We start from the raw sequence: 107,547 nt of genomic DNA on the forward strand, positions 1-107,547 counted from the left end.
ATACCCGCCCTGTCAAGGAGACTTATCAACCTCAAATGACGTGTTTTACTTTTACGGTATAACAGGATTAAGAAGTCCATTCACCTTTACGAAAGATAGGAACTCTTACACCATCCTGCGTAAGACCATCTATATCAATTTCACCAGAGCCAATCATCCAATCAATATGAATAACACTTTTATTACCACCACGTGCCGCAATCTCTTCTGATGTCAATGATGCCCCACCTAAAAAGCATTTGGAATAACACTGCCCTAAAGCAATATGACAGGCTGCATTTTCATCAAATAAAGTATTATAAAAAAGAAGGTCACTCTTAGAAATTGGTGAAGAATGAGGCACAAGGGCAACTTCACCCAATCGGCTTGCACCCTCATCACTTTGTAAAACCTGCTGTAGAACTTCCTGACCTGTTGATGCTCTGGCCTCAACAATGCGCCCCGCTTCAAAACGTACTTCAATATTATCAATCAGTGTTCCTTGATAAGAAAGAGGCTTTGTTGAGCGAACAAAACCTTCAACCCTATGAGCATGAGGAGTCGTAAAAACTTCTTCTGTCGGAATATTGGGATTGCAAACAACACCATTTTTCGCAACGGATGCCCCCCCATGCCATTCATGATCATCTGCCAAACCAACTGTTAAATCAGTCCCTGGTCCTATGAAGTGCAAGGCAGAAAAACGCTGCTCATTAAGCCAAGATGACCGTTTCTTCAAATTTTCATTATGGACAACCCACGCATGTACCGGATCTTCTCCTGTAATACGTGAAGCAGAAAAAATTGCATCAGCTAATTTCTTAATCGCCTCATTAAGTGGCAAAGAAGGAAACATCGCTTCAGCCCATCCTGCTGTTGGATAAGCAACAATCGACCAATTCATAGCAAAATTCGATATTTGCTTGAGTGCCGGCTGATAAGCCATTGAAGTGGCTTTATTTAATCGCGCAATCTTATCAAAATCTTGATTGGAAAGGAGTAAAGGATTATCACCAACAATCGCTAAACGTGCGGCACCATTTTCAAAAGCTTTCGCCATTCCCTCATAGAGCCAAGAAGGAGCACAATCAAAACTAGCTGTATGAGCATTTTCAAAACGCGTAAGCGATAACATATCATCACTAAAAATTGGTGTAATGACACCAGCTCCAACCTTATAAGCATGATATGCAATACGCCGAACAAAAGGTAATGCTGAAACTGGAGCAGTCAAAACAAGATCTTGACCCTCTTGTAAATTTAACCCCACTTTTACCGTAACTTCTGCAAGACGATTAAGCATTTCAGGCGAAATTGTCTCATGAATATCAAAATACATTACCTATACCCTTCTTTAAGTAAAATGCGTCTCTTAACGCCACCATATTCTAAATTGCTTTTCCAGATCCTTTCAATTTACTTTCTCTACATCCATTTATACGTAGCACATTACTAAAGAGTTCACTGAATTCATAAACCGCAATGGGGTGTAAAACTCTTCTTCGGTCGCACAAAAACTTACCAGTTTCTGTGTCGTTTTTCTAATATTGCAACAATTGCATTTAACTGATCTGATGAAGGCAACGCCATAATTGTTTTATTTTCCTCTTTCCTCGCTAGATGTTTAGGCGCATAGGTTGGAATGGGAACTTTATCAAGCTGTGCCATAGCAAAAGATGTAGGTTGTACTGTCTTGGACTGTGCTACTTCTGTTGAAGAAGATGCACTTTTCTCTGCTTTGACTCTCTTACTTTCTAAACCTTCATCGATAAAGCTTGGTGCATGACCAGAGCGCTCCTGAGCAAAGGCATAAGCAACATCATAAGGGCGATTATCCGTAGGAATTTGAAGTGATCCATCACGGGATCGCTTTTCATAAAAAGCATTCCCCCCTGCAACATGAACATAGTGCATGTTTTTATAAGGAAAAGACAAACCAGCGGTATGAAAAAACTTAGCATGTTTAACCTTCTTATCTCGTTCACCCCGTAAAACTGCATCAGCAGCTTCTCTTACACGAGCAACAGATGCTTCTTCCGTCATAGGACGCGTTAAAACACCAGGCGCAAATTGCTTATATTGACCAACAACACCACAAATCGTCTCAGGATAAGCGCTTGAATTAACACGATTCATAACAACCGTCCCAACGGCAATCATCCCTTCACGGCTTGTGCGATTTGATTCAAAATACATCGCACGCATAAGGCATTGGCGCTCTGTCAATGGATACGTAACTGTTTTTGTTTTCTTATTATTTAGTTTTTCAGCATCTAAATGACTTGTAGCACACCCCACAACAACAAACGGCGCTACGCAACAGGTAACAAAAACATTCCAACGATTTTTTTTCATCTTAGGCAACACATTCCTATAATCTTTGAGCTATTCAAATTTTGAAATGAGCTTTAAAGGTATCTCTCAGTAAAGTATACAGCTAATTGTTACCACTCCGTAAAATTTTAATACAAATGGTAATCAAAAACTATCTATGCGAAATAAAAAATAAAATACTCTTAATTTATAGATCAATATTGTCGTTCCTCATGGAACAATATAAACCTCTAACAACCCACACATTTCAATCGCAATAAAATAATATGATTACTCATTCTACATACGAAAAAAGACTGGGATATTAAAACTCTTTGCATCAATATTGAAAAAATAATACAGATACCCCCTTATAATATAGATCTTAACAAAATGATCAGAAAGAAAATCCCCCTCCAGCCATAATCCAAATAATGGTATCATCCAATGTATAAAAATGTCAAATTAAGAATTAACAATCTGCCATGTTAGCCTAAAAAAACTCTTTGGGGCTGCTGTATGTTTTTTCATCATATGGTTACTATATCCTTTTTATGTTCTTTCTAAAACTTCTGTATTGTAAGAAAATATTCAATCTATTTTTTCTCACCTACGCCAACTTTATACGTAAGGTCATCGCGAGGGCGATCAGAAGACATATGATAACCCGTTATAATATAATGCAACATTTCAGCAATATTGGTAACATGATCACCAATTCGTTCAATATTTTTTAAACAAAACAGCAAGTGCGTACAAACCGTAATATTGCGCATATCTTCCATCATATATGTCAAAAGTTCACGAAAAAGAGAAGTATACAAAGCATCAATCTTCTCATCACGCTCACGCACAGCGTCAATACGCTCTAATTGGCGACTCGTATAAGCATCTAAGACTTCTTTTAATTGATTGAGCGCTAAGGCTGTAATTGTTTCAAGCCCATGATAAAAAGACGCAGATTGACGTATTTCTGAAAGGGCAACTGTCCTCTTAGCAATGTTTTTGGCCATATCCCCAATCCGCTCAAGATCAGAAGAGATACGAATAGCTCCAATAATTTCACGCAAGTCTACAGCCATTGGTTGACGCTTGCAAATAATAGCAACCGCTTTTTCATCAATATCACGTTCTGCTTCATCTAAAAACACATCATCAGCAATCACTGCCGTTGCAAGTTGAAGATCACTGCAGACAACCGATGAAACAGATCGTTCAATCATTCTTTCCGCATGGCGCCCCATTTCTGTAATCCTTGCTTTTAGATATTTTAGTTCTGCATCATAAGAACGAACAGTATGGTTCATAGACATATCTTATACTCCTCAATTCACCTATCCAAAACGCCCCGTAATATAATCTTGTGTCCGTTGTTCTTTTGGTGAAGTAAAGATCATTTCAGTTGCACCAACTTCGACCAAATGCCCTAAATGAAACATGGCCGTATATTGAGAAACACGTGCAGCCTGTTGCATGGAATGTGTTACAATAACAATTGTATAATTTTTCCGTAACGCATCGATAAGTTCTTCAATCCGAGCCGTCGCAATGGGATCAAGAGCTGAGCAAGGCTCATCCATCAAAATAACTTCAGGACTAACTGCAATGGCGCGCGCAATACACAAACGCTGTTGTTGTCCTCCCGATAAACTTGTTCCAAGATCATGAAGACGATCTTTTACTTCATCAAACAAACCAGCCTGTCTTAAACTCTTTTCAACCACATCATGCAATTCAGAACGCGTTTTCACTAAACCATGAATACGCGGACCATAGGCAACATTTTCAAATATAGATTTTGGAAAAGGACTAGGTTTTTGAAAAACCATTCCAACCCGCGCCCGTAATTCTACAACATCAATTCTCTGGTCATAAATATTCTCCCCATCTAAAGTAATAAGACCCGTTATTTTAGCCCCTTCAATCGTATCATTCATACGGTTAAAACAACGCAAAAAAGTCGACTTTCCGCATCCTGATGGACCAATCAAAGCAGTGACTTGATGTTCAGGAATATCAAGGGTAATACCATGAAGTGCTTCTTTGTCTCCGTAAGAAACCTTCACATCCTGACCACGCATTTTAATCTTCATAACAAAAACTCACCTTACAAAAACCTTATCGAAGTTGTTATTTTATTTAAATTACTGGCGGCGTTCAAATCGTCGACGTAAAAAAACCGCAGAAATATTCATGATCGCAAGAAAAATCATTAAGACAATAATAGCTCCTGATGTCTTTTCAACAAAAGCGCGCTCTGCTTCACCCGACCACATAAAAATTTGAACAGGCAAAGCTGTTGCCGGATCCATGGGAGTCATAGGAATATTAACAACAAAAGCAACCATTCCAATCAAAAGCAAAGGTGCTGTTTCTCCCAAAGCCTGAGCGACTCCAATAATCGTACCAGTCAAAATACCAGGCGCTGCTAAAGGCACAACATGATGAAAAATCATTTGTGTTTTTGATGCCCCCAACCCTAAAGCTGCCGCACGAATAGAAAGAGGAACAGCACGCAAAGCAGAACGTGTTGCAATAATGATCGTGGGAAGAGTCATGAGCGCTAAAACCAGACCACCAACAAAAGAGGCTGAACGTGGTAATCCTAAAAAATTAACAAAAACTGCGAGTCCTAAAAGACCAAACACAATCGAAGGAACAGCGGCAAGGTTATTGATATTTACTTCAATAAAATCTGTAAATTTATTTTTGCGTGCATATTCTTCTAAATAAAGAGCCGTTGCTATGCCTATCGGGAGTGAAACCAATAAAACGATGCCTATCATATAAAGAGATCCAATGATCGCAACACCTAATCCTGCAGTCTCAGGACGACTTGAAGCGCCAAATGTAAAAAAACCAATATTAAATGTTTTATAAAGCGTACCATCATGCGCTAAACGCTTTATCCATTCTACTTGTCGATTAGAAACTTTGCGGTTTTTTTCTGCTACATGCAGATCAATCTGTCCTTTATAAGCAGAATCAATATCCGCAGCTGCCAAAACTTTGATTTTTTGCATTGTGCCAATCAGTTTTGGATTTTTTGTCACCATCTCACGCAGTTGAACACGCACACTATTGGAAAACATACGGTTAATATCCTGCAAAGAGACGCGATCATTTTGATTGACACCGAGCTTTTTTGCTAAAGCATTGCGTACAAGAAGCGGGTAATTCGCTGTTATGAGGACTTGTGGTTTTGTTTGACGTTGACCACTTGGATCAATGATCTTTTCATCCAAATAAATCGATAATGCCATTTCACTTTGAAAAAAAGCTGTATAACCTTGGCTCATGATCGACCATAAAAGTGCAAATAAAAAAAATAAACCAATAAAAATGGCAATCAAACCGTAGGCACGAAAACGACGCTCAGCCCAATACCGACGCTTGAGGCTAATATTGCGACGAGGGAAAATTTTTTTATTCATTCATATTGTTCCCGATATCTACGCACAATATAAAGAGCTAGAATATTCATCAAGAGTGTCATCACAAAGAGCGTCATCCCTAAAGCAAAAGCCACCAGAGTTTGTGGAGAGTTAAACTCAAAATCACCGGTCAATTGGTTAACAATCTTAACCGTCATGGTGGTCATTGATTCGAAAGGATTGAGTGTTAAGTTTGCTGCAACACCTGCCGCTAAAACCACAATCATTGTTTCCCCAATTGCACGCGATGCCGTCAATAAAATAGCTCCCATAATCCCTGGAAGTGCTGCGGGTATAACGACTTTTTTAATCGTTTCAGATTGCGTTGCACCTAAACCATAAGAACCTTCACGTAAAATGCGTGGAACAGCCGTAATAACATCATCCGACAAAGAAGAAACAAAAGGAATCAACATAATTCCCATCACAACTCCAGCAGTCAAAACACTTTGTGCCATAATAAAACCACCCCCATCTGAGAGAGAAATAGACAGATCACGTAAAAATGGTCCGACAACTTTCAAAGCAAAAAAACCATAAACAATGGTTGGGATGCCAGCCAGAACTTCTAATAATGGTTTTACAATTGCTCGCAATCGCGCAGAAGCATACTCGGCCATATAAAGAGCTGAAAATAGACCTATAGGGACTGCAAAAAGCATGGCAACAAATGCAATATAAAGTGTACCAGCAAGGAGCGGTATTAAACCAAATTGTCCAGCTTCATTACTTGAACCGCTCGCGGAAAAACGCGGATCCCAAACTGTTCCTAAAAAGAAATTTGAAAAGGATACAGATTGAAAAAAGCTTATCGTCTGAAAGAATAGAGAAAGTGCAATGGCTATTGTCGTCAAGACCGCAATGATAGAAGCACAAGATAATCCAATAATAATTAAAGATTCAACCTTATTGCGCGCACGTTGATGAGGCGCAATTTGTATTATTCCACTGATAAATCCAAAAGAGGCAATAGCAAAAAGAAAACCATGACCAATAAATTGAAGCTTTTTAGAAGAAAATATCCATGACTGCGCTATTTTGAACACATCATCGGATGCTTCATGTGGCAACATCAACCCTTTCGCAAGTAATTGTGCCTGCACGTCCTTATAGGAAGCAATGGACAGATCCCCTTTAAAGTAATGAATCATTTTGACAACACTTTGAAGCGTCTCCCAAAGTAGATCATGATTTACAGATTCTGCTATATGTGCACTATACGCCCAAAGCTCTCGAGAAGCATTATATTCTAAATAAATTGTACTCCCAACATCCCATAAAATTAAAAAAATAAAAGCCGGAATAACAGTAATCAAAAATGTCCACCAGCCATAATAATACGCACGAGAATGCATTTTATGTTGTCTGTATTCAAGAGCACGTGCTCGCATATAAGAAATACAAAAGCCACAAAATCCAAAAAGAAATAACAAAAAAACAATAAAAGAAATGCGCATTTTATCTTTCAGTTTTTATAAAAAAATAGCACCGAAAACTCTTACTCTGGAACGACAATAAATTATTTCAACATCATGACGCGACCAGCAGAAAAATCAGAACGCTGTGCTTGGCGTTCCTTTTCAGGAGCAACAATCAAACCATATTCAGCCAAAGGGCTATCTGGACCAATCATTTGATCAGAAAGAAAAAAGTCAACATACTCTCGCAAACCTGGAACAATATCTAAATGTGCTTTCTTAATATAGAAAAAAAGCGGACGAGAAACTGGATATTGTCCACTAGAAATTGTCTCAACTGTTGGCGCAAAACCATTAATATCAGCAACCTTTAACCTATCAGCATTATTTTGATAAAAAGACAAACCAAAAATACCAACCCCTGTTTTATTCGAAGTCAGACGCGCAAATGTTTCAGAATAATCACCATCAATATCAACCGCTTTTCCATCCTTACGGACCGCAATACAAGCAGCGTGTATCTCCTTATCATCCATCCCTAAAGACTTCATCACCTCAACTGCCCCACTCTCTTTACAGCCAACAGCAAGTAACTTTTCCTCAAAAACTTCACGTGTTCCATGCTTCTCTCCAGGAATATAGGCTGCTATCGTCCAATCAGGAAGAGCACTATTGATGGTACTCCATTTCAAAACATGATTGGGTTGCAACTTCCCATCTATAATAACGCGAGCTGCAAGAGCTTTATAAACATCTATCGGCTGTAATTTCCAATCAGGACCTTTAATATCTGTTGCAAAAACAATGCCATCATACCCAATGCGTATTTCCTCAATATCTTTCACACCAGCCTCAAAACAAGACTGCAATTCACTCGATTTCATTGCCCGCGAAGCATTCACAATATCAACGGTGTTCTCCCCAATACCACGACAAAATTCCTTAATTCCCGCTCCTGTTCCACCCGATTCGATAACAGGAACCTTAAAATGGGGATAAATTTCTCCAAAGGTCTCAGCAACAATCTTTTGATAAGGTAAAACAGTAGATGAACCAGTAACCTGTATTTGATCACGCGCATTGCCTACATTTGCTGACAGCAGTAACGCAAAAACCAATCCCACTCCAATTGATAAGACTCTGCTCATCTATAAACTCCCTAAAAATCGAGGATAAAGCCTCTTAATTTATATCATACGGTCATTCTAGTTCACATTTGCAACATAACAAAATAAAAAACAACATGGATCATTTTTTTAACAAAACCATGATTGAATCCTGTATAAATTAATGTGAACGTTTGGACTCAACAACATCCCAAAACAGATGTGCAATATCTGTACCGCAGAAGCGTTTAATTTCACGAATTCCCGTAGGAGATGTTACATTGATTTCTGTTATATAATCTCCAATCACATCAATCCCCACAAACAGAAGACCACGTTCCTTTAAGGCTGGACCAATGCGTTCACAAATTTCATAATCACGTTTTGTTAACGCAATATTTTCCGCACGACCTCCAACATGCATGTTAGAACGTACATCTGTTTTTGTCGGAATTCGATTAATGGCTCCAACAGGCGTACCATCAAGCAAAATAATCCGTTTATCCCCTTTTCGTACTGCCTCTAAATAACGCTGAACAATAAAAGGTTCGCGATAAATGTCCGAAAACATTTCCAACAACGATGCTAAATTACGATCATCTTGTTTTAAATAAAAAACACCAGCGCCCCCATTCCCATAAAGTGGTTTCACAATAATATCGCCAAATGTCTCTCTAAAAGCAGTTATCTCTTCAATATTTTTGGTAATTAACGTTTCAGGCATCAAATCAGAAAACTCTGTCACAAAAATTTTTTCTGGACTGTTGCGGACCCATGCAGGATCATTCACAACAAGTGTTTTAGGATGAATACGTTCTAATAAATGTGTCGTGGTGATATAATTGAGATCAAAAGGCGGATCTTGGCGCAAAAGAACTACATCCATATCTCTTAATTCTGTACGAACCGGCTTTCCTAATTGATAGTGCTTTCCCTCTTCATCATAGACACTCAATGACTCTAAGCGCGCAATCACACAACCATCGTACAGAGATAAACGATCTGGAGTATAATGGAAGAGAGTGTGCCCACGTTCTTGCGCTGCTAAAGCGAGAGCAAATGTTGTATCTCCTTGAATCCGAACGGTTGAAATATGATCCATCTGAATAGCAATTTTCATAAATAAATCCTCCCTATCCTAAAAGCAGACTGGTCTATGCACCATAAACTTAGTAAACAATAAAATAACGATGACAAGAGAAAATTCATGACACAAGAAACAGATACAAAATTCAATAACGAAGAAATCGAACGCTATGCACGTCACATCATTTTGCCTGAGATTGGTGGTGCGGGACAACAAAAGCTCAAACAAGCGCGTGTTCTTGTTGTGGGTGCTGGTGGTCTTGGAGCACCTGTCTTAACTTATTTGGCTGCCGCAGGCGTTGGGACCCTTGGAATTGTCGATAATGACACTGTTTCACTTTCCAATTTACAACGCCAAGTTATTCATAACACAAATGCAATCAACCAAAGCAAAACAGACAGTGCTGAAACCACTATAAAAGCAATAAATCCCCATGTTATAGCTGAAAAACACACCCTACGCTTAGATAAAAGGAATGTGGATAAACTGCTCAATGCCTACCATATCATTGTTGATGGAAGTGATAATTTTACCACACGCTATCTTCTTGCTGATCACGCTGCCCAATGCAAAAAGCCTTTAATAAGTGGTGCTGTAGAACGTTTTAATGGCTCATTAACCGTCCTTATGCCGTATAAAGACAATAATCCTCACTATCGCGATTTATTCCCCATCCCTCCTGCTCCCGATACAATCCCAACATGTGCTGAAGCTGGAATCATCGGTGTTTTACCTGGCGTTATTGGAACCCTACAAGCCATGGAAGCCATTAAAATAATCACAAACATCGGAGACCCACTCGTAGGAAAAATTCTTCTCTATAATGGCTTATTAGCGCAGTTTCATGTTATTACCTATAAACGATCAAATTCCAGAGAAAATACCATTGCTCTTAAAAAGCCCAGAAAAACACATGGGGATTGATGTCTATAGGAGAATTGAGTTAAACTTCATGGAGAAGCTTTAACCACACAATGATTACATTTAAAAGCAGAAAACTGGTACTCATGAATGGATAATCCTTCGGTAATAATTTCACAGACAAGTATATGTGGAAAAAGTGAAGCAAACGGATCTTGAAAACCAATCTGCTGATGACAACGTAAAGAATGTATTTTCTTAAAAGATCTCTTTAAAACAAGTGGGGAAATATGTAACGTTAACTGTCTTCTGTTTTATGTGAGAGACATTTTCCCTATTAAAACATCAATAAGAGCTCTTGTAATAAAACCTTGAAACTAAAATCATAAACAAAAAAACTAATCATCCTTCTTTCTAAAATGAGCCGCTATAATATAAGTTAATTTGGCTCATTTGCTTTATCATTATCCATTGGTAAAGGAACTGGATGATCGGATAAACTACGTAAATAAAGCAAAAGATCAGCACGATCTTGGTCATTTTTAATTCCACGGAAAGACATAGTCGTCCCAGGGAATGCTTTACGTGGAGAATGCAGATAACGATCTAACGTTACGAAATCCCATTTTTGATCAGAATTTGCGCGCAATGCCCGTGAATAGGCAAAACCTGCTGCTGACGCCAAAGGACGATTAACAATCTCCCAAAGAACCGGACCAACACGCCCCGCTTGATTGCGCCCAGAAGTATGGCATATAGCACATTGACGAAAAATTTTACGCCCATTTTCAAAATTGCCTTGTTGAAGGCGACTATTGAGTGATATGGTGATGTGAGATTCTTTTTGTTTTTCTTTAAATGTATCATTCTTAGTAACTGTGTGGTGATATTGGGCTGATGGAGAATGATCATAAACGATATCGCTGAGTGTGGAAATTCCCACAACAATAACCAGCACACATAAACACGCACAAATAAAATAGATAACTTTCGAGCGATTCATAAAAACTCAAATGTTCACGGTTTCATTACCATTTTTAGTATAAGCTTTTTCTTTGTAACACACAACATCGTAAATGCAGCACAGACGACATTTGGAATCTTGCAATGGCTCTTGAACCGATTATTCTTATTCCTGCCCGTATAGGCTCAACCCGCCTTCCCCAAAAAGCTCTCGCTGAAATCGGTGGAAAGCCGATGATTGTTCATGTCGCAGAACAAGCCAAAAAAGCAGCAATAGGGCGTACGATCATTGCAACAGATCACAACGATATTGCCAAAGTTGTTGCAGAGTATGGGCATGAATATCTCATAACACGCAGTGACCATAAGTCTGGATCTGATCGTATTTATGAAGCTTTGGTACATATTGATCCTGAACAACGCTACAATGCTATTTTAAATATACAAGGGGACCTCCCAACGATCATGCCCCATGAAATCATCAGTGCACTACACCCTTTGGAAAATAGCTTTACTGATATCGCAACCTTGGGGGCTCAAATCACTGAGGAAGATGAAAAAAGAGATCCCAATGTTGTCAAAATCATTGGAACACCGCTTTCTCAAAATCGCCTTCGTGCTCTTTATTTCACTCGTACTACAGCTCCTTATGGAGAGGGTCCTCTTTATCATCATATTGGGATATACGCTTATCGGCGCGAAGCACTTGAAAAATTTGTATCATTCACCCCCTCTACACTTGAGATGCGTGAAAAACTTGAACAATTACGAGCATTAGAGCATAATATGCGTATCGATGTGGAAATAGTTGATACGATTCCTTTAAGTGTAGACACACAACGTGATCTCGATAGAGTACGCAAGATTTTAGCATGAAAACACTCAAAAAAACCAATAAAATTTCTTTCCAAGGAGAATACGGCGCTAATTCCCATATTGCTTGCTCTAATATGTTCCCCAATATGGATGCTGTGCCCTCTGCTACTTTTGAAGACGCGCTTAATTTGGTAGAAAATGGGAAAGCTGATCTTGCTATGATTCCTATTGAAAATACTCTTGCTGGACGGGTTGCGGACATTCACCATCTTTTACCCCAATCATCACTTTATATCATTGATGAATATTTTTTGCCTATCCATTTTCAACTCATGGTTTTGCCCGGCGTTGCCCATGACGAAATTAAAACCGTCCACAGTCATACACATGCCCTTGCACAATGTCGAAAAATCATACGAAACAACGGTTGGAAACCTGTTGTTTCTGCTGACACCGCTGGAGCTGCGAAATTTATTAAAAAAAGTGCTCAACGTTCACAAGCAGCCTTAGCCCCTCTGATCGCAGCAGAACTCTACGGGCTTGATATCCTTGAAAGAGATGTCGAAGATAATCCTCATAATATTACGCGTTTTGTTATCCTTTCACGATCCAAACGACATGTGCCCAAACCTACAAATGGCGAAAAAATCATCACCAGTCTTCTTTTTCGAGTGCGCAATGTTCCCGCTGCTCTCTATAAGGCTATGGGAGGATTTGCAACCAATGGTATTAATATGACAAAATTAGAAAGCTATCAAATTGGTGGAAATTTCAATGCAACACAATTCTTTGTTGATATTGAAGGACATCCTGAAGATCCCATGATGAAACTTGCCTTAGAAGAATTATCTTTCTTTTCTGCCGAATTGCGTATTATTGGTACTTATCCAGCACAAAACGATCGAACATCGCATATATAAAAGCATATATAAAAGCAACGAAACCACCGTCATTTTTCACTGATACCGAAGGACATCCTAAAAATCCTATAATGCAATGTGTTGTGGAAAAAACTCGTCCTTTTATGCTAAACGCGCTTCATTATAACGCTAAAATAGAAAAATAGAGTAATAACATCCGATAACGGAATATATAAACTGCTTTGATAATGGTTTTTGATAAATTACATTATAATAAACAGCAGTTCAACGCGTACCAAAGACCTCTGTGAAGAAAAACAATTTAACTTATCATTAGAGTATATTAAGATAACAGGTCTTTAAATCTCTTGAATTTAGATAATTTTTAACATGCTTTTTATAAAGCTAGGAAATGTTGTTTAACTCTGTTTTTTTGAATTACGTTTGAATTTTCCCACTTATAAAAATTGATTTATGATTCATTTTGTTAAAAAAGGAGAAGATAATGCAAAAAATCTTTATGCAAGGATTATTAACTGCAAATATTCTCGTCTCCTCTAGTGTTGCGTTTGCTGGATTTGGCGAAAGAGAATGGAATTTTGAGCCCAATGAAGCTGTTACAATTGGTATACACAATGAAATACAGCAAGGTGCTGAATATGGGTGCGAAGCATTTAAACCCGAAAAAGTATCCTTTACTTTATCATACTCATCTCCTTCTGACGTCAACAACCTACACATTGCTGCAGATGATGAAAAGAAAATAACACATGACAAAGAACATAAGAGCTTTACGCTCAAAGATGTAAAATCTCTCGATATAGGTTTCCCTAGATCAGGATATTATACTTTTAAAAATATTACTAAGGAAAGAGTTATTGGTCTAGATTGTGAAGCAGGGGATTTTTAATAATATTTTCAACAATATCTTAGCGTTGCGTAGATGTATAAAAAGACTTAAAGTAAGCTTTTTTCGAAATTGGGCAGTATACATCATTAACGCTCGGTTTTTGAAAAATTCAACTTTGTGCTTATGGAATAAAAACTGTGTCATAAAGTTAAACCGTTAAGAAAAACAAATTTCAAAAAGACTGAATATTGAACAACTTTTGTAAATTGTGAAATTGTTTATTATATTTTCATTATCAGAATAACTTGTTTGTATGAGACTATCGTATCTGCCTGCACCATTGAAGACTCTCAAAATTGCTACATGCTATATCGTATATAAACAGAAAAATAAAAAAGCTTTGTTCATAGCAAATCAATGGAGGAGTTATTTCTGAAAATTTAAATCTCCATTACTTTCTGTTATCTATAATACAAGAATGAAGCTCAAAGGAAAAATTCTCGGATTTGTGTTATATTTTTTATTTCTGAGCTTGATTTTTCATTCCAAATCGACAATATGGACTTGGGAGGTTGGTGGTGGACGAACTACTCGCCAACTGGGTCAGGTCTGGAAAGAAGCAGCCCTAACGAGTTCTGGTACGGGTCATCGTGCCGGCCTCCTATTTTGATGAAGAGATTATTTTTTTCTACGTTTTAGCAAGGTATGTAATCTTTAGAGCATCATTTGTATGCAGCATGTAAAGGGATTTGGTTGTTTTTAAACAAATATCCCATAAGAAATACATTGATTGAGAAAAAATCCTTTTATATGAGAGTGCAGTATTGACCTATGCCTTGTGTATGATCAAAATGTACGCATAAAGAACTTCAAAGTTGGAAACATTCATGGAAAATGTACCGGCAGAAACAGCCTATCGTGTTCTTGCTCGTAAATATCGACCTCAAAACTTTTCTGACCTCATTGGTCAGGAAGCTATGGTGCGTACTCTCACCAATGCCTTTGAAAAAGGTCGTATTGCGCAAGCGTGGGTGTTAACAGGGATTCGTGGTGTAGGTAAGACCACAACAGCACGTATTTTGGCACGTGCGCTCAATTATAAAACAAAAGATATTGACCAACCAACAACCATCTTGGACTCTCTTGGTGAACACTGCACACAAATTATCGAAGGGCGTCATATTGATGTTATAGAAATGGATGCTGCTTCTCATACGGGCATTGACGATATTCGTGAAATTATTGAACAAATACGCTATCGTCCTGTTTCTGCGCGCTATAAGGTTTATATTATCGATGAAGTCCATATGCTCTCAACGCAAGCCTTTAATGGTTTGTTGAAAACGCTTGAAGAACCACCATCCCATGTGAAATTTATTTTTGCCACAACAGAAATTCGAAAAGTTCCCATTACAATTCTTTCGCGTTGCCAACGTTTTGATTTGCGACGAATTGAATCAAAGGCTTTGAGTGCACATTTGCGCAAAATTGCGAAATATGAAAAGGTCGAAGTAGAAGATCAAGCACTCTCTATGATTGTTCGTGCTGCAGAAGGCTCTGCACGTGATGCATTATCTATTTTTGATCAAGCAATTGCCCATAGCAATGGCGATGTTAATGCCGCTGCCGTGCGTACAATGCTAGGATTAGCGGATCAAGCACGTATTATTGATCTCTTTGAATTTATCATGAAGGGCAATGTGGTCAATGCATTACATGAATTACGCAGTCAATATGATGCAGGTGCTGATCCTCTTACAATATTAACAGAATTAGCCGATTTTAATCATCTGGTCACACGTTTACGTTTCACACCAGAAATAGTGGAAGATTTCTCACTAACTGAAGAACAACGTTTAAGAAGTTTAGACTTTTCAAAAAGACTTTCCGTTCCTGTTTTATCTCGAAACTGGCAAATGTTACTTAAAGGCTTACAAGAAGTTAACCAAACTGCACGTCCACTGCAAGCAACAGAAATGCTTTTAATTCGTCTTGCACATACAGCTGATCTCCCCACTCTTGATGAAGCTTTAAAAAAACTTACGCAAGAAAAAACACCTCTCACGCTCATTGCAAACTCTTCTCATAAAGAATCGATAAATGTAGATAATATAACAAAAGAAACAACAATGGATAGCCATGCTTCCTCGAGCGCTTCAAATACATTACCAAATCAATCCGATTTAAAAACATCCTTGCAAGACGCCCCATTAGACCACTCCTTAAAACCAGAAAATTTTGTTAAAAGTCAAACACCTGATAAAACCAACGCCCAAGAAGTAACAGAAACTCTAGAAAATTCTCAATCGACTAAACTTTCTGAAAAGAGTGCAAATGTATCGCAGTCTGTCACCCAAACAACAGGAGAGATTACTGAACCTAAAACTCTCGTGATTAATTCTTTACACGATATTGTTAAATTAGCCGAACAGCATAATGATGTACCTTTCAAACTCCTTATTAAAGAATTTGTTCATCCTGTTTCTTTTAAAACTGGGCATATTACTTTAAGACTTTCTGAAAATACCCCACAGTTTCTTGCTCATGATATCGAAAAAAAAATCTCTCAATGGGCTGAAAAACGCTATGTGATAACTTTTGTTAATGAAGGCGGCGGTCCAACCTTACAGGAAGAAAGTGTAGCGATTCAAAAGGCTCTTTTTTCCAATGCAGAGACAGATCCGGATATCGCAAAAATCCTCAACCATTTTCCAGAAGCAAAAATTGTCGATATTCGACTTAATCGAGAAGAAAATGATCTTGATTTACCCCTCGATACCTTTAAAAATACTGATCTCTTTGAAAATGAAAACGATAGCAATGATGAATAAGGATACCTATTCCTATGCGTGAAATGATGAGCATGATGAAAAAAGCCAAAGAAATGCAAGAAAAAATGCAGAAAATTCAGGAGGAAATGGCTAACCTGCAAGCTACCGGCACTGCAGGGGGCGACCTCGTCAGTATCACTTTAAATGGCAAAAATATTATAACAGCAATTCAAATTGACCCTTCATTACTCAAACCTGAGGAAGCTGAAATTCTTGAAGATCTCATTATGGCGGCTTATAATGAAGCAAGGACAAAAATTGATAATGCACTAGAAGAAAAAACCAAAAGTATGACGGCAGGGCTACCGCTCCCGTCAGGCTTCAAGCTTCCATTTTAATGAAACATTTTTCCCCACGGGACAAAATATATGTCTAAATACATTGCAGGACCTGAGATTGAGCGTCTCATTCAGCTTTTAGCACGGTTGCCAGGTCTTGGACCACGTTCAGCGCGTCGTGCTGCGCTTCATCTTATTAAAAAAAAGGAAACTTTGCTGGAGCCTTTAGGAGCAGCAATGCAAACAGCGATAGAAAAAGTCGGCATTTGTTCTGTTTGTGGCAATGTCGATACCATTGATCCTTGTTCAATTTGTACCGATCCGCGACGTGATGATACAACGATCATTGTTGTTGAGGATATTGCTGATCTGTGGGCTCTTGAACGCGCAAAAACTCTCGCCGCACGTTATCATGTATTGGGTGGACGACTCTCACCCTTAGATGGAATAGGTCCGGACGAACTCAACATTGCCACCTTAATACAACGTGTTGTAGAAAACCCAATTATGGAGATTATTCTTGCTGTCAATGCAACTGTCGAAGGACAAACAACCGCTCATTACATCACCGATCAGCTTTCTAATTTTTCAGTAAAAATTACACGACTTGCTCATGGTGTTCCTGTAGGAGGTGAGCTTGATTATCTTGATGATGGAACTTTAGCAGCAGCTGTACAAGCAAGAACAAATCTTTAAAATTTTTCATCTTAGCCTTTAGCTCTTTAATGATAGGGGAATATCCAAATGCTAAAGAAAAACCTCTCACTTTTAAACAATTTTGGTCCTGGTATTTTAGTATGTTTACTCATATCAGCTTTAGCGTATGGTTTAGAAGTTCTAGAAAAACAGCTTTTTGGGCAAGCATGGCTTGAAAGTCTTGTTTTAGCAATTCTCTTAGGATCTGTTACTCGTAGTTGTTTTACGATGCCAACCTATTTTCAAAAAGGTATCAATTTTTGTGCCAAAACACTTCTTGAAGTTTCTATTGTCCTTCTAGGTGCAAGCATTCGTATTCATGCCGTTCTTTCCACCGGTTGGAATTTACTTGCAAGCATTGTATTCGTTATATTTGTAACCATTCTTCTCAGCTTTATCATCGGGCGCATTTTCGGACTTTCTAAACATTTGGCAATGCTCGTTGCGTGCGGAAATGCTATCTGTGGAAACTCAGCCATTGTTGCCGTTGCCCCCGTCATTAAAGCAAAACACGAAGAGATTGCTGCATCAATTGCTTTTACAGCTCTTTTGGGGATCCTTATTATTTTATGTCTCCCTTTTGCACATCCACTTCTAAATTTATCCTTTAACCAATACGGTGTGCTTGCTGGGATGGTTGTTTATGCTGTACCACAAGTTTTAGCAGCTACCGCATCTGTCTCTTTTGCGAGTGTTCAAATTGCAACCGTTGTTAAATTGGTACGCGTTCTCATGTTAGGCCCTCTTATTTTTGCCCTGTCACTCATCTATCGTCGATCAGAACAAATACACTTTCGTTGGCATACTCTCATTCCATGGTTTATTATTGGTTTTATGATGATGATGTTGGTCCGCTCGAGCAATCTTATCCCCGAAACAGCTCTCAATCCGATCAAATTTATTACTCAATTGTTCACAGTCATTTCAATGGCTGCATTAGGACTAGGTGTTGATATTCGTTCATTAAAAAAAGCAGGATGGCGCGTGATTTTAGCTTCAACTTGCTCTATAATTATTCTCGGTATTTGTAGCCTTATCATGATACAATTGAATGATTTAAATCATATAACATTTTGAAATATTCTTGTTTCTTTTTTCAACGGAACATGCGATAAACTCAGACAATTGCCAATATTATTAAAACAGCTCTTTCATTTAAATAATCCTTTCTTAAATGACTTTATCTATAAGCTAACTCTGCTTATGATATGTAAGAAAATGATTTTGATTTATGGGTTTAAATTGAACATAGAAAAAATAAATTATCATTATAAATTAATTTATTGATAACTAAAACAAATAAGGATCAAATCAACATTTCGTCTTATTCCATAAAAAGATATTGTTGCTTATTGGTACTAGCAACTTTCATACAAATGGACTATACAACAATAAGAAAGATTAAAAATACTGTAGATTTTTTGTCTATCGTTTTATTCAATTAAAATATTTTTATGCTTATTCTTGCTATCGATACTGCTTCAATTTATTGTGCTGTTGCGCTCATTCATCATAAGTCTGTTATTGCGCGTATCGATGAGCGCATGAATAAAGGACATGCTGAAAGACTTATCGGGCAGATTACACAAATAATGACACAAGCCAATATAACGCTTGATCAAGTTGAGCGTATTGCTGTCAGCATTGGACCTGGATCATTTACTGGTGTGCGTGTCGGTGTTGCCACGGCACGCGCTTTGGCATTAGCACTTGAGATACCAGCTGTTGGAGTGAGTGCACTTGAAGCGTTAGCAGCACAAGTCACACCCCGTAAAAATACTACATCAGCAATTACTGTTGTCATTGAAGCAGGGAGAGAGATGTTCTACCATCAAGATTTCCATAATGATCTCACTCCTTTGGGAGCACCAAACTTAAAAACAATTGAAAATATCCTCGATGATTTGCCCCAAAAAACCCGCCTGACTGGCCCAGCAGCTGATATCGTTATGCAGCATATTAAAAACCATAAAATAAATGAAAAAATTGTCTTGGAAAAAATCCCTTGCGAAGCAGCGGATATTGTAAACTATGCTTATCTTGCTGCAAACAAACAACCACAAAATTCACCTCGCCCCCTCTATCTACGCAGCGCTGACGCAAAACAACAAACCAATTTTGCTTTACCACGAAAAAATAATGTTTAAATTTTCATTGACAAAAAAGCATTTTGGAATTGCTCCACTACACGTTAAGGACAGTACTGCTCTTCACCAAATTCATCAACATTGTTTTACCCCTGCTTGGGGAAAAACAACTTTTGATACCTTTTTAACAGATCACTCTATCTTCGGATACAAAGTCTTTCTTATTAATCAATCTGATCAAATTTTAGGCTTTTGCTTATGCCGTCTCATTCTTGATGAAGCAGAAATCATCACAATTGCTGTCCATCCTCATTATCGTCAACAAGGAATTGCTACCCTACTTATTGATCATACAATTCGCTATCTTCACGATAAGCGCGTTATAAAATTATTTTTGGAAGTAGAATCTACAAACCTTTCTGCTTTAACCCTTTATCAACGCTTTGAATTTCAAAAAATTTCTGAACGTCTGGCCTACTACCCGTCAAAAAATGGTCGCGGTGATGCAATTATCATGCAAAAAACTTTTAAGCAAAGAGATTGAGATTTATGTAAAAAACATTTAAACAGGCACTATGAATAAAGTAAATCCTGAAAATACATCTCCTGCTGCTCCTAAAAAGGTTTTTATCAAAACCTATGGGTGTCAAATGAATGTTTATGATAGCCAGCGGATGACTGATAGTCTCAGTACGCAAGGCTATGTGACAACACAAACACCTGATGATGCCGATCTTATTCTTGTTAATACCTGTCATATTCGTGAAAAAGCAGCAGAAAAACTCTATTCTGATCTTGGTCGTTTGCGCGTTATGCGTCAAGAACGAACACCTGATAAACCCTTGACAGTTGGTGTAACAGGTTGTGTTGCACAAGCTGAGGGAAGTGAAATCTTGCGTCGCGCTCCAACAGTGGATCTCGTTATTGGTCCGCAAATGTATCATCGCTTGCCAGAATTGTTAGAAAAAGCCAAACAAGGTAAAAAAATTATTGAAACAGATTATGCTGTTGAAGATAAATTTGCTCATTTGCCACCTCATAATAAACGTGCAGTAAGAAAACGCGGTGTTAGCGCATTTTTAACAGTACAAGAAGGATGCGATAAATTTTGCACTTTTTGTGTTGTTCCTTACACACGCGGTGCTGAAATATCGCGCTCTGTTGAGCAAATTACTGAAGAAGCGCGTCAACTCATTGAAGCGGGTGTTAAAGAAATTACGCTGCTTGGACAAAATGTTAATGGTTGGCATGGACAAAGTGCAGATGGCAAAACCTGGCGTCTTGGTGATCTTCTTTATCATCTTGCAAAACTGGATGGTTTAAAGCGTTTGCGTTACACAACCAGCCACCCACGTGATATGGATGATAGCCTTATTGCCGCGCATCGAGATCTTGATATGTTAATGCCTTACCTGCATCTTCCTGTTCAATCAGGCTCAGATCGCATCTTAAAAGCGATGAACCGGCAACATAAAAGCTCTTATTATCTTCATATTATCGAAAAAATTCGGGCTGCACGGCCAGATATTGCCTTTTCAGGTGATTTTATTGTAGGGTTTCCAGGGGAAACAGATGAAGACTTTGAAGAAACCATTAAGCTCATTCAACAAGTACAATACAGTTCAGCTTATTCTTTTAAATATTCCCCCCGTCCTGGAACAGTAGGAGCCACAATGAAAAATCATGTTGATGAAGCTGTCAAAGATGCCCGACTTCAATATTTACAAGTTCTCCTCCTTGAACAGCAAAATACTTTTTTGCGTTCTAAAATTGGTCAAAAGACGGATGTTCTTATCGAAAAACCTGGACGTCACTCAGGACAAATGGTGGGACGTTCCCCTTGGCTTTTACCTGTTGTTGTGGATACAGATGCTTCTACAGGCTGTGTGGTAACAACGCATATTAAAAATGTAAGCTCAAATAGTTTTGTCGGTGAAGTGACAAATAGATAAATAGGCCTCTAACACCTTGTTCACAATAAATATTTTGAAAAACTCTTTTATTTTCAAAGAAAATGATTACATCTAAAGCATGAATTTTTATGAAAGAGAATTTGTCTTTTATAGAGTTTACTCAAAAAAATGTTTAATATTTATGTCGATATGGAGAATAGGCTGAAAGCTTCAACTGAAAAAATAAATGCTGACATTGAAAAAATTGATCCCTTGGAACGAGAAAGCGCTTCAGATACGAGTCAAGTTGTTTTGATTTTCGAAAATAATCAATACGCAAAAGTGGTTTTTGGTAAATTTGACGAAAATCTTGCTTATATCGAAAAAAAACTCAAACTTAGTATTCATCCACGTGGTAATGAAATCTTAATCCATGGAAATGTTTCTGTTATAAGGCGTGCGCAATATGTATTGCAGCAGCTTTATGAACGTGCCAAAACAGATCGAGAGCTCACTTTATCAGATATAAAAGGAGTGATTGCTATGGCGAATATCCCACAGAAGCAGAAAGAAGACACAATAACACATAAATCTGCAACGAAACGTATACCAGCACGGTTGAGTACCCATAAAAAAATAATTCATGCAAGGACCCCAACACAAGATGCTTACATACGCGCTATGGAGCATACTGAACTTGTGTTTGGTATAGGACCAGCAGGAACAGGAAAAACGTATCTTGCTGTTGCTCATGCTGCAATGCTTCTAGAACGTGGTATCATTGAGCGAATTATTCTCTCACGTCCTGCTGTTGAAGCTGGAGAACATCTGGGATTTCTTCCCGGTGATCTTAAAGAAAAAGTCGACCCCTATTTACGACCACTTTATGATGCTCTTTATGATATGATGCCCGCTGAAAAAATAGAACGCATTTTAGCTTCTGGTGTCATAGAAATTGCTCCTCTTGCTTTTATGCGCGGACGAACGCTTGCTCATGCTGCTGTTATTCTCGATGAGGCACAAAATACTACGCTCATGCAAATGAAAATGTTCCTCACACGTCTTGGAGAAGGAACACGTATGATTGTTACCGGTGATGTAAGCCAAATTGATTTGCCTATAGGGCAAAAATCAGGTCTCATTGAAGCAATCCGCATTCTTTCAAATGTAGAAAATATTGCCATTGTGCGCTTTGATGAAAAAGATGTTGTACGCCACCCGCTTGTTGCTGCTATCGTTCATGCCTATGATCGTGATTCTGAAATACAAAATAAAAAAAAATCACGCGCATGCGATACATTAAAAAATGAATTTGATTCATCATGATTATTATTGATATAATGGTTAAAAGTGCAGGGTGGAATGATGAGGAAATGCTTTATAATATCACCGAAAAAGCATTAACGGTAACGATGCATCATGTTTCGTTGGAAAATGTTGTAAGCGAGATTAGTCTGCTTTTTACGGATGATGAACATATGGCACAAATCAATGCACAATGGCGGGGTAAAAATAAATCCACCAATGTATTATCTTTTCCAGCGTTCCCAATTAAAGCTGGAAACCCTCCTGGTCCCATGCTGGGTGATATTATTATTGCGCGAGAAACTGTTGTGCTCGAAGCAGAAAAACAAGGAAAAACATTTCAAGACCATTTAGCGCATATGATTGTTCATGGTATCTTGCATCTGCTTGGCTATGACCATGAAACTGATGATGAAGCATATCAAATGGAAAAGCTCGAAAGAGAAATTCTTCAAAAGCTTTCCATAAAAGATCCTTATGCTGAATTGTCTATAAATGGATAGAATTTAACTTTTAACATCAATATGACGAGCATACCAATTAAAGCATCTCATTCACCTATCATAAAAAGAAAGTTTAGAAGATTTTAAAACCATGACCAACAAAATAAATGAACAAAATAATAGTCAAACATCTTCTAATAATGAAAAAGATCCCTCTCAACAGACGAATCATACAGAAAAATATTCCCTGATGAATCATTTGTTTTCATTCTTACGGGGCCGTAATTGTGCGCCTACGTCACTGCGCGATGATCTTACCGTTGCACTTGCAACTAACAATGAAAAAGATACCGCCCTCTTCTCACCTGAAGAACGTACTATGCTGCATAATATTTTACGCTTACGTGAAGCACGCGTGGATGATGTTATGATACCGCGTTCTGAAATTGAAGCATTGGAAATAAACACTTCACTTGGAGAAACCCTTAAATGTTTCGCAAAAATTGGTCATTCTCGCATCCCTGTTTATGCTGAAACTTTAGATGATCCACGCGGCATGATCCATATCCGCGATATTCTTAACTATATGACTCGCTTTATTATCAACCCTACAAAACACGAACAAAAATCCGATTTGCTTCCATTAAACCATACAGATTTACATACCCCAATCGGTGAATTAGATTTGATCCGAACCGTTCTCTTTGTTCCAAGTTCTATGCTTGCAAGCAAATTATTAACACGGATGCAAACCACACGAACACAAATGGCTCTAGTTATTGATGAACATGGGGGAACAGATGGTCTCGTTTCAATGGAGGATATTGTTGAATTGGTCGTTGGTGATATCGAAGATGAACATGATCATGTCGACAATGCGATCGTACGCGAACACAACAATAAGTGGCTTGTTGATGCAAGAACCGAACTAGAAGATGTGGAAAAAGCTCTTGGACCTGATTTTATCGTAGGGGAATATGGTGATGAGGTTGATACTATTGGTGGTTTAATAGTTTCCATTCTTGATCGTATTCCTGAAAAAGGTGAAGTTGTCGAAGCTGTTCCTGGCTATAAATTCCGTATTTTAGAAGCTGATAAACGCCGAATTAAGCGATTGCACATTTTTCGCATTCCAGAAAATGAAAATTTTGAAAACAATGCCATCTCTAAAGAATAGTCGAGCGTTTTTAAATAATTTTATCGTTTTTTTGTTCTCTATTACCGGCTGGAAGCGACAAGCATGGATATTTCTATGTGGTGCTCTTACTTCCCTTGCACTGCCACCCTTTTATTTAACACCTCTTTGCTTTCTAACTTTTCCCATTTTTATCGTTTTACTTGACTCAATACAATCCTCTCCAAACAATAAAAAACATTTTTTTACCTACGCTTTAAGCTGTGGAACTTTTGGTTTTAGTTATTTTATTTGCGGACTTTGGTGGCTCTGTAACGCTTTATTGACAGATCCAGCTTCTTTTGGTTGGGCAGTCCCACTAGCCATTTTATTTCCTCCTCTCTACCTTTCTCTGTATTGGTTTTTTTCTGGTTTTATTATCGGTTTATTATGGACAAAAGGAATAGCACGCTTTTTTGTTTTAGCCTTTGCCTTAGGATGGGCCGAGTGGTTGCGTGCGTTCTTATTCACAGGATTTCCATGGAATGCTCTTGGCTATACAGCCATGCCAACCCCAATTTTCATGCAATCTGATGCAATCGTGGGACTTTACGGAATGAATATTCTTGCTGTCTTAACCTACAGTTTGCCAACAGTTTTACTCACGGATGAAAAAAAGAAAGCAGCACTTTCCCTTTGCTTAGCACTTATATTCATTCACAGTGGTTTTGGATTTTATCGTCTCCATAAAATAGAGAATACAGCTGAAGATCAAAAGAGAAATTATTGGGTGCGCATTATTCAACCTTCTATCCAACAAAATATAAAATTGCGCGATAATACACGAGAAGCTATATTGGAAGCGCATATGCATCTGAGCGCAACACCAATAACTGGTAAAAATCCAGAACCCGATTTTATCGTATGGCCCGAAGCATCCGTTCCTTACCTTCTCTATGATAACTCATCTATCACAATGCACATTGCCTCTCTTTTAAAACCTAAACAATGGGCTATTATCGGTGCGATACGCGCCAGTGATGATCTCCCTCATTCCCAAACACAATATTTTAATACAATTGCAGTCATTAACGCTCAAGGAAATATTTTACACACTTCCGATAAACTTCATTTGGTTCCTTTTGGTGAATATCTTCCCTATCAGAATTTATTGAAAAAAATTGGATTGCGTATTCTCGCTGATAATATTGGTGGATATAGTGCTGCACATGTGCGCAAAACTGTCACAATGCCAAACGGATTTTCTTATCTACCGTTGATTTGTTATGAAGCAATATTTCCCCATGAAATGACTTTTAAAGGTTCCCCGCCTCAAGCAATCATTAATATTACAAATGATGCATGGTTTGGTGTAACACCAGGCCCCTATCAACATCTTCAACAAGCACAGCTTCGTGCCATCGAACTGGGAATCCCCCTCATACGAGCAGCCAATAATGGAGTATCAGCTGTTATTGATTCTTATGGACGAATCGTTGTAGCTCTTCAACAAAATGCTGTGGGCATTATTGATTCAAAAATTCCATCATCTATTACCCCTATAGGAAGCAATGAATACAGAACTTTCGCTACTTTTATCTTATTCATCCTTATGCTATTGTGTCGTATTGGTTTTGGTTTTACAAAACAGCCTAAATGATTCAAGTGCTCATTGTACGGTATTATGTTGCGTTTACCAGTAATATTGGGAAAAAATATTACATATTATTTTAATTGTATGATAAACCAGCTTCGCATAAATCTGATGTTGGTTTAAAAGAAAAGTGCTGGAAATTAAAGAGTTACATTATGACCGAAACTAGAAAAAAACCTGACCCTATAGATATCTATGTTGGAACTCGTATCCGTTTACGTCGTAATATTTTAGGACTTACTCAAGAAAAGCTAGGTGAAAAATTAGGAATTACTTTTCAGCAGATCCAAAAATATGAAAAAGGAACAAACCGTATTGGGGCCAGTCGCCTTCAAGCGATAGCAGAAATTATGGATGTTCCTGTTTCTTACTTTTTTGATAAAGGTCTTACCTCTCAACAAGTAGAAGGTTTTGCTGAAAGTGATCACAATTTTATGGATTTTTGTTCTAGCAGCGAAGGTATCCAGCTCATGCGGGCTTTTACGAATATATCTGATGCTAAAGTGCGTCGAAAAATCATTGACCTGGCAAAAGCACTGTCTGAGGAAGATTTGACAGATAAGCTATAAAATTAAACTTACATTTTTTCTCTCTTGTTTATATCAATTTGCATTGACGATTTGCTATGATATTCGCAAATCGTAGAAGCTTTAGTAGGCAATTAATTGAATTATTGGTTTTCTTTTTTGAAGGAGTTCCTATGCCGCATCAAGATTATCTTTTTACGAGCGAATCGGTATCGGAAGGGCATCCTGATAAAATTTGTGATCGTATTTCCGATGAAATCGTTGATATGATCTATAAAGAAGCACAAAAAACTGGTACTGATCCCTGGTTAATCCGTGTTGCTTGTGAAACTCTCGTCAGTGTCAACCGTGTTGTTATCGCTGGTGAAGTTCGTGTTCCCGATACGCTCTTAAAAAAAAATAAAAATAAAGAATTTATCTACGATGAAACTGGCTTTCCACTCATTAACCCTACACGTTTTCGTACAGCAGCGCGCCATGCTATTCGTGCCATTGGCTATGAACAAGCAGGTTTCCATTGGAAAACTGTTAAAATTGATGTTCTTTTGCGCCCCCAATCCGCTGACATTGCAAGAGGCGTTGATAATGCAACGGATCGGCATGGTGAAGAAGGAGCAGGTGATCAAGGTATCATGTTTGGATATGCTTGTCGTGAAACACCTGACCTTATGCCTGCACCAATTTATTATGCGCATAAAATTCTTAAACTTCTTGCTGCAGCCCGTCATAAAGGAGAGGGAGAAACTGGAAAATTAGGACCAGATGCCAAAAGCCAAATAACGATACGGTATAAAAATGGAAAGCCGGTAGAGGTCACATCCATCGTTCTTTCAACGCAGCATCTTGACGAGAGCTGGGATTCCAACAAAGTACGTACAGTTGTTGAGCCTTATATTCGTCAAGCTTTACATGATATTCCCATTGCAGCTCAGTGTCGTTGGTATATTAACCCAACAGGAAAATTTGTCATTGGCGGTCCTCAAAGCGATGCTGGTCTGACGGGGCGCAAAATTATTGTTGATACTTATGGAGGTGCAGCCCCCCATGGAGGCGGAGCCTTTTCGGGAAAAGATACAACAAAAGTTGATCGTTCTGCAGCCTATGCAGCACGCTATCTGGCAAAGAATATTGTTGCTGCTCATTTAGCAGAGCGGTGCACCATTCAGCTCTCCTATGCAATTGGTATCGCACAACCTTTATCGATTTATCTTAATCTTCATGGAACAGGAAAAGTCGATGAAAAGGTTATTGAAGCAGCCATTCGCAAAATAATGGACCTTTCCCCTACTGGAATTCGCAAACATCTTGACCTTAATAAACCGATCTACACAAAAACAGCGGCTTACGGTCATTTTGGGAGAAAACCAAAGCATGATGGTTCGTTTTCATGGGAAAAAACGGATCTCGTGAAAACACTTCAAACAATGATCAAAATCCCATGATTAAACATAATATACGCAAGAGTGAAGCCTTTTTTGGACGACGACAAGGAAAGCAGCTGCGAAACAATCAGCTTGCGCGTATAAAAATGCTTCTCCCTCATTTTAATATTGATTTGAATGTCTCTCCTCCCTCAAATCTTACATCCTTATTTTCAAACAAAGTAAAAGAAATTCGACTTGAAATCGGCTTTGGTAGCGGTGAACATTTACTCCATGAAATGGAACATTTTCCGCAAACTGGTTTTATCGGCATCGAGCCTTTTATCAATGGCATGGCAAAAATATTGTTTTCCCTTGAACAGCAGACACACTATCAAAATCATCTTCGCCTCTATAATGATGATGCTACACGCCTGCTTGATTGGCTCCCTGGTAACTCACTTGATGGAATAGATCTTTTCTATCCTGATCCTTGGCCTAAAAAGAAACACTGGAAACGACGTTTCATCAACGTCAAAAATCTTAACCGTTTTGCTCGCGTTCTTAAAACGGGGAAATTTTTTCGCTTTGCTAGCGATATAGACAGTTATGTAAACTGGACCCTCTATCATTGTGCACACCATGATCACTTTGAGTGGCAAGCAGAAAGCCCCAAAGATTGGAAGACCCCTTATCCACTATGGAGAGGAACCCGCTATGAAGCAAAAGCTTTACGCGAAGGACGAACGCCTACCTATCTTACCTTTATCAAGAAATAAATGACCAAGTGCTTTTCTCATAAACATCTTGAAAAATTTTGAATTTAAGAGTATCAATAGCTCAATTCTTGGTCTTATGATGAAGAGTGGGTCGTGGGACCTGCTCTTTTTTAATATCGTAAGACTGGTGAAAATAACTTGGATAAAATGTATGAACGAAGCTGAAAAAATAAGCAATCTTGACGAACCACGTCTGTTTGAAGAAGATGGTATCGAGGCGCGAGTTGCTGCTCTTGTCATACCACTGCTTAAGCCTTTAGGTTTCCGTTTGGTTCGTGTAAAGCTTCTTGGACAAAATGGTCTAACACTTCAAATTATGGTTGAACGAGCCGATGGTTCTCTAACCGTGGAAGATTGTGAAACTGTTAGTCGGACTGTTTCCCCTCTCCTTGATGTGGAAAATGTTATCGAACGCAAATATCATTTAGAAATCTCATCGCCTGGAATTGACCGTCCATTGGTCAGAAAATCTGATTTTTTTCATTGGCAAGGGCATCTTGCAAAAATTGAAACCAAAATAACCATTGATGGGCGCCAAAAATTTCGTGGCATACTTACCAATATCACGCAAGATGGATTTATTTTAAACACGGATAAAGCTGCTTACGGAGAAGCTATGTATACCTCTATTTCTTTTTGTGATATCACAAGCGCGCATTTAGTGCTTACTGATGAGCTTATTCGCGATGCGTTGAAAAAGAATAAAAATTTAAGTCAACAATTCATTCCTGAAGATAATCCTACCAACTCAACACAGACGCTCAATTTCAAGAAATAATATCACTGGGAAATACCCATCGTGTGGCACAAAGAAGGAGAAAATTGATGGCTACAAGCGCTAACAGGCTTGAAATTCTGCAAATTGCAGATGCTGTTGCACGTGAAAAGTCAATCGATCGTGAAATTGTTATTTCTGCGATGGCTGACGCTATTCAGAAAGCAGCACGTTCTCGTTATGGTCAAGAAACCAATATTCGTGCTGAAATCAATTCCAAAACAGGTGAAATTAAATTACAACGCCTGCTTAAAATTGTTGATGTTGTTGAAGACTATACAACGGAAATTACTTTGTCCGATGCACTCAAACGCCAAGCAGATGCAAAAATTGGTGATTTTTTTGCTGATCTTTTACCTCCTATGGATTTCGGACGCATCGCAGCACAATCTGCTAAACAGGTGATTGTACAAAAAGTACGCGATGCAGAACGTGATCAGCAATATGAAGAATTCAAAAACAAAGTTGGTGAAATTATTTCTGGTACAGTCAAGCGTGTGGAATATGGCAACGTTATCGTTGATTTAGGACGCGGTGAAGCTATTGTGCGTCGTGATGAATTAATTCCTCGTGAATCCTTCCGCTATGGGGACCGTATTCGTGCTTTTGTCAATGATGTACACCGTGAAACACGCGGACCTCAAATTTTCCTTTCACGCACACATCCTCAATTTATGGTAAAACTGTTTACTATGGAGGTTCCAGAAATTTATGATGGTATTATAGAAATCAAATCAGTTGCCCGTGATCCAGGTTCACGAGCCAAAATCGCCGTTGTTTCACGTGATGGTTCTATTGACCCTGTTGGAGCCTGTGTGGGAATGCGAGGAAGCCGTGTACAAGCTGTTGTTGCAGAGTTACAAGGTGAAAAAATTGATATTATTCCTTGGTCGCCTGATGCTGCAACATTTGTCGTTAATGCACTGCAACCTGCTGAAGTTTCTAAAATTATCCTTGATGAAGATGCTGAACGCATTGAAGTCATTGTGCCAGATGACCAACTCAGCCTTGCTATTGGACGACGTGGACAAAATGTTCGCTTAGCTTCACAGCTAACAGGATGGAACATTGATATTTTAACGGAAAAGGAAGAATCTGAAAATCGTCAAAAAGAATTTACTGAACGCAGTAAATTGTTTATGGAAGCCTTAGAGGTTGACGAAATGATCGGACAGGTTATGGCATCAGAGGGTTTTTCTTCTATTGAAGAAATTGCCTATATTGATCTTGAGGAAATTGCTTCTATTGATGGTTTTGACCATGATACCGCTGCAGAAATCCAAAGTCGGGCCCGCGAATATCTCGAACATCAGGAAAAAGAACTTGATGAAAAACGCAAAAAACTTGGGGTTTCTGACGAATTGAGAACACTTCCTGGAATGACAAGTGCTATGCTGGTTGCTGTGGGTGAGGATGGTGTAAAAACAATAGAAGATTTTGCTGGCTATGCCGTTGATGATTTAGCTGGTTGGAGAGAACGCAAAGAAGGTCAAACAAAGAATTTTTCTGGTATTTTAACCCCTTTTGACATTACACGCGCGGATGCAGAAGCTATGGTTTTAGCCGCACGTGTACAAGCAGGCTGGATAGACCAAGCTGATCTTATTACAGAAAATCCTGTAGAAGATGAAAATTCTGCAGAAAATAAAAAAACAGATGATTTGGATGTGGATACACTTTAAATGAATGAACGGACTTGCATTGTGACCCGACAAAATGCTTCAGCACAAACGCTGATCCGCTTTGTTATGGGTCCCAATAACCAAATTGTTCCTGATCTTAAAGCAAATTTACCAGGGCGTGGCGTTTGGATTTCTGCCCATCACACTGTTATTGATAAAGCAATCAAACAGAAAGCTTTTCATAAAAATTTTAAAACAGATGTTGAGGTTGCACCAAATCTTGTGCATATTGTTGATACGCTTTTACTCAAAGCTGCTCTGTCAAGCCTTTCCATGGCAAGAAAAGCGGGCGCTGTTGTCATGGGAGCAACCAAGGTTGGCGCTGCTATCCGTGCTGGTCAAGTTATTCTCGTACTTCATGCTAAAGAATCAACAGAAGATGGAAAACGAAAAATTGCACAGGCCATCCATACAATACAACAACAAACAAATCGGACGATAAAAACCATATCTTTATTTACAAGTGATGAAATGCGTGTGGCTTTTGGCTCTAATCCTGTCATGCACGCAGCCTTATTGGACACAAAAGCTGCTGAAGGATTTCTTAAAACAACATATAAATTGATCAGCTATCGTGATGACAAGCATAATAAGCACGGTGAGATGACGGCACAAGCCGTGAAGGAAGTACAATGAGTGAAAATAACAACGACAAAACAACAGGCAAGAAGACACTAACTCTCAAGCGGTCTGTCTTGGAAACGAGTACGGTCAAACAAAATTTTAGCCATGGTCGCACAAAAGCTGTCGTTGTCGAAACCAAACGACGTAAAATTACGCGACCTGATGAAAAAGCTGAGACCTTGCAGCCTATTACAAAACCGCATGTTGCACCCCAGCGCTCTAAACCGCGTTTTGAGGGAAAAAAACCTCAGGAATCTGTGTCCAAAAGCAATCTTTCATCGACTGAAATGGAAGCAAGACTTCGCGCATTAGAAGAAGCACATATCCAAGAAAGAATAACGAGAGAACAAGCTGAAAAAGAAGCAAGGCGTGCTAAAGAGCGTGAAGAAATTTTAAAACAAGAAATCAAAGAAAAAGAAATACTTCAAAAACAAGAAGAAGAATCGTCGTCGGTACAGATTCCACCTGTTTTTTCTGAACCTCCCCTTATCGAAAAGACAGATATTCCTCTTACGCCTAAAAACACAACTTTGATTGAAAAACGCAAAATAGATGAAAATAAAGAGGAAGAACGGCATAGCCGACGTGCTAATCCTGCTAAATCAGAAATACGTGCACCAAAAATTGTCAAAGGAGCTGATGAACGGCGCCGTGGAAAACTGACTCTTAATAGCGCATTGGACGAAGAAGGGAGTGCACGGGGGCGATCAATGGCTGCAATGCGACGCAGACAGGAAAAGTTTAAGCGTGCACAAAACCAAGAACCAAGAGAAAAAATTTCTCGCGAAGTGGTTCTTCCTGAAACGATTACCATTCAAGAGCTCGCACAACGTATGACTGAGCGTTCTGTTGATGTCATTAAATTTTTAATGAAACAAGGACAAATGATGAAACCTGGCGATGTTATTGATGCAGATGTTGCTGAACTCATCGCTGTTGAATTTGGTCATACTGTTAAACGTGTTTTAGAATCTGACGTAGAGGAAGGTATCTTTAATATAACGGATAATCCTCAAAATATGCAGCCGCGTCCCCCTGTTGTAACCATTATGGGCCATGTTGACCACGGAAAAACTTCCCTTCTGGATGCAATTCGCAAAGCCAATGTTGTTTCTGGTGAAGCAGGTGGCATTACGCAACATATTGGGGCCTATCAAGTAGAACAAAACGGTCAAAAAATTACCTTTATTGATACACCAGGGCATGCTGCATTTACTGCTATGCGTGCCCGTGGAGCTCGTGTTACCGATATTGCCGTTCTTGTTGTCGCCGCTGATGATAGTGTCATGCCGCAGACGATTGAATCAATTAATCATGCTAAAGCTGCTGGTGTCCCTATTATTGTTGCTATCAACAAAATTGATAAACCAGCTGCAAATGCACAAAAAGTGCGTACAGAACTTTTACAACATGAAGTGTTTGTTGAAACGATGGGCGGTGAAACTTTGGACGTTGAAGTTTCCGCTAAAACTGGTCAAAATCTTGATAAACTTCTCGAAGCCATCCTCCTTCAGGCTGAAATGCTTGATCTAAAAGCAGATCCTCAACGAACTGCAGAGGGCGTTGTTATTGAAGCTAAACTCGATCGTGGACGCGGATCTGTTGCAACCGTTCTTGTTCAAAAAGGGACATTACATCCTTCTGATATTATTGTTGCCGGAAATGAATGGGGGCGGGTGCGTGCTTTGATTGACGACCATGGTCGCCATGTTAAAGAAGCCGTTCCCTCCACACCAATTGAAATTTTAGGCATGCAAGGAACACCACAAGCCGGAGACCGTTTTGCTGTTGTCACGCATGAAGCAAAAGCACGGGAAATTTCTGAATATCGTCAACGACTAGCACGTGACAAAGCTGTTGCTCGACAAACTGGTTCACGTGGTTCTCTTGAACAGATGATGACGAAATTGCAAACGGCTGGTGTTAAGGAGTTTTCCCTTATTATTAAAGGAGATGTGCAAGGATCCATTGAAGCAATCGCTTCAGCATTGGAAAAACTAGGAAATGATGAGGTTCGTGCGCGTGTTGTACATTCTGGTGCTGGAGGAATTACCGAAAGTGATATTTCTCTTGCGGAAGCTTCTAACTCAGCTGTGATTGGTTTTAATGTTCGAGCCAATAAACAGGCGCGTGATTTTGCTAAAACACAAGGGATTGAAATTCGTTATTATAACATCATTTATGATCTTGTTGATGATATCAAAGCGGCCATGTCTGGTCTCCTCTCACCAGAACAGCGTGAAACATTCCTTGGTAATGCTGAAATTTTAGAAGTCTTTAACATTACAAAAATCGGAAAAGTCGCTGGATGTCGTGTTACAGAAGGTAAAATAGAACGAGGAGCCGGTGTTCGCCTTATCCGCGATAATATCGTTATTCACGAAGGAAAACTGAAAACACTCAAACGCTTTAAGGATGAAGTCAATGAAGTGCAAAGTGGTCAAGAATGTGGAATAGCCTTTGAAAATTATGAAGATATGCGCGCAGGAGACATCATTGAGACCTTCCGTATCGAACATATTAATCGCACATTATAAAATGATCCAATAACTTTACTCTGTTTTAAAATGAGAAAAGTTATTGGAATTCTATACACAATGTCTCTTTTTTCCTTATCTGGATGGTCAAAAAAAGAGGTCTTGGAGCAAGGATAAAACTTTGATGAAAAATGCAGGGCCATCACAACGGCAACTTAGAGTAGCAGAGCAAGTCCGTCATGCGGTAGCGCATATACTACAACGTGATATTTTGCTTGATGATGTTTTGAAGGGTGTTGTTATTTCTATCTCTGAAGTGCGTATGTCTCCAGATTTAAAAATTGCTACTTGCTTTGTATCACCTCTCAGTAAGCTTAAAAATGCTTCCCATACAGATGTCGTTGATACCCTCAATAAACATAGCCGTTTTCTCCGTAGAGAAATCAGTCATGCATTGAGACAAATGAAATATATGCCAGAACTGCGTTTCCGACTTGATAATAGTTTTGATAATTTTTCAAAAATTGATGCTCTCCTTCGCTCGCCTGAGGTTGCGCGCGATCTTCATCGTGATAAAGATGAGGATTAAAGAGATGACACGGCAACGCAAAAAAAAAGGGCGTCCTGTTTCTGGCTGGGTTATACTTGATAAACCAAAAGGAATGAAATCAACAGAAGCTGTCTCACAAATCAAATGGCTCTTTCATGCGCAAAAAGCAGGACATGCGGGTACACTTGATCCTCTTGCTTCTGGTCTTCTCCCCATTGCCTTGGGCGAAGCAACCAAAACTGTTCCTTACGTGATGCAAGGCAAAAAAACTTACCGTTTTCATATTGCTTGGGGGCAAGAGCGATCAACAGATGATCTAGAGGGAAAAATAACAAAAACATCTCTCAAACGTCCAACACAAGAAGAAATACTTGCTCTTCTTCCTCAATATACAGGTGTTATTTTGCAAATACCTCCACAATTTTCAGCAATCAAAATTGCTGGGAATCGCGCCTATGACCTAGCGCGAGAAGGAGAAGTCGTTGAAATTGCGCCCCGTGAAGTGGAAATAGAAACTTTCGAGTTCATAGAAATGCCGTCAAAAGAGTCCTCTGTCTTTGAAATAACCTGCGGAAAAGGAACTTATGTGCGCTCACTAGCACGCGATATGGGACGTGATCTGGGTTGCTATGGGCATATCGCTGATTTAAGGCGTATTGCCGTCGCACCTTTTGATGAAGAAGATCTCATTACATGGGATGAACTAAAAGCAGCAATATCGCTCAATAAAAACACCACAGATGTAAATGAGAGTTCTTTTGAAAAAGGCTTCTCTGCACTCGATGAGCTGTTAATTGAAACGGGAGCTGCATTAGATTGTCTCCCTCATTATTCGCTTACGGAAACCCAAGCGCAGAGAGTTATGAGGGGGCATTCTATTTCTTTATGTGCTGATAAAACACTTCTTGATGAAGAGGAGGTTTGTCTCCTCTATAGGAAACAACTTCTTGCTATTGGTATTCTCGGAAAAGGTCTATTTAAACCAAAGCGGATTTTCACAATTTAAGTGTTTCTTTCTTATAACCGTCTCTTGTTGAAAGATATTATTCCCTATAAGATTAAGAAAAATATGTTGCTTTTCATTTCTCTACACTCACCTCATTCATATCAAAATGTAAAGATAGTTCTACAAGCCAACACCATCATACACTCTGCCATCCCCTAATTTTAAAACCCTCATATTATAGAAACTTCTAAGAGGCTTTTTATTCCTTTTCAATCGTTTTTACCCACACATTAGCCACCGTTTGTACATACAAGAAAATGATTTTATTGATTCAATATACATAAGATCAATAGATTTAAAATGAGAGAAGTTTAAAGATTTTTGGAACCATCACTAAAAAAATGATAAAATACCATTATAAATAAATACACCAATCATTAAAATACTCATTTTTTGTGCTTATGCTAACCAATTGATCTAAAGAATATAACAACCATATTAAAAAACTGTTCTAATCTTAAGGAAGATGATCAGAAGGAACTTTTAAAAGCATCTCATTGACTTGGGGTATTGTCTGTCGTTCAATCATGCGGTGCACTCTTATACCGTTAGGAGCGCAATTTAAATGACGCAAAAGCTTATTAACTTCAGCATCCGCTTTTGTACGACGATGATTATGGCGTAAATAATCTACCCATGTTGGCATATGATAAGCCTCTGTCCAATATTCAGGTCTTTCAAGATCTCGTAAAAGAACCCATTGGCGCGCACCATCACGTAAACGAATATGGCGTCGACGCGTCATCACTTTGAGAAACTCTTCCAGATCATTTTCATGAATTTGATAATCGATCATTATCATGATCGGACCACTTCTTGCTTTTAGGTCGAGTAAGAGTTCTGGCTCTCTAAAATGATCAAGAGGATTCAAATCTATTTGAGGAATTTCTTGAATTCTAAATTTCACCCCCGCAAGAGCTCCAACAATCAAGAATAGAGAACAAATACTCAAAGCAATTGTTGGAGAATAACCATCAGCTAAAATTCCCCAGATTGCACTACCAATAGCCATCCCCCCATAAGATGCGGTTTGATAAAGTGCTAAAGAACGTGCAACAACCCAGCGTGGTGTAGAGAGTTGTACAGATGTATTAAACAATGATAATGCCAAAACCCAACTTAGTCCTGCAGGAAATAAAGCAATATGGCTTATAATCATTGAACGGCTTATTCCCAATAAAAAGCAAGAAAAAGCAAAACCAATAAATGCACTTGCAATAATTGTTTCTGAACGAAAATGATGCCGTACAAATGCATTAATAATCCCTGCTGTCATGGCCCCTAATCCAAAACAACCAAGCAATGTCCCATAAAGAAGGGCACTTCCTCCAAGAACTTTATGCGCAACAATTGGCAAAAGAGCTAAAATTGAAATCGCCCCTATACCAAAAAGGAACGCTCGGACCATAATACTCAGGAGATTAGGCGACATCGCAACGTAACGCAAACCATCTGAAACAGCCCCTAACAGTCTTTCTCTTGGCAATGGGTTGTTTTCATCATTCGACTTCCAGAAAAATAATGCACCAATAAGAGGGATATAGCTTATAGCATTAAACAAAAAAGCAGCAGCAGCCCCCAAAGTTGCAATGATGGCTCCTCCAATAGCAGGACCAACACTCCGCATCAAATTAAAACCGACACTATTCAAACTAACAGCAGCAGGAATATTTTCCCTGCTCACAATATCTCCTATCGTTGCTTGCCAAGAAGGATTATAAAAGGCTGTGCCACATCCAATCAAAAACGTGAAACATAATAAAAGCCAAGGTGTTAAAAATCCCATATAGGCTAAAATAGATAAACTCATGGATATAACCATCATCATAATCTGTGCGCACAGCATAATTTGACGCCGATTAAAATTGTCCGCTAACGCCCCTGCCATCAAAGAAAACATAACAAGTGGTAATGTTGTCGCACTCTGAACCAACCCAACCATGGAATGCGAAGAACTAATTAACGCCATTAACCACCCTGCTCCAACAGCCTGTATCAGCCCCCCTAAATTAGAAATAAGCGTAGATGACCATAAATTTCGAAATACCGAATTACGAAAAAGTTTTAATGTTGAAATGCTCTGCATCTTTTCCCTCCAAATCGGTATTTATCACTTTTGTTACCACACACACGCTCATAATCTTTGTATCAAAAGGATGCATAAATCTTTAAAAAACTTCTCATAAAACCCTATTTAAATCAATATTTCAAAACAAAAGCCTTTATTTAAAGAAAGACTTCAAAATGCTGTAAAGGACTAGTATTTTAACCTTCTTTCCTATATAAGAGCGAGAATAGGTGAGAGTCTTTGACTCTTCTTATTTCCTCGCAGACCCTGGCTGAACGACATCTCGGCTATGGGTGACTTTATGTTTCTTCGTTTTTTGAAAGGATGATACGATGTCGATTACAGCTGAACGTAAACAAGCTCTTGTTGCAGAATACGCAAATAAAGTTGGTGATACAGGATCACCAGAAGTACAGATTGCTGTACTTTCTGAACGTATTTCTAATTTAACAAACCACTTTAAATCTCACAAAAAAGATAACCATTCTCGTCGTGGTCTCTTAAAGATGGTGTCTCAACGCCGGCGCCTTCTTGATTATCTTAAAGGAGTTGACCAAAATCGTTATCAGACACTTATCAAGAAGTTAGGTTTGCGTCGCTAAAAGAAAAGTGGGGTGGTGTAAAAAGCCACCCATTTTTTCAACATGTTGCTTTTCGTTAAAAATTTAAAAACTGACAAGTTATTATGGGATAGCACTGCTTATCATTTCGCATTTAAGGCGATTTATCTCTCTCTTCTCGCAACAAAGATGGAAGTAGCTTGTTGGTCTACCCCAGAGCTTAAAAATATGCTACGCAAAACCAGAATGTGAGCAATCAAAGATTTAAACACTGGTCATTAAGGATAAAAAATGTTCAAAACGCACAAGATAGAAATTGAATGGGCCGGGCGTCCGCTCACCCTTGAAACAGGGAAAATAGCACGTCAAGCTGATGGTGCCGTGATTGCTACCTATGGTGAAACGATTGTCTTAGCAACCGTTGTATCGGCAAAAAGCCCAAAACCAGACCAGGACTTTTTTCCACTCACCGTTAATTATCAAGAAAAATCCTATGCTGTTGGTCGAATACCTGGGGGCTATTTAAAACGTGAAAATCGGCCAAGTGAAAATGAAACTTTGGTTTCACGCTTAATTGATCGTCCAATTCGTCCTCTCTTCGTTGAGGGTTATAAAAATGATACACAAGTCATTGTTTCCGTTATACAGCATGATCTTGAAAATAATCCCGATATTCTTGCGATGATTGCCTCCTCTGCCGCTTTGACCCTGTCAGGGGTTCCTTTCATGGGACCTATAGCAGGTGCCCGCGTTGGCTATTGTAATGGACAATATGTTCTCAATCCTCATATTGATGAAATGCCTGAATCAAAACTTGATCTTGTGGTTGCTGGAACAGAAAGTGCTGTCTTGATGGTCGAATCAGAAGCACAAGAATTACCAGAAGATATTATGTTAGGTGCTGTGATGTTCGGTCACAAAGGCCTTCAACCTGTCATTGATGCCATTATCAAGCTTGCTGAAGTTGCTGCAAAAGATCCTCGTGATTTTGTTCCTGAAGATCTTTCTGACCTTGAAAAAGCAATGCAAGAAATGGCCGAACAGGGTATACGAAAGGCCTACACAATTACTGACAAGCAAGAACGTTATGCCGCAATTGATGCCCTAAAAACAGAAATCATCCATAAATTTATGCCAGAAACAGAAGATGACTGTCAATTTAGTACAGATCAAATTGCAACCGTCTTTAAACAGTTGCAAGCAAAAATTGTTCGCGGAAACATTCTTGATACAGAAAGGCGTATTGATGGACGCAATCTTTCTACTGTGCGCCCTATCCAATCAGAAGTGAGTATTTTGCCCCGCACACATGGATCAGCACTCTTTACCCGTGGAGAAACACAAGCGATTGTCGTTGCAACATTGGGGACTGGTGAAGATGAACAATATGTTGATGCCTTAACGGGGATGTACAAGGAAACGTTCCTTCTTCATTACAATTTTCCACCATTTTCAGTAGGAGAAACAGGACGCCTTGGTTCTCCTGGTCGTCGTGAAATTGGACATGGAAAATTAGCATGGCGAGCAATTCACCCCATGTTGCCAACGAAAGAATCTTTTCCTTATACCATTCGTGCTGTCTCAGAAATTACTGAATCTAACGGTTCTTCTTCTATGGCAACGGTTTGTGGAACATCGCTTGCTCTTATGGATGCTGGTGTTCCGCTCGCGCGCCCCGTTGCAGGTATTGCTATGGGATTGATTAAAGAAGGAGAACGCTTTGCTGTTCTGTCTGATATCTTAGGGGATGAAGATCATCTTGGAGATATGGATTTTAAAGTTGCAGGAACAGAAAATGGTATTACTGCTTTGCAAATGGATATCAAAATTGACGGTATTACCGAAGAGATTATGAAAATCGCACTTGAACAAGCTAAAGATGGCCGAATCCATATCCTTCATGAAATGAGCAAAGCTTTAACCAGTGCACGCGCTGAACTCAGCGAATTTTCGCCACGTATTGAAGTTATGAATATTGCTGTTGATAAAATTCGCGATGTGATCGGCTCTGGTGGTAAAGTTATTCGAGAAATTGTGGAACAAACTGGAGCAAAAATTAATATTGAAGATGATGGTACCATTAAAATTGCTTCTGCTGATGCTAAAACCATTGAAGCAGCAAAACGCTGGATCCATTCTATTGTCGATGAGCCTGAAGTTGGTGCTATCTACCAGGGAACAGTTGTAAAAACTGCAGACTTTGGTGCGTTTATAAACTTCTTTGGTTCTCGTGATGGACTTGTTCATATCTCTCAACTTGCATCAGAACGCGTCACCAAAACAACGGATATTGTTAAGGAAGGTGATAAAGTTTGGGTTAAACTCATGGGCTTTGATGAGCGTGGAAAAGTTCGGTTATCCATGAAGGTCGTTGATCAAGAAACCGGAAAGGAAATTACCGATGATCAATCGGTGAAAGAAGAAAAACAACCTGAAAATAAACGCCGCCGGAAGAAAAAAGAAGAGTAATCTTTTCTTCTTATCGTAATCATGAAATGCCATCCCAACATTGGAGTGGCATTTTTCTTTGAAAGAACCACATGTGTTATCATTTTTACCTTTTGAAAATCATGCAATCCCTTATCCAAATCCAAACCAATGCTGGCTAAGTTTCGGTTTAACCGGAACCCCCTCTGCAGAATGGGTACAAAATTTAAAAGTTATCACGCCTTGGCGACCAGATTTTTTAAAATTTGTCGATGCTCAATTTCACTGCTCTCCTCAAATAGACAAAACTCTCATCTATGATGGTGCACTTTTGCACCTGAGCAAATATCGTGGTTTTAACCAAAATTATTTTCTTGATTTATTAGAATGCGTTAAACCCAGTGGATGGATTGTAATCAGTGGGAATAAAACGGCTGGTGCTGCTTCAATGATGAAATGGGTCAAAAAAATTGTTCCTATCACCAATAAACTATCTAAAAATCATGGTCTTGTATTTTGGCTTCAAGTTCCTCAACAAATAGAGAGACAAAATATTGCACAATTGCGCTCACCACCGCTTTTTTTTGATAAATTTCAAACCACCTCTGGTATGTTCTCACATGGTCGTATTGATCTAGGATCTGCTGCCCTTGCTTCTTATCTGCCCAAAGTTATTTCTGGAAAAACGGCTGATTTTGGAGCTGGCTGGGGCTATCTTTCTCACGTTGCACTTGAAAGCAATGTAAAACTTACAACTCTTGATCTTTATGAAGCAGACTACAACGCTTTGAAAGCAGCACAACAACACCTTAACCTCACAACAGCCCCTTTTCCAATTCATTTTTATTGGCACGACCTTGTGCATGAGCCTGTCACAAATCTGTATGACACAATCATTTCAAATCCACCGTTTCACACACAACAAACGACAGATGTCTCCTTAGGAAAACATTTTATTATAAATGCTGCAAAATGCCTAAGGCCAAGTGGCAGTCTGCTTCTTGTTGCAAACCGCCACCTTCCTTATGAAACATTGTTAAAAGATATTTTCCGCACAGTGTTGATCCATGAACAAGCTCATGGTTTCAAAATTATCGAAGCACGAAAATAAACAAAACAAGCAATACCTCTAAAGAATAAAACGGGAAAGATCGATATCAGCAGCAAGCTCGCCAATAGATTGTCTCACATAAGCAGCATCAATTTTAAACGATGTTCCAGCTTTATCCGGCGCTGTAAAAGAAATCTCATCCAAAACGCGCTCCATAACGGTTTGCAAACGACGTGCCCCTATATTTTCAATCCTTGCATTTAAATCTACAGCAATATCAGCTAAAGCATCAATCGCGTCATCGGTTATTTCCAAATGAACCTCTTCCGTTGCCATAAGAGCAATATATTGTTTAATCAAACTCGCTTCTGGTTCTGTTAGAATACGTCGTAAATCTTCCCTTGTTAAAGGGTTAAGCTCCACACGGATAGGCAAACGCCCTTGAAGTTCCGGTAATAAATCAGATGGCTTGGAAACATGAAATGCACCAGAGGCAATAAAGAGAATATGATCTGTCTTGATTTGCCCATATTTTGTAGCAATTGTTGTTCCTTCCACCAAAGGCAAAAGATCACGTTGGACACCCTCACGCGAAACCGCAGCACTGGCTCCGCCATCCCTCGTCGCGATTTTATCAATCTCGTCGATAAAAACAATACCGTCATTTTCAGCAACACGAAGTGCTTCTTGAATAATTTGTTCCTGATCAAGGAGTTTTTCAGATTCATCATCAATGAGTGGTTTAAAAGCATCCCTTACTGTCGTTTTACGGACTTTTGTACGACTGCCCATTTTGCCCAAAATATCGGATAAATTCATAATCCCCATTTGCGCCCCAGGCATACCAGGAATATCAAAGGTTGAAGCACTATTGCTATTATTATCAGCGACTTCAATTTCAATCTCTTTCTCATCTAATTCACCTTCACGCAATTTTTTGCGAAAACTATCACGGGTAGCCGGACTTGCTGTTTTACCAACAAGGGCATCTAAAACGCGCTCTTCAGCATTCACGTGAGCCTTTTCTTTTATTTCATCGCGTTTCTTTTCACGCACAAGAGAAATGGCAATCTCAACAAGGTCTCGAATAATTTGCTCAACATCACGACCCACATAACCAACTTCAGTAAATTTAGTCGCTTCTACTTTCACGAAGGGCGCTCCAGAAAGTTTTGCTAATCGACGTGCGATCCCTGTCTTACCAACACCTGTTGGTCCTATCATTAAAATATTTTTTGGCATCACTTCTTCACGCATCGGCTCATCAAGCTGTTGTCTACGCCACCGATTACGCAGTGCAATAGCTACAGAACGTTTGGCATCATTTTGGCCAATAATAAAACGATCAAGTTCAGAAACAGTCTCACGAGGGGAAAATACAACACACATTTAAATAGCTTTCTCTAAAGAAGATAATTCTGCATCCAATGTTTCAATCGTAAAATGATCATTGGTGTAAACACAAATTTTAGCGGCAATAGCCATAGCTTTACGAGCAATCGTTTCGGCATCCAAATCCAAGTCCATCAGTGCCTGCGCTGCTGAAAGAGCAAAATTTCCTCCAGAACCAATGGCCATAACCCCATCTTCTGGTTCTAAGACATCACCAAGCCCTGTTAGAGCTAAAGTTACTTTCTTATCAGCCACGAGCATCATTGCTTCTAGACGACGCAAATAGCGATCTGTTCGCCAATCCTTTGCAAGTTCTACACATGCGCGCATAAGTTGATCAGGATATTGCTCAAGCTTTGTTTCTAATCTTTCCAGTAATGTGAACGCATCTGCCGTAGCACCTGCAAAACCAGCAATAACCACTCCGCTCTTCCCAAGACGACGAACTTTACGTGCATTGCCTTTCATAATCGTCTGTCCAAGAGATACCTGACCGTCGCCAGCCATCACGACTTTGCCACCTTTTCGTACTGTAATAATCGTTGTACCATACATTATGTCTGGCTTATGTTCTGTCATAAGGAGACTCCTATATTACTTTCCTTTTAATATTATCTTTTCATACAATGTAAAACTCAATTACTATTGTCCTATTTAAGAACATATATAGCAAAACACAATGATTCAGCATCATTCAATTTGTTGAAATTGAAAAAATGATATTATTGTTGTCAATGTAAATTACTGCTAAATAGCTTTATGTAAACAGTTTGTGCCTTTATAGAGGAAAATTATGAAAAAAATAGCTATAGGAACCTTAGGTGGAACAATTGCAATGACTGCTGATCGTTTTGGCCACATGCAACCGACTTTAACCTCAGATAACCTCATAAAAAGTGTTCCTGATTTAAATAAGGTGGCTGATATTCACGCACAAACATTAATGCAAATACCAAGTGGATCTTTATCTTTTAAAATTCTTTTTGAAATACTCGAGTGGGCAAAACAACAAATACACGCTGGCGCAGAAGGGATTGTTTTAACGCAAGGGACTGATACTCTAGAAGAAACAGCTTTTTTTCTTTCTCTTTATTGGAAGGAAGCTGAACCACTCATCATAACCGGTGCTATGCGTACTCCTTATGAAGCAGGCGCTGATGGACCCGCTAATATTTTAGCAGCAACCCGTGTCGCGACGTCCCCACAAAGTCGCAACAGAGGCGTTCTCGTTGTCATTAACGATACGATTCATTCACCTTATTGGCTCTATAAAAGTCATACCGTCAAAGTTGAAACATTTCAATCAGGACTCGTAGGTATTTTAGGAACTATTTTAGAAGGAAAACTCATTTATTTCAATGATAGAAAATTTTCCTCGACAACGTTTGATCTTCCTCAAAACCACGATCATCAAATTGCACTCCTCTATTCCTCTCTATCGTCTGATGCGCAATTAATGAAACTCTGCCTTGAAAGTGGATATTATGCCGGGCTTGTTATCGCTGGTTTTGGTGCAGGACACTGTAGTTTTCAAGAAGCAGACCTTGTACAACAATATGCACAAAAAATACCCATTATTATTGCTAGTCGTTGTTGTAATGGCTCAACAACTCGTATAACTTATGGCTATAAAGGCTCAGAAATCGATATGATTGCTTCGGGTGTTCTCATGTCCGGTTATTTATCAGCCGTAAAAGCGCGTTTGCTTTTATGGGCTTTTTTGGCACAAGGACACTCATTGGCACAGATCCGTGCTCATTGGAATGATTGGACGATAAGTTAATAAAAATGATCTATTATCTTAAGGAAGAGAGCATGCAAAACAAAATTTATTTGAATATAAAGCAGCTCATCTGTCCGCTCTTAATCGATTACTGTGGCAAAAAAAATCTCGACAAATACAAATGATTGATACAACTGTACAAAAAATTAATCAGAAAGATAATTTGGTCAAATCCATTTCTGACCGATATTCACCCTATCGCGTCTTTACGGCACAAGAATGGTCAGAGTTTCGTGCGGACACACCTCTCACTTTGACTTTTGATGAAATTAAACGTTTACGCTCTATTGATGATCCTATCGATCTTGAAGAAGTCCAACGCATTTATCTTTCTTTATCGCGTCTGCTCTCATGCCATGTTGAAGCAGTGCAGGAACTTTTTCACAAACGTCAGCAGTTTCTCCATCAAGAAGAGAGTCAAAAAACGCCCTTTATTATTGGGATTGCTGGTTCTGTAGCCGTAGGAAAATCAACCACCGCTCGTATCCTTCAAGAACTGTTGAAACGTTGGACATCTAGCCTTAAAGTTGATCTGATCACAACAGATGGTTTTCTCTATCCTAATGCGATCTTAGAGCAAAAAAATCGTATGAATCGTAAAGGATTTCCTGATTCCTACGACATTAAAAAATTGCTGTGCTTTCTCTCAGCTATAAAAGCAGGTATCGGAAATGTCTCTGCTCCTCTTTATTCTCATATGACTTATGATGTTCTAGAAAATCAGACAATTACCATTGACCGTCCTGATATTTTAATTGTTGAAGGGATTAATGTATTACAGGTTAGTGATCTTCCTAAAGATGGGAAAGCAATTCCTTTCGTGTCGGACTTTTTTGATTTTTCAATCTATGTCGATGCCGAAACAGAAGTCATTCGTCACTGGTATTTAGAGCGTTTTAAACGTTTACGTAAAACAGCTTTTCAAAATCCTGAATCCTATTTTCATCGTTATGCCCTACTTAATGAAAAAGAAGCCTCAAAAATCGCTGAGGATCTTTGGCAAACGATTAATTTAAAAAATTTACAGGAAAACATATTGCCAACACGACCACGGTCCAATCTCATTCTGCGAAAGGGAAAAAATCATTTGGTCGAGTATGTCGCACTCAGACGACTATAAGGATCTCATAAACTATGCACCAGCACTCCATTCATTTTACCTCAACACGTATTGATACTAGTTGCCCTATCATCTTGGTAAATCAAAGAAATCTTGCCAACTTATCACTTGAGGCCTCAACAAAAGCATGGATAAAAGTTAATGATTTTACTGGCAAAGCAGGACAAATACTCTTTGTTCCTCACGAAACGGGACATTTAAAAAAAGTTTTATTTGGAATTGGCGATGGGGGAGATCCCTTTATCACAGGACTGCTTGCTCAAAAACTTCCTGCTGGTCACTGGCATTTAGAAGGTGAAACCTCTGATGAAATAAATGCCTATCTTGGATTGGCGCTGGGAAGCTATCAATTTAAGCGTTATCGCCAAAACTTTTCCTCTAAAACATCGTCGGTCTATGTCAATGAGGCCGTTGATTTTGATGAGCTCCAACGTATTTATGAAGCTGTCTTCTTCGTCCGTGATCTCATCAATCTTCCAGCTAATGATATGACTCCAGATACTCTTGAAGAAGAAGCACGACAACTAGGAAAAATTTATGGTGCTCATGTCCAAAGTATTTGTGGAAATGATCTCTTAACCCATAACTTTCCGATGATCCACGCTGTAGGACGAGCAGGTAGCACTGCACCACGACTGATCGAGTTACACTGGGGGCAAGAACATCATCCTAAAATAACGTTGGTAGGCAAAGGCGTAACTTTTGATACGGGGGGACTGGATATTAAATCAGCCAATAACATGTTGCTTATGAAAAAAGACATGGGGGGTGGAGCACATGTTTTGGGATTAGCTAAACTTATCATGGATGCAAAATTGCCTTTCCGTCTACGTGTTTTGATTCCAGCTGTAGAAAATGCCATTTCTGCCAATGCTTACCGACCAGGTGATATTCTCAAAAGTCGTAAAGGTTTAAGTGTTGAAGTGGGCAATACAGACGCTGAAGGACGACTTGTCCTTGCTGATGCACTCGCCTATGCTGATGAAGAAAGTCCAAAATTCATGCTTTGCATGGCTACTTTAACGGGAGCAGCACGTATCGCATTAGGACCAGATCTTCCTGCATTTTATTGTAATGATTCAATATGGGCACAAAAAATTTCTGAATCTGCTCACGCTGTTTTTGATCCCCTTTGGCCAATGCCTCTTTGGAAACCTTACCAAGAGATGCTATCATCTCCCATTGCTGACCTTAACAATGTCACTGGAAATAGCTTTGCTGGCTCTATAACGGCTGCTTTATTTCTTAATTCTTTTGTTGAAAAAGCTGAACATTTTGCACATTTCGATCTTTATGGATGGGTTCCAAAAGAAAAACCAGGATACCCCGTGGGGGGATCAGCACAAACGATTCGTGCCCTTTATAATATTTTAAAAAAATGACGTTTGACACAAAATATCCATAAAGATGGATAATTTTGCTACTTCAAAAGAATTCTCTTATCGTCTTAAAGTATGCTCTGGGATTTATTTAAAGATGAGGTGTTCTGCTTGTGTCGTTGTCATGAATCTATTTAAAATAAAATGAAAGGGAAACAAATGATCTCTAAAGATCCAAGATTACATGCATTCAGAGAAGATCTAGCAGATAAACGTCTTGAAACAGAAATTACAGCGCAGCGCTTTGTGCAAGGTGAAAAAAGACGTGTTAATGTCCCTGTTGCTGGACTGTTTAAAGAAAACAATAAAAAAAGTGAAATGCAGACAGAGTGCTTATTCGGGGAAGAACTTCTTATCTTTGAACATGGAGAAACAATGTCGTGGGGACAATCCCTCAAAGATAATTATGTTGGCTATATTGATACAAAAACGCTTTGTACATCAACCGTAAAGCAAACGCATATCGTTTCAGTTCCACGTACTTTTCAATATTTCCAAGCTGATTTGTGTGGACCAATGGAGTATCCTTTATCCATGGGAAGTAAGGTCAGTGTTGTTGATGAAGTTGAAGTCCGTGCAACCATGTATTCTGTACTTGAAAATGGGAAAGCAATCATTAGTAATCATCTTAATCCCATTGATCACATGTATAAAGATTATGTTACCGTTGCTGAAATGTTTATCCGCACGCCTTACCTTTGGGGTGGAACCAGTGGTTTTGGACTTGATTGCTCAGGAATCATCCAACTTTCTATGATAATGACCGGTCAGATGGTTTTACGCGATACTGACATGCAACAGAAAACTATAGGCAATTCACTCTCAGACGGTGATAAACTTCAACGAGGTGATTTAATTTTTTGGCAAGGTCATGCTGCCATTATGGTTGATCATGAAAATATCATTCATGCGAATGGTTTCTCTATGGATGTTATGATCGAACCTCTAGAGGAAGTCATTACACGTATTGCTCAAACATATCAACGATATCCCATCGCAAAACGTCGCCCAATTCAAGAAACTTAATCCCCCTCCTATAAAAAACAAATCATTGAATGTTTTTATATTTAATCATTCATTAATCGCGTGTTTTATGTGTTTTAGATTGTTTTTCTTACACACCGCTTTTTGTACGTTATCGAAATTTTTTGAATGAAAAATCGTAAAATATCAACAGAAAAAGGATAGTTTATGATTATAAAACACTAGGTTATTATATTAAATGTATTACGATACTGCTTAAAGTATTGAACATGTAAAATGATTTTCATAACAAGCTCAAAGCATTCTCTTCTAAAAAGTCTTTTGAATTTTTCCTATTATCGATATCTTATGAAATAAATGCCCCTGATATCTCTTAGCACTCCCAAGCTCAACTCACAACAATACGCATAAACAGTATAAATCCATTATCTAGCACCATTTTATGCTTCTGAATCATGCAAAGCTCCCATTATAAATTTTTCCAATTCTCAATGTCGCGATAATCTCTTAGCTATTGGTGAGTGTTCTTTCAGCACAAATTTCATGTCTTTTTTAATTGTTTTATCCCCGTGAGGCTCTCCGCTTGGAGCGTGCAAGAATGGTTTTGATTGACCGAGCATCCACAGATTTTAAATGTGAAGATTTTACAGGATTGAGCTTTTCCAGCTAATATAAAAAATTATAAATAAATCCTTATATTCAAACAATATTTTCTTCTTATACACATTAAAGAAGATGATTTTTTAATACCTGTACCAATGGTTTATCAGCATCAGGCATAGGATATCTCTCAAGATCACCAATAAAAACCCATTTTAAATTTTGCCCTTCTCGTCCTTGAGCAACACCTTCATAATGGCGACAAAGATATAAGGGCATTAGGAGATGAAATGTTTCGTAGCTATGGCTTGCAAATGTTAAGGGCTGTAAATTATCCACCTGAACATGAATACCCAGCTCCTCTTCTAATTCACGAATTAATGATGTTTCTGGAATTTCGCCTTGTTCAATCTTTCCACCAGGAAACTCCCATAAACCAGCTAGTGATTTTCCTTGAGGACGCTTGGTAAGCAGAACACGATTATCTTGATCTAACAATGCACACGCAACAACAAGAAGAAGTAAACTTTTTGTCCCCATACCACTCTCCAAACAGGATAAAGATAACCACTTTTTTCCTATCACCCTCTACTTCAAAATGAAAGTGCTAAAATACTCCCTATTCTCCCCCAAATATACAGATATCTACTGTCAAATTTATGATGTATCCGTTAACTTCTGTAATCGCCATTGATCATAACGTATTCCTTCGTCAAATCGCAAGACCAAACTATCGCCTTACCAGCGCCCAAACCAATATCAACACGAATTGTGATGTGTTTACCTCGCATATAAGCAGCTATTGTTTCTTCGCAATATTCAGGGTCTCGTTCACCATTGACAGCTAAACGATATTCCCCAAACCAAATCGTCAACAGATCACGATCCACTTCAACACCGGCCTTTCCAACTGCCATCACGACTCGCCCCCAGTTGGCATCTTCACCGGCAATAGCCGTTTTTACAAGCGGTGAATTTGCAATGGATAAAGCAATCGTTTTCGCTGCATTGTTTGTTGTAGCACCACTCACATTCACTTCAATTAAATGACGCGCACCTTCTCCGTCACACACAACTTGGAGTGCAAGTTCATGCAGAAGTTCACTCAATTGTTTCACAAAAACGCCATAACGTGGATCAGATTGACTTGTAAGACATGGAAAATGTTCTTTTCCTGTCGCAAATATCATGAGTGTGTCTGATGTCGAAGTATCACTATCGACAGTAATCGAATTGAAAGAACCCTCAACGGCCTCTGATAACATGGATTGAAGCATATCCGAAGAAATAGTTGCATCACTGACCACAAACGAGAGCATTGTCGCCATATCGGGTGCAATCATCCCAGCACCTTTTGCAATTCCATGAATGGTAACATTAGCCCCCCCACAATCAAAGATACGCGTCGCAAGTTTTGGAAATGTATCGGTTGTCATGATGGCTTTTGCAGCTTCCAACCAATTTCCCTCTTCTGCTGTCTCTGCCATACTTGGTAAAAGATTTACAATACCTGAAGCATCCATTGGCTCACCAATAACACCCGTAGAAGCTATAAAAATTTCATTTTCTCTCACCTTTAAAGTGTCCGCTGCTGCACAGATGATTTCATTGGTTGTGTTCTTTCCTTTACTTCCCGTAAAAGCATTTGCATTTCCGGAATTCACAACAACACCCCTAGCAACCCCATGGGGAAGCGATGCACGACAATGCTCTACAGGAGCAGATGGGCATTTTGAACGTGTGAAAACACCTGCCACACTCACTGGTTTATCGAATACTATAAAAAGGAGATCTGTACGATCTTTATATTTAATCCCAGCTTTAGCTGTTGCTATCCGTACACCAGATAATGGGGAAAGCTCTTGGATATTTTGGGGTTTCAAAGGAGATATTTTAAAAACCACACTTATGCTTTCTATAAAAACAAATAAAACGATCGCAGCTTAATAACCTCTTAATAGAAAACTGCTCGTTTTTTTTTGAAAAAACAAACCTAGCAAACTATCTATTAAAGAGGCTATCTACTTATTTTTTTCTCGTTATTCCGTATCTTCTTCGTCGGATGTCTCATCAGGAAGCAATGTTCCATTTTGATTAAGCGATTCCATGATTTTTGTAACATTAGGATCAGGATATTTCACATCCACCTTGCTACGCAAATCAACAATGAGTTCTTGATAGCGCTTTTTTATCAACTGTGTACGCAACATCTCTTTAACATCATCAAATGCTGGAGGTTGTTTTACACGACGATCTTCTAATTTAATAATATGCCAACCAAAAGGACTTTCAACGGGTTGTTTCGTATATTCGCCAACCTTCAAACCAAATGCTGCATCTTCAAAAGGCTTAACCATTTGACCATGGCTAAAATAACCAAGATCACCCCCAACAGCAGCGGAACCATCTGTTGAACTTTTCTTTGCAATCTCTTCAAAATTTTCGCCTTTATCTAAATGCTTAATGATAGCTTCTGCTTCTTTTCTGGTTTTGACCAAAATATGACGCGCTTTAACTTCATCCTCTTTAGGTAAAGCAGCAATTTCTTGCTTATAAAGAGCTTCCAAATCGGTCTCCGATATTTTGTCAACAATCGCCTGTTTAAAATAAAGCTGTTGAAGCACATTGTCACGCATAACTGCCATACGTTTATCGTAAGCTTCTGTCTTATCAAGACCTTTGCTTTTGGCTGCTTTTGCAAGTGCCTGCATATCCAAATAAGCTTTTAAGACCATAACACGGCGTTGTTCATCAGGAAAACGGGCTAAATTAGGATTTATTTCAAGTGCTAACTCATCCAATTGTCCTGCTGTAATATTCTTTCCATCAATAACAGCCATAACATGAGAAGGAGAAACGGCTTTTTCAGAAGCTTTCTCCAAAGCCTTTAAATCATTTGACGATGAATTCGCACCTTCTTGGGCCCTCACCCCTAAACTTGTACTTGCCAATAAAGTTGATGCTAAAAACAGCGTGATAAAGTTAAATTTCATAAATATACTCCTTAAAAATGCACGGCAGGTTCAAGATTCCAATTTTCTTTACCATAACACTTTAACCTTTAAACAGAGAGAAATAAATGAGCAATTTATTTTAAAAAGTATAAAATTGCCCTTTTATCTCAGTTTCTTCAACCCTATCTAACGTAAATGAAAAACATGATAATAGAAAAAATGGCATATTGTATCTTAAATTACTTTGTATTGTATCCGTTAAATAACATACCTAAAGTTGACATAGCGCCCTTAGCCTCTTATCTCTACTCTACAATTAAAGTGAAAAATTGCACACCGGCAAGTATAATGGTACCATCTGCATTTCATGATATCAGAAAACTTAAAGAAAATGTGGAACATGGGGAGATCATATGAATTTCCCAATAAGAGTGACAACAATTAAAAGAAAGGGCCAGAGATGGTCAGTTTAGGTGTTTTTGCACGTAAATTTTTTGGTTCAGCTCATGAGAAACGTCTCAAAGCACTCCGCCAAAAAGTTGCACAAATTAATGCTTTGGAAGAACAATTTGTAAAATTAAGCGATGAGCAGCTTTGTCAAAAGACAGAAGTCTTTCGTAAACGTCTTAGTGAAGGTGAAAGTGTTGATTTACTCTTACCAGAAGCGTTTGCAACGGTTCGTGAAGCCGCAAAACGTGTTTATGATATGCGTCCTTTTGACGTACAACTTATTGGTGGAATGGTCCTTCACAATTGTGGCATAGCTGAAATGCGTACCGGTGAAGGTAAAACATTAATGGCTACTCTACCAATTTATCTCAATGCATTGGAAGGTAAAGGCGTTCATGTTGTGACGGTAAACGATTATCTCGCCAGTCGTGATGCTGAAACAATGGGAAAAATTTTTAGTTTTCTAGGGCTTACAACGGGTGTGATTCTTCATGATCTTGATAGCGATGCTCGTAGAGCAGCCTATGCATGTGACATCACCTATGCGACAAATAATGAACTAGGCTTTGATTATTTGCGTGATAATATGGCTTTTGATCATAGTCAAATGGTTCAACGTGGGCATCACTATGCAATTGTTGATGAAGTGGATTCTATCCTTATTGATGAAGCGCGTACACCCCTTATTATTTCTGGTCCTCTAGAAGATCGTACGGACTTTTATAACCTTATTGATACATTTATTCCTGCCTTAACGCCGGAAGACTATGAAATAGACGAAAAACAAAAAACAACGACCTTTACCGAAGTTGGTACTGAAAAAATTGAAAAAATGCTCGAACAAGCTGGGTATCTTAAGGGTGAAGGTCTTTATGACATAGAAAATGTCGCTATCGTTCATCATGTTAATAATGCTCTAAAAGCCCATAAACTCTTTGTTCGCGATAAAGATTACATTGTTCGCAATGATGAAATTGTGATCATTGATGAATTTACAGGCAGAATGATGCCTGGACGACGTTATTCTGAGGGGCTTCATCAAGCGTTGGAAGCTAAAGAGCATGTTGCTATTCAACCAGAAAATCAGACACTTGCTTCCATCACTTTCCAAAATTATTTCCGCATGTATAGAAAATTATCTGGAATGACTGGAACTGCAACAACAGAAGCCGAAGAGTTCAGAAATATTTATGGTCTTGACGTTGTCGAAGTCCCGACCAATTTACCGGTACAACGTCTTGACGAAGATGATGAAATTTATCGAACAGCAGAAGAAAAATATCGGGCGATTGTGCATAATATTCGTCAAGCGCACGAAAAAAAACAACCTATTCTTGTTGGAACAACTTCTATTGAAAAGTCAGAACAATTGGCAGAACGTTTGCGAAAAGAGGGTATTACCGATTTTAGAGTCTTAAATGCTCGCTATCACGAGCAAGAAGCATACATCATTGCGCAAGCAGGCGTTCCTGGCGCTCTTACCATCGCAACCAACATGGCAGGACGTGGTACGGATATACAGCTTGGTGGGAATGTTGAAATGCGCATCCGACAAGAATTACAGGATACCCCCGAAGGACCAGAGCGGACAGCTAAAATTGAAGAAATCAAAAAAGATGTCAAACAACTTAAAGAAGAAGCTTTAGCCGCTGGGGGACTTTACGTTATTGCAACTGAACGCCATGAAAGCCGTCGTATTGATAATCAGCTTCGTGGGCGTTCTGGTCGTCAAGGTGATCCTGGTCGCTCAAAATTCTTTCTTTCTCTTCAAGATGATCTTATGCGTATCTTCGGCTCCGACCGTATGGATAGCATGCTGCAAAAACTTGGATTGAAAGAAAATGAAGCTATTATCCATCCGTGGATTAATAAAGCCCTTGAAAAAGCACAAAAAAAGGTCGAAGCACGGAACTTTGAAATTCGTAAAAATCTGTTAAAATATGATGATGTTATGAATGATCAACGCAAGGTTATTTTTGAACAGCGTATGGAGGTCATGAACGCAGATGATTTATCAGAAATGATTCATGAAATGCGCAATGAAGTCGTGGAAGATCTTGTAGAGACTTATATTCCTTCTGGGACATATTCTGAAAAATGGGATGTAAAAGCTCTCGAAGAAGAGCTTCAACAACTCTTTAATCTTGAGCTGCCTGTGGAAGAATGGGCAAAAGAAGATGGAATTGCCGAAGAACAAATTTTAGAGCGTATCTTGGATGCTGTTACAAAACTTGAAAATGAGCGCACTGAACGCTACTCTCCAGAGGTTATGGCTTATTTTCACAAAGCAGTGTTGCTCGAAACTATTGACACGTTATGGCGTGAACATCTTGTGAGTTTAGACCATTTGCGTTCTGTTGTTGGTTTTCGTGGTTATGCGCAGCGAGATCCACTCAATGAGTATAAAACAGAATCTTTTGAACTCTTTCAAAGTATGTTGAAAAATTTGCGCCGAATTGTCACTTCTAAACTTATGCGCTTTGAAATTATTCAACAACCTACCGAACCGACTATGCCTGAGCAAACTAGTTCTGATTCTTCTGTCTTTAATGATCAGAACCAAGAAAATGGTCCCACCTTATGGGCACGATCACAAGAAAATAGGTTTGTTAATCCACAAGACCGTGACCCCAACGATGTAACCACATGGGGGAAAGTTGGACGCAATGAACGCTGTCCTTGCGGTTCAGAGAAAAAATACAAACATTGTCATGGATCCTTTGTTTGAAAAGCAAACAATGAAAATGAATAAAAAGCGAAACTATGAGCAAGAATTGCGCGCAGCTGGTTTAAGAGTAACGCGCCAACGGCGTGTTATTCTTGATATTTTAGCTGATACAAATGATCATCCCAATGCATTTGAAATTTTTCAACGTGCAAACAAAATAGATTCGAGTATTTCGCTCTCAACGGTTTATCGAACCATGAAAACATTAGAAGGAAATGGAACAATTCACCGTCATACCTTTAGTGGTGGTCCATCTCGTTTTGAGCAAGCCGATGGCCAACATCATGATCATCTCATTGATATAGAAACAGGACAAGTTATTGAATTTCATTCTGATATTATTGAAAAATTGCAAGAGGAAATTGCAAAATCCCTTGGCTATGATATTATTCATCATCGTCTTGAACTTTACGGAAAAAAACTCTTAAAGAAATGATGCTATATCATGAGATGAAGATATCTCAGATAAATCGGGTTTTATAAAAATTTGCCTTGAAAATAGAATAGTTTTCATTGGCAAAAAAGTTTTTCTACTTTATTACCCCTTTTTGTATGATGCTATATTACGGTAAGTCGTTGCCAGTGTTCTAACAAAAAAAGCATTGCAATAAAATATTATAAAAAATTGTATTATGAAAAATTAGGCCAATATTATCATGGTTTCTTTGCCACAAGATCGCATAAAACAACTTGAAAAGCGCTTTGAAATAATTGAAAGCCAAATGACAACCAATCCAAATGCTGAGACATACGTCAAATTAGCTTCTGAATATGCAGAACTACAACCCGTTATTGCCTCTATACGCGCATTAAATGCTCTTTCTGGGGAGATTACAGAATTAGAAACGATTATCAACGATAAACAAACAGATATAGAAATGCGTCATCTTGCCCAAGAAGAACTCCCATTATTATCTCAGAAAATGCAACAACTTGAGCAAGAACTCCAGATTCTGCTTTTACCTAAAGATGTTGCTGATGAAAAAAGCGCTATTATTGAAATTCGAGCAGGAACAGGTGGATCAGAGGCAGCACTTTTTTCCGGTGATCTTTTCCGTATGTATGAACGTTATGCTCATGCTCACCATTGGAAAGTAGAGGTTATTTCACTCAGTGAGGGGGAAGTTGGTGGATATAAAGAGATTATTGCGAGCATTTCAGGGAAAGGTGTCTTTTCTAAATTGAAATATGAATCAGGTGTCCATCGTGTGCAACGCATCCCTGAAACAGAGACCGGAGGACGTATCCATACCTCTGCTGCTACTGTTGCAGTGCTTCCAGAAGCTGAAGAAATTGATATTAATATTCGTCCTGAAGATATTCGTATTGATACCATGCGAGCCTCTGGTGCAGGAGGACAGCATGTCAATACAACGGATTCAGCTGTTCGTATCACGCATATTCCAACAGGAATTATGGTCGTACAAGCAGAAAAATCACAACATCAAAACCGAGCAAGAGCCCTTCAAATTTTACGGGCACGTTTGTTCGATATCGAACGACAAAAAGTGGAAAATGAACGTTCAGCTTCTCGTAAAAACCAAGTTGGTTCCGGTGATCGCTCTGAGCGTATTCGTACCTATAATTTTCCACAAGGACGCGTCACGGATCACCGTATTAATCTAACCCTTTATAAACTTGATCGAATTTTGGAAGGAGATCTTGATGAGCTTGTTCATGCAATCATTTCAGATCATCAAACAACACTCCTGATGGAAATGGATAATAATTGAGCAAATATTCTTTCAAGAATGTCATCCAACAAACGCAAGAAAGATTGCGCACAAAAGGAATTTTGGAAGCCGATCTCGATGCGAAAATACTCGTCGAATGGATAACAGGAATAAATGCTGCGACAAGAATTTCTAAACCAGATATACAACTGTCTTCTGAGCACATTATACAAATAGAACAAGCTGTAAAACGCCGTATTGCGGGAGAACCTGTCTATCGTATTATAGGGATGAGAGAATTTTATGGTATATCTTTCGCGTTGTCTCAAGAGACGTTAGAGCCTCGTCCGGATACAGAAACGCTCATCGATCTTGTTCTCCCTTTCCTCAAAAAACAGGTCGAAAATTCGAGAAAAATAACATTCCTGGATATGGGAACAGGAAGTGGTGCTATTGCCATTGCTATTCTTAAACAAATTCCCCAAGCCTATACAGTAGCCGTCGATATTTCTGAAGATGCCCTTAAAACGGCTACAAAAAATGCAAAAAATGCTGACGTCATACATCGCTTCACACCTCTTCTTAGCGATTGGTTTGATTCTGTCACAGATCGCTTTGATTTCATTGTTTCCAATCCACCCTATATTCCCGCAAAAGATATCAAAACACTTGCAAAAGAAGTGCGCTTATATGATCCATTGCGTGCTCTTATTGGTGGAAAAGATGGGCTTGATTTTTATCGAAAGCTTGCCCATGAATCAACCAACTACTTAAAAGAAAACGGCACTATTGCTGTTGAAATTGGTTATTCTCAAGAAAAAGACGTCTGCGATTTATTTAAAAAAAATGGTTTTCAATGTTTAGAAATGCGCAAAGACCTCAGTGGGATACCCCGCGCACTTCTATTTGCGTGCAAGCCTTAGAATTCCCAATCATCATCCGTGGTCGCAACCGCCTTGCCAATGACATAGGAGGAACCAGCCCCTGAAAAAAAGTCATGATTCTCATCAGAGTTTGGTGATAAAGCCGCTAAAATAGCAGGATTAACACGACAAACCTCAGGAGGGAAAAGAGCTTCAAAACCTAAATTCATTAAAGCCTTGTTGGCATTATAATGGAGAAAAATTTTTACATCTTCCGTCAATCCAAGGGTATCATAAAGATCTTCAGTATATTTGCACTCAATGTTATAAAGATCAAAGAGCAAGTTAAAAGCAAAATCTTTAATTTCTTGTCTTTTAGCTTCATCAAGCTTTGCATAGCCCAATTGGAATTTATAGCCTATATAATAACCATGGACCGCTTCATCACGAATGATCAGCCGAATGAGATCTGCTGTATTGGTCAATTTAGCACGACTAGCCCAATACATGGGCAAATAAAAACCAGAATAAAATAAAAAGCTTTCCAGCAAAGTCGAAGCAATTTTTTTCTTGAGTGGATCATTTGCTTCATAACGCTCAAGAACTAACCTAGCCTTTTTCTGCAAATGACTATTTTCTTCTGACCATCTAAATGCATCATCAACTTCTACCGTCGAACAAAGGGTTGAAAAAATAGAGGAATAAGAACGTGCATGAACGGCTTCCATGAACGCAATATTCGTCAAAACCGCCTCTTCATGCTCTGTTATCGCATCAGCAAGCAATGAAATAGCCCCTACCGTATTTTGAATGGTATCTAGAAGTGTTAATCCTGTAAAAACACGAATCGTCAATTGACGTTCTTCATCCGTTAAGCTTGACCATGAGGGAATATCATTGGAAAGTGGAACCTTCTCAGGCAACCAAAAATTTCCAGTTAAGCGGTTCCATACTTCAAGATCTTTCTCATCGTGTAATCTGTTCCAATTAACAGCAGACACAATAGGATTTTTGGTTGTAATCTTTGTCATATGATGACCTCCTATAAGCTGCACGAAACACAACCATCAACTTCTGTTCCACTCAATGCGACTTGTCGCAGCCGCACGTAGTAAATACTCTTTATACCCTTTTTCCAGGCATAAATTTGTGCGCGGTTAATATCACGTGTGGTAGCGGTATCCGGAAAAAATAGTGTTAATGAAAGACCTTGATCAACATGCTGTGTCGCAGCAGCATAGGTATCTATAATTTTTTCAGGACCAATCTCATAAGCATCTTGGTAAAAATCCAAATTTGTATTATCCATATAAGGAGCGGGATAATAAACGCGCCCAATTTTTCCCTCTTTGCGAATTTCAATTTTTGAAGCAATTGGATGAATAGAAGAAGTGGCATGATTAATGTAGGAAATAGATCCCGTAGGGGGAACTGCCTGCAAATTGCGGTTATAAAGCCCATACTCAATAACGCGTTTCTTGAGTTCCTGCCAATCCTTGTGATCTGGGATGGCAATATTATTCCGTGCAAAAAGCTCTTGTACAAGCGCAAATTGCGGTTTCCATTCTTTTTCAATATATTTTTCGAAAAAACGTCCATCAGCATAAGCTGATTTTTCAAACCCTGCAAACATTTCTTGACGTTCGCGGGCAATTAAATTGGAAACCCGTATGGCATGATATGTCACAATATAAAAATAGATATTGGTAAAATCAATCGCTTCTGGAGACCCATAATAGATCTGCTCACGCGCTAGAAACCCATGCAAATTCATCTGTCCCAAACCAATCGCATGACTTTCAGCATTGCCTTTCGCAATGGAAGGCACGCAAGCAATATTACTCATATCCGAAACCGCAGTAAGAGCGCGGACAGCAGATTCCACCGTCTGTCCGAAATCAGGACTTTCCATGGCTTTAGCAATATTCATTGACCCAAGATTACAAGATATATCACTTCCAATCGTGCGATAGGTTAAATCTGTCTCCAGTTCACTTGCCTCACTCACCTGCAAAATTTCTGAACATAAATTGCTCATACTTATGCGTCCAGAAATCGGATTGGATCGATTAGCAGTGTCCTCAAATAAAATATAAGGATAACCAGATTCAAATTGAATTTCCGCTAATGTCTGAAAAAAAACGCGTGCACTTATTTTCTTCTTCCGAATCTTTGCATTATCAACAAAAGAGCGATAATGCTCCGTTAAAGAAATATCGCTAAAGGGTTTACCTGTCACACGCTCAATATCATAAGATGAGAAGAGATACATATCCTCATTATTCCGAGCAAGCTCAAAAGTAATATCAGGAATAACTACACCAAGAGAAAGCGTTTTGATTCTAACTTTTTCATCGGCATTTTCACGCTTTGTATCCAAAAATTTCATAATATCTAAATGATGTGCATGCAAATAAACAGCTCCAGCTCCCTGCCGGGCCCCAAGCTGATTGGCATAAGAAAAAGAATCTTCCAAAAGTTTCATCACTGGTAAAACACCGGACGATTGATTTTCTATTTGCTTAATTGGCGCTCCAGCTTCCCGCAAATTTGTTAAACAAAGTGCCACACCTCCACCGCGTTTTGAAAGCTGTAAAGCAGAATTAACCGCACGGCCTATCGATTCCATATTATCTTCAACACGGAGCAAAAAACACGAAACCAATTCACCTCGTTGTTTTTTTCCAGCATTTAAAAATGTTGGCGTTGCTGGTTGAAAACGCCCTGTAATAATCTCATCCACAAAACTTTCAGCAAGAGCTTTATTCCCTTGTGCCAAATATAAAGCCACAAGACAGATGCGGTCTTCATACCGTTCAAGATAACGCTTCCCATCAAAAGTCTTTAGCGTATAACTGGTATAGTACTTAAATGCACCTAGAAAGGTAGGAAAACGAAATTTAAATGCATAAGCGCGTTTAAAAAGCTTTTTAATAAAAGAGAAATCATAAAGCTCAAATAAGGCTTTTTCATAATAACCTTCCTCTATTAAGTAATCTATTTTTTCCTTCAGGTTATGAAAAAAAACTGTATTTTGATTAACATGCTGAAGAAAATATTGCCGTGCTGCAAGCCGATCCATATCAAATTGGATATGGCCATTTTCATCATAAAGATTAAGCATTGCATTCAGCGCATGATAATCCGTAATCTGATCGGATTTCTGCGACTGTTCTATCCCAATTGTTTCCAAAATCTTTCCAATCCCTTTTTTACACAAATAACGTCTTCATCAGTTCCACGCAGCTCAAAACGATAAAGGCAAGGTACACAACATTTTTCAGCTATGATCTTACTGGCTAAATTATAATAGCGACCAAAATTACGATTCCCACCGCCAATGACACCACGAATTAACTTGCGGTTCTCAGCTTCATTAAGAAAACGAATAACGGCTTTCGGCACCGCCCCTCTTCCTTCTCCATCTGCATACGTAGGGACAACCAGTACATAAGGTTCACCAACGAATGCAGAGGGCTTTCTTTTATCAATTTTGAAGAGTCGTTGACCAAGTTGCGAGACAAAATGTTCTGTATTACCCGTTGCACTCGAATAATAAACAATAAGCCCCATTAAGCACAAAGACCACTAATCATATCTGGTCTAAAACCAGACCAATGATTCTCACCACAAACAACGACAGGAACCTGACGATACCCCAGAGATTGAACAAAACTGTATGCTTGTTCATCAGAGGAAATATCAACAACACGATAATGAATGCCTTTTGCATCAAAAGCGCGGCGTGTAGCATCACATTGAACACAAGATGGTTTGCTATAAATAGTGATCGACATTTTCTTCAACTTTCACAATTCAAAACAATCAACCCTAAAAGAGTCAATCTAATAATTTTATAGGTACTCAAGAATAACAAACAACAGAAATTGTATGCAAAACGTGTGATTATTTTCAAAGAGCACACAGCTTTCTGAACATAACAGAACCTCTCATCAAATGACTTCAAAGACTATGATGAGAATAAGCGATTATTCTACAACTTAAATGGGGTCCCCCAGTTGTAAAACAATCTTTTGCTTGGCAAACAATTCCCTCCTGCTGTCTAAAAAACTAACGTTCTAAACCACCGTTTTCAAGAGTTCTGTTTTTACTCTTTCACGGCAAAAATCAATTACAAAAACGAAAGGAAATCCTTCCAAAAAAGACACTTCAGCAAGAATATCGCTATACCCTTGCTCAACAAACTTTATACGATAACATTGGAAATAACTTAGATACCAAACGAAACACACTAACACCCTCTCTTGTGCCTATTTAGAATCACCAATCATTTTGATACTATATATAGTATATACTCTCTCTCTTTCGTCAAGGAGAATTCAACCATTATTTTGAATTGTCCACGATCTTCCCACTAAAATATTCAACACTCAAAATTATGTAATAATATAACATTTTATTGACAAACGTTATATTATTACATAGTTTCCAAAATAATAAGCAAAGATGGTATAAGTTATGGATCTGAACTTTAAAAAGACAACATTAGGCTATGGGAATAGAATAGCGATCAAGGGTTTTTCAGCAAAGTTAAAAGCGGGTTCCTTGGTCGCAATAACAGGTGATAACGGTGCTGGAAAATCAACATTGCTCAAAGCCATTGCCGGATTGATTAAACCTCTTAAAGGAAAAATTATAAAACCCAAAAAAAGCCGCATTGCTTATCTTGCTCAGCAATGTGATATAGACCAAACATTTCCAATTGATGTGAAAACACTTGTAAAAACAGGACTATGGTCTTTTTGTGGATTATGGAAAAACCAGCGCCCTTATGATTCTAAGATTCAGAATGCGCTTGAAATGGTTGGGCTCACAGAACTTGCCACCCGTTCGCTTGAAACATTATCAGGTGGGCAATTACAACGCGCCCTTTTTGCACGTATCATTGTACAAGATGCCGATATTATCTTGCTTGACGAACCTTTCAATGGTATCGATCGCAATACCCAAAAAGACCTTCTTGCACTGATCACGTACTGGAAACAGCAAGGGCGCACAGTTCTCACAGCACTCCATGACCCTCTCGTCGTGCAAGAATTTTTTCCTCAAATGATTCAAATTAATCAACAAAACGCCTTTTATGGAGAAACAACACAGTTTCTCGACAACACCATTCATCACATTATGCCCCCTCTCACCGCTAACCCTTTGTGTATTAGTGCACGAAAGCTCCTCCTTCCTATTAATGATTCTCTCTTTCTTAGGTTATAAGACGTGTATGCATTTTTCCTTGCCCCCTTTGTTGATTTCCACTTTATGCAAAATGCCCTTATTGGCTCTATTCTTCTCTCTATGAGCGCTTGTCCTGTTGGTGTCTTTTTGATGCTCCGTGGAATGAGTTTGACAGGAGATGCTATCTCTCATGCCATTCTTCCCGGTGTTGCAACTGCTTTTCTTATTTGCGGCTTTTCCCTCATATCTATGACACTTGGTGGTATTTTCGCTGGCATTATCGTTGCTTTAGCAACCGTTTTAATTTCACGAAATAGCTTTCAGAAAGAAGATGCATCTATGACCGTCTTTTATCTTATTGCACTCGCAGCAGGTGTCATTATTATCTCACTGAAAGATTCAACTATTGAACTGCTTCATCTCTTATTCGGATCGGTTCTTGCAATTGACACACAAGCTCTTTGGTTGATCACCATCATAATGCTGATCACACTCTGCAGCCTTTTTATTTTCTGGCGTGCGCTCGTCTTAGAAAGCTTTGACCCCCTCTTTTTTAAATCACTCTCTCCATTGAGTAAATATATCCATATTTCATTGCTAGGACTTGTGGTGTTGAATCTGGTTGGGGGCTTTCAATCACTAGGAACATTACTTTCCGTTGGCATTATGATGATTCCAGCGATTACAGCCCGTTTTTGGTTTTCACGCTTAGGCCCTATTTGCGTGCTTTCCACTCTTTTTGGAATCATTTCTAGCGTATGTGGTCTTCTACTTTCTTTTCATCTCTCACTTCCCTCTGGCCCTGCTATCATCATTGCCGCAGGATTTATTTACCTTATTTCCTGCCTCATAAGTCCACGAGGTTTTATTGTAACATGGTTTCCCCACCTCTTTTATACTTCCTCACTTTAAGGAAAAACTATGCCTAAGTTTACTCAAAAATTTGTTCTGCTTGGTGTTTTATTGTTTGCCCTTTCTCCCTTTTCTGCTTCTGCACACAATAAAATAAAAGTTGTTGCAAGCTTTTCTATTCTTGCAGATCTCGTAAAAAATGTAGGAGGCGACAATATCTCTATGACCACTTTTGTAGGACCCAATGCAAATACCCACACTTATGAACCTACTCCTCATGATGCTCAAGCTCTTAGAAACGCTCAGATTATTTTTATCAATGGACTTCATTTAGAGGGGTTCATTGACCGCCTCATTACAGCAAGCGGTACAAAAGCACTTCTTGTCGAGGTTAGCGCTAACATTCCCCCCCTCAAAATGAAAAATCAAGAACATGGTGCCCATCACCACCATCACAGCATTATTGATCCACACGCTTGGCAAACAATTCCCAATGTCGAAATCTATGTGAATAATATCGCTGCTGCTTTTTGTAAAATTGATCCACAATCTTGTACGCGCTACAATAAAAATGCCGAAATCTACATCAAAAAGCTTAAAATGGCACAAGATACCCTAAAAACAAAAATTGCTACCATCCCTAAAGATAAACGTATCATTATCACATCTCATGATGCTTTTGGCTATTTTGCCAAAGAATATGGTTTCACTATCCTTGCACCCCAAAGCGCTTCAACAGAAGCTGAAGCAACCGCAGCTGATGTTGCTGAACTTATCAAACAAATTAAAGCGAATAAGGCCGCAGCATTATTCGTTGAAAATATCTCTAATCCCCGTCTCATAAAACAAATTTCAAAAGAAACAGGTTTAAAAATTGGTGGAACCCTTTATTCTGATGCGTTGTCAAACGAAAATGGCCCTGCCGCAACTTATCTCGATATGATGGAGCATAATGTGAATACCATCATTGATGCCATCACAAAACAGTAAATTATCATTATAAATCAATCTATTGCTGTTAAGTAGAACGTAGCTATTTTTGTACAAAATACTCAGAATACCGTCCTGTTTTTATAGATAAAATGGACTTTTTATATCAGCGATCAAAGCTAAGATATGGGGACTTAATGCCAACATTTGAGAATAATTTTCTCTCTTTATTTTTCTTATTTATCCTTTATAAAACGTATCAATTATCTCATCAGAAAAGATGATGATAAGACACTGTTTTTTATGAACAAAACACTTTTCTAAATCAGCAAAAATACGGTTCATAAATTGTTATGGCTATTCATTTCAATGAAAAGAACTTTATTATGTTTACAATAATGTTCTTCTTATAGAGCCTAAAAAGATAAAAATTTATTCATATGAGTGTTTCGACATTCTCGGTATCATGTGACAGTGGGTCATTATAAAACTTTTAATTTTTTTAATTTCAACGGTTACATTCTGATTTTGTGAATATAATCGAGAAAGCCAAAACACAACATTATCATGACGCCGTATGAAAGAAAGTCCTATCACATCAATTAATGTTTACTTATTCCTTGTGCGCTTTCCAGTATTTTTGTTAAAGGTATGAAAATCTTGGTGAGTGACAGTAAAACTTAGTTTTTGACCATAGTCGTGCGTCAAGCGTTCTTTTATTTCAATCGTAAAAATGATATCATTCCAACGTGTTAAAACATGGCAACCTGTTCCGATCGGCTTGATAAGCTCAATTTTTGTGTGAAAGACAGGTCCTTTATCGGGGTGCTCGCCTAATAAGATTACTTCAGGTCTAAAAGCTAAAAGATTCGTTTCTTCGCTGTAAGAAAATGAATGCCCTAAATGTTGTTCTAGGACATGACGATCAAGAAAATTCATAGGAGGAGAACCAATAAAATCAGCAACAAATGTGGTTGCTGGAGTGTCATAAATTTCCATTGGTGTTCCAATTTGTTCGATAGCTCCTTTATTTAAAACGACTATTCTATCAGCTAATGTCATGGCTTCTAGTTGATCATGGGTAACATAGAGGCTGGTTGTTCCTAATGAACGCTGTAGCGTTTTTATCTCAATACACATTTGTGCCCGTAATTTTGCATCTAGGTTTGAAAGAGGTTCATCAAAGAGAAAAACACGGGGTTGACGTACAATCACACGCCCCATTGCAACACGCTGACGTTGTCCCCCTGATAATTGTCGTGGTTTACGATCAAGAAATTGTTCTATCTCCAAAAGCTTTGCAGCATGTGCAATGCGTTTTTTTATTTCTTCTTTCGGAGTTTTACGATTTTTAAGACCATATTCTAGGTTTCCGCGAACTGTCATATGAGGATAAAGAGCATAATTTTGAAAAACCATCGCAATATCACGATCAGCTGGTTCACGATCATTGATCCGTTCGTTATCAATACACAGTTCACCTGAGGTAACTTGCTCAAGTCCTGCAATAATACGCAACAAAGTTGATTTTCCGCATCCTGAAGGACCAACAAGGACAAGAAGCTCTTTATCAGCAACAGTTAAATTTAAGTCATCAATGACCAGAATGCCGTTGTCATATCGTTTTTTTATATTTGATAACTGGATTATGGCCACAATTACTTCTCCGTTTCAATAAGGCCTTTGATAAAAAGCCGCTGCATGAAGATAACAACAAGAACAGGCGGTACCATGGCAACAACCGATACTGCCATGAGGATATTCCATTGAGGATCATGTTGTAGTGATTCGACAATAAGCTGTTTTAAAATAATAAGAATTGTTTGATGATTTTGATCCGTTGTGATGATAAGAGGCCAGAGATATTGTATCCATCCATAAATGAACATAATGATAAATAAAGCAGCGATATTACTTTTGCTGAGAGGAAGGAGAATATCCTTAAAAAATTTAAATGGTCCTGCGCCATCAACACGTGCTGCCTCTAAGAGTTCATCAGGAACAGTCAAAAAAAACTGGCGAAATAAAAATGTAGCGGTTGCGGATGCAATCAGGGGGATAATCATTCCACTATAAGTGTCAATCATCCCCAATTTTGCAACAACCGCATAGGTTGGAAGAATACGAACTTCAACAGGCAGCATCAACGTAACAAAAATAAGAATAAAAGCAGTTTTTCGGAAGGGAAAACGCATGTAAACAATTGCATAAGCAGACAATAGTGAAATAATAATTTTTCCAATGCTAATCCCTAGAGCCATAATGAGTGAATTCAGTAAGAGTGGCCAGAGGTTAGGGAGACCAAGCTGCGCAAGGCCATCACCAAAAATTGTTTTATAGTTTTCCAGAGCATATTCCCCAGGTAAAAGAGGCAGTGTTCCCGAATTAAATGCTGCTGAACTGTGGGTTGATGCAATAATAGCAACATAAACTGGAAAACAAATAATGATAATACCAACAATGAGAGTAATATGCGTTAAAAATTTCAAAAGAGGGCGATTTTCAACCATAATTTGTTTCCTAATATTGTACACGACGCTCAATCCAGCGAAACTGGATAAACGTTAAGACAATAACCATCAACATCAATATTGTTGATTGTGCTGCTGATGTACCGATTATTTGATTTCTAAAGCCATCGTCGTATACTTTATAGACGAGAATGCTCGTTGCGCGCGCTGGGCCTCCAGAAGTTGTGTTGTCAATAATACCAAAAGTATCAAACATAACATAATTGATATTGACGATAAGAAGAAAAAATGTCGTTGGTGAAATTTGCGGAAAGACCACAGTCCAAAATCGTTTAAAGGGACCAGCACCATCAATGGCGGCTGCTTCTATTTGAGAACGCGGAACGGACTGAAGAGCTGTAAGAAAAAAAAGAAAATTGTAAGAAATTTGTTTCCAGCTAGCAGCAATGACAATCAGAATCATCGCTTGAGTGCCATTAATACGATAATTCCATAGCACCCCTATTTTCTCAAGAAGAAAAGGAATAATCCCAATGGTAGGATGAAAGATAAACAACCATAATATACCTGCCAATACTGGAGCAACAGCATAGGGCCAGAGCAAAAGCATTGTATAAGCTTTTTTTGCACAGATCACACGATCAACACAGACAGCCAAAAGAAGTGATATGGTCATTGAAGCGACAGTAACTGAAATAGAAAATACCGCTGTTGTAAAAAGTGATTGCAGATAAGTAGGATCAGAAAGAACAGTTAGATAATTTTCAAAACCAATAAAGGTTGTTGTAAAGCCAAAAGGGTCTTCACGCTCAAAGGAGGATTTTATGGCTTGAGCAGCAGGCCAAAAGAAAAACAAAAAAGTCACAAGGAGTTGAGGAAAAAGCAATCCGTAAGAAAGGAGACTATTTTTAAAATATGCATGTTTTTCTTGCATTCGCAGGGCTCTTTAAATGTAGAGACTTTAAAAAGATAAACAAAAAGGACTCAACTACTTTTGTTGAGTCTTTAATGTTTAACAAAAAAACGAAATTAATGATTGGATTTTTCAAATTCACGCAAGAGTTTATTTCCACGTTCAACGGTCTCATCTAAGCCATCTTTCGGTGTTTTTGAACCACTAAGAACAGCTTCCAACTCTTGATCAAGAATGGTACGGATTTGTGGTAAATTACCAAATCTTATTCCTTTCGAGTTAACTGTTGGTGGATTAAGATTGATCTGTTTTATAGCGATATCAGCCCCTGGCGTTTTTTCATAGAAATGTTGTTTTTTGCTCAATTCATAAGTCGCTTTTGTCGTTGGAAGATAACCTGTTCCTTGATGCCATTTTGCTTGATTTTCTGTTTTTGAAAGAAATTTAAGAAAAGCTGCTGCTCCAGCATATTCCTTTGGAGTATGCCCCTTAAACGCCCAAATAGAAGCTCCCCCAATAACTGAATTTTGTGGTGCACCTTCTGCATCCTTATAATACGGTAACATACCAACACCCACATTAAACTGAGCTTCAGAAACAATTCCAGCATGTGATCCTGAAGATTGCATAAAAATTGCACAGTTTTGTGCCATAAACATTGGTGTTGAATCTAATGCGCCTGCAGGACCACCATAGCGGAAAATACCTTGATCAGACCACCTTTTCAGGTCTGTCCACATTCGTACTTGTAAAGGCCCGTTAAATGTAAGCTCTGAATCAAATCCTTTAAAGCCATTTTGCTTCGTTCCAAAAGGAACATTATGCAAGGCTGAAAAATTTTCTATACCAATCCATTGAGCTGCATAAGCCATGGTAAAACCGCATGTTGCCGCTTTAGTCTCAAGAATTTTTTTAGAAAAATCTTCTATATCTTGCCATGTTTTAGGGGGCTGTTCTGGATCAAGTCCTGCTTTTTTAAAGATATCTTTGTTGTAATAAAGGATTGGTGTTGAAATATTGAATGGCATAGAGATTATATGCCCCTGTTCATCCGAGTAATAACCGCTAATAGCAGGAAAATAATCTGTAGGATCGAATTCTTGTTTTGTATCAGCCATAAGTTGATAAAATGGATAGATCGCGCCTTTTGCTGCCATCATAGTTCCAGTACCAACGTCATAAATTTGGGCAAGAACGGGCTGTTTCTTTCCACGAAACGCTGCAATAAGTGCGACCAAACCCTCCTCATACTCGCCGCGAAATGAAGGCACAACTTTATACTCAGATTGGCTTGCATTAAAATCGTTAATGAGACTTTCAGTTTGCTTTCCTAATTCACCACTCATAGAATGCCAAAAGCTGATTTTCGTCTGCGCAGAACTTGCTGTTATTCCAGCTGTGGACATTATGATAGCAACCGTAGCCGCTATGAAAAGATAAAAACGACTCATGGTTCACCCTTTCTGAAGTGATGAAATACAAACTACCCCTGAATTTATAGTATTACACATGAACATGCTATGACAATTTTATTTCAGAAATACACCCTCTCATTTAAACAGGAACCACCAAAAGGTCAAATGAATTTGTGTAGATTTATTCGTTTTCTTTTATAAGCTTTCTTATGGTTTAAAGAGATACGCGTTTGTAACGAGCTGAAAAAAGTGAGATGACCTAAACAAGCACGGGAATAAGTAAAAAGATATAGATCGTAAATGTCATTTAATGATAATGACTTTGTAATATATATAATATCTGGATTTACTTTTTTCAAAAAAGAATTGTTTATTCTTTTGTTATTTGTCTTACAATTTTCGGCTTATAACCTTAACACGATGTTGCTGCTGAATTTAATGAAGAGACACATAGAATTTTTCTTAAAATTAAGAAAATCATTTTGAAGCGCTTAATAGTCTCCTTCCCCGCAATGGGATCACACCTTTTATGCAAAACAAAATGATATATTGTATGACCAATTTCCATGCCGTTAAAAAATCTTTTAATACATCTACATTTCATGATAGCCCCTATAAAACAAGCCATAAAACCTCTCCGCTAAAGTATATAAGACTTTTTGTACGTCATCATTTTTATACTTTATAAAAGTGCAAAACGATACCATCATACGATGCCCCTCATCCTTCAATAAGCCTTGCTTTTAAGAGAGTTTAAATGAATATTTTATTTTTTTTCAATAGCTTTTTATCCACACATCAATTCCGCTCGTAATATGCAAATGAATGATTTTGCTTGATTCATTGTAAAAAATTTGAAGTGAGAAAATCTTTTGATATTAAGAGCTCTCAACTCAATATAAAAAGTATTGAGTTATCATTAAAAATCAACGTGTTATTATTGCGCAAAAGAAAACACTTCCTACTTTTTTCCATGAGGCTAGCTTTATGAAGGGACAGTGATTTTGTAGAAGTATATTTTTTTACCTTTGTGCACGCAATTGCAATGCAAGATCCGGTTGATCTGTCGTAATGTAATGTACAGGCATATTAAGCCAATGTGATAACCGAACTTTTCCGTTGATTGTCCATACTCCTACAGTAAAACCAGCTTCAAGCGCTGCTTCAATAAAATCCTGTGAGGCAATGGAACCATCTAAACTTAAATCAGAATACCCCAATTGTTTCCATTCAGAAAAATGGCGATACATATCACCTTCAAAATTATCAACACATGGACCAGATGGTATGCCTGCTTCAATAAAAGGACGAAGGATCAAAGGATCAAAACTAATGGCAGAAACCCGTTCTGATAAATTTCGACTTTTTATGAGTGCAAGCGCTTTTTGGGATAAGATTGTTTCACGCTCCACTTCACCACATGTTTTGATTTCAAGATGCAAACCAACATTGGTTGGTGCTAAAAGATCAAGTACTTCTTCTAATAAAGGAGGTGCTTCTTGGCTTCCTTTCACACAGAGTTGTTTGCGTGTTTCATTATCAATATTGTGAATATATCCTTTTTTGCCAACCAATTGATCTAGACGGAAATCGTGAAAAACAACCACCTCACCACTTTTAAGCAAATGAACATCACATTCAACTTCATCAACACCTAACGCTATAGCGTTAATAAATGCTGAAAAGGTATTTTCAGGATAAAGATGCGCTCCACCACGGTGTGCAACAATTTTTTTCTCAGACATGCAAAATTTCATACTTCCCAATTTTAAATGACAATGGTTTAAATGACGTTGGCTCTCAATAATATTAGCGTATAGATTTTCAGATAAAAGTTTATACCCTATAAATGAGCACAATTATTTTTTAAGATTTTTTCTACATCTTTCTAAATATAAAACCCTTAATCATATTTTATCCTTAAAAATCTTATCCTTCATTTCAATTATTCCCATTCAATGGTCCCAGGAGGCTTTGAGGTTACATCATAAACAACACGATTAATCCCTCTAACTTCGTTAATAATGCGTGCTGCCGTCTTACTTAAAAACGCCATATCATAGGGATAAAAATCAGCAGTCATTCCATCAACAGATGTGACGGCACGAAGAGCACAAACAAATTCATAAGTGCGACCATCGCCCATCACACCAACAGTTTGAACAGGAAGAAGAACAGCAAAAGCTTGCCAAATTTCGTCATAAAGACCGGCTTTACGGATTTCCTCAAGATAAATAGCATCTGCTTCACGTAAAATTTCTAATTTTTCACGGGTCACAGCCCCTGGACAGCGAATTGCAAGACCAGGTCCTGGAAAAGGATGGCGACCAATAAACTGCTCGGGTAACCCTAACTCTCGCCCTAGCAAGCGAACCTCATCCTTAAAGAGCTCACGCAACGGTTCTACAAGTTTCATATTCATCTGTTCTGGTAACCCCCCCACATTATGATGGCTTTTAATGGTTACCGATTCACCAATAGCAGAGACACTCTCAATAACATCTGGATAAAGTGTTCCTTGTGCTAAAAACTCTGCACCTCCTATTTTTTTCGTTTCTTCTTCAAAAACTTCAATAAAAAGGCGACCAATCGTTTTGCGCTTTTTTTCTGGATCTGTCTCGCCTTCTAAAGCATTAAGAAATATATCGGCAGCATCAACGTGAATAAGCTCTATGTTATAGTGATCGCGAAATAATGTAAGAACTTCCTGTGCCTCATTCTTACGCATTAATCCATGATCAACCAAAATACATGTCAGTTGATCTCCTATGGCTTCATGAAGGAGTACCGCTACAACAGAAGAATCCACCCCTCCTGAAAGACCACAAATCACGCGACTTTTCCCAACTTTTTGTCGTATCGTAGCAATTGCCTGCTCACGATAAGAAGCCATTGACCAACTACCTTTAATAGCAGAAATTTTATGAATAAAATTTTGTAAAAGTTTTGTACCATCTGGTGTATGGATAACTTCAGGATGAAACTGTACCGCATAAAAACGTCTTTTCTCATCAGAAATAGCCGCATAAGGAGCTCCTTTTGAGGTTCCTATGACACGAAAACCTTCTGGTAAAGCTGCCACACGATCACCATGGCTCATCCATACTTGATAATGAGAACCTTTTTCCCACACGCCATCAAAAAGGGTACTCTCCTCTTGGATTTCCAAAAAAGCACGACCAAATTCACGCTCATGTCCAGCTTCAACCTTTCCTCCAAGCTGAACACACATGACCTGCTCCCCATAACAAATACCAAGAATCGGAATACCTGCCTCAAAAATTTCCATTGGAGCACGTGGCGACCCTTCATCAATGACGGAATAAGGACTTCCTGATAAAATAACAGCTCTAGGATTTATGCGGTGCACAGCTTCTAAAGCCAATTGAAAAGGAACAATTTCACAATATACCCCCATTGCTCTTACACGTCGTGCAATAAGTTGTGTAACTTGTGAACCAAAGTCAATAATAAGAACAGTGTCTGGATGTGATATGCTCATAGAAAACCAATCAACAATTGTAAAAGAGAACTCATGAGAGTTATGATTCAATCTTTCTCTTTTCACAAGCCTGTTTTCTTAAGAAAAGAATTATTCTTGTAAAATTTATGATAAAAAATGCAAAAATATAGATCAATGTTTTTTTTGCAACACAGATAAAAAGAAGCCATCTGTTTGTGTTGTTGCAGGCGATAAAGTCAACCCATAATTTGAAAAAACTGGTTGCACAGGAGAAAAACTAAAATGTTTCTGCCAAAGCACTTGCATCTCTATTGGAGAAAAATGAGAATGTTGTTGAAGGAAATGGGAAATTTGTTCCTCATTTTCATCTGCAAAAAGAGAACAAGTAATATAGACTAAGCGCCCATTTGGCTTAAGATATTCTATCGCCTCATTCAAAATAGCCCTCTGTTCTGTTTGGCGTTGTTTTACCTGCTCTAATGTTAAACGCCATTTCGCATCTGGACGACGACGCCATGTTCCTGTCCCACTACAGGGTGCATCTAACAAAACTCTATCCATCTGGCCTATTAGGGACTTCAGTTCTTCTTTTTGTACTCGTGTTTGTACATTACGAACACCAGCGCGTCGAAGTCGATCAAAAATAGGCGCTAGGCGTGCTTTATCAAAATCATAAGCATAAATTTGCCCACGATTGTTCATATCGGAAGCTAAAGCTAATGTTTTGCCACCAGCACCTGCACAATAATCTAATACCTGCATGCTTTCTTGCGCTTCCACAAGATGAGCAACAATTTGAGACCCTAAATCCTGTATTTCAAAGTGCCCTTTTTGAAAAGCTGGTTCCACTTGAACATTGGGATGGCGATCAAATTTTTCAATCGGTGCAACTCTTAAAGCTTGCCGAAACCATGAAAAAGATTGTAGTTTGGTTTTTGCTAACTCTTTCAGCACCTTTTCTGGTGTTGCCTTTAGGCTATTGACTCGTAGATCTAAAGAAGGACGCGTTGCTAACGCAGCAGCTTCCACGATCCAGTTGTCACCAAATAAAGGACAAAGATGTGCTTGACACCATTGAGGAATATCACCACGAATATAGTCTGGTGCATCCACTAATTGCCGCTTTTGCCACGATTTGCGCTGTTTATCCTCTAATAACTGCGGTGCAAACCGATCTCCTTCTAGCGCACGATCAATTTGCTCCAGCGTCATTTTTCCCGTATCTAACAAGGTAGCAAAAACAATGTCCCGAATATCATCACTCTCCATACGCCATTGTAAAGAATATCGTCGTCTTAAAACATCATAAACGATTGTACCAATGGCTGCACGATCACCTGCTCCAGCAAAGCGATGAGAAAGCCCCCAATCCTTTAAAGCTTCTCCTACGGGGCGATGCCTCATTTCTATCTCTTTGAGAACATCTATTGCTGCTTGCAAACGCCCACCTAATCGCATTCATTTCTCCCATTAAAATAATAAAATTCTAAATCGTTTATATTATCTTCTTATTGCCAATGAAATCTGGTCAAAGCTCTCAAAAATTTACATTCACTTTTAAAATGATCTGAGCATATTTTCTATAAGATCCAATTGAGTGTATCTAGATTTTTCTTTTCATTTTTTGCCCATTGGCTTTTTACCCTTCTAAAATACATAAAATCCTCTTACGCTAAAAGATACGCTGCCATACATAAAAAACTTCTTTCCATCATGCATTACGAAAAAAACAAACTCTTTATTATTGCGTAAAATGAAATTTTCTCGACTTATATAAACAACAGGGAAAATCAAATATCTTCCATCTTGAAAATATTATCCCTCTGAAAAGCTTCTAACAAGATCAGACAAGCTCATCTTATTCTCAACCAAAAATTAACTTTTTAGAAAATGCTTGGAACCACTATTTGGCATGACCGTTTTTACTATACTGGCAACTGCCAGATAATTTAAAAGGAGAAAATAATGACTTATAATAATGGAAAAACAACTTCATCTAAAAGCCGTCATAATACAATGCCCTCAAACAATGGAAAGAAATCCGTCCAAAGTGATCAGGCAAACACTCGCCAACGTGCGTCAAAGACAGGACGCAAGACAACAAAAAGTTAATTCTAACTTTATATAATTTACTTCACACAAGTCTTAACAGAAAGAATTAGAGTTTTAGCCTCTAATTCTTTCCTTTTCTGAATTATGGTACCAAATTATAAACAGAAAAAAGGGCCGTCTCTCTTCCTTATTCTCGGAAGATGTCACATCTATGCAATAGTGACGCTAAGCTCTTATTCCTTCAAACTGGACCCCGGTAATTTGGACTTTCCCGTGTGATCGAAACATCATGCGTATGACTTTCATGGAGTCCCGCATTGGTAATACGAACAAACGTTGCTTTTTTACGAAACTCTACGAGATCCTTTGCCCCAACATAGCCCATAGAAGCACGCAGTCCACCAGCAAGCTGATGGAGAACTGATGCTATAGGACCTTTATAGGCCACTTGCCCCTCCACACCTTCAGGAACCAACTTCAATTCATCACGGACATCATCTTGAAAATAGCGATCTGCTGATCCTCGTGCCATAGCACCAACAGATCCCATACCGCGATAGGCTTTAAAAGATCGACCTTGATAAAGATAAACTTCACCAGGACTTTCTTCTGTTCCCGCTAAAAGAGAACCGATCATCGCTGCACAAGCTCCACCCGCTAAAGCTTTAGCAAAATCACCCGATGCTTTGATCCCACCATCTGCAATGATAGGAATACCCGCTTTTTCCGCAACTTCTGCAGCATTCATAATAGCTGCAAGTTGAGGAACACCAACACCAGCAACAATACGCGTTGTACAAATAGAGCCAGGACCAATACCAACTTTTACCGCATCTGCACCACTGTCAATCAATGCTTGCGTTGCTTGAGCAGTTGCGACATTCCCAGCAATAACGGCTGGAGAGCAAGCCATCTTTTTAATCCGTTCAACAGTTTCTAGCACACGCTGAGAATGTCCATGCGCTGTATCAATGACCAATACATCAACACCTGCATCAATAAGGCGTTCAGCACGTTCAATCCCATCATTCCCAACACTACTCGCCGCTGCAACACGCAGACGTCCTTGAGAATCTTTAGCCGCATTTGGATTTAATTTTGCTTTTTCAATATCCTTAACTGTTATCAGACCAACACAACGATTTTGTTCATCCACAACCAATAATTTTTCAATACGGTGATGATGTAAAAGATATTTTGCCTCACTGAGTTGAACATTTTCACGCACTGTGATCAAATTCTCATGCGTCATTAATTCATAAATTTTTTGTTTTGGATCTGATGCAAAGCGGACATCTCTATTGGTCAAAATGCCAACAAGCCGTCCAGCAGTAGCACCTTTAACACTATTTTCAACAACTGGAATACCTGAAATGCCATGAAAGCGCATCAAAGCTTTCGCTTCTTCAAGGGTTGCATCAGGTCCAATTGTGACTGGATTAACAACCATACCAGATTCAAACTTTTTTACTTGGCGGACTTCTTCTGCCTGCTCTGCAGAAGACATATTACGATGAATAACCCCAAGACCACCAGCTTGAGCCATAGCAATTGCTAAACGCGATTCTGTTACCGTATCCATTGCAGCGGAAAGTAATGGCAAATTGAGCTTAATATCCGCTGCAATACGCGTTCTAAGATCCACTTGACTAGGCATAACAAGAGAATGACCGGGCTGTAAAAGTACATCATCAAAAGTCAGTGCCAATGCCCCTGTCCCCGTTTCAACAATCTTTGCCATAGCAAAATTCCTTTTATAATAAAACATTATAACAAAACGCCGCAAGAAGCTTTAAAATACATGCGGTTCTCATAGGGTAGATTGGCAAAAAATTATGCCATGCTACAAACAAAATGAAAAGAAAAATAAATATTTTTTTAAAGTGTGGTTTATAAAAATTTACAATTGCGATTCGATTGGTAACCAACTTATTATTTTTGCAAATGCGCGACGCCAAAAATTGCTTTCTGGCTCATAATCAATGCTATATTTTTTTTCATTTTCAATAAAATCCCAATAAATACGATTGTTCTTACCAAGACGAAGATGATAACTCATTTCGCCCGTCGTTTCTTCACAAAACAACAAATCTAGCCTTGCTGTAATCGGAGCACATTCAAAAAGAATGCCCATTTCTGTATTGAGCGCTGCTGACCTGGGATCAAAGTTTAAAGATCCAATAAAAGCTGTTTTACGATCAACTAAAAAAGCTTTGGCATGTAAACTTGCCTTACTCGATCGAAATAATCGTAGCCCATGGGGATTGCCTTCCGCTTTTAATTCATAAAGCTTAACACCACTTTTCAACAGTGCCTTACGATACGGGACATAACCACCATGCACTAATGCTACATCGGTCGCGGCCAAAGAATTTGTGAGAATTTTGACATCAACACCTTTTGAAACCAAATGACTAAAATTCTGCGTCCCAACCTTACCAGGAACAAAATAAGGGGATGTAATTTGAACCGTTTTTTGGGCATTTCCAATAACCTTTGAGAGTACCTTCATAAGCCAATTGCTCGCTTTTTTACGCAATGCTTTTTCTGGAGGATCAGAAAGAACGACAACTTTATCGGCTAAAAATAACCGCCTTCCTGTCTGGATAAAACACTCGAAGTTAATGTGCTCTTTGACATAATCTAAATAAACTTTTGCAACTTTGGAATCCCGAAACTTTCGTAATTTATCTTTCCAATAGCTAAGATCGCTTGCGCTTTTAGGAAGAACCAAAGTATGAATTGGCAAAACAACAGTACTATTCCAAAAATCATCAAAGATACTCTCCACCTTTTTAACAGAGGGACCGATTAACATCAAATCTAAATCTCGAAAATGAGATTCTTCAGCTGCATCAAAATAAGAATCTGCAAGATTACGTCCTCCTACAAAAGCGACCCTGCCATCAACAATAAAAGCTTTATTATGCATTCTCCGTGTTACAGTAATTGCCCGTAATATAATCTCTAAACCACGGCGTAAACCACCTTTTCGCGATCGCCCTGGATTAAACATTCTCACCTCAATATGCGGATGTTTATCAAGCGCAATATAAGCTGGATCACGTGCCTGAGCATTAATATCATCCAAAAGCAGTCGCACCCGAACGCCCCGATCAGCTGCCTCAACTATTTCACTTAATAATAGACGCCCCGTTAAATCATCGTCCCAAATATAATACATCAAATCAAGGCTACGCCCAGCCTCTGCTGCGCCTATTGCACGAACACAAAACGCATCTAAATTGCTGATGATGAGGGAAAGGGCATCTTTATTAACCCCTAAACCATTTTCTTCTTCAGCTAATTGACTAACGATACGATCAAGCTTGGTTTCATCCTTCTGAATAGGCAACGCATAAGAAGATTGTCCCCTAGCATTTTTCACAAAACGCCCATAGGTGTAAATTGCCAACATAGATGCAATAAAAAAAAAGAGAATAAAACCAACAACAATCTGTAAAAGAGTCAAAGAAGATAAACTTTCTATTTTTAAGCTATCGCATCACCCGTGATACGAACCATAATACTAAAATTAATCATTTCATTTTAACCGTGTAGCGGATAAAATGCCACTTCTTGCTTAAGAGAGTATAAATTTAATATCCATGACGTAAAAATTTAGCTGTAATAATTTAAAAGCTTTAAAAAATATCTCTCTATTTTAATAATATATATAAAATGAAACAAACGCTAAAATAGTCCAATAAAATTTATATTTGATTTAATTCTACAAAATCATCCCCAATCAATAAAATTCATAATAAATGATTGTCTTCTTTAAGTAGCCCCACTAACTTTATCAAAAGCCCTTCTAATTTTTTGAAAATCATACTTGTCATCAAAAGAAATTTATTATGAATTCTACTTTTGATCTTGATTTCTTATGGCTCTCAATTCTTCCATTTTTCTATAAAGTGTAGAGCGACCAATATGAAGGCGGCGCGCAATCTCACTCATATGCCCCTTATAATGTTTAACCGCTTTCTCAATAATATCATGCTCCATCTCTGCAAAAGTACGCACATGCCCATCAGTATTCAAAAATTGTATCGAATCTTGTTCATTATCTTCTTGCATATTACCCTCAATGATATTTGGAACACTCATTAATGAATTTCCCATTAATTGGGGAAAATCTCGAACAGTTAATAACGGTCCCTCACTGAGTAAAATCGCACGAAATAAAAAATTTTCAAGTTCATTCCTATTGCCAGGCCAATCATACTGCATAAGCAAAGAAAGAGCTGATCCTGCTAAACCATGCACATGTGATCGCCCTGTTTCTACTATGATGCGATCGATCAAACGTTGTGTAATCTCTGGAAAGTCATCCCTTAATTCTCGTAAAGCAGGAACGCTAATCGATAGATGAGAAAATTGTTCAAACAAACTATGCAAAAAAAAGTTCTCTTTAACCAAGTCCTTTAAACGTGATGTTGAAATAGCAACGATCCGAAAAGGAAAAAGTTTTCCTTTTGTATCTCTTTCCCTTTCTTTAAGATAATGAGCAAACCGTTTTTGCTGTATGGGCTCAAGTCGATCAATATCACAAAGGCAAAGCGTCCCGTTTTCAAGCGAAGAAACCAATGGGAGGAATTCTTTAAACCAATGCTCATTTTCTTCTTCTGGATCAACAATCGCTGAACATTGAAAGCGAATAAAAGTACCCTTTGAAAATAGACCTTCATGATGAATAATCCGAGCTAAGGTCTCACGACCCGTTCCAACTTCACCTTCTATTAAAAGATTCTGTGAAGTCGTTGCTGCTGTTCTCGATTTCTCTAAAACAATCTGCATCGCTCTACTTTTTATGCAAAGATCCGAAAACCGTAAATGATTCTCTTTCTTTCTCCGAATATCTTGAACCTCATGCTCCAAGGCAGAAATAAGAGCAAGAATATCCAAAGTAACTCTTACGCGTAATAATGTTACTGGATGAATCCAATAATCAATGGCTCCAGCTGTTAAAGCTTTCTGGAGTAAATCTTGATTCTCTTGTTGTGCTATCACAACAAGAGGAACAGAAACACCAGCAACTCTAATCATTTTAATCAAATCGCTTACACTCAGATCACTCATAACGACATCAAGGAGTGCAAGCACAATGTTTTTACGTCTGTGTAAAAGATCAATCGTACGGAGGCCATTTTCTGCTTCAATGACACGGTAACCAAAACCTCGGAGCATAGCAGAAAGCTCTATACGTCTTCCATAATCTTCACTCGCAACCAGAATGGGACCAACCATAATGTTAATAATCTCCTTTGAGATTACTCATGAGACTATTCAGCAGCTTAATGTAAAAATTATTGTAAACCATAAGAAATATTTCACCTCTTGTGTCTCACTTGCGCATTTCATCAAGCTGTTAATTAAATACAACATTAAGGCATTTTTTTCTATTTTTTTTGCTTTTTCATTGATTTTTATTAAATTTTTCATATTGACTCATGGCATAATTTAATAATTTTATAGGGAATAGAGAGCAGAATAATCTAAATTAGAGTGAAATAAATGAAACATACCTATCATATTTTATGTCTTACAATCACCGCTTTGCTATTAAATGCTTGTGGCTTTTCGCAATATTATAGCCCCAATGTGTCAACTGGAATTGACGGAAAATGGGTTGATGAGAATGGCATTGTTTCTTCTTTCCACAATGGTGTTTTTGAAACACGTGCTGCAGATACAGAAGAAAAACTATCAGAAGGGGTATATAGTTACCTTAATGCCCAAAATATAGAAATTGAAATACGCTCTATTCTCCGTGGAACAATTTCTAGAGTCAATTGTACAATGTCATATGACGCTACACAACTTCTCTGCACCTCACATACAGGAGCACAGTTTTTCCTTAAACGGAAATCTTCAACAAAGAAAAGGTAAGCTTCTCTTAGTTAAGAACAGAAGGAGCACATATATCAAACAGGGGGTAATCCTTTCTCCTCCTGATAGAAAATCCTCTCTAAAATACGCAGAGAGACCGATATAATCTCTGTCCGTGGGATTTTCTAAACATGACAAAATGCGTAAAGTAGTTATTTTTTCCCACAAAAGATCAGCGAAAAGCCCCTTCACAATAAAACTGTGACTTTGTATCGTTCCATCTATTTTAGCCTAAAATAACATTTATCTGATAGAGAATTTTAATCTAAGCAGCACCGATGCGCAAAAGATCATGAAAATGAACAATTCCTATCGGTTTTTTATCTTCAATCACGAAAAATGCACCAATATGATGATCATTAATAAAAGCCATTGCTGCACCAACAAGTGTATCTGGCTTTACAACTTTAGGATTCTTGGTCATCACCTCATCAACATTAAATTCTGATAAATTAAAATGAATGTTCCGTGCCAAATCACCATCGGTAACAATTCCAATGAGTTCACCTTTTTTATTGATAACACCAACACAACCAAAATGTTTTTCTACCAACACATTCATCGCTTCAGCCATAGCCGTTCCCTGCATAACCAAAGGCATACGATCTCCCTCATGCATAATATCACACACGTATTTAAGGCTTGCACCAAGAGAACCACCAGGATGGTATATTTTGAAATCCGTTGCGGTAAAACCTCGCATTTCTAAAAGAGAAACGGCTAATGCATCTCCCATTGCCAATTGCATAATTGTTGAAGTTGTAGGCGCTAAACCATGGGGGCAAGCCTCTTCTATCTTGGGTAATAAGAGAACAATATCAGCTTGTCGCCCTAATACAGAGTGCTCACTTGATGTCATTGCAATAAGGGGGATACGAAAACGTGCCGCATAACTCATAATGCCACTTAATTCTTGCGTTTCACCAGACCATGATAAAGCAAGAATAACATCATCAGCCCCAATCATACCAAGATCACCGTGATTGGCTTCTGCAGCGTGAACAAAAAAAGCAGGTGTTCCAGTTGAAGCTAAGGTTGCTGCAATTTTGGTCCCGATATGACCACTTTTCCCAAGTCCCGTAATGACCACATGTCCGAGGGCATTTCTAATGGTTTGAACAGACGCTTCAAAAGAAGATGAAAGACTTCCAAGAAAAGCTGCTTCAAGGGCTTCAAGCCCTTGCTTTTCACTGGCAAGTGTTTTAAGCGCCGATGCAACAGCCCCCTGCAAAGCCCTATGAGGAAATGGTATTGTCATAATCAAATTCAATCAATAAAATTAAATGGGAGATCTACATCATTGTTCAACTTTAATGGTTTCTAGTAAATTTTTCAATGAAGCAGAAACACGGCTGTGCATATCAGCACGTGCCAAAGCAAAAGCAACGTTAGCTTCAATAAAACCAGCTTTAGAACCGCAATCAAAAGTGCGCCCTTCTAATTGCAAACCCCAAAAATCCTGTTCGTTTGAAAGCCTTATCATCGCATCAGTTAGTTGAACTTCATTTCCTGCTCCTCGTTCTTGAGTGGAAAGAATATTAAAAATTTCTGGCTGCAAAATATAACGCCCATTGATGTACAAATTTGATGGTGCCGTTCCAAACGCTGGTTTTTCTACCATTTTTGTGATTTCAAAACCATTGGCAATTTGTTTACCTTTCCCCACAATACCATATTTATGGGTTTCTCTAGGATCACATTCTTGAACTGCTATAATATTTCCGCCCCCTATTCTTTCATAAAGGCTCATCATCTCAGAAAGACACCCCTTTTTTGCTTTTATCAACATATCAGGTAATAACAATGCAAAAGGTTCGCCTGCAACCAATTCACGCGCGCACCAAAGCGCATGTCCTAACCCCAAAGGTTGCTGTTGTCGTGTGAAAGAAGTTGTCCCTGGCAACGGCTGTAAACGGTATAAATGTGCCAGATCTTCTTTTTTTCCACATTCAGCAAGTGTTGTATATAATTCAACTTGCGTATCAAAATAGTCCTCAATGACTGCTTTGTTGCGTCCAGTCACAAAAATAAAATGCTCAATGCCAGCTTCCCGCGCCTCATCCACAACATATTGAATAACAGGCTTATCAACAACTGTTAGCATTTCTTTAGGTATCGTTTTTGTCGCAGGAAGAAAACGCGTACCAAGACCTGCTACGGGAAATACTGCTTTCCGGATTTTAGGCAAACTCACCCTCCTCAATGAACTCATATAACCTTTTTATTTATCATATGTTTTTATGAAATAGTAAAAAAGATATCTTATTATTTTAATTATCCTTATAATGGGCAATCACAAATGTAAAAGAGAATATGAGAATTTATTGAAAGTATTAAACAAATTATTTGTTGCAGTTTTTTTCTCTTCTTGATCATATTATCGATTAAACTAAATACAAAATAAAGTTATTGCACATATAATGAATTGAATATTAATGGGGATTTTAAAATGCAAAAAACAGAATTGAAGGCTTTCTCTTTTTTAGAGACGTCAATAAGTCCGAGAACGCTTATTAGGGGCTTTGTCGTTTTTTTGTCTGCTTTTTTAATGTTTTTTGTATCCTTTGCATATGCTGATAGCGGATTTAAACACTGGATTAAAGAATTTAAAAAGACAGCTATTGCTCACAATATTACCCCCTCTACGTTTCATATGGCTTTTAAAGGTGTTAATGCCATTGATCCAGAAGTTTTAAAAAGTGCCGCATATCAACCGGAATTTGTTGCCCCCTCATGGAATTATTTTGATAATCGTGTCCATGATATTGCAATTGTGGAAGGACGGCGCCAAGAAAAAAAATGGAATCAATGGCTTCTTCAAATTGAAGAACGTTTTGGTGTTGACCGCAATATTCTGCTTGCTATTTGGTCAATGGAAAGCAATTACGGAAAAATTTTAGCCAATAAAAGTGTCATGCGTGATACCATTCGCTCGCTTGCAACCCTAGCCTATGCTGATAAAAAACGAGCAAAATATGCACATACACAACTGATTGCTGCTATGAAAATTCTACAAAATGGTGAAATTAAACGCTCTCAACTTACTGGATCTTGGGCCGGTGCTTTGGGGCATACCCAATTTATTCCAAGCAGTTATCTCACCTATGCCGTTGATATGGACAAAGACGGACGACGTGATATCTGGACCTCTGTTCCAGATGCTCTGGCTACTGCTGCTAATCTTCTCCACAAAAATGGCTGGCAACCACACCTTATTTGGGGGGTAGAGGTGAAAATCCCCCAAGGGAAAAATCTTCCTGAAGGGTGGTATTCCTTTGAACAATGGAAAAAATTAGGTGTAAAACGCGCCAATGGGCATCCTCTTCCCCCATTAACTGAACAAGCAATATTAAAATATCCAGATGGAGCCAAAGGACCTATATTCTTAGTCACAAAAAATTTCTTTGTTCTAAAACGTTATAATAATGCAGATCGTTATGCTTTTGCTGTTGCCCTTCTTGCTGATCGTATTGCTGGACATCCTAGATTAGTGCATGATTGGCAAAGACCTTTTCAACCCCTTACCTTCCAGGAATGCAAAGAATTGCAATCTCGCTTAAGTACACTAGGCTATTATAAAGGAAATGTTGATGGAAAAATCGGAACAGCCTCCCGCAAAGCAATTAAAGCTTTTCAGCTGCGTCACGGTTTAAAAGCAAACGGATATCCATCCTCTCAAGTGCTTTTTCTCCTTCGTAAATAATAATGGAGAGCTAAGATTTTGCCTCTTTTTCGTCTGATATACTTGATGTTCTTGCTGTTTGCACTTTCTATTGTGGGGATCATACAGCCCTCCCCAAGTTACGCAACCAACTTTTTCAAATGGTTGTCACAACAAAATAAACCGACACAACAACAACCGCAAATTATAGAACAAAAAATAGACAAGCCGCAAAAAAAAATCGTAACACAAAAAAACATACAAAAATTAAAAAACGAGAATGCAAAGCGCATTCTTGTCATAGGGGATTTTGCAGCTTCTGCTGTTGCCGATGCCCTTAAAAAGTTTTTTACGGATAATAGTGATATCGTTATCATAAACAACACAATGCCGGCTTCCGGTCTCGTGCGAACAGATTATTATTCTTGGCAAAGCAATATTTCTAAACTTATTGATCAAAATAACCCCGATGTCATTATCATAATGATCGGTGCAAATGATAATAAACCCATCAAAGACTCTTATGGCATCATTAATACAGATCAGTCAGAATGGATGCGCATCTACAAACAAAGAATTATCGAAATTGCTGAAAATCTTCATTCCTCTGGAAAATCATGGATATGGATAGGTCAACCTTCTTTTGGAAATGATCTTTTAACACAAAAAATGAAAATTTTTAATGCGCTCTACAAACAAGAAACAGAAACCGCGGGGGGATATTTTCTCGATATCTGGAAAGGTTTTAGTGACGAAAAAGAGAACTTTTCTTTTTCAGGCTATGATATTCATGGAAAAATAGCCAAATTACGCACCAATAATGGCATTCATTTCACCCTTGAGGGAAAGGAAAAACTTGCCTCTTATTTAGAAAAACCATTGAAAAATATTTTAAATTTTCATGCCTTTTCTCATGAAGAGCCATACTCAACCAATCAAGCTATTCAAAAAATTATACAAGAGTCAGAAAATCAAAAGCAAAACAATATTACACGTCAGCCTCCAATGAGTCTCGATAATATGGCACAACAAAATACCCACCTTTTAGGCAAACGAACGTCAAGTTTTATAAAAAAATCATGGTTTCCACCAAATGGACATCAAAAAGATCGCGCTGATAATTTTTCTGTCCCATAATGTCTCTTTAAAAGACAAAATCTGATGCCCTTCATAAACAAAAAGCGAATAAAATAAAAAACTCTGTTTACAGAACCATAAATAAAGAGGGAGCTTGCATAAATTGCAATTACATCTTTAGAATAATATGAAAACGGCATGGTGTTAACCATACCGTTATAGCTTATAGTCCACGTTTGTTCATCATTGCCTCTGGCAAAGGCATTCGTCCCCGAAAAGCTTTATACAGTTCCTCTGGATCGCGACTTCCACCAGCAGAATAAATAAAACGCTTTAAAAGATCAGCAAGCTCTGAATTAAAGGCATCACCTGTTTCTTCAAACGCTTGAAAAGCATCAGCATCAAGTACTTCCGACCACATATAAGAATAGTAACCAGCAGCATAACCATCCCCTGCAAATACATGCATAAAATGTGGAGGACGATGGCGCATAATAATTGTATCAGGCATTTGCAACTTTTCTAATTCTTTATGTTCAAAAACTTTTGGATCAGTGACCGCTTCTCCTTGATGAAAAGCCATATCCACTAAAGCTGATGAGATAAACTCCACCGCAGAAAATCCAGCATTAAATGTCTGCGCCGCTAAAACTTTATTGATTAACTCTTGTGGTATCGGATGCCCTGTTTTTGTATGTATAGCATAAGATTTTAATATCTCTGGTACGGTTAACCAATGTTCATAAAGTTGAGAGGGAAGTTCAACAAAATCACGTGAAACAGATGTTCCCGCTACCGACGGCCATGTGACATCAGAAAGCAAACCATGCAATGCATGCCCAAATTCATGGAAAAGCGTACGGGCATCATCAAGTGATAAAAGTGCAATCTCACCTTTGGGCGGCTTAGCAAAATTACAAACATTATAGATAATAGGTTTTTGACTGCCATCCAATTTATGTTGGGATTGCAGTCTACTCATCCATGCACCAGAACGTTTTGAAGAACGTGCAAAATAATCACCAATGAAATGCCCAAGTAAACTCCCATCAGATTTCTTTACTTCCCACAAACGTGCATCAGGATGCCAAAGTGCAACAGCATTTCTCTCTTCAAAAGTAATGCCAAAGAGTTTTTCTGCTACCCCAAAAGCCGCTTTAATCATACGATCAAGTTGAAAATAATATTTAATCTCAGCGCTATCGAAAGAAAATTTTTCAGTGCGGAGCTTTTCAGCATAATAACGCCAATCCCAAGCGGCTAAAGATTCATTGCTTCCCTGACGGTTGGCAAAATTTTGTAACTCAATTTGCTCAGCAGAAGCCTTCGCTCTTGCGCGCTCCCATACAGGCATAAGCAAATCCATAACGGAAGCAACACTTTTAGCCATGGTATTATCGAGTTTCAAATCTGCGAAAGATTTATATCCCAATAATTTAGCCTGCTCATCTCGAAGCGCAACAATCTCTAAAATAAGGGAGTGATTATCATTCTTGTTATTATTTTCACCACGTTTAGCCCAAGCTTGGAATGCAACCTCACGCAAATCACGACGATTTGAGAATTTTAAAAAAGGTTCAACAATCGAGCGTGCTAATGTTAATGCATAGGCTTCTTTATTGCCTCTTTCACACGCAATTTCCTTCATTGAAGCAATAAGATCTTCCGGTAAACCAGATAAATCTGTTTGTTTTAAAAATAGAATCCATTCAGCTTCATCGTTTAAAACATTCTGCCCAAAAGTAGCATTTAAAAAAGCAAGTCTTTCATTAATTTCCATAAGCCGTTTCTGAGCTTTATTGTCTAGCTTTGCCCCATGACAAACGAACTTTTTCCACCATAATTCAAGAACACGTGTTGTTTCACTCTCAAATATGCCTTGCTGCGACTGTTGATAAAGTGCATCTATTTTTGCAAATATCCGCGCATCCATCATCATTTTTGAAGAATAACGGGAAAGTTTTACAACGAACTCTTGTTCGAGCTGCTGAATCAAAGCATTCGTATGAGCACTGGCGCGCAAGAAAAATATTGAACAGACACGATCAAGCGCTTTGCCACAAAGCTCAAAAGGTTGCAAAAAATCCTCAAGCGTTGGTGGTTCTTGCACCATCGCAATCGCCTCTAATTCTTCTTCGGCTTCTTGAAGTGCCTGTTCAAAAGCGGGTTTGAAATCTTCATCTCTTATAGAAGAAAAATCAGGAAGACCTGAAAATCCTTTCCAGTCTAGCACTGCTGCTTTTGTCATAATATTCTATGTCTCCGTTATAAATTTTAGCTGAAAAAATTATCTTTACGACACAAATTGATAATATACTAAGACTATTTCATGCCTTTCAAAATTACCTTTCAAAGCTCTATTGAATAAAGAATATCTTTAGCTTCATGAAATCAATAAAAATAAGAATTTCTACACTTATTAAACAAAATCTTTGATTTATAATGATAATTTATTGTTTTTTATATTGAATGAGAAACTTGAATATCGTAGGATCCCTTCATTTTAAACCATATTATATCAAAGCAATAAAGATTATTTACTCGCACAACACAATGAAATTGTCTCTTGATAAAAACGCTTGAAGAAAGGCTTCATCTCTACTGTTTACAAAACATTGCTGTAGATTCTTTCAAAAATCGCAAAGCTGTACTAAAGAAATGACGGAAAAATGAGAACTGATTTTTACATTTACGCCTTCATATTATCATGAAATTAGACTGTATTCTTTCTTTCAGTGATTTAAGAAATTGTTTATAACTTACACTTTGTCCTTGACTTCACTTAAAATATTAACAATTGGAAATACCGTTGGGGAGGTTTTTTTGAATCTTCCATGAATTTTTATTATTTTTTATCTCATCATCTTATCTAGATTTATAACTCTCCAATTTTTCAGGAGGTATTTTATCATGACTGAAATCAAAACGACCTTCGACTTCAAAAATTTTTCTCCTGAAGCTCTCGCTGAAAAATTAAAAAGTCAGCATTTTGCTGACTCTATTGATATTATCAATGATCTCGATATCATGGAACGTGTCACTATTCTTAGTTTACTACCTCTTGAGTATGTTATCGAACTTTTTGACAAACCAGAGCTTGAACAGCCTGTTGCTATTTTAGAACTTCTCCCCATAAATCGTGCAGTTGAAATTCTTGATGGTATGTCTGCAGATGCTGCTGCAGATGTCTTTCAAGAAATGGATAAAGAAACCCGCACGCGGCTTTATGCCCTACTTAAACCCTTAACGCGCGCTGAACTTAAAAAACTCACCAGTTATCCTGATCATACAGCAGGGGCACTGATGACAACAGAGTTTATAGCGGTTCCTTCAAACTGGACCATACAAAAAACTTTGGATCACATTCGTGAGGTCGAGCGAACACGTGAAACAGTTTATACCAGCTATGTGATTGACCCCAAAAAAGGGACTCTTCTTAAAGCTGTTTCACTGCGTAATCTTATTCTTGCCTCACCTGATGAACAAATTCTTAATGTCCCTACCCATGACTCGCCCGTTACAATATCGCCTTTCACACATCATGAAGATATTGCGCGCCTTTTCCAGCGCCATGACCTTCTCTCTGTGCCCGTCGTTGATGAAAATAATCATGTCATTGGCATTGTAACCGTTGACGATGTGCTTGATACTATGGTCGATGAGATGAATGAAGATGCCTATAAATTTGGGGGTATGGAAGCGCTTCATAAGCCCTATATGCAAATCAAGTTTCCTGAAATGATGAAAAAACGCGGCGGCTGGCTCGCTTTACTCTTTATCGGTGAAATGCTGACCGCAAGCGCTATGCAACATTTCGAAACAGAACTTGAAAAAGCAATTATTCTTACACTGTTTATTCCCCTCATTATGAGTTCAGGAGGAAATTCCGGTTCACAAGCGACATCCCTTATTATCCGCGCGTTGGCTTTACGTGAACTCACACTGAAAGACTGGTGGAAAGTTATCATTCGTGAAATTCCAACAGGACTATCCCTTGGTCTCTTACTCGGAATTATTGGTGTTACGCGCATCGCTCTTTGGCAACAACTCGGTATCTATGACTATGGACAACATTGGATTGCTGTTTCGACAACAGTAGGTGCAGCTTTGGTCGGCATCGTTACATTCGGTTCTCTTTCTGGCTCTATGTTGCCTTTTATCCTTAAAGGTTTAAAATTTGATCCAGCAAGCGCTTCTGCCCCTTTTGTGGCAACTCTAGTCGACGTCATGGGCATTATCATCTATTTTTCTGTAGCGTCCCTCATTTTGTCAGGAACTCTTCTTTAAACATGTAAAGTAAAAACACATTCTTATGGAAAGATCTTGTCATGTCACTCGATTTTTCCATAAGAAAACAAGCCCTATTATTTGTTGTCTAGAGCACCATTTCATAGATAATACATTGTTTAGAATAATAATTCATCGTTTTGATATCGAATATAGCTCCGAATACCGTAAAATTACCTCATCATTAAGTCTTCTTATTCTCATATTGTATCAATTAAAGTCATCTTCTTGCCTATCACAAGCGTGCTGAGTATGTGGATGAAAAATGATTCAAGAAAAGAGTAAAATAGTGCTTATGTCCTCTCAAAATATAAAAGCTGTCGCAATATTGACAGCTAAGAAAGAACAATAATAGGGATGATCAATGACTTTATACGCTTCACAAAGGCGTTTATAATACACCATTCACGTATATTATATAGTATTCATTGATCTTCTCATGAAATGGGTGTGTGATATTAAGGTATCTCTCTTTAAAAAAAATATAAGTATAGGCAATACACCAATTTCGATGGTTTAAAATAAATTTTTTGAGATGCTTTTGAAGTCATACGTGTGAATTAAAATAACGGTAAAGAGAAGAACTTTCCTTTAATGTCTTCATATTTTTTCTAAATCAGGCTGTATTCCCGTCTCAACAACCAATCAAACGGATCATCACTCTTTCTCTAAACTAGCATATAAAAATTAGAACTTTTTATAAAATTCTTAATCTTCTCAATATTTATCCCCAATATGCGGTTGCATTAAATCTGGATGTTAATTAAAAAACTCCAGCAATTTAAGCTTCATAGAGGCTTAAAGACTTGAAGGAATCATTTTGCCATAAAAATATGGTCTCTATCTTCCCAAATTATAAAAAAACATGTAAAAGGTCTTTTTAATAGTCAGGCAAAGAACGTAAAAACTTTGCCTCAAATGAAATTTCATTAAACGAAAAGAAGAGAATTTATGCAATTGCGTAACATTGCCATCATTGCCCACGTTGACCATGGGAAAACAACGCTTGTAGATGGACTTCTCAAGCAATCAGGAAACTTCCGTGATAATCAGCGTACAAGCGAACGTATGATGGATTCAAACGATATTGAAAAAGAACGGGGAATTACAATTCTAGCGAAAGTGACATCTGTTGTTTGGAAAGATACCCGAATTAATATTGTTGATACACCAGGACATGCGGATTTTGGTGGAGAAGTTGAACGCATTCTAAACATGGTTGATGGAGCTATCGTACTTGTTGATGCTGCTGAAGGCCCCATGCCACAAACAAAATTTGTCGTTGGCAAAGCATTGAAAGTGGGATTGCGCCCTATTGTTGCTATTAATAAAATTGACAGACCTGATGCACGCGTTGATGAAGTCATTAATGAGGTTTTTGACCTTTTTGCCGCTCTTGATGCAACCGATGAACAGCTTGACTTTCCCATTCTTTATGGGTCTGGGCGCGATGGATGGATGGCTGAAGCCCCAGAGGGACCTAAAGATCAAGGACTCAGTCCTTTATTTAATCTTGTGACGCGGCATGTGCCTTCTCCTCATGTAGCAGAAGGACCATTCCGCATGATTGGAACTATTCTTGAAGCGGATCCGTTTTTGGGACGAATTATTACAGGACGTATTCATTCCGGCTCTTTAAAACCCAATCAAAATGTTAAGGTTCTCGGACAAGATGGCAAACTTTTAGAAACTGGGCGTATTTCAAAAATTTTAGCATTTCGTGGGTTAGAACGGCAATCTATTGAAGAAGGAAGTGCTGGTGATATTGTTGCGATTGCAGGTCTACAAAAAGGTACCGTTGCTGATACTTTCTGTGATCCTACTGTTAATGTCCCCCTTACTGCCCAGCCAATTGATCCTCCTACTGTTACGATGAGTTTTCTCGTCAACGATAGTCCCCTTGCTGGAACGGAAGGAGATAAAGTAACAAGCCGTGTCATCCGAGACCGTTTGTTAAAAGAAGCAGAAGGCAATGTCGCTCTTAAAATTGAAGAATCAGCCGATAAAGATTCTTTCTACGTTTCAGGGCGAGGAGAATTACAGCTTGCAGTTCTCATTGAAAATATGCGCCGTGAAGGATTTGAGCTTAGTGTTTCACGTCCACGTGTTGTGATGCAAAAGGATGAAAATGGAATAACTCTTGAGCCAATTGAAGAAGTTGTTATCGATGTTGATGAAGAGTATTCCGGTACTGTTGTACAAAAAATGTCTGAACGTAAAGGAGAAATGGTGGAATTACGTCCTTCTGGAGGTAATCGTGTCCGCCTTGTTTTTTATGCACCAACCCGAGGACTTATTGGTTATCAATCTGAACTTTTAACAGACACACGCGGTACAGCCATTATGAATCGCCTTTTCCATGCTTATGAGCCTTATAAAGGAGACATCGCTGGTCGTGTTAATGGTGTTATGATTTCAAATGACAACGGTGAATCTGTCGCTTATGCTCTTTTTAATCTTGAAGATCGTGGACCTATGATTATTGATGCCGGTGTGAAGGTCTATCAAGGGATGATTATTGGCATCCACTCACGTGATAACGACTTAGAAGTCAATGTTTTAAAAGGAAAAAAACTCACTAATATGCGCGCTTCCGGAAAAGATGAAGCCGTAAAACTAACACCTCCCATTAAAATGACATTAGAACGAGCCTTATCTTGGATCCAAGATGATGAACTTGTGGAAGTGACTCCTAAAAGTATTCGTCTTCGAAAACTCTATCTTGATCCCAATGAACGTAAACGTTTTGAAAAAACACGTGCATCAATTTCAAGCTAATTGCATAATCTCTTTGGTAAAATATTGATTTTACGCCCCACTCTATCCCAGAAAGGATGTCTCTATGAATATTAAGGAAATACCTGTAGGCAAAAACCCACCAGAAGATGTTAATGTTATTGTAGAAGTCTCTCTTGGTGGTCAACCAATAAAATATGAGATGGATAAAAAGTCGGGCGCATTATTCGTTGATCGTTTTCTTCATACCTCAATGGTTTATCCTGGAAATTATGGTTTTGTCCCTCATACGCTTTCAGATGATGGTGATCCTATTGATGTGCTTATCTGTAATACCCGTCCACTTATGCCTGGTTGTGTGATCAATGTTCGCCCTATCGGGGCTCTAATGATGGAAGATGATGGTGGAAAAGATGAAAAAATTATTGCCATTCCAACACCAAAATTAACAAAACGCTACATCAATGTTCATGACTATACAGACCTGCCTGAGATTACACTCAAACAAATTGAACATTTCTTCAAGCATTATAAAGATTTGGAACCTGGGAAATGGGCAAAAATTGAAGGGTGGCGTGATAAAAACTTTGCGCATAAACTCATTCAGCAAGCTGTTGAACGCAATAAAGAAATATAACAATTTTAATATAATAAAGCCTATTTTTTAATAGGCTTTATTATTATTTATTTTTCTACGAAACACAATCTCTAAAGGATTGCCATATTTGCTTTAGCTCTTCTAAATGTGTTGAAAAATAAAGCTGTTTGTAGCGAGATGTTGCACCACTTTTCAGAAAAATAGAAGAAGATGGAATTTTCCACTGCTTAGAAAGAAATTTAATGAGAGCTTTATTTGCTTTTCCATCTTCAGGAACAGCACGAAGGCGTATAATCAGATATTGTTTCTCACCATCTCTACGCTCAATCCCTATTATTTTGTCAACGGATGATTTGGGAATGAGATATACAAACAAAATCAAGTTATTTTTATCAACTTGATAAAACATGTATTTACCTCAAATTATATTTCTATAAATACATATTTACATAAGCCCGCCACATGAAATTACGAATAAAATAAATAATAACGAACACCACAATAGGCGAAATATCAATTGTTCCCAAATTTGGTAAAATCTGCCGGATAGGGCTTAGAACGGGATTTGTAAGGCGATATAGAAAGTTTCCTATCAAAACAACAAAGCGATTGCGCGAATTTACGATATTAAAGACATAAAGCCAAGAAAAAATGACACTGGCGATTAAAATATAAATATAAAGATCAAAAATCCAATCAAGTGTTTGAAGCAATGCATAAACCATGCGTTATCCCTTTCAGTCAAGGAAACAGAAAAGCATATAGAAAGCCTTTATTAAAATGAATCTGTATATTGAATAATAGTTTTATATCTCAAAATCTCATGAATAAAAAACTAAATAGTCTAAATTCTTCATCTCTCTATTTAATGATAATGAAGATAGAAAACAAATATCAAAATTAAAAATAGTGCAATGAAAATAGAAGAAACAAAAAATAATCTGAAAACTTTAAAAGCACTAAATTATAGGGACAATCTTAAATCTCATCGCTTTAATAATCAATCTTATACGCACAAACTAAAAACGGCCTTAAAAGGCCGTTTTTATTTTTAAAATTATTTCTGCAAAGCAATCAAACGATTAAGAGCATTACTAAAACCATTGAGCTGAATAAACAAATCATTCAAAGGTGGTTCACCTGCAGCAGCAACTGTCATCGCTAACTTTAATTGTTTTCCAGAACGCAAAGCTGCCACGTGATTTTTATCAAAAACAACTGGAACCATACAACCTGCTGGTACACAAGTCCGAATACCGGTTTCAATAACAGCTTTTCCTTCATCAACTTGTAAACGAACAGGCTTAGAAACCAAAATTCCAAAAGGAACTGTTAAATTACCCGATACGACACCCTCAGCATTGAGAATAAGAGTCATAGCCACAACAACACGCCCCTGTTCATTTACTTCTTGACGGTGCATAAAGCAAACTTTTTTCCCTTCTTGTAACCCACAGTTAATGGTCCACAAGCCATAGGTTTCAGTCAAAGAAGAAGCGCCATTTGGCAATGTCGCTGCTGCCTCTTTTGCTGTAGAAGGCTTTGAATTTGTTGCAAATGCAACAGATGAAATACTCAAGAGAGTACAAACTATCAGTAAATTAAATAACTTTTTCATTTTTATATTCCTGTTCTTTACATAAAAGAGAAACATGTTTATCATCTATAAATAATATACATCATATAAAGCATCTTTATAAAAAAAGCTTTCTCGTAGTCATATAGCTTTTATAATAACCTAAGGCTACCTCGAAATTCGCTGACAACACTCATATAAACATGCTTTTTAAAAGGAACAGCAATCGAAGGAAGGGCTTCTAGATCTATCCATTTCCATTGATCGAATTCCGCTTTATTGCCATCTGGTGGTGGATTGATCGCAATTTCAGAAAGCTCTCCCGTAAACTGGAAAGCAAACCATTTTTGCGTTTGCCCGCGGTATTTATTGCTTAATGTGCACGCAACAAGTTCTTGTGGAAAATCATAATGGAACCAATTTTGTGCTTCTTTAATCAACCTTACAGATCGAATACCCGTTTCTTCATAAAGTTCTCGATATGCTGCATCTAATGGCTTTTCATCTTCATCAATTCCTCCTTGAGGAAGCTGCCAACGATGAGATCTGTTAATATCTGCATGAGCTGGCGCCATTAAACGACGCCCAACCCAAACTTTACCCTCATGATTAAAAACAACAATTCCAACACATTTGCGATAAGGAAGAGTCTTCAAGTTAACATCTGCATCCATTTATATTCCTCAAAAGCGCAAGCTATCGATATCATTTCTCACTTCAATATATCCTTATTGGGATCTGGTGGAAATGCTGCATTTGCCATCTCACCCCGTAACAATTTATAAGCCTCATTCAATTGAATGTCATCCTTAGGATCTTTCGGAACAAAAGCAGCTGAACCAGATCCTTTATTGCTTTCTTGTTTCCCTTTGATATGCCCTTTTAATGCAGACTCACCAACTTTTACATCATAACCTTTATATTTTTCAGGAAGTGGTTGCTCTACAATAATATCAGGCGTGATCCCTGTTCCTTGAATAGAAGTGCCAGAGGGTGTGTAATAAAGTGCTGTTGTTAAGCGTAAAGCACCATTTTCACCCAAAGGAATAATCGTTTGAACAGATCCTTTACCAAAAGATTGCGTCCCTAAAATTGTTGCACGACGATGATCTTGTAGGGCACCTGCAACAATTTCAGAAGCACTTGCCGAACCACCATTAATAAGAACAATGAGTGGTTTTCCATTGATGACATCCCCTGGCTTCGCATCAAATCTCGTCACATCACTCTTTTTACGGCCACGCGTTGATACAATCTCACCTTTATTGAGAAAAGCACTCGAAACATTAACAGCTTGATCTAAAAGTCCACCAGGATTAAGCCGCAAATCAAGGACATAACCTTTTAGTTTATCTTCAGGAATTTTAGATTGGATATCTTTAATTGCTGCCAGAAGATTCCCTAATGTTTGCTCAGAAAATTGGATAACTCTTAAATATCCAATGTCGCCCTCAACCCGATATTTCACCGCTTTTACCTTGATAATATCACGAATAATCTTAACTTCAAATGGCTGATCAACGCCAGAACGAATAATTGTTAAGGTAATTGATGTTCCAGGAGCCCCTCGCATCTTATTAACAGCTTCATTCAATGTTTGACCATTCGTTTGTACATCATCAATTTTTGAAATAAGATCTCCTGCTAGAATACCTGCTTTTGAAGCGGGGGTATCATCCATCGGTGAAACAACTTTAATTAAGTTTTTTTCCATAGTGACCTCAATACCAAGACCTCCGAATTCTCCTTTCGTAGAATCCCGCATATCTTTAGCTTCTTCAGCATTCAAATAAGATGAATGGGGGTCCAGTGATGTAAGCATGCCATTGATAGCATTTTCAATAAGCTTTTTATCATCTGGAACTGTGACGTATTGCTTACGCACGCGTTCAAAAACATCGCCAAATATGGCCAATTTTTTATAGGCGCTATCTTCATTATTCGCAGCAACAGACTGCACCATAATCATTGAACAGGCGCCGAGCAATACCCCAGCGACCAAAAGAATAACTTTACGAATCATTTTGGCTCCTTCTCATTTTTTCAGTCTGCCACCAAGGAGTTGGATTTACAGGCTTTCCCTGCTTTCTAAACTCAATGTAAAGCATTGGAGCAGCTTTTCCTATATCCAATGCAACACTATTTGCAATAAATTGCATCCCCATCATACCCAGAGGCTCACCTGAAAGAACAAACTGCCCCTGTTTTACATTAATTTTCGACATTCCAGTAAGAATGATATGATAACCATTTCCAACATTGAGAATGATTAACTGTCCATAAGAACGAAATGGCCCAGCAAAAGCAACAAAAGCATCCGCAGGCGCTATAACAATAGCCCCTGACTCTGTTTCTATCGTCTCACCAAAACGCCTAATCTGCGAATTGTTATGAGAATATCGAATTCTTTTTCCTGAAACAGGAAAAAGTAAAGAACCTTTTCGGCTTTCAAAATTGGATTGCTCTAACAATTGTAAACTTTTCCGTATCTGTATTGATGAATCAGAGTTAAGTTTTGACTGACGCTCAAGCTCTAAAATCAATTCTTCCAAAGACTGCGCTTTTTTAGCAAGAGCAATATTTTTTTGTTGCTGTTCTGTAAGTTCTTTTTCTGATTTTTTTTGTAGTTTGTTTTTTTTGTCTAATAAAAGCTCTAGACGTTTTCGCTGTTCTGCTTGACTTTGCAGTTTGGTCTTTAATACCGTATATTCCATAGTAATGGAATTGCTTAAATTGGTCAACTCCTTGAGTTTCTCCGTTAAATCTCGTGTTTTCTCTTGCATTTGAGGAATGACAGTCCCTAATAAAACAGAACTGCGCATAGAAGCCAACACATCCTCTGGCTGTATCATAAGAGCTGGAGGTGGATTTAATCCCATACGTTCTAAAATTGCAAGAACTTCTGCAAATTCAGTGCGACGACTTTTTAAACTTTGATAGACTTGTACCCGCTTTTCTATCATTTTTTCAAGCTTTTCTTCCCTTTCTGCAATATCATCTGCGACTTTACGTTCTTCTTGAGCAGCTTTTATGAGTGCATCACTCAAAACACGTTGATCTTTTTTTAAATTCTCAACTTGACGCGTAAGAAAAACAACACGCTCACGCGAAAGTGAAATATTTTGACGAATTTCTCCCAATTCTTTATGTACTTCTGTACTCCTCATTGTATCTTCCGCATGCGATGCAGAAAAGCAAAAAAACATACTCAAGAGCAGGATGACAAATATCACGCATTCCCCATATAAATATCGCATCTTTCTATGAAGAAGCTTTTTCATTTGCAAAAACCATAACACCTCATCGTATACACGAGAGATGCTTTAAACGGTGTCGGCTAAAACTATATTAATAAATATATAAATAAGTGATAAAAATTGAACAAAAATATTTAAAAACGATGATATGGATGATGATTTGCAATGGTTACAGCACGGTAAAGTTGTTCTGTGAGAAGAATGCGTGCAATTTGATGTGGCCACGTCATAAAACCAAAAGATAAAAGAAAATCAGCACGATTCCTTATTTGTTCATTATGCCCATCAGGTCCCCCCAAAGCAATGATGACATCTCGAATGCCTTCGTCACGATAACACCCTAATTTTTCAGCAAAAGCAGCTGAAGAAATCGACTCTCCACGCTCATCCAACACAATTAATCGACATTTTTCAGGTAAAAATTCAATAAGTTTTCTTCCCTCTTCCTCCATACGTTGACACGCTGTTTGAGCACGACTTTCTGGTATCTCTTGTAACTTTTTTAAATGAAATCCTACAGCTCCAGAACTTTTAGAAAAACGATCCAAATAATGCAGAACCAATTTTTGCTCTGCTCCACTTTTCATACGACCAACCGCAAAAATAGAAATTTGCATTTTAATGATCTCCGAAGAGAACCGATCTTGTATTGTTTAAATCTGGAGCCATCCATATTTTTTCTAAATTATAAAAAAGACGAATTTCCGGACGAAAAAGGTGAATGATAATATCACCTGTATCAATTAACACCCAATCACCTCCAGAAAGCCCTTCTACACGTGCAAGGCCCTGCCCGCTGTCTTTCCAAGTGCGTAACAAATGATCGGCAATAGAAGATACATGACGCTGCGAATTTGCTGAAGCTATGACCATATAATCAGCCAAAGATGACTTCCCTTGAATATCAATAGCAACAATATCTTCTGCTTTTGTATCTTCTAAACTCTTGAGAATAATTTCCAAACTCTCATTAACAGAAAAAACTTCTTTTTCTGTTAATGGCATCATATCGTAAGAGTGGTTTTGTACAACGTTTTTCAGATCAATATTCCTTTCTTATTGTTGTAGAATGTAAAAAAGCTTTCTCTAAAGAGAAGCAGAATCTTATAAATTGTTCAAGAAAAATCATTCTTCTTCAAACGAAGGTTTGTTGAAGATTGAAAAGATAAAGGTCCATGCAAATAAGTCCAAGCTGGTGGTTTTATAAAAGGTAATCGCTCACTTTCTCTCTCATCCAAACGAAACTGGTGATAAATGTGTGCCATAGGAGAAGAGAGAGCTGACTTATTGCCTAAAGGACGGTCAATAATTGCAATAGGAAGCATAGAGACAATATCACGCCATCGATACCAATGATGAATCGTTGTAAAACTATCTGCACCTATAATCCATACAAAATTTACGCCACTGTAATGATTCAGAATATGAAAAATCGTCTCGACTGATACTTTGCTCCCTATAGCCTGCTCAAAACCTGTTAAGCGAATTTTCGGATGATCAATAAGCTTAAAACTTAATTGCATCCTCTCCTCTAAAGGAAGTAACTGTGTACAATCCTTTAAAGGATTCCCTGGACTAACCATCCACCATAACTGATCAAGATGCAAACGACGAATAGCAATTTTTGCAACAAGAAGATGCCCCACATGCGGCGGATTAAAGGAACCACCAAAAAGACCCACAACATTGGATCTTTCAACAGGTGGCATACGATTTTTCCATGGAAAAAATGGATTTTTCAAGCTCTAACCTGACCATTTCCTTTAACATGATATTGAAATGATGTCAGCTGTTCAACACCTATGGGACCACGTGCATGCATTTTTCCTGTTGCGATACCAATTTCCATTCCAAAACCAAACTCACCTCCATCAGCAAATTGTGTGGACGCATTGTGCAATAAAATAGCTGAATCCAAATGATTAAAAAAATTCTTCACCACTTCCATATCCTCAGCAATAATCGATTCCGTATGTCCTGATGAATAACGCTTAATATGAGAAACGGCTCCCTCAACCCCTTCAACCGTTTTAACAGAAAGAATAGCATCAAGATATTCATGTGACCAGTCTTCTTCAGAGGCTAATTTCACATCCGGCAGAAGAAATACAATATCTTCTGTGGCACGGATTTCACACCCCTTCTCCTGTAAAGCAGTCAAAACAGGAAGAAACTTTTTTAATGCCTCGTTGTCAATGAGAACTGTCTCAACAGCACCACATATCCCTGTCCGACGCAACTTCGCATTCAAAACAATATTGCGCGCCATATCCAAATCTGCTGATTTATCAATATAAATATGACAAAGTCCCTCTAAATGGGCAAAAATTGGAACACGTGCATCAGACTGAACGCGCGCAACAAGACTCTTTCCACCACGTGGCACGATCACATCAATCGCTCCATCCAATCCTTTGAGCATTTCCCCAACGGCAGCACGATCTATCGTTGCAACCATTTGAATTGCATCTTTCGGTAAACCAGCGCGCTCCAAACCTTGTACTAATGCACGATGAAGAGCATGTGAAGAATGAAAACTATCCGAACCACCGCGCAAAATCGCGGCATTACCCGCTTTTAAACACAAAGCACTCGCATCAACTGTAACATTTGGGCGACTCTCATAAATAATACCAATCACACCAAGAGGTGTCCGTACACGACTTATATGAAGCCCATTGGGGCGTGTCCACGCACTCATGACCTGCCCAACCGGATCAGATAAACGAGCAACTTGGCGAACACTATCTATCATTGCACCCAAACGCAATTCATCTAATTTGAGCCGATCAACCATTGCGGCTTTCAAATTATTCTGAGCAGCCTTCTCTAAATCCAAACAATTCGCCCGTAAAATTTCATCTGAGTGAGCCTCTAGACTTAAAGCGATCATTTCCAACGCATTGTTCTTTTGCTCAGAAGAAGCAACAGCCAAAGCTGCAGCGCCAAAACGTGCTTTTTTTCCCATATCTTTCATTTGTTCTTCTAAAGTCATCGTATCATTCACTCTACCAAAACAATAAAACCAAAGTAACTTTTTTAAACAGAATTGGTCAAGCAGCGTAAAATCATATCATTACGATGCACCATAGCAGAGCGTGCCTCATACCCAAGAATAGATTCTATTTCTTCGCTTTTACGCCCTATAATGCGTACAGCTTCATCTTTGCCATAACTTACAAGTCCACGCGCAATCTCAACCCCATTTATATCAACAATGGCAACCGTATCCCCACGATGGAAATTTCCCTCAACAGCAATAACCCCTGCTGCTAATAATGATTTTCCTGATTCAAGAGCCTTAATGGCTCCTTGATCAATCGTCAAAATACCAGACGGATCTAAATGACCAGAAATCCATGTTTTCCAAGCACTAACAGATTTCTCACCGGCCGCAAAAAAACTCTTGCGTTCACCTTTGTCAATCGCCGCAAGGGGATTCATACGTTTGCCTGAAGTAATAATCATCGCCGTTCCAGCAGCATTCGCTATCTTTCCAGCATCAAGCTTGGTCTTCATTCCTCCCCGCGAAAACTCTGAAGCAGCAACATCTGCCATTTTTTCGATATCATGCGTAATGGACGCCACAAAAGGAATAAATTCAGCCGTCGGATCACAATGGGGAGACTTTGTATAAAGACCATCGATATCAGATAAGAGTATTAAAAGATCTGCGCCCATCATTGTTGCCACACGTGCAGCTAAACGATCATTATCACCATAACGAATTTCATTCGTCGCAACAGTATCATTCTCATTAATAACAGGCACTGCTCCAAAACGTAAAAGCACATTGATCGTCGCACGTGCATTGAGATAACGCCTTCGCTCTTCCGTATCAAATAAAGTGAGCAAAATTTGACCTGTTTTGAGCCCATGTTGTGCAAGCGCATCACCATAGGTTTTCGCTAATTCAATTTGTCCCAAAGCAGCACATGCCTGACTTTCTTCCAATTTCAAAGCTCCCTTAGGAAGCTGTAGCAATGTCCTTCCTAAAGCAATAGCGCCTGAAGACACCAATAATATTTCTACGCCTCCTTTGTGCAATTCAACAACATCATTAATCAAGCTTTTAAGCCATTCAACGCGTAAACCTGTCTGAGGATCAACCAAAAGTGCAGATCCAATCTTGACCACGATACGTTTATAGTGTGTGAGTTTTTGCAATCCAACAGCCATCTCAATCAATCCTGCTATCCCCACCCATCTCCTCTTTGCGTGACATCTCAATAATATGTGCACCAGCACGCAGTACATTTTCTAAACCTTCGCGACTAACAGCCGAAAACATCATAACAGGTTGATCCGTTTCTCTTTGCAAAGCTTCCTGCTTCATTTTACGCTCTTCAATCGTGAGCGTATCTATCTGGCTTAACGCGACAATTTCAGTTTTATCACTTAGATTATTTCCATAGGCCTCAAGTTCATGACGCACAATTTGATATGCTTTTGCAACATCTTCTTCTTGAGCAGAAATCAAATGAAGGAGGACCCGACAACGTTCCACATGTCCTAAAAAACGGTCTCCAATTCCCACCCCTTCATGGGCTCCTTCGATCAACCCCGGAATATCAGCCAAAACAAATTCACGACCATCAATTCGTACAACACCAAGATGAGGATGGAGAGTGGTAAAAGGATAATCTGCAACTTTTGGCTTTGCTGCCGTTACAGAAGCTAAAAAAGTTGATTTTCCGGCATTGGGTAAACCAATAAGCCCCGCATCAGCAATTAACTTCAAACGAAGCCATATAGCACGCTCTTCTCCAGCTAAACCTGGATTTGCGCGACGCGGTGCCCGATTTGTCGATGTTGTAAAATGAAGATTACCAAAACCGCCATTCCCTCCTTTCGCAAGGCGATAGCGCTGTCCCACTTGTGTTAAATCACAGATTAACGTTGTATTATCTTCTTCAAAAATTTGCGTCCCAACCGGAACTTTAAGGATGACATCATCACCCTTCTCACCCGTCATATTACGCCCCTTGCCATGCCCCCCTGTTTTTGCTTTAAAATGCTGTTGGTAGCGATAATCAATCAGCGTGTTAAGCCCATCAACAACAAGAGCCCAGACATCACCACCCCGTCCTCCATTCCCTCCATCTGGTCCCCCAAATTCTATGAATTTTTCACGGCGAAATGATACTGCTCCAGAACCTCCATTACCAGAACGAATATAAACTTTAGCTTGATCAAGAAATTTCATTGGAAGCACTCACTGAGGAATCACTTTCTCTACCTCTATAGGCAATACATTAATTTTACCAGTTTTTCATCATTGATAACAGAAAAACTGTCACTATTGCTGATAACTCTTTGAGAAAAAAGTCATCCCATTTAAATAGGTTAAGTAAAGTGAAGCCTTCTTAAAAGAAGGCGCTATTCTTGTATTTTTGTTTTTCCCTTAAATTCAAGTGCTAGAAGATAAAGCTCCACGGATTCTGATCGGCTTGCGGGTGGTTTAACATGATAGACTTTTTTAAAATGCTGTTTTAACATTGCGAGAAGAGTATTTTCTGCTCCTCCTTGAAAGGCCTTTGCTAAAAAATGTCCCCCAGGCTTCAAAACCGAAAGAGCAAAATCAGCTGCAACTTCACATAAATAAATCGTTCTTAAATGATCCGTCTGACGATGACCTGTTGTTGGCGCCGCCATATCAGAAAGAACCACATCGGGTTTTGTTCCTAGAGTTTCAATTAATTTCTGCGGTGCATCTGCATGTAAAAAATCCATTTCTAGCATCGCAACTCTAGGCAATGGATCAACATGCAAATAATCAATACCAACAACACTAGGTTTTTCATCACTTGATCCTACTATGCGCTCAGCTACCTGACACCATCCCCCCGGTGCTGCCCCTAGATCAATAACTTTTTGACCTTTTTTCAGAAACTTATAACGCTCATTAATTTCAATGAGTTTATAAGCCGCGCGCGAACGATAACCATCTACTTTTGATTGATGAACATAAGGATCATTCAAATGCCTCTCTAACCATCGCCGTGATGAAGCTTTAATGGTTCCAGCTTTCTTTTTTACGCGCTGATATAATTCATGTGACCCTGAACCTCCATAGCCACCCGTTGGGGTTTTGGTTGTTTTTTTCATCTGTATTCATTGTCTCCACATTTAATTCTTTAACGCTTGAAATCTCTGCTCTTTCTACGACGACACCACACACCATCGCGTAACATCAGCTCTATCAAAATTCCTTCCCTTAATCCACGATCAGCAACTCTTAAACGCTGACTTGGCCAAACTTCTCGAATAACATCTAAAATTGCACAACCAGCTAAAACTAAATCTGCCCTCTCTCGCCCAATAAAAGGATTTATGACACGTTTTTCTATATCCCATGACAATAAGCGTTTTGTCATAAGAGTAATATCTGCATCATCCATCCAAATGCCATCTACTTTCCTCCTATCATAACGCTCTAAATTAAGATACATCCCTGCTAAAGTCGTAACCGTACCGGAGGTTCCCAAAAGATGAAACTTCGATCCTTGCGCTAACTCTCCTAATTTATGACGATCTGAAAAATTATTTAACAACCCTCGCACATAACTTTTCATTTTTTCAAAATCATCTAAACTAATATTATTCCCTCCAAAACGTTCAGCAAGCGTAACAACACCAACAGGAAGAGAAGTCCAAGCAGTAATTTGTCCAGCTAAACGAAAAGAACGCTTTTGAGAAACATCAAGGAGCACAATTTCTGATGATCCTCCTCCAATATCAAAAAGCACAATTGCTTCAGTATTTGGTTCAACAAGTGTACTACATCCTGTAACAGCAAAACGTGCTTCTGTTTGCCGATCAACAATTTCTAATTCAAGACCTGTCTCATCCAAAACACGCTGAATAAAATGTCTACCATTTTCTGCTGAACGGCAAGCTTCCGTTGCAATCAAACGATAACGCTTAATATGCCTTTGTTTTAGCTTTAAACGACAAATCTTTAACGCTTCAATCGCGCGATCCATAGCTTGTGTATTAAGAAAACCATTATTTATTAAACCTTCTCCCAATCGCACAATACGAGAAAAAGCATCAACAACACGAAAATATCCAGGTTTACTAGGAGATGCGATAAGAAGACGACAATTATTCGTTCCCAAATCAAGAGCCGCATAAAGAGGTGGAGATTTTACTTGAGAGAACCGTCTAAGAAAAGGCGCTTTGAGTTTTTTTGTTTTTTGAGCATCTATCATTGTCTGACTATAAAACTCAAAAGCTGTCTCCGATTGGATCAAAACCTGTTTCTGTTTACAATGTCTTTTTCTCTGTTGCCTCTTTATATCAACAAGGATAGAGCATGCCTCTGTTCGTGACAATGCAGAACGATTATTTCTATCATTCTCACACTGATCATGCAATTGATTTGCTTTGCTATCGTATAATTCTCCTTGCTTTGACTCTTTTGAACCATAATTTAACGGGGTCATTTCTCTTATCCCTTGAGTGTTTCCCCCAATAAATAAACGCGAAAACTCTTCTGCTCATTCCTAAATAAAGCAACAATGCAGCATCAAATGATAAAATACAAGAAACCATTCCCTTTTTTCTTATCATCGAAATTTTCTACGCTAGTATCATTCAAATTTTGTATAATCTTTTGATGTTTCCGTGAAGTCATACTTTTCTTTATGAACTTAAAACTATAAATTAATCGTTTACGTTCACATCAATTTTGTAAATTATGCTATTTTTATATCATTCACACGAAGTATAGCTCTATTGTAACAAACCAGTACCTTCATACTCTTTGCTAACGCTTAAGGTTGCAACAACCTATATATTGATAAAGTTTATAAGAAAAAAAATTTTTTTTCAATCGCGTTATCCACAAACGAACCTCGTTTGTTATATGCAACAAAATGGCTTTGATTATGCTAGAATAAAAGCTTCATGGTCCTACAAAATATAATTACGATAGTCGTTATCTCGTGAATACAAAGAAAAATTATCATTCAAAAAATTCTCTAGGATTATAAATTTACTTGTTATTATAATATTTCAATTGAAAAATATTAATCTTTAATCAGACTGCTTTAAAAAGCCATATGAAACTTCGAAAAAATCCTAGCCTGCTTCTTATTAGTAAGGAAGCCATATTTCTATTTATTTAAAATTGAGTATTTCTAATCACTTTTTATTGCTAACAACTAACGCCATCACTCTTAAGATTTGTGGAACGCTCTAACCTAATTTTCTATTATATAAAGCACTCATTGTGGCTTTAACTTCATAAAACTCCCACTCTTTCGAATAAATCACCTCTCTATCATATTACATAAAACTTCTCACTTATTGCACCTTATAATTTACATTCAAAAATATAACACAACGATTTATGAAAAAATGTCTCTTGTTAAAAATACTCAATGAATTTCTAAGGGCGCAAAGAATTAAGCGCTGCGTTTAATCCTTTAAATGGCACAGTAAAAGAAAATACCTTTCCCTCTTTAAGTTTATAGGAAATACGTACTGTATTGTCCTGCTCTATTTGTTTAGTAAGAACCGGCCCTACTGGTGATTGTGCCAAACAAACCGTTTCATTACACTGCGTATAATGAATAAGAACAGGTTTTTTTACACCTTTCACAAACATTTGAATCGGAACATTTATATCAGAATTTGGTAATGTTCGAAAAAGAATCACTGCTTGACCATTTGTCGTAGAAACAAGAGACCAACTAAAAACGGTATTTCCTTCCTGATCATGAACAGTCTGTGTCACATTACATATACCTTGCTTAAGCTTTTGTTTTTCATCACAAATCAAAGTCCAGTCATAAAACTGCATAATAATTCGACGTGTTTCACCTGGTTCTCCTCTAGGTATCGATAAGTGCGGTGGATGCACTGTATAAATATTATTGTTCTCGTTAGCAAAGCTTTCGCTCTTGCCTATTAAGACAAGAGCAAACAGAACTTTTATTAACATACTTCTCTTTTTTACAATAGCAGCCATTTTTTCTATTATCATCTCAACCTCAGAGTAATTCCAGCTCCTATGCCAAAATGTCCTCCAGCACTTGTAATAGATACGTTCGAGCGAATATTTCCATCTTCAGATGTATAACCAGCCCCAACAGCAAAGGCAGATTGGCTACGCCATAAACCACTACCAAATGAGATACTTAAAGATCCTGGTATATCATAGTAACGTAAATTAGATACTGCCAATCCAATCGCTGCAGCCTGTCTTGCTTCTTTCCGGACATCCTCAATGGCATAATTCAACGTCTCAAACTTCATATCTGTATAAGCTTTGGACTCACTAACACTATTGTTGGCTATATCATTGATGTGCTCATCCGTATACTTCTTTGCATCTTCAAGGACTATCTTCATCTGCTGATCCGTAT

Annotated in this window: 93 protein-coding genes and 1 other RNA gene; 46 read left to right on the forward strand and 48 right to left on the reverse strand. The window is 38.3% G+C overall.

Annotated features, from left to right (window positions below):
• Positions 1-67: 67 nt before the first annotated feature.
• The 8 genes from PVV70_RS03050 to gshB all read right to left on the reverse strand — a co-directional run bounded on the left by PVV70_RS03050 (position 68) and on the right by gshB (position 9,370).
• Entirely contained in the window at positions 68-1,318 is a 1,251-nt protein-coding gene (locus PVV70_RS03050; protein ID WP_273757828.1) for an aminopeptidase, read from the reverse strand.
• Positions 1,319-1,497: 179 nt separating this feature from the next.
• Positions 1,498-2,334, reverse strand: a complete 837-nt coding sequence (locus PVV70_RS03055) for a cell wall hydrolase (protein ID WP_273757829.1) — start codon at positions 2,332-2,334, stop codon at positions 1,498-1,500.
• Between the two features lie 554 nt (positions 2,335-2,888).
• Complete coding sequence (phoU, locus tag PVV70_RS03060; protein ID WP_273757830.1) at positions 2,889-3,605, reverse strand: phosphate signaling complex protein PhoU; 717 nt, start codon at positions 3,603-3,605, stop codon at positions 2,889-2,891.
• Between the two features lie 21 nt (positions 3,606-3,626).
• Positions 3,627-4,385, reverse strand: a complete 759-nt coding sequence (gene pstB / locus PVV70_RS03065; RefSeq protein WP_273757831.1) for a phosphate ABC transporter ATP-binding protein PstB — start codon at positions 4,383-4,385, stop codon at positions 3,627-3,629.
• A 51-nt stretch (positions 4,386-4,436) separates the two neighbouring features.
• On the reverse strand, positions 4,437-5,726 hold the full coding sequence (pstA, locus tag PVV70_RS03070) for a phosphate ABC transporter permease PstA (protein WP_273757832.1): 1,290 nt from the start codon (positions 5,724-5,726) through the stop codon (positions 4,437-4,439).
• Positions 5,723-7,183, reverse strand: a complete 1,461-nt coding sequence (pstC, locus tag PVV70_RS03075; RefSeq protein ID WP_273757833.1) for a phosphate ABC transporter permease subunit PstC — start codon at positions 7,181-7,183, stop codon at positions 5,723-5,725. Before pstC ends, pstA begins: the two co-directional genes overlap by 4 nt.
• A gap of 62 nt (positions 7,184-7,245) precedes the next feature.
• Entirely contained in the window at positions 7,246-8,292 is a 1,047-nt protein-coding gene (locus PVV70_RS03080) for a PstS family phosphate ABC transporter substrate-binding protein (protein ID WP_273757834.1), read from the reverse strand.
• 139 nt (positions 8,293-8,431) lie between these two features.
• Entirely contained in the window at positions 8,432-9,370 is a 939-nt protein-coding gene (gene gshB, locus PVV70_RS03085) for a glutathione synthase (RefSeq protein ID WP_273757835.1), read from the reverse strand.
• 87 nt (positions 9,371-9,457) lie between these two features.
• On the opposite strand from gshB, the gene PVV70_RS03090 reads away from it, so the two are divergent.
• Positions 9,458-10,261: a molybdopterin-synthase adenylyltransferase MoeB gene (locus tag PVV70_RS03090; protein WP_273757836.1), complete on the forward strand. Its 804-nt coding sequence runs from the start codon at positions 9,458-9,460 to the stop codon at positions 10,259-10,261.
• A 376-nt stretch (positions 10,262-10,637) separates the two neighbouring features.
• Here the strand turns inward: PVV70_RS03090 and PVV70_RS03095 are convergent, their stop codons facing one another.
• Positions 10,638-11,201 carry a cytochrome c family protein gene (locus PVV70_RS03095; protein ID WP_273757837.1) on the reverse strand — a complete coding sequence of 188 codons (564 nt, stop codon included), beginning with the start codon at positions 11,199-11,201 and terminating at the stop codon, positions 10,638-10,640.
• A 104-nt stretch (positions 11,202-11,305) separates the two neighbouring features.
• Between PVV70_RS03095 and PVV70_RS03100 the strand changes: the two genes are divergently transcribed.
• The 24 genes from PVV70_RS03100 (at position 11,306) to truB (ending at position 35,768) form a co-directional block, all read left to right on the forward strand.
• On the forward strand, positions 11,306-12,037 hold the full coding sequence (locus tag PVV70_RS03100) for a 3-deoxy-manno-octulosonate cytidylyltransferase (protein ID WP_273757838.1): 732 nt from the start codon (positions 11,306-11,308) through the stop codon (positions 12,035-12,037).
• Positions 12,034-12,897, forward strand: a complete 864-nt coding sequence (locus PVV70_RS03105; protein ID WP_273757839.1) for a prephenate dehydratase — start codon at positions 12,034-12,036, stop codon at positions 12,895-12,897. The genes PVV70_RS03100 and PVV70_RS03105 overlap by 4 nt, the downstream gene beginning before the upstream one ends.
• Positions 12,898-13,342: 445 nt before the next feature.
• Positions 13,343-13,747 (forward strand): hypothetical protein, encoded by a 405-nt coding sequence (locus PVV70_RS03110; protein ID WP_273757840.1) that lies wholly within the window; start codon positions 13,343-13,345, stop codon positions 13,745-13,747.
• A 507-nt stretch (positions 13,748-14,254) separates the two neighbouring features.
• An RNA gene (gene ffs / locus PVV70_RS03115) (signal recognition particle sRNA small type) lies at positions 14,255-14,352 on the forward strand.
• Between the two features lie 222 nt (positions 14,353-14,574).
• Positions 14,575-16,518, forward strand: coding sequence for a DNA polymerase III subunit gamma/tau (locus PVV70_RS03120; RefSeq protein ID WP_273757841.1), 1,944 nt, complete (start codon positions 14,575-14,577; stop codon positions 16,516-16,518).
• Between the two features lie 14 nt (positions 16,519-16,532).
• Positions 16,533-16,856 carry a YbaB/EbfC family nucleoid-associated protein gene (locus PVV70_RS03125; RefSeq protein ID WP_139412799.1) on the forward strand — a complete coding sequence of 108 codons (324 nt, stop codon included), beginning with the start codon at positions 16,533-16,535 and terminating at the stop codon, positions 16,854-16,856.
• Between the two features lie 30 nt (positions 16,857-16,886).
• Positions 16,887-17,492: a recombination mediator RecR gene (recR, locus tag PVV70_RS03130; RefSeq protein WP_273757842.1), complete on the forward strand. Its 606-nt coding sequence runs from the start codon at positions 16,887-16,889 to the stop codon at positions 17,490-17,492.
• Between the two features lie 48 nt (positions 17,493-17,540).
• Complete coding sequence (locus tag PVV70_RS03135) at positions 17,541-18,569, forward strand: YeiH family protein (RefSeq protein ID WP_273757843.1); 1,029 nt, start codon at positions 17,541-17,543, stop codon at positions 18,567-18,569.
• Positions 18,570-18,946: 377 nt separating this feature from the next.
• Complete coding sequence (gene tsaB / locus PVV70_RS03140) at positions 18,947-19,639, forward strand: tRNA (adenosine(37)-N6)-threonylcarbamoyltransferase complex dimerization subunit type 1 TsaB (protein ID WP_273757844.1); 693 nt, start codon at positions 18,947-18,949, stop codon at positions 19,637-19,639.
• Positions 19,632-20,123, forward strand: a complete 492-nt coding sequence (gene rimI / locus PVV70_RS03145; protein WP_273757845.1) for a ribosomal protein S18-alanine N-acetyltransferase — start codon at positions 19,632-19,634, stop codon at positions 20,121-20,123. The genes tsaB and rimI overlap by 8 nt, the downstream gene beginning before the upstream one ends.
• Before the next feature lie 31 nt (positions 20,124-20,154).
• Positions 20,155-21,531, forward strand: coding sequence for a tRNA (N6-isopentenyl adenosine(37)-C2)-methylthiotransferase MiaB (gene miaB / locus PVV70_RS03150; RefSeq protein ID WP_273757846.1), 1,377 nt, complete (start codon positions 20,155-20,157; stop codon positions 21,529-21,531).
• Positions 21,532-21,660: 129 nt separating this feature from the next.
• Positions 21,661-22,797, forward strand: a complete 1,137-nt coding sequence (locus PVV70_RS03155) for a PhoH family protein (protein WP_273757847.1) — start codon at positions 21,661-21,663, stop codon at positions 22,795-22,797.
• Positions 22,794-23,279, forward strand: a complete 486-nt coding sequence (gene ybeY / locus PVV70_RS03160; protein WP_273757848.1) for an rRNA maturation RNase YbeY — start codon at positions 22,794-22,796, stop codon at positions 23,277-23,279. Before PVV70_RS03155 ends, ybeY begins: the two co-directional genes overlap by 4 nt.
• Before the next feature lie 91 nt (positions 23,280-23,370).
• Positions 23,371-24,396 (forward strand): hemolysin family protein, encoded by a 1,026-nt coding sequence (locus tag PVV70_RS03165; protein WP_273757849.1) that lies wholly within the window; start codon positions 23,371-23,373, stop codon positions 24,394-24,396.
• Complete coding sequence (gene lnt / locus PVV70_RS03170; protein ID WP_404977258.1) at positions 24,359-25,993, forward strand: apolipoprotein N-acyltransferase; 1,635 nt, start codon at positions 24,359-24,361, stop codon at positions 25,991-25,993. Before PVV70_RS03165 ends, lnt begins: the two co-directional genes overlap by 38 nt.
• 149 nt (positions 25,994-26,142) lie before the next feature.
• Positions 26,143-26,556: a helix-turn-helix domain-containing protein gene (locus tag PVV70_RS03175; RefSeq protein ID WP_005774131.1), complete on the forward strand. Its 414-nt coding sequence runs from the start codon at positions 26,143-26,145 to the stop codon at positions 26,554-26,556.
• A gap of 131 nt (positions 26,557-26,687) precedes the next feature.
• Entirely contained in the window at positions 26,688-27,956 is a 1,269-nt protein-coding gene (gene metK / locus PVV70_RS03180; protein WP_273757851.1) for a methionine adenosyltransferase, read from the forward strand.
• Positions 27,953-28,654 carry a tRNA (guanine(46)-N(7))-methyltransferase TrmB gene (locus PVV70_RS03185; protein ID WP_273757910.1) on the forward strand — a complete coding sequence of 234 codons (702 nt, stop codon included), beginning with the start codon at positions 27,953-27,955 and terminating at the stop codon, positions 28,652-28,654. The genes metK and PVV70_RS03185 overlap by 4 nt, the downstream gene beginning before the upstream one ends.
• Positions 28,655-28,805: 151 nt before the next feature.
• Positions 28,806-29,432 carry a ribosome maturation factor RimP gene (gene rimP / locus PVV70_RS03190; RefSeq protein ID WP_273757852.1) on the forward strand — a complete coding sequence of 209 codons (627 nt, stop codon included), beginning with the start codon at positions 28,806-28,808 and terminating at the stop codon, positions 29,430-29,432.
• Between the two features lie 47 nt (positions 29,433-29,479).
• Positions 29,480-31,111: a transcription termination factor NusA gene (gene nusA, locus PVV70_RS03195; protein ID WP_273757853.1), complete on the forward strand. Its 1,632-nt coding sequence runs from the start codon at positions 29,480-29,482 to the stop codon at positions 31,109-31,111.
• On the forward strand, positions 31,112-31,747 hold the full coding sequence (locus PVV70_RS03200) for an RNA-binding protein (protein ID WP_273757855.1): 636 nt from the start codon (positions 31,112-31,114) through the stop codon (positions 31,745-31,747).
• The gene (gene infB / locus PVV70_RS03205) at positions 31,744-34,272 is read left to right on the forward strand and encodes a translation initiation factor IF-2 (protein ID WP_273757856.1); all 2,529 of its coding nucleotides are present in this window, start codon (positions 31,744-31,746) and stop codon (positions 34,270-34,272) included. The genes PVV70_RS03200 and infB overlap by 4 nt, the downstream gene beginning before the upstream one ends.
• Positions 34,273-34,396: 124 nt before the next feature.
• Positions 34,397-34,801 carry a 30S ribosome-binding factor RbfA gene (gene rbfA / locus PVV70_RS03210; protein ID WP_273757857.1) on the forward strand — a complete coding sequence of 135 codons (405 nt, stop codon included), beginning with the start codon at positions 34,397-34,399 and terminating at the stop codon, positions 34,799-34,801.
• Between the two features lie 4 nt (positions 34,802-34,805).
• The gene (truB, locus tag PVV70_RS03215) at positions 34,806-35,768 is read left to right on the forward strand and encodes a tRNA pseudouridine(55) synthase TruB (RefSeq protein WP_273757858.1); all 963 of its coding nucleotides are present in this window, start codon (positions 34,806-34,808) and stop codon (positions 35,766-35,768) included.
• 457 nt (positions 35,769-36,225) lie between these two features.
• On the opposite strand, the gene PVV70_RS03220 is transcribed toward truB, so the two are convergent.
• Positions 36,226-37,854: an MFS transporter gene (locus tag PVV70_RS03220; protein WP_273757859.1), complete on the reverse strand. Its 1,629-nt coding sequence runs from the start codon at positions 37,852-37,854 to the stop codon at positions 36,226-36,228.
• 314 nt (positions 37,855-38,168) lie between these two features.
• Here PVV70_RS03220 and rpsO point away from each other — a divergent pair, with 314 nt between their 5' ends.
• From rpsO to PVV70_RS03235, 3 genes are all read left to right on the forward strand, one after another.
• A complete protein-coding gene (rpsO, locus tag PVV70_RS03225; protein WP_005774142.1) occupies positions 38,169-38,438 on the forward strand; it encodes a 30S ribosomal protein S15 in 270 nt (89 codons plus the stop codon).
• A gap of 249 nt (positions 38,439-38,687) precedes the next feature.
• Positions 38,688-40,865, forward strand: coding sequence for a polyribonucleotide nucleotidyltransferase (gene pnp, locus PVV70_RS03230; RefSeq protein ID WP_273757860.1), 2,178 nt, complete (start codon positions 38,688-38,690; stop codon positions 40,863-40,865).
• Between the two features lie 73 nt (positions 40,866-40,938).
• Entirely contained in the window at positions 40,939-41,934 is a 996-nt protein-coding gene (locus tag PVV70_RS03235) for a class I SAM-dependent methyltransferase (RefSeq protein WP_273757861.1), read from the forward strand.
• An 18-nt stretch (positions 41,935-41,952) separates the two neighbouring features.
• Here PVV70_RS03235 and hslU read toward each other — a convergent pair whose 3' ends face one another.
• Together hslU and hslV are read right to left on the reverse strand one after the other, a co-directional pair.
• Positions 41,953-43,263 (reverse strand): ATP-dependent protease ATPase subunit HslU, encoded by a 1,311-nt coding sequence (gene hslU / locus PVV70_RS03240; protein ID WP_254473405.1) that lies wholly within the window; start codon positions 43,261-43,263, stop codon positions 41,953-41,955.
• Positions 43,264-43,845: an ATP-dependent protease subunit HslV gene (gene hslV / locus PVV70_RS03245; RefSeq protein WP_273757862.1), complete on the reverse strand. Its 582-nt coding sequence runs from the start codon at positions 43,843-43,845 to the stop codon at positions 43,264-43,266.
• 214 nt (positions 43,846-44,059) lie between these two features.
• Between hslV and PVV70_RS03250 the strand changes: the two genes are divergently transcribed.
• From PVV70_RS03250 to PVV70_RS03265, 4 genes are all read left to right on the forward strand, one after another.
• Positions 44,060-45,049, forward strand: coding sequence for an asparaginase (locus PVV70_RS03250; protein WP_273757863.1), 990 nt, complete (start codon positions 44,060-44,062; stop codon positions 45,047-45,049).
• Positions 45,050-45,224: 175 nt separating this feature from the next.
• A complete protein-coding gene (coaA, locus tag PVV70_RS03255; RefSeq protein WP_273757911.1) occupies positions 45,225-46,169 on the forward strand; it encodes a type I pantothenate kinase in 945 nt (314 codons plus the stop codon).
• A 14-nt stretch (positions 46,170-46,183) separates the two neighbouring features.
• Entirely contained in the window at positions 46,184-47,551 is a 1,368-nt protein-coding gene (locus tag PVV70_RS03260) for a M17 family metallopeptidase (protein WP_273757864.1), read from the forward strand.
• Positions 47,552-47,707: 156 nt separating this feature from the next.
• Positions 47,708-48,574: an NlpC/P60 family protein gene (locus PVV70_RS03265; protein ID WP_273757865.1), complete on the forward strand. Its 867-nt coding sequence runs from the start codon at positions 47,708-47,710 to the stop codon at positions 48,572-48,574.
• Positions 48,575-49,258: 684 nt separating this feature from the next.
• On the opposite strand, the gene mutT is transcribed toward PVV70_RS03265, so the two are convergent.
• The 3 genes from mutT to PVV70_RS03280 all read right to left on the reverse strand — a co-directional run bounded on the left by mutT (position 49,259) and on the right by PVV70_RS03280 (position 52,125).
• Positions 49,259-49,672: an 8-oxo-dGTP diphosphatase MutT gene (gene mutT, locus PVV70_RS03270; RefSeq protein ID WP_273757866.1), complete on the reverse strand. Its 414-nt coding sequence runs from the start codon at positions 49,670-49,672 to the stop codon at positions 49,259-49,261.
• Between the two features lie 131 nt (positions 49,673-49,803).
• Positions 49,804-51,036 carry a bifunctional glutamate N-acetyltransferase/amino-acid acetyltransferase ArgJ gene (gene argJ / locus PVV70_RS03275; RefSeq protein WP_273757867.1) on the reverse strand — a complete coding sequence of 411 codons (1,233 nt, stop codon included), beginning with the start codon at positions 51,034-51,036 and terminating at the stop codon, positions 49,804-49,806.
• A gap of 135 nt (positions 51,037-51,171) precedes the next feature.
• Positions 51,172-52,125 carry a peptidylprolyl isomerase gene (locus PVV70_RS03280; protein WP_273757868.1) on the reverse strand — a complete coding sequence of 318 codons (954 nt, stop codon included), beginning with the start codon at positions 52,123-52,125 and terminating at the stop codon, positions 51,172-51,174.
• A gap of 421 nt (positions 52,126-52,546) precedes the next feature.
• Between PVV70_RS03280 and secA the strand changes: the two genes are divergently transcribed.
• The 4 genes from secA to prmC all read left to right on the forward strand — a co-directional run bounded on the left by secA (position 52,547) and on the right by prmC (position 57,860).
• Positions 52,547-55,264: a preprotein translocase subunit SecA gene (gene secA / locus PVV70_RS03285; RefSeq protein WP_273757869.1), complete on the forward strand. Its 2,718-nt coding sequence runs from the start codon at positions 52,547-52,549 to the stop codon at positions 55,262-55,264.
• A complete protein-coding gene (locus PVV70_RS03290; protein WP_273757870.1) occupies positions 55,203-55,700 on the forward strand; it encodes a Fur family transcriptional regulator in 498 nt (165 codons plus the stop codon). Before secA ends, PVV70_RS03290 begins: the two co-directional genes overlap by 62 nt.
• 220 nt (positions 55,701-55,920) lie before the next feature.
• The gene (gene prfA, locus PVV70_RS03295; RefSeq protein ID WP_273757871.1) at positions 55,921-56,997 is read left to right on the forward strand and encodes a peptide chain release factor 1; all 1,077 of its coding nucleotides are present in this window, start codon (positions 55,921-55,923) and stop codon (positions 56,995-56,997) included.
• On the forward strand, positions 56,994-57,860 hold the full coding sequence (prmC, locus tag PVV70_RS03300) for a peptide chain release factor N(5)-glutamine methyltransferase (RefSeq protein ID WP_273757872.1): 867 nt from the start codon (positions 56,994-56,996) through the stop codon (positions 57,858-57,860). The genes prfA and prmC overlap by 4 nt, the downstream gene beginning before the upstream one ends.
• Here the strand turns inward: prmC and nrdF are convergent.
• The 4 genes from nrdF to nrdH are packed head-to-tail and all read right to left on the reverse strand — an operon-like array spanning position 57,857 to position 61,597.
• On the reverse strand, positions 57,857-58,831 hold the full coding sequence (nrdF, locus tag PVV70_RS03305) for a class 1b ribonucleoside-diphosphate reductase subunit beta (RefSeq protein WP_273757873.1): 975 nt from the start codon (positions 58,829-58,831) through the stop codon (positions 57,857-57,859). The genes prmC and nrdF overlap by 4 nt on opposite strands.
• An 11-nt stretch (positions 58,832-58,842) precedes the next feature.
• On the reverse strand, positions 58,843-60,993 hold the full coding sequence (gene nrdE, locus PVV70_RS03310) for a class 1b ribonucleoside-diphosphate reductase subunit alpha (protein WP_273757874.1): 2,151 nt from the start codon (positions 60,991-60,993) through the stop codon (positions 58,843-58,845).
• Complete coding sequence (gene nrdI / locus PVV70_RS03315; RefSeq protein WP_273757875.1) at positions 60,975-61,373, reverse strand: class Ib ribonucleoside-diphosphate reductase assembly flavoprotein NrdI; 399 nt, start codon at positions 61,371-61,373, stop codon at positions 60,975-60,977. Before nrdI ends, nrdE begins: the two co-directional genes overlap by 19 nt.
• The gene (gene nrdH / locus PVV70_RS03320) at positions 61,373-61,597 is read right to left on the reverse strand and encodes a glutaredoxin-like protein NrdH (RefSeq protein ID WP_273718175.1); all 225 of its coding nucleotides are present in this window, start codon (positions 61,595-61,597) and stop codon (positions 61,373-61,375) included. The genes nrdI and nrdH overlap by 1 nt, the downstream gene beginning before the upstream one ends.
• Positions 61,598-62,279: 682 nt before the next feature.
• Here nrdH and PVV70_RS03325 point away from each other — a divergent pair.
• The 3 genes from PVV70_RS03325 to PVV70_RS03335 are packed head-to-tail and all read left to right on the forward strand — an operon-like array spanning position 62,280 to position 64,835.
• A complete protein-coding gene (locus tag PVV70_RS03325) occupies positions 62,280-63,032 on the forward strand; it encodes an ABC transporter ATP-binding protein (protein WP_273757876.1) in 753 nt (250 codons plus the stop codon).
• Between the two features lie 3 nt (positions 63,033-63,035).
• Complete coding sequence (locus PVV70_RS03330; protein WP_273757877.1) at positions 63,036-63,905, forward strand: metal ABC transporter permease; 870 nt, start codon at positions 63,036-63,038, stop codon at positions 63,903-63,905.
• A gap of 9 nt (positions 63,906-63,914) precedes the next feature.
• Positions 63,915-64,835: a metal ABC transporter solute-binding protein, Zn/Mn family gene (locus tag PVV70_RS03335; RefSeq protein WP_273757878.1), complete on the forward strand. Its 921-nt coding sequence runs from the start codon at positions 63,915-63,917 to the stop codon at positions 64,833-64,835.
• Between the two features lie 549 nt (positions 64,836-65,384).
• Here PVV70_RS03335 and PVV70_RS03340 read toward each other — a convergent pair.
• From PVV70_RS03340 to PVV70_RS03370, 7 genes are all read right to left on the reverse strand, one after another.
• Positions 65,385-66,431: a sn-glycerol-3-phosphate import ATP-binding protein UgpC gene (locus tag PVV70_RS03340; protein ID WP_273757879.1), complete on the reverse strand. Its 1,047-nt coding sequence runs from the start codon at positions 66,429-66,431 to the stop codon at positions 65,385-65,387.
• Positions 66,432-66,433: 2 nt separating this feature from the next.
• Positions 66,434-67,285 (reverse strand): sn-glycerol-3-phosphate ABC transporter permease UgpE, encoded by an 852-nt coding sequence (gene ugpE / locus PVV70_RS03345; RefSeq protein WP_273757880.1) that lies wholly within the window; start codon positions 67,283-67,285, stop codon positions 66,434-66,436.
• Positions 67,286-67,295: 10 nt separating this feature from the next.
• The gene (gene ugpA / locus PVV70_RS03350; protein WP_273757881.1) at positions 67,296-68,180 is read right to left on the reverse strand and encodes a sn-glycerol-3-phosphate ABC transporter permease UgpA; all 885 of its coding nucleotides are present in this window, start codon (positions 68,178-68,180) and stop codon (positions 67,296-67,298) included.
• A gap of 95 nt (positions 68,181-68,275) precedes the next feature.
• Positions 68,276-69,610: a sn-glycerol-3-phosphate ABC transporter substrate-binding protein UgpB gene (ugpB, locus tag PVV70_RS03355; RefSeq protein WP_273757882.1), complete on the reverse strand. Its 1,335-nt coding sequence runs from the start codon at positions 69,608-69,610 to the stop codon at positions 68,276-68,278.
• 986 nt (positions 69,611-70,596) lie between these two features.
• Positions 70,597-71,319, reverse strand: a complete 723-nt coding sequence (locus tag PVV70_RS03360) for a glycerophosphodiester phosphodiesterase (protein WP_273757883.1) — start codon at positions 71,317-71,319, stop codon at positions 70,597-70,599.
• Between the two features lie 200 nt (positions 71,320-71,519).
• On the reverse strand, positions 71,520-73,076 hold the full coding sequence (gene guaA / locus PVV70_RS03365; RefSeq protein WP_273757912.1) for a glutamine-hydrolyzing GMP synthase: 1,557 nt from the start codon (positions 73,074-73,076) through the stop codon (positions 71,520-71,522).
• Between the two features lie 132 nt (positions 73,077-73,208).
• Positions 73,209-74,495, reverse strand: a complete 1,287-nt coding sequence (locus PVV70_RS03370; protein WP_273757884.1) for an RsmB/NOP family class I SAM-dependent RNA methyltransferase — start codon at positions 74,493-74,495, stop codon at positions 73,209-73,211.
• A gap of 507 nt (positions 74,496-75,002) precedes the next feature.
• Here PVV70_RS03370 and PVV70_RS03375 point away from each other — a divergent pair.
• Entirely contained in the window at positions 75,003-75,149 is a 147-nt protein-coding gene (locus PVV70_RS03375) for a hypothetical protein (RefSeq protein WP_273757885.1), read from the forward strand.
• A gap of 181 nt (positions 75,150-75,330) precedes the next feature.
• Here PVV70_RS03375 and guaB read toward each other — a convergent pair whose 3' ends face one another.
• The 3 genes from guaB to PVV70_RS03390 form a co-directional block, all read right to left on the reverse strand.
• The gene (gene guaB, locus PVV70_RS03380; RefSeq protein ID WP_273757886.1) at positions 75,331-76,830 is read right to left on the reverse strand and encodes an IMP dehydrogenase; all 1,500 of its coding nucleotides are present in this window, start codon (positions 76,828-76,830) and stop codon (positions 75,331-75,333) included.
• Positions 76,831-76,989: 159 nt separating this feature from the next.
• A complete protein-coding gene (locus PVV70_RS03385) occupies positions 76,990-78,561 on the reverse strand; it encodes a phospholipase D family protein (RefSeq protein ID WP_273757887.1) in 1,572 nt (523 codons plus the stop codon).
• A 392-nt stretch (positions 78,562-78,953) separates the two neighbouring features.
• Positions 78,954-80,339, reverse strand: a complete 1,386-nt coding sequence (locus PVV70_RS03390) for a sigma-54 dependent transcriptional regulator (RefSeq protein WP_273757888.1) — start codon at positions 80,337-80,339, stop codon at positions 78,954-78,956.
• A gap of 267 nt (positions 80,340-80,606) precedes the next feature.
• Between PVV70_RS03390 and PVV70_RS03395 the strand changes: the two genes are divergently transcribed.
• Positions 80,607-80,981, forward strand: coding sequence for a hypothetical protein (locus tag PVV70_RS03395; protein WP_273757889.1), 375 nt, complete (start codon positions 80,607-80,609; stop codon positions 80,979-80,981).
• 265 nt (positions 80,982-81,246) lie between these two features.
• Here the strand turns inward: PVV70_RS03395 and PVV70_RS03400 are convergent, their stop codons facing one another.
• Positions 81,247-82,239 (reverse strand): SIS domain-containing protein, encoded by a 993-nt coding sequence (locus tag PVV70_RS03400; protein ID WP_273757891.1) that lies wholly within the window; start codon positions 82,237-82,239, stop codon positions 81,247-81,249.
• Positions 82,240-82,278: 39 nt separating this feature from the next.
• Entirely contained in the window at positions 82,279-83,169 is an 891-nt protein-coding gene (locus PVV70_RS03405; protein WP_273757892.1) for a UTP--glucose-1-phosphate uridylyltransferase, read from the reverse strand.
• Positions 83,170-83,430: 261 nt separating this feature from the next.
• On the opposite strand from PVV70_RS03405, the gene PVV70_RS03410 reads away from it, so the two are divergent.
• Together PVV70_RS03410 and PVV70_RS03415 are read left to right on the forward strand one after the other, a co-directional pair.
• Positions 83,431-84,684 carry a lytic murein transglycosylase gene (locus PVV70_RS03410; RefSeq protein ID WP_273757893.1) on the forward strand — a complete coding sequence of 418 codons (1,254 nt, stop codon included), beginning with the start codon at positions 83,431-83,433 and terminating at the stop codon, positions 84,682-84,684.
• Positions 84,685-84,702: 18 nt separating this feature from the next.
• Entirely contained in the window at positions 84,703-85,779 is a 1,077-nt protein-coding gene (locus PVV70_RS03415) for an SGNH family hydrolase (RefSeq protein WP_273757894.1), read from the forward strand.
• Between the two features lie 163 nt (positions 85,780-85,942).
• Here the strand turns inward: PVV70_RS03415 and PVV70_RS03420 are convergent, their stop codons facing one another.
• Positions 85,943-87,967 carry a M3 family metallopeptidase gene (locus PVV70_RS03420; protein WP_273757895.1) on the reverse strand — a complete coding sequence of 675 codons (2,025 nt, stop codon included), beginning with the start codon at positions 87,965-87,967 and terminating at the stop codon, positions 85,943-85,945.
• A gap of 662 nt (positions 87,968-88,629) precedes the next feature.
• On the opposite strand from PVV70_RS03420, the gene mgtE reads away from it, so the two are divergent.
• The 3 genes from mgtE to ppa all read left to right on the forward strand — a co-directional run bounded on the left by mgtE (position 88,630) and on the right by ppa (position 93,379).
• Positions 88,630-90,006: a magnesium transporter gene (gene mgtE / locus PVV70_RS03425; protein WP_273757896.1), complete on the forward strand. Its 1,377-nt coding sequence runs from the start codon at positions 88,630-88,632 to the stop codon at positions 90,004-90,006.
• 951 nt (positions 90,007-90,957) lie between these two features.
• A complete protein-coding gene (gene typA, locus PVV70_RS03430) occupies positions 90,958-92,784 on the forward strand; it encodes a translational GTPase TypA (protein WP_273757897.1) in 1,827 nt (608 codons plus the stop codon).
• A 64-nt stretch (positions 92,785-92,848) separates the two neighbouring features.
• Positions 92,849-93,379, forward strand: a complete 531-nt coding sequence (gene ppa / locus PVV70_RS03435) for an inorganic diphosphatase (RefSeq protein WP_273757898.1) — start codon at positions 92,849-92,851, stop codon at positions 93,377-93,379.
• Positions 93,380-93,434: 55 nt separating this feature from the next.
• Here the strand turns inward: ppa and PVV70_RS03440 are convergent, their stop codons facing one another.
• The 16 genes from PVV70_RS03440 to PVV70_RS03515 all read right to left on the reverse strand — a co-directional run.
• Positions 93,435-93,749, reverse strand: a complete 315-nt coding sequence (locus PVV70_RS03440; protein ID WP_273757899.1) for a DUF167 domain-containing protein — start codon at positions 93,747-93,749, stop codon at positions 93,435-93,437.
• 22 nt (positions 93,750-93,771) lie between these two features.
• Positions 93,772-94,065 carry a YggT family protein gene (locus PVV70_RS03445; RefSeq protein ID WP_273757901.1) on the reverse strand — a complete coding sequence of 98 codons (294 nt, stop codon included), beginning with the start codon at positions 94,063-94,065 and terminating at the stop codon, positions 93,772-93,774.
• A 332-nt stretch (positions 94,066-94,397) separates the two neighbouring features.
• Entirely contained in the window at positions 94,398-94,958 is a 561-nt protein-coding gene (locus PVV70_RS03450) for an invasion associated locus B family protein (RefSeq protein ID WP_273757902.1), read from the reverse strand.
• Between the two features lie 110 nt (positions 94,959-95,068).
• Positions 95,069-95,590 (reverse strand): RNA pyrophosphohydrolase, encoded by a 522-nt coding sequence (locus PVV70_RS03455; RefSeq protein WP_273757903.1) that lies wholly within the window; start codon positions 95,588-95,590, stop codon positions 95,069-95,071.
• A 38-nt stretch (positions 95,591-95,628) separates the two neighbouring features.
• Positions 95,629-96,939 (reverse strand): S41 family peptidase, encoded by a 1,311-nt coding sequence (locus PVV70_RS03460; RefSeq protein WP_273757904.1) that lies wholly within the window; start codon positions 96,937-96,939, stop codon positions 95,629-95,631.
• Complete coding sequence (locus tag PVV70_RS03465; protein ID WP_273757905.1) at positions 96,929-98,173, reverse strand: murein hydrolase activator EnvC; 1,245 nt, start codon at positions 98,171-98,173, stop codon at positions 96,929-96,931. Before PVV70_RS03465 ends, PVV70_RS03460 begins: the two co-directional genes overlap by 11 nt.
• Positions 98,174-98,307: 134 nt before the next feature.
• Entirely contained in the window at positions 98,308-98,790 is a 483-nt protein-coding gene (gene rlmH / locus PVV70_RS03470; protein WP_273718129.1) for a 23S rRNA (pseudouridine(1915)-N(3))-methyltransferase RlmH, read from the reverse strand.
• Position 98,791: 1 nt separating this feature from the next.
• Positions 98,792-99,181: a ribosome silencing factor gene (gene rsfS, locus PVV70_RS03475; protein WP_273757906.1), complete on the reverse strand. Its 390-nt coding sequence runs from the start codon at positions 99,179-99,181 to the stop codon at positions 98,792-98,794.
• Positions 99,182-99,288: 107 nt separating this feature from the next.
• Positions 99,289-99,882, reverse strand: a complete 594-nt coding sequence (locus tag PVV70_RS03480) for a nicotinate-nucleotide adenylyltransferase (RefSeq protein ID WP_273757913.1) — start codon at positions 99,880-99,882, stop codon at positions 99,289-99,291.
• 29 nt (positions 99,883-99,911) lie between these two features.
• The gene (locus tag PVV70_RS03485; RefSeq protein ID WP_273757914.1) at positions 99,912-101,168 is read right to left on the reverse strand and encodes a glutamate-5-semialdehyde dehydrogenase; all 1,257 of its coding nucleotides are present in this window, start codon (positions 101,166-101,168) and stop codon (positions 99,912-99,914) included.
• A 44-nt stretch (positions 101,169-101,212) separates the two neighbouring features.
• Positions 101,213-102,352, reverse strand: coding sequence for a glutamate 5-kinase (gene proB / locus PVV70_RS03490; protein WP_273718283.1), 1,140 nt, complete (start codon positions 102,350-102,352; stop codon positions 101,213-101,215).
• A 1-nt stretch (position 102,353) separates the two neighbouring features.
• A complete protein-coding gene (gene obgE, locus PVV70_RS03495) occupies positions 102,354-103,379 on the reverse strand; it encodes a GTPase ObgE (protein WP_273718122.1) in 1,026 nt (341 codons plus the stop codon).
• 173 nt (positions 103,380-103,552) lie between these two features.
• The gene (locus tag PVV70_RS03500) at positions 103,553-104,281 is read right to left on the reverse strand and encodes an RlmE family RNA methyltransferase (protein ID WP_273757907.1); all 729 of its coding nucleotides are present in this window, start codon (positions 104,279-104,281) and stop codon (positions 103,553-103,555) included.
• 29 nt (positions 104,282-104,310) lie between these two features.
• On the reverse strand, positions 104,311-105,621 hold the full coding sequence (locus PVV70_RS03505; protein WP_273757908.1) for a Ppx/GppA phosphatase family protein: 1,311 nt from the start codon (positions 105,619-105,621) through the stop codon (positions 104,311-104,313).
• Positions 105,622-106,568: 947 nt separating this feature from the next.
• On the reverse strand, positions 106,569-107,165 hold the full coding sequence (locus PVV70_RS03510) for an invasion associated locus B family protein (RefSeq protein ID WP_273718116.1): 597 nt from the start codon (positions 107,163-107,165) through the stop codon (positions 106,569-106,571).
• A partial coding sequence (locus PVV70_RS03515; protein WP_273757909.1) for a YadA-like family protein occupies positions 107,162-107,547 on the reverse strand: 386 nt, incomplete at its 5' end. The genes PVV70_RS03515 and PVV70_RS03510, both read right to left, overlap by 4 nt.

The organism is Bartonella sp. AU55XJBT (assembly GCF_028618525.1).

What these genes read in the sequence shown, in the direction of transcription:
- PVV70_RS03325 (WP_273757876.1), top strand. Translation starts at nt 62,280, where the DNA reads ATGGATCTGAACTTTAAAAAGACAACATTAGGCTATGGGAATAGAATA.
- PVV70_RS03080 (WP_273757834.1), bottom strand. Translation starts at nt 8,292, where the DNA reads ATGAGCAGAGTCTTATCAATTGGAGTGGGATTGGTTTTTGCGTTACTG.
- pstB (WP_273757831.1), bottom strand. Translation starts at nt 4,385, where the DNA reads ATGAAGATTAAAATGCGTGGTCAGGATGTGAAGGTTTCTTACGGAGAC.
- secA (WP_273757869.1), top strand. Translation starts at nt 52,547, where the DNA reads ATGGTCAGTTTAGGTGTTTTTGCACGTAAATTTTTTGGTTCAGCTCAT.
- PVV70_RS03105 (WP_273757839.1), top strand. Translation starts at nt 12,034, where the DNA reads ATGAAAACACTCAAAAAAACCAATAAAATTTCTTTCCAAGGAGAATAC.
- rbfA (WP_273757857.1), top strand. Translation starts at nt 34,397, where the DNA reads ATGAAAAATGCAGGGCCATCACAACGGCAACTTAGAGTAGCAGAGCAA.
- PVV70_RS03280 (WP_273757868.1), bottom strand. Translation starts at nt 52,125, where the DNA reads ATGAAATTTAACTTTATCACGCTGTTTTTAGCATCAACTTTATTGGCA.
- PVV70_RS03460 (WP_273757904.1), bottom strand. Translation starts at nt 96,939, where the DNA reads ATGATTCGTAAAGTTATTCTTTTGGTCGCTGGGGTATTGCTCGGCGCC.
- PVV70_RS03200 (WP_273757855.1), top strand. Translation starts at nt 31,112, where the DNA reads ATGAATGAACGGACTTGCATTGTGACCCGACAAAATGCTTCAGCACAA.
- tsaB (WP_273757844.1), top strand. Translation starts at nt 18,947, where the DNA reads ATGCTTATTCTTGCTATCGATACTGCTTCAATTTATTGTGCTGTTGCG.
- PVV70_RS03455 (WP_273757903.1), bottom strand. Translation starts at nt 95,590, where the DNA reads ATGGATGCAGATGTTAACTTGAAGACTCTTCCTTATCGCAAATGTGTT.
- rimI (WP_273757845.1), top strand. Translation starts at nt 19,632, where the DNA reads ATGTTTAAATTTTCATTGACAAAAAAGCATTTTGGAATTGCTCCACTA.
- PVV70_RS03410 (WP_273757893.1), top strand. Translation starts at nt 83,431, where the DNA reads ATGCAAAAAACAGAATTGAAGGCTTTCTCTTTTTTAGAGACGTCAATA.
- PVV70_RS03485 (WP_273757914.1), bottom strand. Translation starts at nt 101,168, where the DNA reads ATGACTTTAGAAGAACAAATGAAAGATATGGGAAAAAAAGCACGTTTT.
- PVV70_RS03335 (WP_273757878.1), top strand. Translation starts at nt 63,915, where the DNA reads ATGCCTAAGTTTACTCAAAAATTTGTTCTGCTTGGTGTTTTATTGTTT.
- mgtE (WP_273757896.1), top strand. Translation starts at nt 88,630, where the DNA reads ATGACTGAAATCAAAACGACCTTCGACTTCAAAAATTTTTCTCCTGAA.
- rsfS (WP_273757906.1), bottom strand. Translation starts at nt 99,181, where the DNA reads ATGATGCCATTAACAGAAAAAGAAGTTTTTTCTGTTAATGAGAGTTTG.
- truB (WP_273757858.1), top strand. Translation starts at nt 34,806, where the DNA reads ATGACACGGCAACGCAAAAAAAAAGGGCGTCCTGTTTCTGGCTGGGTT.
- PVV70_RS03370 (WP_273757884.1), bottom strand. Translation starts at nt 74,495, where the DNA reads ATGCGATTAGGTGGGCGTTTGCAAGCAGCAATAGATGTTCTCAAAGAG.
- miaB (WP_273757846.1), top strand. Translation starts at nt 20,155, where the DNA reads ATGAATAAAGTAAATCCTGAAAATACATCTCCTGCTGCTCCTAAAAAG.
- recR (WP_273757842.1), top strand. Translation starts at nt 16,887, where the DNA reads ATGTCTAAATACATTGCAGGACCTGAGATTGAGCGTCTCATTCAGCTT.
- PVV70_RS03505 (WP_273757908.1), bottom strand. Translation starts at nt 105,621, where the DNA reads ATGACCCCGTTAAATTATGGTTCAAAAGAGTCAAAGCAAGGAGAATTA.
- PVV70_RS03440 (WP_273757899.1), bottom strand. Translation starts at nt 93,749, where the DNA reads ATGTTTTATCAAGTTGATAAAAATAACTTGATTTTGTTTGTATATCTC.
- PVV70_RS03135 (WP_273757843.1), top strand. Translation starts at nt 17,541, where the DNA reads ATGCTAAAGAAAAACCTCTCACTTTTAAACAATTTTGGTCCTGGTATT.
- PVV70_RS03110 (WP_273757840.1), top strand. Translation starts at nt 13,343, where the DNA reads ATGCAAAAAATCTTTATGCAAGGATTATTAACTGCAAATATTCTCGTC.
- mutT (WP_273757866.1), bottom strand. Translation starts at nt 49,672, where the DNA reads ATGGGGACAAAAAGTTTACTTCTTCTTGTTGTTGCGTGTGCATTGTTA.
- PVV70_RS03050 (WP_273757828.1), bottom strand. Translation starts at nt 1,318, where the DNA reads ATGTATTTTGATATTCATGAGACAATTTCGCCTGAAATGCTTAATCGT.
- proB (WP_273718283.1), bottom strand. Translation starts at nt 102,352, where the DNA reads ATGGCTGTTGGATTGCAAAAACTCACACACTATAAACGTATCGTGGTC.
- PVV70_RS03510 (WP_273718116.1), bottom strand. Translation starts at nt 107,165, where the DNA reads ATGATAATAGAAAAAATGGCTGCTATTGTAAAAAAGAGAAGTATGTTA.
- pnp (WP_273757860.1), top strand. Translation starts at nt 38,688, where the DNA reads ATGTTCAAAACGCACAAGATAGAAATTGAATGGGCCGGGCGTCCGCTC.
- infB (WP_273757856.1), top strand. Translation starts at nt 31,744, where the DNA reads ATGAGTGAAAATAACAACGACAAAACAACAGGCAAGAAGACACTAACT.
- metK (WP_273757851.1), top strand. Translation starts at nt 26,688, where the DNA reads ATGCCGCATCAAGATTATCTTTTTACGAGCGAATCGGTATCGGAAGGG.
- PVV70_RS03450 (WP_273757902.1), bottom strand. Translation starts at nt 94,958, where the DNA reads ATGAAAAAGTTATTTAATTTACTGATAGTTTGTACTCTCTTGAGTATT.
- phoU (WP_273757830.1), bottom strand. Translation starts at nt 3,605, where the DNA reads ATGTCTATGAACCATACTGTTCGTTCTTATGATGCAGAACTAAAATAT.
- PVV70_RS03055 (WP_273757829.1), bottom strand. Translation starts at nt 2,334, where the DNA reads ATGAAAAAAAATCGTTGGAATGTTTTTGTTACCTGTTGCGTAGCGCCG.
- guaB (WP_273757886.1), bottom strand. Translation starts at nt 76,830, where the DNA reads ATGGCAAAGATTGTTGAAACGGGGACAGGGGCATTGGCACTGACTTTT.
- PVV70_RS03420 (WP_273757895.1), bottom strand. Translation starts at nt 87,967, where the DNA reads ATGACAAAAGCAGCAGTGCTAGACTGGAAAGGATTTTCAGGTCTTCCT.
- hslU (WP_254473405.1), bottom strand. Translation starts at nt 43,263, where the DNA reads ATGTGTGTTGTATTTTCCCCTCGTGAGACTGTTTCTGAACTTGATCGT.
- PVV70_RS03395 (WP_273757889.1), top strand. Translation starts at nt 80,607, where the DNA reads ATGAAACATACCTATCATATTTTATGTCTTACAATCACCGCTTTGCTA.
- PVV70_RS03375 (WP_273757885.1), top strand. Translation starts at nt 75,003, where the DNA reads ATGACTTATAATAATGGAAAAACAACTTCATCTAAAAGCCGTCATAAT.
- gshB (WP_273757835.1), bottom strand. Translation starts at nt 9,370, where the DNA reads ATGAAAATTGCTATTCAGATGGATCATATTTCAACCGTTCGGATTCAA.
- pstA (WP_273757832.1), bottom strand. Translation starts at nt 5,726, where the DNA reads ATGAATAAAAAAATTTTCCCTCGTCGCAATATTAGCCTCAAGCGTCGG.
- typA (WP_273757897.1), top strand. Translation starts at nt 90,958, where the DNA reads ATGCAATTGCGTAACATTGCCATCATTGCCCACGTTGACCATGGGAAA.
- guaA (WP_273757912.1), bottom strand. Translation starts at nt 73,076, where the DNA reads ATGAGCATATCACATCCAGACACTGTTCTTATTATTGACTTTGGTTCA.
- ybeY (WP_273757848.1), top strand. Translation starts at nt 22,794, where the DNA reads ATGATTATTATTGATATAATGGTTAAAAGTGCAGGGTGGAATGATGAG.
- obgE (WP_273718122.1), bottom strand. Translation starts at nt 103,379, where the DNA reads ATGAAATTTCTTGATCAAGCTAAAGTTTATATTCGTTCTGGTAATGGA.
- ppa (WP_273757898.1), top strand. Translation starts at nt 92,849, where the DNA reads ATGAATATTAAGGAAATACCTGTAGGCAAAAACCCACCAGAAGATGTT.
- nrdF (WP_273757873.1), bottom strand. Translation starts at nt 58,831, where the DNA reads ATGACAAAGATTACAACCAAAAATCCTATTGTGTCTGCTGTTAATTGG.
- prfA (WP_273757871.1), top strand. Translation starts at nt 55,921, where the DNA reads ATGGTTTCTTTGCCACAAGATCGCATAAAACAACTTGAAAAGCGCTTT.
- PVV70_RS03125 (WP_139412799.1), top strand. Translation starts at nt 16,533, where the DNA reads ATGCGTGAAATGATGAGCATGATGAAAAAAGCCAAAGAAATGCAAGAA.
- lnt (WP_404977258.1), top strand. Translation starts at nt 24,359, where the DNA reads ATGAAAATTTTGAAAACAATGCCATCTCTAAAGAATAGTCGAGCGTTT.
- PVV70_RS03220 (WP_273757859.1), bottom strand. Translation starts at nt 37,854, where the DNA reads ATGCAGAGCATTTCAACATTAAAACTTTTTCGTAATTCGGTATTTCGA.
- nrdH (WP_273718175.1), bottom strand. Translation starts at nt 61,597, where the DNA reads ATGTCGATCACTATTTATAGCAAACCATCTTGTGTTCAATGTGATGCT.
- ugpA (WP_273757881.1), bottom strand. Translation starts at nt 68,180, where the DNA reads ATGCAAGAAAAACATGCATATTTTAAAAATAGTCTCCTTTCTTACGGA.
- PVV70_RS03175 (WP_005774131.1), top strand. Translation starts at nt 26,143, where the DNA reads ATGACCGAAACTAGAAAAAAACCTGACCCTATAGATATCTATGTTGGA.
- PVV70_RS03465 (WP_273757905.1), bottom strand. Translation starts at nt 98,173, where the DNA reads ATGCGATATTTATATGGGGAATGCGTGATATTTGTCATCCTGCTCTTG.
- rimP (WP_273757852.1), top strand. Translation starts at nt 28,806, where the DNA reads ATGAACGAAGCTGAAAAAATAAGCAATCTTGACGAACCACGTCTGTTT.
- PVV70_RS03400 (WP_273757891.1), bottom strand. Translation starts at nt 82,239, where the DNA reads ATGACAATACCATTTCCTCATAGGGCTTTGCAGGGGGCTGTTGCATCG.
- rpsO (WP_005774142.1), top strand. Translation starts at nt 38,169, where the DNA reads ATGTCGATTACAGCTGAACGTAAACAAGCTCTTGTTGCAGAATACGCA.
- ugpB (WP_273757882.1), bottom strand. Translation starts at nt 69,610, where the DNA reads ATGAGTCGTTTTTATCTTTTCATAGCGGCTACGGTTGCTATCATAATG.
- PVV70_RS03360 (WP_273757883.1), bottom strand. Translation starts at nt 71,319, where the DNA reads ATGTCTGAGAAAAAAATTGTTGCACACCGTGGTGGAGCGCATCTTTAT.
- PVV70_RS03185 (WP_273757910.1), top strand. Translation starts at nt 27,953, where the DNA reads ATGATTAAACATAATATACGCAAGAGTGAAGCCTTTTTTGGACGACGA.
- PVV70_RS03260 (WP_273757864.1), top strand. Translation starts at nt 46,184, where the DNA reads ATGCACCAGCACTCCATTCATTTTACCTCAACACGTATTGATACTAGT.
- PVV70_RS03090 (WP_273757836.1), top strand. Translation starts at nt 9,458, where the DNA reads ATGACACAAGAAACAGATACAAAATTCAATAACGAAGAAATCGAACGC.
- PVV70_RS03500 (WP_273757907.1), bottom strand. Translation starts at nt 104,281, where the DNA reads ATGAAAAAAACAACCAAAACCCCAACGGGTGGCTATGGAGGTTCAGGG.
- PVV70_RS03290 (WP_273757870.1), top strand. Translation starts at nt 55,203, where the DNA reads ATGAACGCTGTCCTTGCGGTTCAGAGAAAAAATACAAACATTGTCATG.
- rlmH (WP_273718129.1), bottom strand. Translation starts at nt 98,790, where the DNA reads ATGCAAATTTCTATTTTTGCGGTTGGTCGTATGAAAAGTGGAGCAGAG.
- PVV70_RS03265 (WP_273757865.1), top strand. Translation starts at nt 47,708, where the DNA reads ATGATCTCTAAAGATCCAAGATTACATGCATTCAGAGAAGATCTAGCA.
- PVV70_RS03250 (WP_273757863.1), top strand. Translation starts at nt 44,060, where the DNA reads ATGAAAAAAATAGCTATAGGAACCTTAGGTGGAACAATTGCAATGACT.
- pstC (WP_273757833.1), bottom strand. Translation starts at nt 7,183, where the DNA reads ATGCGCATTTCTTTTATTGTTTTTTTGTTATTTCTTTTTGGATTTTGT.
- PVV70_RS03155 (WP_273757847.1), top strand. Translation starts at nt 21,661, where the DNA reads ATGTTTAATATTTATGTCGATATGGAGAATAGGCTGAAAGCTTCAACT.
- nusA (WP_273757853.1), top strand. Translation starts at nt 29,480, where the DNA reads ATGGCTACAAGCGCTAACAGGCTTGAAATTCTGCAAATTGCAGATGCT.
- PVV70_RS03120 (WP_273757841.1), top strand. Translation starts at nt 14,575, where the DNA reads ATGGAAAATGTACCGGCAGAAACAGCCTATCGTGTTCTTGCTCGTAAA.
- PVV70_RS03480 (WP_273757913.1), bottom strand. Translation starts at nt 99,882, where the DNA reads ATGCCACCTGTTGAAAGATCCAATGTTGTGGGTCTTTTTGGTGGTTCC.
- PVV70_RS03390 (WP_273757888.1), bottom strand. Translation starts at nt 80,339, where the DNA reads ATGGTTGGTCCCATTCTGGTTGCGAGTGAAGATTATGGAAGACGTATA.
- PVV70_RS03165 (WP_273757849.1), top strand. Translation starts at nt 23,371, where the DNA reads ATGACCAACAAAATAAATGAACAAAATAATAGTCAAACATCTTCTAAT.
- ugpE (WP_273757880.1), bottom strand. Translation starts at nt 67,285, where the DNA reads ATGGTTGAAAATCGCCCTCTTTTGAAATTTTTAACGCATATTACTCTC.
- hslV (WP_273757862.1), bottom strand. Translation starts at nt 43,845, where the DNA reads ATGACAGAACATAAGCCAGACATAATGTATGGTACAACGATTATTACA.
- PVV70_RS03445 (WP_273757901.1), bottom strand. Translation starts at nt 94,065, where the DNA reads ATGGTTTATGCATTGCTTCAAACACTTGATTGGATTTTTGATCTTTAT.
- nrdI (WP_273757875.1), bottom strand. Translation starts at nt 61,373, where the DNA reads ATGGGGCTTATTGTTTATTATTCGAGTGCAACGGGTAATACAGAACAT.
- PVV70_RS03100 (WP_273757838.1), top strand. Translation starts at nt 11,306, where the DNA reads ATGGCTCTTGAACCGATTATTCTTATTCCTGCCCGTATAGGCTCAACC.
- PVV70_RS03095 (WP_273757837.1), bottom strand. Translation starts at nt 11,201, where the DNA reads ATGAATCGCTCGAAAGTTATCTATTTTATTTGTGCGTGTTTATGTGTG.